Annotated in this window: 127 protein-coding genes and 4 tRNA genes (2 of these 131 cut by a window edge); 46 read left to right on the top strand and 85 right to left on the bottom strand. The window is 41.2% G+C overall.

The window, feature by feature from the left end; genetic code table 11:
- Window positions 1-394 carry the 3' portion of an aspartate aminotransferase family protein gene (locus ACEQZT_RS10550; RefSeq protein WP_370089389.1) on the top strand. 935 nt of this gene lie to the left of the window's left edge, so only the last 394 of its 1,329 coding nucleotides appear in the window; the start codon falls outside the window, past its left edge; the stop codon is at window positions 392-394.
- A 139-nt stretch (window positions 395-533) separates the two neighbouring features.
- On the opposite strand, the gene ACEQZT_RS10545 is transcribed toward ACEQZT_RS10550, so the two are convergent.
- On the bottom strand, window positions 534-890 hold the full coding sequence (locus ACEQZT_RS10545; RefSeq protein ID WP_370089388.1) for a hypothetical protein: 357 nt from the start codon (window positions 888-890) through the stop codon (window positions 534-536).
- Between the two features lie 103 nt (window positions 891-993).
- Here ACEQZT_RS10545 and ACEQZT_RS10540 point away from each other — a divergent pair, with 103 nt between their 5' ends.
- From ACEQZT_RS10540 to ACEQZT_RS10505, 8 genes are all read left to right on the top strand, one after another.
- Window positions 994-1,356, top strand: coding sequence for a sigma factor (locus ACEQZT_RS10540; RefSeq protein WP_370089387.1), 363 nt, complete (start codon window positions 994-996; stop codon window positions 1,354-1,356).
- Window positions 1,357-1,379: 23 nt separating this feature from the next.
- A complete protein-coding gene (locus ACEQZT_RS10535) occupies window positions 1,380-1,652 on the top strand; it encodes a sigma factor-like helix-turn-helix DNA-binding protein (protein ID WP_370089386.1) in 273 nt (90 codons plus the stop codon).
- Between the two features lie 133 nt (window positions 1,653-1,785).
- Window positions 1,786-2,103 (top strand): hypothetical protein, encoded by a 318-nt coding sequence (locus ACEQZT_RS10530; protein ID WP_370089385.1) that lies wholly within the window; start codon window positions 1,786-1,788, stop codon window positions 2,101-2,103.
- Window positions 2,104-2,234: 131 nt separating this feature from the next.
- The gene (locus ACEQZT_RS10525) at window positions 2,235-3,317 is read left to right on the top strand and encodes an efflux RND transporter periplasmic adaptor subunit (RefSeq protein ID WP_370089384.1); all 1,083 of its coding nucleotides are present in this window, start codon (window positions 2,235-2,237) and stop codon (window positions 3,315-3,317) included.
- A gap of 24 nt (window positions 3,318-3,341) precedes the next feature.
- Window positions 3,342-6,569: an efflux RND transporter permease subunit gene (locus ACEQZT_RS10520; protein WP_370089383.1), complete on the top strand. Its 3,228-nt coding sequence runs from the start codon at window positions 3,342-3,344 to the stop codon at window positions 6,567-6,569.
- Window positions 6,566-7,990, top strand: a complete 1,425-nt coding sequence (locus ACEQZT_RS10515; protein WP_370089382.1) for a TolC family protein — start codon at window positions 6,566-6,568, stop codon at window positions 7,988-7,990. Before ACEQZT_RS10520 ends, ACEQZT_RS10515 begins: the two co-directional genes overlap by 4 nt.
- Before the next feature lie 23 nt (window positions 7,991-8,013).
- Window positions 8,014-8,652 carry a hypothetical protein gene (locus ACEQZT_RS10510; RefSeq protein WP_370089381.1) on the top strand — a complete coding sequence of 213 codons (639 nt, stop codon included), beginning with the start codon at window positions 8,014-8,016 and terminating at the stop codon, window positions 8,650-8,652.
- A 159-nt stretch (window positions 8,653-8,811) separates the two neighbouring features.
- Window positions 8,812-9,516: a DUF2490 domain-containing protein gene (locus tag ACEQZT_RS10505; RefSeq protein ID WP_370089380.1), complete on the top strand. Its 705-nt coding sequence runs from the start codon at window positions 8,812-8,814 to the stop codon at window positions 9,514-9,516.
- Between the two features lie 28 nt (window positions 9,517-9,544).
- On the opposite strand, the gene ACEQZT_RS10500 is transcribed toward ACEQZT_RS10505, so the two are convergent.
- The 3 genes from ACEQZT_RS10500 to ACEQZT_RS10490 are packed head-to-tail and all read right to left on the bottom strand — an operon-like array spanning window position 9,545 to window position 13,080.
- Complete coding sequence (locus ACEQZT_RS10500; protein ID WP_370089379.1) at window positions 9,545-10,084, bottom strand: HD domain-containing protein; 540 nt, start codon at window positions 10,082-10,084, stop codon at window positions 9,545-9,547.
- Window positions 10,085-10,108: 24 nt separating this feature from the next.
- Entirely contained in the window at window positions 10,109-12,748 is a 2,640-nt protein-coding gene (locus tag ACEQZT_RS10495) for an ABC transporter permease (protein WP_370089378.1), read from the bottom strand.
- Window positions 12,748-13,080, bottom strand: a complete 333-nt coding sequence (locus ACEQZT_RS10490; RefSeq protein WP_370089377.1) for a PadR family transcriptional regulator — start codon at window positions 13,078-13,080, stop codon at window positions 12,748-12,750. The genes ACEQZT_RS10495 and ACEQZT_RS10490 overlap by 1 nt, the downstream gene beginning before the upstream one ends.
- A 222-nt stretch (window positions 13,081-13,302) precedes the next feature.
- On the opposite strand from ACEQZT_RS10490, the gene ACEQZT_RS10485 reads away from it, so the two are divergent.
- The 4 genes from ACEQZT_RS10485 to ACEQZT_RS10470 all read left to right on the top strand — a co-directional run bounded on the left by ACEQZT_RS10485 (window position 13,303) and on the right by ACEQZT_RS10470 (window position 16,758).
- Window positions 13,303-13,716: a hypothetical protein gene (locus tag ACEQZT_RS10485; RefSeq protein WP_370089376.1), complete on the top strand. Its 414-nt coding sequence runs from the start codon at window positions 13,303-13,305 to the stop codon at window positions 13,714-13,716.
- A gap of 106 nt (window positions 13,717-13,822) precedes the next feature.
- Entirely contained in the window at window positions 13,823-14,842 is a 1,020-nt protein-coding gene (locus ACEQZT_RS10480; protein ID WP_370089375.1) for a sensor histidine kinase, read from the top strand.
- Entirely contained in the window at window positions 14,839-15,585 is a 747-nt protein-coding gene (locus tag ACEQZT_RS10475; protein ID WP_370089374.1) for a LytR/AlgR family response regulator transcription factor, read from the top strand. Before ACEQZT_RS10480 ends, ACEQZT_RS10475 begins: the two co-directional genes overlap by 4 nt.
- 33 nt (window positions 15,586-15,618) lie before the next feature.
- Window positions 15,619-16,758, top strand: coding sequence for a lycopene cyclase family protein (locus ACEQZT_RS10470; RefSeq protein ID WP_370089373.1), 1,140 nt, complete (start codon window positions 15,619-15,621; stop codon window positions 16,756-16,758).
- Here the strand turns inward: ACEQZT_RS10470 and ACEQZT_RS10465 are convergent, their stop codons facing one another.
- Complete coding sequence (locus ACEQZT_RS10465) at window positions 16,759-17,634, bottom strand: DUF6268 family outer membrane beta-barrel protein (protein WP_372530153.1); 876 nt, start codon at window positions 17,632-17,634, stop codon at window positions 16,759-16,761. It lies immediately after the preceding gene.
- Window positions 17,635-17,765: 131 nt separating this feature from the next.
- Here ACEQZT_RS10465 and ACEQZT_RS10460 point away from each other — a divergent pair, with 131 nt between their 5' ends.
- The 3 genes from ACEQZT_RS10460 to ACEQZT_RS10450 all read left to right on the top strand — a co-directional run bounded on the left by ACEQZT_RS10460 (window position 17,766) and on the right by ACEQZT_RS10450 (window position 19,345).
- Entirely contained in the window at window positions 17,766-18,146 is a 381-nt protein-coding gene (locus ACEQZT_RS10460; protein ID WP_370089371.1) for a SnoaL-like domain-containing protein, read from the top strand.
- A gap of 118 nt (window positions 18,147-18,264) precedes the next feature.
- Complete coding sequence (locus ACEQZT_RS10455; RefSeq protein WP_370089370.1) at window positions 18,265-18,882, top strand: hypothetical protein; 618 nt, start codon at window positions 18,265-18,267, stop codon at window positions 18,880-18,882.
- 25 nt (window positions 18,883-18,907) lie between these two features.
- A complete protein-coding gene (locus ACEQZT_RS10450; protein ID WP_370089369.1) occupies window positions 18,908-19,345 on the top strand; it encodes a DUF1801 domain-containing protein in 438 nt (145 codons plus the stop codon).
- 143 nt (window positions 19,346-19,488) lie between these two features.
- Here ACEQZT_RS10450 and lysS read toward each other — a convergent pair whose 3' ends face one another.
- Window positions 19,489-21,207 carry a lysine--tRNA ligase gene (gene lysS, locus ACEQZT_RS10445; RefSeq protein ID WP_370089368.1) on the bottom strand — a complete coding sequence of 573 codons (1,719 nt, stop codon included), beginning with the start codon at window positions 21,205-21,207 and terminating at the stop codon, window positions 19,489-19,491.
- A 31-nt stretch (window positions 21,208-21,238) separates the two neighbouring features.
- Complete coding sequence (locus tag ACEQZT_RS10440) at window positions 21,239-22,420, bottom strand: proline dehydrogenase family protein (protein WP_370089367.1); 1,182 nt, start codon at window positions 22,418-22,420, stop codon at window positions 21,239-21,241.
- A gap of 61 nt (window positions 22,421-22,481) precedes the next feature.
- On the opposite strand from ACEQZT_RS10440, the gene aroB reads away from it, so the two are divergent.
- The gene (gene aroB, locus ACEQZT_RS10435) at window positions 22,482-23,504 is read left to right on the top strand and encodes a 3-dehydroquinate synthase (RefSeq protein WP_370089366.1); all 1,023 of its coding nucleotides are present in this window, start codon (window positions 22,482-22,484) and stop codon (window positions 23,502-23,504) included.
- On the opposite strand, the gene ACEQZT_RS10430 is transcribed toward aroB, so the two are convergent.
- A complete protein-coding gene (locus ACEQZT_RS10430) occupies window positions 23,497-23,652 on the bottom strand; it encodes a hypothetical protein (protein ID WP_370089365.1) in 156 nt (51 codons plus the stop codon). The genes aroB and ACEQZT_RS10430 overlap by 8 nt on opposite strands.
- Window positions 23,653-23,721: 69 nt before the next feature.
- On the opposite strand from ACEQZT_RS10430, the gene aroA reads away from it, so the two are divergent.
- Window positions 23,722-24,954, top strand: coding sequence for a 3-phosphoshikimate 1-carboxyvinyltransferase (gene aroA / locus ACEQZT_RS10425; RefSeq protein WP_370089364.1), 1,233 nt, complete (start codon window positions 23,722-23,724; stop codon window positions 24,952-24,954).
- On the opposite strand, the gene ACEQZT_RS10420 is transcribed toward aroA, so the two are convergent.
- Both ACEQZT_RS10420 and ACEQZT_RS10415 read right to left on the bottom strand, forming a co-directional pair.
- Complete coding sequence (locus ACEQZT_RS10420) at window positions 24,944-25,600, bottom strand: hypothetical protein (protein ID WP_370089363.1); 657 nt, start codon at window positions 25,598-25,600, stop codon at window positions 24,944-24,946. The two genes, aroA and ACEQZT_RS10420, sit on opposite strands and share 11 nt — an antisense overlap.
- A complete protein-coding gene (locus tag ACEQZT_RS10415) occupies window positions 25,597-27,213 on the bottom strand; it encodes an amidase (RefSeq protein WP_370089362.1) in 1,617 nt (538 codons plus the stop codon). Before ACEQZT_RS10415 ends, ACEQZT_RS10420 begins: the two co-directional genes overlap by 4 nt.
- 45 nt (window positions 27,214-27,258) lie before the next feature.
- On the opposite strand from ACEQZT_RS10415, the gene ACEQZT_RS10410 reads away from it, so the two are divergent.
- From ACEQZT_RS10410 to ACEQZT_RS10375, 8 genes are all read left to right on the top strand, one after another.
- Window positions 27,259-28,104: a hypothetical protein gene (locus ACEQZT_RS10410; protein ID WP_370089361.1), complete on the top strand. Its 846-nt coding sequence runs from the start codon at window positions 27,259-27,261 to the stop codon at window positions 28,102-28,104.
- A gap of 106 nt (window positions 28,105-28,210) precedes the next feature.
- Window positions 28,211-30,622 (top strand): kelch repeat-containing protein, encoded by a 2,412-nt coding sequence (locus ACEQZT_RS10405; RefSeq protein ID WP_370089360.1) that lies wholly within the window; start codon window positions 28,211-28,213, stop codon window positions 30,620-30,622.
- A 7-nt stretch (window positions 30,623-30,629) separates the two neighbouring features.
- Window positions 30,630-31,526: a nuclear transport factor 2 family protein gene (locus tag ACEQZT_RS10400; protein WP_370089359.1), complete on the top strand. Its 897-nt coding sequence runs from the start codon at window positions 30,630-30,632 to the stop codon at window positions 31,524-31,526.
- Window positions 31,527-31,533: 7 nt separating this feature from the next.
- Entirely contained in the window at window positions 31,534-32,190 is a 657-nt protein-coding gene (locus ACEQZT_RS10395; RefSeq protein ID WP_370089358.1) for a hypothetical protein, read from the top strand.
- A gap of 69 nt (window positions 32,191-32,259) precedes the next feature.
- Window positions 32,260-32,721 (top strand): DoxX family protein, encoded by a 462-nt coding sequence (locus ACEQZT_RS10390; protein WP_370089357.1) that lies wholly within the window; start codon window positions 32,260-32,262, stop codon window positions 32,719-32,721.
- Complete coding sequence (locus ACEQZT_RS10385) at window positions 32,718-33,830, top strand: NAD-dependent epimerase/dehydratase family protein (protein WP_370089356.1); 1,113 nt, start codon at window positions 32,718-32,720, stop codon at window positions 33,828-33,830. Before ACEQZT_RS10390 ends, ACEQZT_RS10385 begins: the two co-directional genes overlap by 4 nt.
- Window positions 33,831-33,851: 21 nt before the next feature.
- The gene (locus ACEQZT_RS10380) at window positions 33,852-34,427 is read left to right on the top strand and encodes a cupin (protein WP_370089355.1); all 576 of its coding nucleotides are present in this window, start codon (window positions 33,852-33,854) and stop codon (window positions 34,425-34,427) included.
- 12 nt (window positions 34,428-34,439) lie between these two features.
- The gene (locus ACEQZT_RS10375; protein WP_370089354.1) at window positions 34,440-35,078 is read left to right on the top strand and encodes a hypothetical protein; all 639 of its coding nucleotides are present in this window, start codon (window positions 34,440-34,442) and stop codon (window positions 35,076-35,078) included.
- A gap of 76 nt (window positions 35,079-35,154) precedes the next feature.
- On the opposite strand, the gene ACEQZT_RS10370 is transcribed toward ACEQZT_RS10375, so the two are convergent.
- Entirely contained in the window at window positions 35,155-36,291 is a 1,137-nt protein-coding gene (locus ACEQZT_RS10370; protein WP_370089353.1) for an Ig-like domain-containing protein, read from the bottom strand.
- A gap of 21 nt (window positions 36,292-36,312) precedes the next feature.
- The gene (locus tag ACEQZT_RS10365; RefSeq protein WP_370089352.1) at window positions 36,313-36,822 is read right to left on the bottom strand and encodes a hypothetical protein; all 510 of its coding nucleotides are present in this window, start codon (window positions 36,820-36,822) and stop codon (window positions 36,313-36,315) included.
- 175 nt (window positions 36,823-36,997) lie between these two features.
- Between ACEQZT_RS10365 and ACEQZT_RS10360 the strand changes: the two genes are divergently transcribed.
- A complete protein-coding gene (locus tag ACEQZT_RS10360) occupies window positions 36,998-38,008 on the top strand; it encodes a helix-turn-helix domain-containing protein (protein ID WP_370089351.1) in 1,011 nt (336 codons plus the stop codon).
- 75 nt (window positions 38,009-38,083) lie between these two features.
- Here the strand turns inward: ACEQZT_RS10360 and ACEQZT_RS10355 are convergent, their stop codons facing one another.
- Together ACEQZT_RS10355 and ACEQZT_RS10350 are read right to left on the bottom strand one after the other, a co-directional pair.
- Entirely contained in the window at window positions 38,084-38,695 is a 612-nt protein-coding gene (locus ACEQZT_RS10355) for a hypothetical protein (RefSeq protein WP_370089350.1), read from the bottom strand.
- Complete coding sequence (locus tag ACEQZT_RS10350) at window positions 38,692-39,039, bottom strand: PadR family transcriptional regulator (protein WP_370089349.1); 348 nt, start codon at window positions 39,037-39,039, stop codon at window positions 38,692-38,694. Before ACEQZT_RS10350 ends, ACEQZT_RS10355 begins: the two co-directional genes overlap by 4 nt.
- 90 nt (window positions 39,040-39,129) lie before the next feature.
- Between ACEQZT_RS10350 and ACEQZT_RS10345 the strand changes: the two genes are divergently transcribed.
- Window positions 39,130-39,564, top strand: coding sequence for a hypothetical protein (locus ACEQZT_RS10345; RefSeq protein ID WP_370089348.1), 435 nt, complete (start codon window positions 39,130-39,132; stop codon window positions 39,562-39,564).
- Here ACEQZT_RS10345 and ACEQZT_RS10340 read toward each other — a convergent pair.
- From ACEQZT_RS10340 to ACEQZT_RS10325, 4 genes are all read right to left on the bottom strand, one after another.
- The gene (locus ACEQZT_RS10340; protein ID WP_370089347.1) at window positions 39,561-41,081 is read right to left on the bottom strand and encodes a serine hydrolase; all 1,521 of its coding nucleotides are present in this window, start codon (window positions 41,079-41,081) and stop codon (window positions 39,561-39,563) included. The genes ACEQZT_RS10345 and ACEQZT_RS10340 overlap by 4 nt on opposite strands.
- Before the next feature lie 49 nt (window positions 41,082-41,130).
- Complete coding sequence (locus ACEQZT_RS10335; protein WP_370089346.1) at window positions 41,131-41,580, bottom strand: CBS domain-containing protein; 450 nt, start codon at window positions 41,578-41,580, stop codon at window positions 41,131-41,133.
- Window positions 41,581-41,666: 86 nt separating this feature from the next.
- Window positions 41,667-42,089, bottom strand: coding sequence for a DUF4440 domain-containing protein (locus tag ACEQZT_RS10330; RefSeq protein WP_370089345.1), 423 nt, complete (start codon window positions 42,087-42,089; stop codon window positions 41,667-41,669).
- The gene (locus ACEQZT_RS10325) at window positions 42,086-42,460 is read right to left on the bottom strand and encodes a TerB family tellurite resistance protein (RefSeq protein ID WP_370089344.1); all 375 of its coding nucleotides are present in this window, start codon (window positions 42,458-42,460) and stop codon (window positions 42,086-42,088) included. Before ACEQZT_RS10325 ends, ACEQZT_RS10330 begins: the two co-directional genes overlap by 4 nt.
- Window positions 42,461-42,621: 161 nt before the next feature.
- Here ACEQZT_RS10325 and ACEQZT_RS10320 point away from each other — a divergent pair, with 161 nt between their 5' ends.
- Genes ACEQZT_RS10320 through ACEQZT_RS10305 form a run of 4 tightly spaced genes read left to right on the top strand, consistent with a single transcriptional unit; the run spans window position 42,622 to window position 45,198 of the window.
- On the top strand, window positions 42,622-43,200 hold the full coding sequence (locus tag ACEQZT_RS10320) for an ACP phosphodiesterase (RefSeq protein ID WP_370089343.1): 579 nt from the start codon (window positions 42,622-42,624) through the stop codon (window positions 43,198-43,200).
- Window positions 43,197-43,562, top strand: coding sequence for a CrcB family protein (locus ACEQZT_RS10315; protein ID WP_370089342.1), 366 nt, complete (start codon window positions 43,197-43,199; stop codon window positions 43,560-43,562). Before ACEQZT_RS10320 ends, ACEQZT_RS10315 begins: the two co-directional genes overlap by 4 nt.
- Window positions 43,563-43,606: 44 nt before the next feature.
- On the top strand, window positions 43,607-44,791 hold the full coding sequence (locus ACEQZT_RS10310; RefSeq protein WP_370089341.1) for a DnaJ domain-containing protein: 1,185 nt from the start codon (window positions 43,607-43,609) through the stop codon (window positions 44,789-44,791).
- Entirely contained in the window at window positions 44,791-45,198 is a 408-nt protein-coding gene (locus ACEQZT_RS10305) for a DUF3052 domain-containing protein (RefSeq protein WP_370089340.1), read from the top strand. The genes ACEQZT_RS10310 and ACEQZT_RS10305 overlap by 1 nt, the downstream gene beginning before the upstream one ends.
- Here ACEQZT_RS10305 and ACEQZT_RS10300 read toward each other — a convergent pair.
- The 3 genes from ACEQZT_RS10300 to ACEQZT_RS10290 are packed head-to-tail and all read right to left on the bottom strand — an operon-like array spanning window position 45,173 to window position 46,962.
- Window positions 45,173-45,757, bottom strand: coding sequence for an acyl-CoA thioesterase (locus ACEQZT_RS10300; RefSeq protein ID WP_370089545.1), 585 nt, complete (start codon window positions 45,755-45,757; stop codon window positions 45,173-45,175). The genes ACEQZT_RS10305 and ACEQZT_RS10300 overlap by 26 nt on opposite strands.
- Window positions 45,758-45,761: 4 nt before the next feature.
- Window positions 45,762-46,523: a hypothetical protein gene (locus ACEQZT_RS10295; protein WP_370089339.1), complete on the bottom strand. Its 762-nt coding sequence runs from the start codon at window positions 46,521-46,523 to the stop codon at window positions 45,762-45,764.
- Window positions 46,524-46,551: 28 nt separating this feature from the next.
- Window positions 46,552-46,962 carry a hypothetical protein gene (locus ACEQZT_RS10290; RefSeq protein WP_370089338.1) on the bottom strand — a complete coding sequence of 137 codons (411 nt, stop codon included), beginning with the start codon at window positions 46,960-46,962 and terminating at the stop codon, window positions 46,552-46,554.
- 84 nt (window positions 46,963-47,046) lie between these two features.
- Between ACEQZT_RS10290 and ACEQZT_RS10285 the strand changes: the two genes are divergently transcribed.
- Complete coding sequence (locus ACEQZT_RS10285; RefSeq protein WP_370089337.1) at window positions 47,047-47,811, top strand: class I SAM-dependent methyltransferase; 765 nt, start codon at window positions 47,047-47,049, stop codon at window positions 47,809-47,811.
- Here ACEQZT_RS10285 and ACEQZT_RS10280 read toward each other — a convergent pair whose 3' ends face one another.
- The 6 genes from ACEQZT_RS10280 to ACEQZT_RS10255 all read right to left on the bottom strand — a co-directional run bounded on the left by ACEQZT_RS10280 (window position 47,812) and on the right by ACEQZT_RS10255 (window position 56,247).
- Entirely contained in the window at window positions 47,812-48,600 is a 789-nt protein-coding gene (locus ACEQZT_RS10280) for a DUF481 domain-containing protein (RefSeq protein ID WP_370089336.1), read from the bottom strand. It lies immediately after the preceding gene.
- A gap of 109 nt (window positions 48,601-48,709) precedes the next feature.
- Window positions 48,710-50,680 (bottom strand): T9SS type A sorting domain-containing protein, encoded by a 1,971-nt coding sequence (locus ACEQZT_RS10275; RefSeq protein WP_370089335.1) that lies wholly within the window; start codon window positions 50,678-50,680, stop codon window positions 48,710-48,712.
- 125 nt (window positions 50,681-50,805) lie between these two features.
- The gene (locus ACEQZT_RS10270) at window positions 50,806-51,414 is read right to left on the bottom strand and encodes a YceI family protein (protein WP_370089334.1); all 609 of its coding nucleotides are present in this window, start codon (window positions 51,412-51,414) and stop codon (window positions 50,806-50,808) included.
- Entirely contained in the window at window positions 51,404-52,012 is a 609-nt protein-coding gene (locus tag ACEQZT_RS10265; protein WP_370089333.1) for an intradiol ring-cleavage dioxygenase, read from the bottom strand. Before ACEQZT_RS10265 ends, ACEQZT_RS10270 begins: the two co-directional genes overlap by 11 nt.
- A 78-nt stretch (window positions 52,013-52,090) precedes the next feature.
- Complete coding sequence (locus tag ACEQZT_RS10260) at window positions 52,091-52,858, bottom strand: LytR/AlgR family response regulator transcription factor (protein ID WP_370089332.1); 768 nt, start codon at window positions 52,856-52,858, stop codon at window positions 52,091-52,093.
- 26 nt (window positions 52,859-52,884) lie between these two features.
- On the bottom strand, window positions 52,885-56,247 hold the full coding sequence (locus ACEQZT_RS10255; RefSeq protein ID WP_370089331.1) for a methylmalonyl-CoA mutase family protein: 3,363 nt from the start codon (window positions 56,245-56,247) through the stop codon (window positions 52,885-52,887).
- Between the two features lie 194 nt (window positions 56,248-56,441).
- Here ACEQZT_RS10255 and ACEQZT_RS10250 point away from each other — a divergent pair, with 194 nt between their 5' ends.
- The 4 genes from ACEQZT_RS10250 (at window position 56,442) to ACEQZT_RS10235 (ending at window position 61,051) form a co-directional block, all read left to right on the top strand.
- The gene (locus tag ACEQZT_RS10250) at window positions 56,442-57,218 is read left to right on the top strand and encodes a hypothetical protein (RefSeq protein ID WP_370089330.1); all 777 of its coding nucleotides are present in this window, start codon (window positions 56,442-56,444) and stop codon (window positions 57,216-57,218) included.
- Between the two features lie 179 nt (window positions 57,219-57,397).
- Window positions 57,398-57,784, top strand: coding sequence for a VOC family protein (locus ACEQZT_RS10245; RefSeq protein WP_370089329.1), 387 nt, complete (start codon window positions 57,398-57,400; stop codon window positions 57,782-57,784).
- Window positions 57,785-57,869: 85 nt separating this feature from the next.
- Window positions 57,870-60,314, top strand: a complete 2,445-nt coding sequence (locus ACEQZT_RS10240) for an ABC transporter permease (protein ID WP_370089328.1) — start codon at window positions 57,870-57,872, stop codon at window positions 60,312-60,314.
- Window positions 60,315-60,379: 65 nt separating this feature from the next.
- Window positions 60,380-61,051 carry a DUF2461 domain-containing protein gene (locus ACEQZT_RS10235; protein ID WP_370089327.1) on the top strand — a complete coding sequence of 224 codons (672 nt, stop codon included), beginning with the start codon at window positions 60,380-60,382 and terminating at the stop codon, window positions 61,049-61,051.
- Window positions 61,052-61,116: 65 nt separating this feature from the next.
- Here the strand turns inward: ACEQZT_RS10235 and ACEQZT_RS10230 are convergent, their stop codons facing one another.
- Window positions 61,117-62,193 carry a hypothetical protein gene (locus ACEQZT_RS10230; RefSeq protein ID WP_370089326.1) on the bottom strand — a complete coding sequence of 359 codons (1,077 nt, stop codon included), beginning with the start codon at window positions 62,191-62,193 and terminating at the stop codon, window positions 61,117-61,119.
- A 76-nt stretch (window positions 62,194-62,269) separates the two neighbouring features.
- Between ACEQZT_RS10230 and ACEQZT_RS10225 the strand changes: the two genes are divergently transcribed.
- The gene (locus ACEQZT_RS10225) at window positions 62,270-63,328 is read left to right on the top strand and encodes a nucleoid-associated protein (RefSeq protein WP_370089325.1); all 1,059 of its coding nucleotides are present in this window, start codon (window positions 62,270-62,272) and stop codon (window positions 63,326-63,328) included.
- A gap of 89 nt (window positions 63,329-63,417) precedes the next feature.
- Window positions 63,418-64,395 (top strand): acyl-ACP desaturase, encoded by a 978-nt coding sequence (locus ACEQZT_RS10220; RefSeq protein ID WP_370089324.1) that lies wholly within the window; start codon window positions 63,418-63,420, stop codon window positions 64,393-64,395.
- An 11-nt stretch (window positions 64,396-64,406) separates the two neighbouring features.
- Here ACEQZT_RS10220 and ACEQZT_RS10215 read toward each other — a convergent pair whose 3' ends face one another.
- Window positions 64,407-64,802: a hypothetical protein gene (locus tag ACEQZT_RS10215; RefSeq protein WP_370089323.1), complete on the bottom strand. Its 396-nt coding sequence runs from the start codon at window positions 64,800-64,802 to the stop codon at window positions 64,407-64,409.
- A gap of 44 nt (window positions 64,803-64,846) precedes the next feature.
- Complete coding sequence (locus ACEQZT_RS10210; protein ID WP_370089322.1) at window positions 64,847-65,611, bottom strand: TerC family protein; 765 nt, start codon at window positions 65,609-65,611, stop codon at window positions 64,847-64,849.
- Window positions 65,612-65,685: 74 nt separating this feature from the next.
- On the opposite strand from ACEQZT_RS10210, the gene ACEQZT_RS10205 reads away from it, so the two are divergent.
- Window positions 65,686-66,249 (top strand): pentapeptide repeat-containing protein, encoded by a 564-nt coding sequence (locus ACEQZT_RS10205; RefSeq protein WP_370089321.1) that lies wholly within the window; start codon window positions 65,686-65,688, stop codon window positions 66,247-66,249.
- A gap of 3 nt (window positions 66,250-66,252) precedes the next feature.
- Here ACEQZT_RS10205 and ACEQZT_RS10200 read toward each other — a convergent pair whose 3' ends face one another.
- Complete coding sequence (locus tag ACEQZT_RS10200) at window positions 66,253-66,663, bottom strand: hypothetical protein (protein ID WP_370089320.1); 411 nt, start codon at window positions 66,661-66,663, stop codon at window positions 66,253-66,255.
- A 22-nt stretch (window positions 66,664-66,685) separates the two neighbouring features.
- Window positions 66,686-67,282 carry a hypothetical protein gene (locus tag ACEQZT_RS10195; protein WP_370089319.1) on the bottom strand — a complete coding sequence of 199 codons (597 nt, stop codon included), beginning with the start codon at window positions 67,280-67,282 and terminating at the stop codon, window positions 66,686-66,688.
- 187 nt (window positions 67,283-67,469) lie between these two features.
- On the opposite strand from ACEQZT_RS10195, the gene ACEQZT_RS10190 reads away from it, so the two are divergent.
- The 3 genes from ACEQZT_RS10190 (at window position 67,470) to ACEQZT_RS10180 (ending at window position 70,814) form a co-directional block, all read left to right on the top strand.
- Complete coding sequence (locus tag ACEQZT_RS10190; RefSeq protein WP_370089318.1) at window positions 67,470-69,212, top strand: ATP-binding protein; 1,743 nt, start codon at window positions 67,470-67,472, stop codon at window positions 69,210-69,212.
- A gap of 1 nt (window position 69,213) precedes the next feature.
- Window positions 69,214-69,630 carry a DUF3995 domain-containing protein gene (locus tag ACEQZT_RS10185; RefSeq protein WP_370089317.1) on the top strand — a complete coding sequence of 139 codons (417 nt, stop codon included), beginning with the start codon at window positions 69,214-69,216 and terminating at the stop codon, window positions 69,628-69,630.
- Between the two features lie 83 nt (window positions 69,631-69,713).
- Window positions 69,714-70,814 (top strand): MFS transporter, encoded by a 1,101-nt coding sequence (locus ACEQZT_RS10180; RefSeq protein ID WP_370089316.1) that lies wholly within the window; start codon window positions 69,714-69,716, stop codon window positions 70,812-70,814.
- Window positions 70,815-70,889: 75 nt separating this feature from the next.
- Here ACEQZT_RS10180 and ACEQZT_RS10175 read toward each other — a convergent pair whose 3' ends face one another.
- From ACEQZT_RS10175 to ACEQZT_RS09930, 50 genes are all read right to left on the bottom strand, one after another.
- The gene (locus tag ACEQZT_RS10175; protein WP_370089315.1) at window positions 70,890-72,776 is read right to left on the bottom strand and encodes a peptidoglycan DD-metalloendopeptidase family protein; all 1,887 of its coding nucleotides are present in this window, start codon (window positions 72,774-72,776) and stop codon (window positions 70,890-70,892) included.
- Window positions 72,773-73,147 (bottom strand): BlaI/MecI/CopY family transcriptional regulator, encoded by a 375-nt coding sequence (locus ACEQZT_RS10170; RefSeq protein WP_370089314.1) that lies wholly within the window; start codon window positions 73,145-73,147, stop codon window positions 72,773-72,775. Before ACEQZT_RS10170 ends, ACEQZT_RS10175 begins: the two co-directional genes overlap by 4 nt.
- 125 nt (window positions 73,148-73,272) lie before the next feature.
- Window positions 73,273-74,550: a phosphopyruvate hydratase gene (eno, locus tag ACEQZT_RS10165; protein WP_370089313.1), complete on the bottom strand. Its 1,278-nt coding sequence runs from the start codon at window positions 74,548-74,550 to the stop codon at window positions 73,273-73,275.
- Entirely contained in the window at window positions 74,547-75,653 is a 1,107-nt protein-coding gene (carA, locus tag ACEQZT_RS10160; protein ID WP_370089312.1) for a glutamine-hydrolyzing carbamoyl-phosphate synthase small subunit, read from the bottom strand. Before carA ends, eno begins: the two co-directional genes overlap by 4 nt.
- 90 nt (window positions 75,654-75,743) lie before the next feature.
- Window positions 75,744-76,343: a 50S ribosomal protein L17 gene (gene rplQ / locus ACEQZT_RS10155; protein WP_370089311.1), complete on the bottom strand. Its 600-nt coding sequence runs from the start codon at window positions 76,341-76,343 to the stop codon at window positions 75,744-75,746.
- Entirely contained in the window at window positions 76,343-77,332 is a 990-nt protein-coding gene (locus ACEQZT_RS10150; protein ID WP_370089310.1) for a DNA-directed RNA polymerase subunit alpha, read from the bottom strand. The genes rplQ and ACEQZT_RS10150 overlap by 1 nt, the downstream gene beginning before the upstream one ends.
- A 20-nt stretch (window positions 77,333-77,352) precedes the next feature.
- Entirely contained in the window at window positions 77,353-77,955 is a 603-nt protein-coding gene (rpsD, locus tag ACEQZT_RS10145) for a 30S ribosomal protein S4 (protein WP_370089309.1), read from the bottom strand.
- A gap of 23 nt (window positions 77,956-77,978) precedes the next feature.
- Entirely contained in the window at window positions 77,979-78,371 is a 393-nt protein-coding gene (gene rpsK / locus ACEQZT_RS10140) for a 30S ribosomal protein S11 (protein WP_350217613.1), read from the bottom strand.
- Window positions 78,372-78,378: 7 nt separating this feature from the next.
- Window positions 78,379-78,756, bottom strand: coding sequence for a 30S ribosomal protein S13 (gene rpsM / locus ACEQZT_RS10135; RefSeq protein WP_370089308.1), 378 nt, complete (start codon window positions 78,754-78,756; stop codon window positions 78,379-78,381).
- A gap of 2 nt (window positions 78,757-78,758) precedes the next feature.
- Window positions 78,759-78,875, bottom strand: a complete 117-nt coding sequence (rpmJ, locus tag ACEQZT_RS10130) for a 50S ribosomal protein L36 (RefSeq protein WP_089356819.1) — start codon at window positions 78,873-78,875, stop codon at window positions 78,759-78,761.
- A 27-nt stretch (window positions 78,876-78,902) separates the two neighbouring features.
- The gene (gene infA, locus ACEQZT_RS10125) at window positions 78,903-79,121 is read right to left on the bottom strand and encodes a translation initiation factor IF-1 (RefSeq protein ID WP_089356818.1); all 219 of its coding nucleotides are present in this window, start codon (window positions 79,119-79,121) and stop codon (window positions 78,903-78,905) included.
- The gene (secY, locus tag ACEQZT_RS10120; RefSeq protein WP_370089307.1) at window positions 79,121-80,428 is read right to left on the bottom strand and encodes a preprotein translocase subunit SecY; all 1,308 of its coding nucleotides are present in this window, start codon (window positions 80,426-80,428) and stop codon (window positions 79,121-79,123) included. The genes infA and secY overlap by 1 nt, the downstream gene beginning before the upstream one ends.
- The gene (rplO, locus tag ACEQZT_RS10115) at window positions 80,428-80,877 is read right to left on the bottom strand and encodes a 50S ribosomal protein L15 (RefSeq protein WP_370089306.1); all 450 of its coding nucleotides are present in this window, start codon (window positions 80,875-80,877) and stop codon (window positions 80,428-80,430) included. Before rplO ends, secY begins: the two co-directional genes overlap by 1 nt.
- 2 nt (window positions 80,878-80,879) lie before the next feature.
- Window positions 80,880-81,059, bottom strand: a complete 180-nt coding sequence (rpmD, locus tag ACEQZT_RS10110) for a 50S ribosomal protein L30 (RefSeq protein ID WP_370089544.1) — start codon at window positions 81,057-81,059, stop codon at window positions 80,880-80,882.
- Window positions 81,060-81,063: 4 nt separating this feature from the next.
- On the bottom strand, window positions 81,064-81,582 hold the full coding sequence (gene rpsE, locus ACEQZT_RS10105) for a 30S ribosomal protein S5 (RefSeq protein WP_349564658.1): 519 nt from the start codon (window positions 81,580-81,582) through the stop codon (window positions 81,064-81,066).
- A gap of 12 nt (window positions 81,583-81,594) precedes the next feature.
- Window positions 81,595-81,942 (bottom strand): 50S ribosomal protein L18, encoded by a 348-nt coding sequence (gene rplR / locus ACEQZT_RS10100; protein ID WP_370089305.1) that lies wholly within the window; start codon window positions 81,940-81,942, stop codon window positions 81,595-81,597.
- A gap of 6 nt (window positions 81,943-81,948) precedes the next feature.
- Entirely contained in the window at window positions 81,949-82,500 is a 552-nt protein-coding gene (gene rplF, locus ACEQZT_RS10095; RefSeq protein ID WP_370089304.1) for a 50S ribosomal protein L6, read from the bottom strand.
- Window positions 82,501-82,510: 10 nt separating this feature from the next.
- Entirely contained in the window at window positions 82,511-82,909 is a 399-nt protein-coding gene (rpsH, locus tag ACEQZT_RS10090; RefSeq protein ID WP_370089303.1) for a 30S ribosomal protein S8, read from the bottom strand.
- A gap of 80 nt (window positions 82,910-82,989) precedes the next feature.
- The gene (gene rpsN, locus ACEQZT_RS10085; RefSeq protein WP_348280436.1) at window positions 82,990-83,259 is read right to left on the bottom strand and encodes a 30S ribosomal protein S14; all 270 of its coding nucleotides are present in this window, start codon (window positions 83,257-83,259) and stop codon (window positions 82,990-82,992) included.
- Between the two features lie 6 nt (window positions 83,260-83,265).
- On the bottom strand, window positions 83,266-83,820 hold the full coding sequence (rplE, locus tag ACEQZT_RS10080; RefSeq protein ID WP_370089302.1) for a 50S ribosomal protein L5: 555 nt from the start codon (window positions 83,818-83,820) through the stop codon (window positions 83,266-83,268).
- The gene (gene rplX, locus ACEQZT_RS10075; RefSeq protein ID WP_370089301.1) at window positions 83,813-84,145 is read right to left on the bottom strand and encodes a 50S ribosomal protein L24; all 333 of its coding nucleotides are present in this window, start codon (window positions 84,143-84,145) and stop codon (window positions 83,813-83,815) included. Before rplX ends, rplE begins: the two co-directional genes overlap by 8 nt.
- 2 nt (window positions 84,146-84,147) lie before the next feature.
- Complete coding sequence (gene rplN / locus ACEQZT_RS10070) at window positions 84,148-84,516, bottom strand: 50S ribosomal protein L14 (protein WP_348280433.1); 369 nt, start codon at window positions 84,514-84,516, stop codon at window positions 84,148-84,150.
- A complete protein-coding gene (gene rpsQ, locus ACEQZT_RS10065; RefSeq protein ID WP_370089300.1) occupies window positions 84,516-84,770 on the bottom strand; it encodes a 30S ribosomal protein S17 in 255 nt (84 codons plus the stop codon). Before rpsQ ends, rplN begins: the two co-directional genes overlap by 1 nt.
- Before the next feature lie 9 nt (window positions 84,771-84,779).
- Window positions 84,780-84,992, bottom strand: a complete 213-nt coding sequence (gene rpmC, locus ACEQZT_RS10060) for a 50S ribosomal protein L29 (protein ID WP_370089299.1) — start codon at window positions 84,990-84,992, stop codon at window positions 84,780-84,782.
- On the bottom strand, window positions 84,992-85,414 hold the full coding sequence (gene rplP, locus ACEQZT_RS10055) for a 50S ribosomal protein L16 (protein WP_370089298.1): 423 nt from the start codon (window positions 85,412-85,414) through the stop codon (window positions 84,992-84,994). Before rplP ends, rpmC begins: the two co-directional genes overlap by 1 nt.
- Before the next feature lie 14 nt (window positions 85,415-85,428).
- Complete coding sequence (gene rpsC, locus ACEQZT_RS10050; protein ID WP_370089297.1) at window positions 85,429-86,157, bottom strand: 30S ribosomal protein S3; 729 nt, start codon at window positions 86,155-86,157, stop codon at window positions 85,429-85,431.
- Entirely contained in the window at window positions 86,157-86,627 is a 471-nt protein-coding gene (gene rplV, locus ACEQZT_RS10045) for a 50S ribosomal protein L22 (RefSeq protein WP_370089296.1), read from the bottom strand. The genes rpsC and rplV overlap by 1 nt, the downstream gene beginning before the upstream one ends.
- An 8-nt stretch (window positions 86,628-86,635) precedes the next feature.
- Window positions 86,636-86,914: a 30S ribosomal protein S19 gene (gene rpsS / locus ACEQZT_RS10040; protein ID WP_350217600.1), complete on the bottom strand. Its 279-nt coding sequence runs from the start codon at window positions 86,912-86,914 to the stop codon at window positions 86,636-86,638.
- Complete coding sequence (gene rplB, locus ACEQZT_RS10035) at window positions 86,914-87,735, bottom strand: 50S ribosomal protein L2 (RefSeq protein WP_370089295.1); 822 nt, start codon at window positions 87,733-87,735, stop codon at window positions 86,914-86,916. Before rplB ends, rpsS begins: the two co-directional genes overlap by 1 nt.
- A 9-nt stretch (window positions 87,736-87,744) precedes the next feature.
- Window positions 87,745-88,032, bottom strand: coding sequence for a 50S ribosomal protein L23 (gene rplW / locus ACEQZT_RS10030; RefSeq protein ID WP_370089294.1), 288 nt, complete (start codon window positions 88,030-88,032; stop codon window positions 87,745-87,747).
- Between the two features lies 1 nt (window position 88,033).
- Window positions 88,034-88,660: a 50S ribosomal protein L4 gene (gene rplD, locus ACEQZT_RS10025; RefSeq protein WP_370089293.1), complete on the bottom strand. Its 627-nt coding sequence runs from the start codon at window positions 88,658-88,660 to the stop codon at window positions 88,034-88,036.
- Window positions 88,661-88,662: 2 nt separating this feature from the next.
- Entirely contained in the window at window positions 88,663-89,295 is a 633-nt protein-coding gene (gene rplC / locus ACEQZT_RS10020; protein WP_370089292.1) for a 50S ribosomal protein L3, read from the bottom strand.
- Window positions 89,296-89,467: 172 nt separating this feature from the next.
- Window positions 89,468-89,773, bottom strand: a complete 306-nt coding sequence (gene rpsJ / locus ACEQZT_RS10015; RefSeq protein WP_089356797.1) for a 30S ribosomal protein S10 — start codon at window positions 89,771-89,773, stop codon at window positions 89,468-89,470.
- A gap of 11 nt (window positions 89,774-89,784) precedes the next feature.
- Window positions 89,785-91,893, bottom strand: coding sequence for an elongation factor G (gene fusA, locus ACEQZT_RS10010; protein WP_370089291.1), 2,109 nt, complete (start codon window positions 91,891-91,893; stop codon window positions 89,785-89,787).
- 8 nt (window positions 91,894-91,901) lie between these two features.
- On the bottom strand, window positions 91,902-92,369 hold the full coding sequence (gene rpsG, locus ACEQZT_RS10005) for a 30S ribosomal protein S7 (RefSeq protein WP_370089290.1): 468 nt from the start codon (window positions 92,367-92,369) through the stop codon (window positions 91,902-91,904).
- Window positions 92,370-92,381: 12 nt separating this feature from the next.
- Window positions 92,382-92,756 (bottom strand): 30S ribosomal protein S12, encoded by a 375-nt coding sequence (rpsL, locus tag ACEQZT_RS10000; protein WP_089356794.1) that lies wholly within the window; start codon window positions 92,754-92,756, stop codon window positions 92,382-92,384.
- Window positions 92,757-92,941: 185 nt separating this feature from the next.
- Window positions 92,942-93,277, bottom strand: coding sequence for a DUF3467 domain-containing protein (locus tag ACEQZT_RS09995; protein ID WP_370089289.1), 336 nt, complete (start codon window positions 93,275-93,277; stop codon window positions 92,942-92,944).
- 4 nt (window positions 93,278-93,281) lie between these two features.
- Complete coding sequence (gene rpoC, locus ACEQZT_RS09990) at window positions 93,282-97,592, bottom strand: DNA-directed RNA polymerase subunit beta' (RefSeq protein WP_370089288.1); 4,311 nt, start codon at window positions 97,590-97,592, stop codon at window positions 93,282-93,284.
- 55 nt (window positions 97,593-97,647) lie between these two features.
- On the bottom strand, window positions 97,648-101,517 hold the full coding sequence (gene rpoB / locus ACEQZT_RS09985; RefSeq protein ID WP_370089287.1) for a DNA-directed RNA polymerase subunit beta: 3,870 nt from the start codon (window positions 101,515-101,517) through the stop codon (window positions 97,648-97,650).
- 133 nt (window positions 101,518-101,650) lie between these two features.
- Window positions 101,651-102,034, bottom strand: a complete 384-nt coding sequence (gene rplL / locus ACEQZT_RS09980; protein WP_370089286.1) for a 50S ribosomal protein L7/L12 — start codon at window positions 102,032-102,034, stop codon at window positions 101,651-101,653.
- 31 nt (window positions 102,035-102,065) lie between these two features.
- Window positions 102,066-102,596, bottom strand: coding sequence for a 50S ribosomal protein L10 (gene rplJ / locus ACEQZT_RS09975; protein WP_370089285.1), 531 nt, complete (start codon window positions 102,594-102,596; stop codon window positions 102,066-102,068).
- Window positions 102,597-102,601: 5 nt separating this feature from the next.
- Window positions 102,602-103,300 (bottom strand): 50S ribosomal protein L1, encoded by a 699-nt coding sequence (gene rplA / locus ACEQZT_RS09970; protein ID WP_370089284.1) that lies wholly within the window; start codon window positions 103,298-103,300, stop codon window positions 102,602-102,604.
- A gap of 9 nt (window positions 103,301-103,309) precedes the next feature.
- A complete protein-coding gene (gene rplK, locus ACEQZT_RS09965) occupies window positions 103,310-103,753 on the bottom strand; it encodes a 50S ribosomal protein L11 (RefSeq protein ID WP_370089283.1) in 444 nt (147 codons plus the stop codon).
- Window positions 103,754-103,763: 10 nt separating this feature from the next.
- The gene (gene nusG, locus ACEQZT_RS09960) at window positions 103,764-104,327 is read right to left on the bottom strand and encodes a transcription termination/antitermination protein NusG (protein WP_370089282.1); all 564 of its coding nucleotides are present in this window, start codon (window positions 104,325-104,327) and stop codon (window positions 103,764-103,766) included.
- A 15-nt stretch (window positions 104,328-104,342) separates the two neighbouring features.
- Window positions 104,343-104,534 (bottom strand): preprotein translocase subunit SecE, encoded by a 192-nt coding sequence (gene secE, locus ACEQZT_RS09955; RefSeq protein WP_349564714.1) that lies wholly within the window; start codon window positions 104,532-104,534, stop codon window positions 104,343-104,345.
- Window positions 104,535-104,555: 21 nt separating this feature from the next.
- Window positions 104,556-104,628, bottom strand: a tRNA-Trp gene (locus tag ACEQZT_RS09950).
- 95 nt (window positions 104,629-104,723) lie between these two features.
- Window positions 104,724-105,911 carry an elongation factor Tu gene (gene tuf / locus ACEQZT_RS09945; RefSeq protein WP_370089281.1) on the bottom strand — a complete coding sequence of 396 codons (1,188 nt, stop codon included), beginning with the start codon at window positions 105,909-105,911 and terminating at the stop codon, window positions 104,724-104,726.
- A 73-nt stretch (window positions 105,912-105,984) separates the two neighbouring features.
- Window positions 105,985-106,056, bottom strand: a tRNA-Thr gene (locus tag ACEQZT_RS09940).
- Window positions 106,057-106,126: 70 nt separating this feature from the next.
- A tRNA-Gly gene (locus tag ACEQZT_RS09935) sits at window positions 106,127-106,199 on the bottom strand.
- Window positions 106,200-106,206: 7 nt separating this feature from the next.
- Window positions 106,207-106,292 (bottom strand) — tRNA-Tyr (locus ACEQZT_RS09930).
- A 158-nt stretch (window positions 106,293-106,450) separates the two neighbouring features.
- Between ACEQZT_RS09930 and ACEQZT_RS09925 the strand changes: the two genes are divergently transcribed.
- Genes ACEQZT_RS09925 through frr form a run of 3 tightly spaced genes read left to right on the top strand, consistent with a single transcriptional unit; the run spans window position 106,451 to window position 108,281 of the window.
- The gene (locus ACEQZT_RS09925; RefSeq protein WP_370089280.1) at window positions 106,451-106,945 is read left to right on the top strand and encodes a biotin/lipoyl-containing protein; all 495 of its coding nucleotides are present in this window, start codon (window positions 106,451-106,453) and stop codon (window positions 106,943-106,945) included.
- A gap of 57 nt (window positions 106,946-107,002) precedes the next feature.
- Window positions 107,003-107,707, top strand: a complete 705-nt coding sequence (gene pyrH, locus ACEQZT_RS09920) for a UMP kinase (protein ID WP_370089279.1) — start codon at window positions 107,003-107,005, stop codon at window positions 107,705-107,707.
- Window positions 107,708-107,726: 19 nt separating this feature from the next.
- Window positions 107,727-108,281, top strand: coding sequence for a ribosome recycling factor (frr, locus tag ACEQZT_RS09915; RefSeq protein ID WP_370089278.1), 555 nt, complete (start codon window positions 107,727-107,729; stop codon window positions 108,279-108,281).
- Between the two features lie 72 nt (window positions 108,282-108,353).
- Here the strand turns inward: frr and ACEQZT_RS09910 are convergent, their stop codons facing one another.
- From ACEQZT_RS09910 to ACEQZT_RS09900, 3 genes are all read right to left on the bottom strand, one after another.
- Window positions 108,354-109,283 carry a hypothetical protein gene (locus ACEQZT_RS09910; RefSeq protein WP_370089277.1) on the bottom strand — a complete coding sequence of 310 codons (930 nt, stop codon included), beginning with the start codon at window positions 109,281-109,283 and terminating at the stop codon, window positions 108,354-108,356.
- Window positions 109,284-109,372: 89 nt separating this feature from the next.
- Complete coding sequence (locus ACEQZT_RS09905; protein ID WP_370089276.1) at window positions 109,373-110,329, bottom strand: hypothetical protein; 957 nt, start codon at window positions 110,327-110,329, stop codon at window positions 109,373-109,375.
- A gap of 58 nt (window positions 110,330-110,387) precedes the next feature.
- Window positions 110,388-111,159, bottom strand: the 3' portion of a protein-coding gene (locus ACEQZT_RS09900; RefSeq protein WP_370089275.1) for a hypothetical protein. 119 nt of this gene lie beyond the right edge of the window; the window shows 772 of its 891 coding nt (coding positions 120-891); the start codon falls outside the window, past its right edge; it ends in the stop codon at window positions 110,388-110,390.

Below are 111,159 nucleotides of genomic sequence, written 5' to 3'. Positions count from 1 at the left end.
GTTGTGGGCTACTCATCAGCTGATGCCTCCTGTAAAGGATGGTGAGTTTGCAAAAGACCTTTCCAAATCGAGGAATGCGGCATTGAAATTTTATGAGAAGCTCGCAGAAAGCGCACAATTCTTCCCTATTGTCAAACCGGAAACAGACATTGTAGTCTGGGGAACCAAGGGAGAAAGAACAAGCGAGATGTCCCAAGCAGCCCAGGCTCTTTTCAAAAGAGCAGAAGAAAACCAACTCTATCTTTCTCTTTACAAGTATCCGACAGCAAAGTTTTCAAATGTTGATTTTGAAATTGACTCAGAATATCTGGTTTGTTTGCGCTCCTCACTTATGAAGCCGGAGCATAAAGATTGGCTGGAAGAGATTTGGGCAAGGCTGGGGAAAAGTATTTGAAAAAGCTGTTTTCAAAAGGTCTGTCATCCTGAGTTCATGGGAATCGCCAACTTAAATTAGCTGTCGCTAATTTTTTATGCGAGACTCCTTCGTCAGAATGACATTCTGGTTACTAAAGACCTTTTGAAAACAACCAGACTTACGAATGATCTGATAGCTTATACAAGCTGTAAGCACCAATCGCCATTACTAGATCCCTCACTGCCACATCTACATAGTTCCAGCTGACAAGCAGCATTATAGCTATCAGAACAAGCCATGCAGACACTATCAGTGATCCCAATTTGGTTTTAGTCAAAACCAAAGCGCCTGCCACAATTTCAATAATACCAACAATCATCATAAATGTGCCAGGATCGAAAGGCAACATTCCTTCATTAAGGTATTGACTCCAATCAGTCAGAATATTGGTGAATTTATCCAGTCCCGCCACAACCGGTACCAAGCCATAAGTGTATTTCAAAAGGGTGAACACGTTTTTTACTGTAGTTTCCATTTTTCTATTTGTTTAAATGTGAGCTTTGGATTGGAAAAATGAAAAAAGGTTACACTGTTTGTAACTTTCACTTGTTAGTAAGGTCTAACTCACAAAAACTGTGATGAACATTATTCCGATAACTGATAAGAACAATAGCAAGCTTTCAGAAATTGAGGTTGTCAAAAAAGTATTAGCTGGTGAGAAAGGTTTGTATGAAATTTTGCTACGACGAAATAATCAAAAATTGTTTCGAGTACTCAAAGGCTATTTAGCTGATCAGGATGACATTGCTGATACGATGCAGGAAACCTACCTCACAGCTTACGAAAAACTCTATCAGTATCGTCAGGATTCAGCTTTTTCCACATGGCTCATTCGGATTGGTATCAATAAAGCACTCAACAAAATCAAAAAGAACAAGCGAGTCTATTGCTGTCAGAGCAAGAAAATTCGGGGCTTGATATCAAAGATTATCAACTCGTAAGTCCGGAAACTAAAATGATACACATGGAAGCAAAACAGATGTTGGAAACGGCGATTGGACAATTGGATAAAAAGTACCGTAGCGCATATATCATGAAAGAAGTGGAGGGTATGTCCATAGCTGAAATATCAGAGTGTCTCGACCTTTCGATCTCCAATGTAAAAGTGCGTATCCACCGAGCTAAAAGTATGATAAAGGAAAGTTTGTACTATCAATCACAATCCACCGACCTCTTCGAATTTGGCTTTTCAAGGTGTGATTTGCTTGTAGAAAGGGTAATGGAGCAAATCTTGTGATCCAAATTTCACCACTGTTAACAGCGATTCGTCTACACTTTTGACCTTTTGGTAAAAAATATAATGTGACCTCCCTCCAATAGTTCGTCAAATAATTAAATTCGAACTTGAGTTTGCTTTGACAAATTCAGCAATGCTTAAAAGAAGCCTACATATTATCATCGCTTTGCTGCTGGTTTTCACAACCACAGCATCTATCTGGGAGCAGCTCATTGCGGATCAAGATTCGGTTGAGATTAGTTTCGAATATGAAACTGATGCAGAAAAAGGCGAAAAGGAATCTAAAAAGGAAGTTGATTCCTGGGATGATGATTTAACTACAGAGGCTGCTAACATTCATCCTGAACTTTATTCCGGCTTTCAAAAAGTTGGATCGTCCACATTTGCTCCTATTGGTGGAGCTGACAAAAAACTATATCTCCTATTCCAGCGACTTAAGCTGGACTGCTAAAATTTCTCATTCCTAAGACTCAGAAATACAATTTCTGAATCCAAGACTTGATTTTCAAGTCTCTCAATCAATCTATTCTCCACCCTAGAGAATAGGCTGAATTTTTAACTCATTCGACATCTTAAAATATTATGAAAAATATCCTAACAATGGCAGGGCTATTAATCCTGCTATATAACTCAGCCTGTGAATCACACAAGGAACACAATGAAGAAGCGGGACAATTTCCAGTAACAAGCCCACTAAAAAAAGACACGCTTACCACTAGAAACTATGTCTGTCAAATTCACTCAGTACAGCATATTGAACTTCGAGCACTAGAAAAAGGGTACCTGGAGAAGATCTATGTTGATGAAGGACAGTTCATTAAGAAAGGTCAGCTCATGTTTCAAATAATGCCAAGACTGTATCAGGCGGAGATGCAAAAGGCTGAAGCTGAAGCCAATTATGCAGAAATCGAGTATCAGAACACCAAAAAATTATCTGAAAACAACGTTGTTGCACCGAATGAACTGGCATTAGCAAAGGCTAAATTAGATAAAGCAAAGGCCGAGCTGGCATTAGCTCAGGTTCACCTTGATTTCACTCAAATTCGAGCTCCATTTGACGGCATCATGGATAAATTCCATGTAAGAGAAGGCAGCCTGCTGGAAGAGGGTGAGTTATTAACTACGCTCTCAGACAATCACGAAATGTGGGTATACTTTAATGTCCCTGAGGCAGAGTATTTAGACTACAGAAGCAATATCAAAAGGGACTCTGTGATTGAGGTGAGATTACTCCTCGCCAACAACAAATTTTTTGAATATCCCGGTAAAGTGACCGCTATTGAAGCTGACTTCAACAATGAAACGGGAAACATAGCATTCAGAGCCACTTTCCAAAATCCGAAAGGACTGCTGCGACATGGTGAAACCGGGAGTGTGATAGTAAACAGTCCTCTGAACAATGCACTTCTAATTCCTCAAAAAGCCACTTTTGAAATCCTAGCTAAAAAATATGTTTTTATCGTCGGAGAGGATGGTGTGATACATTCAAAACAGATTTCGGTAGGTGCGGAACTCCCACATCTATTTGAAGTAAAATCAGGACTTAGTGCATCTGATAAAATCCTTTTAGAGGGTTTACGAAGAGTAAAGGATGGTGACAAAATCATACCAGATTTTGTAGAGCCACAAATTGCCATTTCAGAACTAAAACTCCATGCGGAGTAATGTCAACCTCTAGAAGAAATTAACATGTTTAGCAGAATAATACACAGGCCTGTGATGGCCATCGTCATTTCACTTCTACTACTATTCACAGGAGGTTTAGCGATCAAGACTTTACCAATTTCACAGTTTCCTGAGATTGCTCCAACCACCGTAAACATATTCATTGCCTATCCCGGCTCTAGTGCCTCGGTTTTGGTTAATTCAACACTCATACCGCTGGAACAGGCGATAAATGGCGTACAAGATATGAGGTATATTTCCTCAGATGCGACCAGTGCCGGAGAAGCAACGATTAGGGTGATTTTTGAGCCTGGGACAGACCCTAATCAGGCAGTAATAAGGGTAAAAACCCGGGTAGATCAGGTAATGCCGCTGCTTCCTCCGCTTGTACAAAGAGAGGGGGTTATCATTACTCCAATCCAGCCCAGCATGTTGATGTATGTCAACCTGTATAGTACCAATAAAGAGGATGATGAGAAGTTTTTATACAACTATGCCAATGTGAACCTCATCCCTGAAATCCAAAGAATTAAAGGGATCGCCAGGGCTCAGATTCTTGGTAGTCGTCAATTTGCAATGAGGGTCTGGCTAAAACCGGATCGGATGCGCGCGTACAAAATTTCCGCCGAGGAAGTGATGGAATCCATGCTGGAGCAAAGTATAATTGGACGTCCCGGGCGGCTAGGACAAAGTTCAGGAAAAGAAGCACAGGCCATTGAATATGTACTAGTCTATCAGGAGCGATATAATCAGGCTCATCAGTATGAGGATATAATCATTCGTGAAAATGAAGAAGGTGAAATCATTCGACTTAAGGATATCGCCGAAGTTGAATTAAGCAGTGAGTTTTTTGATATCTACTCAAATCTGGATGGGTACCCTGCCGCTTCTATTGTGCTAAAGCAGACGGTGGGCAGCAATGCTTCTGAAGTAATTGACGAAGTAAAACAAAACCTGGAAGTTATGCGGGAGTCCTTTCCTCCGGGGATGGATTATAAAATCAGCTATGATGTATCAAATTTCCTTGATGCCTCCATTGAACAAGTAACTCATACACTTCGTGATGCATTTATATTGGTTGCTCTTGTGGTGTTTCTATTTCTTGGAGATTGGCGCTCAACCCTAATTCCCATTTTAGCTGTACCCGTATCATTAATTGGTGCATTCTTCTTCATGCAGCTGTTTGGACTCTCCATAAATCTTATCACACTTTTTGCACTTGTGCTAGCTATTGGTATTGTAGTGGATGATGCAATTGTGGTGGTGGAAGCTGTGCACGCTAAGATGGAGACAGAGAATCTATCACCATACAATGCAGTGAAAGCCGTAATGGGTGAGATCAGTGGTGCGATCATCGCCATTACAATGGTAATGGCATCTGTATTTCTTCCGATAACTTTTATGCCTGGGCCTGTTGGCACTTTTTACCGGCAATTTGGTATTACGATGGCCAGCTCCATTGTACTTTCTGCAATTGTCGCGTTGACCCTCACCCCAGTCCTATGCGCCATGCTTTTGAAGAATACTCATGGTCATGAAAAGAAAAAATCTTTCATTTTTAGAGGGCTTCATTTATTCAATCGGGGATTTGATGAAATGACCAACAAATATGTGCGACTGCTAAGGAAAATCGTGACTCGACGACTTGTCACTTTTGGCATTTTAATAGCCTTTGGAGTGGGTATTTTTTTGCAAAACCGAGTCCTTCCTTCCGGATTCATACCAAATGAAGATCAGGGAACGATTTACGCCATTATCCAAACGCCTCCGGGAGCCACCCTGGAGCGAACCAATAAGCTGTCGCAGGAGCTCCAGCAAATTTGCGAAGAAATTGACGGGATTGAGTCAGTCTCTGCACTTGCAGGCTATGAAATCATGACAGAAGGCCGAGGATCAAATGCAGGAACTTGCTTGATCAATCTAAAAAACTGGTCCGATCGTAAGCATTCAGTCCATGAAATCATGGAAGAACTGGAGGAAAAAACAAGAAATCTGGGTGCAATTGTAGAATTCTTTGAACCTCCTGCAGTTCCGGGCTTTGGAACTTCGGGCGGCTTCTCTCTACGGATGCTGGATAAAACGAATACCAACGACTATCAGGAGTTCGAGAAAATCAACAATAGCTTCATGGATGCATTAAGAGAAAGAGAAGAGCTAGCTGGGCTATTCACTTTTTATGCTGCAAATTATCCTCAGTACGAGCTGGAGATTGACAATGACGCAGCAATGCAGAAAGGTGTATCGATTGGTAAGGCCATGGAGAACTTAAATATCATGATCGGTAGTACCTACGAGCAAGGCTTTATCCGGTTTGGGCGATTTTTCAAGGTGTATGTGCAGGCAGGTCCGGAGTACAGGCGATACCCATCCGATCTTCAGGATTTGTTTGTGAAAAATGAGCATGGCGAGATGGTTCCCTACTCTTCATTTATGAAGCTGATAAAAAAACAGGGACCAAATGAAATAACCAGATATAATCTGTACAACTCAGCTTCCATCCGAGGACTTCCCGCTAAAGGTTACACGACTGGTGATGCGATGAGCGCCATCCAGGAGGTTGCCAATGAAAATTTACCAAGAGGATACGACATAGCATGGGAAGATCTCTCGTATGATCAATCAAAACGAGGAAATGAAGCACTGTACATCTTTATTATAGTTCTCATTTTCGTATACCTGGTATTGGCAGCTCAGTACGAGAGCTTCCTACTTCCACTGGCAGTTATTTTATCTCTTCCGATAGGTATTTTCGGTTCATTCCTCTTACTTAAAATGATGGGGCTGGCCAACGATGTGTATGCCCAGATTGGGCTGATTATGCTCGTCGGATTGCTAGGCAAAAATGCGGTGCTAATTGTAGAGTTTGCCGTTCAGAAACAACATCAAGGAGCAACTATTCTTGAAGCTGCAATCGAAGGAGCCAAGGTTCGTTTTAGACCAATCCTAATGACATCTTTTGCATTCATTGCAGGCCTTATTCCCTTAGTCCTTTCTCAAGGTGCGGGTGCAGTAGGGAATCAAACCATCGGATCTTCAGCATTAGGCGGTATGCTTTTGGGAACATTGCTAGGTGTGGTGATCATACCTGGACTGTATTACATATTCGCCAAACTAGCGGAAGGACGAAACCTGATAAGTGGAGAACACAATGAGCCATTCTCAGAAGAATATGTTCAGGTGAATGTTCAGCGAGATAAGCTGCTGGACAATATGGTTGAAAAAGAAAAGAGCACTTTAAATACAGACCAATGATTACAAGAACTTTAAATAAAGGATATATTTTGATTGCATTGGTTGCGTACTCATGCGTACCAAAACTTTCAATACAAGAAGCTAACAAGGTAGTTCCTGAACAGTACGCTGGTAAAAGAGATACTACTAATACTGCAAAGACAAATTGGAGAACATATTTCAATGATGAATACCTCATCGCTCTCATTGATACAGCCCTTTCAAAAAACCAGGAATTAAACATTTTCTTGCAAGAACTGGAGGTTGCTAAAAATGAAGTGAGAGCAAGAAAAGGAGAATACCTCCCTTTTGTAGATGTAGGAGCCGGAGCGGGGATAGAAAAGGTAGGCCATTATACTCGTGATGGAGCAGTAGAGGAAAATCTTCAAATCAAAGAGGGAAAAGAGTTCCCGGAACCATTACCTGACTTCATGATAGGAGCCCGAGCAAGATGGGAGCTAGATGTTTGGCGAAAGCTTCGCAATGCCAAAAAGTCTGCCCTTGTAAGGTATCTCTCTTCAGTTGAGGGTCGGAATTTCATGGTTACAAACCTGATTGCTGAGATAGCAAATTCATATTATGAATTGCTTGCTCTTGACAGTCAGCTTGAGATTGTAATGCAAAATATTCAAATCCAAAGTGACGCTTTAGAAGTAGTAAAGTTGCAAAAACAATCTGCACGGGTTACTGAATTGGCTGTGAAGCGGTTTGAAGCTCAAGTATTGGACACCAAAAGCCTTGAATTTGAGATTCGCCAGTTGATTGTGGAAACTGAGAATCGAATCAACTTCTTACTAGGGAGGTACCCTCAGCCAATCGTTAGAGACTTGCAAAAGTTTAGTGATCCGGTACCAGACTCGATCATGGCTGGGATACCATCTCAATTGCTGGAAAACCGACCGGACATCAGGCAGGCAGAGCTGGAGTTAGCGGCTGCCAAGCTGGATATCCACGTAGCAAAAGCTAAATTCTATCCTTCCGTTGGAATTACTGCAGGGATAGGTTATCAAGCTTTTAATGCTAAATATCTATTGACCACACCTGAGTCACTGATGTACTCGATGTTTGGAGATATAGTGGCACCAGCTATCAATAGAAACGCAATAAAAGCAGTCTATAACAGCGCAAATGCACAGCAAATACAGGCTGTTTATAATTATGAGCAAACTGTTTTGAATGCCTTTATAGAGGTCGTGAATCAACTATCAAATATTGATAACCTTAAAAAAAGCTATGATTTGAAAGAGCTACAGGTTCAAGCATTAACAGAGTCAGTTGATATTTCAAACAACCTATTCAAATCGGCAAGAGCCGATTATATGGAAGTGCTATTAACACAACGTGAGGCGCTGGAATCACGATTTGATTTGGTCGAAACTAAAATGCAACAAACACATGCATGGATCAATATTTATAGAGCTCTGGGTGGAGGATGGAATTGAATTTTAAATAAAAACTTACTGATATGAAAAAGCAATTTATTTGGATCACATTGGGTATAGTTACCTTTTTTGTCATCATTTATGTGGGTGGACAACAGCGTGAAAACGAACACCCCACGCTAAACGAATCGGCTAAAATGCCAGATTCATATCTAAAAAATGTCGAATACTATGAGGAGAAGGATAGACATGAAATGAGTGCTTTCAATCTGGAGAAGGCCATACAATCGATTTGGAAGTTGGAGAGCGACGTAGATAAATCAAGTTTCGAAAAGCTCGAAAGCGCAATAGAGAGGTTGGAAAATGTTCATAAGAGCATCATACGTGATTCGATCGATTCGAATGAATTACGATCTTCCTTTGAATTTGCGCTTAATAATTTGGCTCATGCTGAATTAGAGGTTTCTGAAATGTATGCGGAGACCAATCATATCTATGAAGCAAATATTGCCCTGAAGTATGCTCAACTCCATGTAAAAAATGCCATGCTATTTCACAATCCATATTGGAAAGGTGACTCAATTCAATTTGCAATCGAAAAGCAAGTTTTCAATGAAATGGAGCGTTTGCTAAAAGACAAGTCTGTATCACCAGCAGAATACACACTTGCACTTGATAAAATGATTAAGGCAATTGACGTGGTGATAGCAAATCAACAATAAAATAAAGATTTGAGTTAGTTGGACACCAGTGTGTCCTAGGTTAGGGAGCCGGGCCAATTTTAATGGCCTGGCTTTTTTATACAACAACTAATAAAATAGACGTACAAACTTTTAAGACAGTCAATTAATTTTTCATGATGTTTGCAAACAAAAAAACGAATGAGAAAAATAGTGATTCTAGCGCTCGGACTAATATGTGCAAGTAAACCACAGGCTCAGGAAACCCATGGCGATCCTGAATTCTGGTTTCTGATGCTAAATCATTACCAAATTGATGATCAATGGACAGTAGGGAACGAATTGCACATTCGAAGAACCGAATTTATGAGTGAAAAAAAGCAATTTATTCTTAGACCCTTTGTGAATTTTAAGCCTGGAGAAAGTGTCGTTTATTCTGTTGGATATTCTTATATCGAAACTCACCCATACGGGAAATATCCCAGGCCAATTACCCAACCGGAGCATAATTTCTGGGAACAAGTGACCGTCAATCAATCTTTAGGGAAGTCAACACTCTCACATCGATACCGGATGGAACACCGATATCAGGGTGACTTTGTGGAGGAAAGTCCGGGAAACACAGTGATTGATGGCTATAGTTTCAGCAATCGGTTTAGATACCGACTTACTTTGAGGAAGCCGATCAGTGAGGATTACTTCATTCATATTTTTGATGAGCTGTGGGTATCTGCAGATAAGCAATTCAAGCAAGCAGAATATAATCAAAACTGGATATATCTGGGGCTAGGTCGAAATGTTGGAAATGGAAATATTCAGCTTGCCTATCTACACCAGCATGCCAGTGGTGGTGGGATAGTAGAACGTCACCCATCACTCCAATTGACTTTTCAATACGATTTTTAAAAAAAAGGCCATCCTAGATGGCCTTTTTTTATATCCCTAACTCGACTTTATTTCTTTTCAGCACTTCGATGATGAACGTGATATGCTCAGTCATGTCCACCCCTAACATCTCTACACCTGCTGCTATCTCGTCACGTTCAACCTTCGCAGCAAAGCTTGCTTGTTTTAGCTTTTTTTTCACTGATTTGGCAGTCAGGGTTTCGACTCCTTCCGGTCTCACCTGACAGCAGGCTACAACAAATCCAGTAAGCTCATCACATGCGAGAAGTGCTTTATCCAGCGTAGTATCATAAGACACATTCCACTTGGTATAGTGTGCTGATATTGCATGCGCAATCTTCTCTTCTCCTTTTTCTTTCAGCAGTGCCACAATTCGATTCGGGTGCTCTTCAGGATATTTTTCATAGTCTGCATCGTGGAGCATTCCGGTAATCGCCCACTCTTCCGGATCCTCTCCAAATTTTTCAGCATAAGCTTCCATCACCAATTCTACCGTTCGCGCATGACGAAGGAGACTTTCTCCTTCAGTCATTGATTCAAGAATGGTTCTTGCTTCTTTTTTATCCATACCATGAAAATACTGAAAAGTACACTACTCGTCTCGGAGCATATCAGCCGGATTTGCTTTCGCTGCTTTTACTGTTTGCCAACTGATGGTTAAAAAACCAATTAAAAATATGAGAATTACTCCTGGCAATAGTTCCATGGGACCAATATCTATTCGTTTTTTGAACTCCGACAAAATATGCTCAGCAAACAGATAGTAAGTGAATGGGATCGCAATAACTGCAGAAATAAACAACATCAACATGAAGCTTCTAGACAGGATCATAACCAGATTCTTCTCAGAAGCACCAAGCACCTTTCGAATACTGACCTCTTTTATTCGGGTCTCGGTAGTGAAAACAGCCATGCCTAAAAGCCCCATAGTGGAAATCGCAATGGCCAGAATGGCCAGAAAAGTGAATATGCGAAACAAAACCCTATAATGAGCATATGAATCCTGGATTTGATCGTTCATAAACTCCGCCTTAAAGGGATGAAGTTTCTCGATTCCCGTCCATATTTTCTCCATCTTGGTCATCATCCCAATAATATCTGTTGAGCTCACAACCATATTGATGTACTGAAAATCATCTTCACCCCCATGAATTAAAGCGGTTGGTTCCGCATCACTGGACAAATTCTGGTACTGATAATTTTCTATTACCCCCACAACCTGAAGCGGAATATCATCTTCAATCCTTCGTTGCAGGTAAAGAACCTCTCCTAAAGCATCACCTGGGGCACTAAAACCAAAGCGCTCACTCAATGACCGATCTATGATAATAAACTTTGGGTCTTCCTCCTCCTTCTTATTGTAGGGGAATGTGCCTCCGGCCAAAAATTTCATTTCATGTATCAGCGGGTAATTTTTATCAACAGGATTGAAATAAAAAGACACTGAATCCATAGGATCATTGTATTTGAGCTCGTCTCCCCATATCTCTCCGGTACTTGGAATCATGCCAGATCGTGACACATCCATCACTTCAGGCAGCTTTTTCAATTCGGTCATCAATTTTTGGGAATCGTTACCCATCAGCTCAAGATTAAGAATATTCTCAGAAGTAAATCCTAAATCATAATTGATGGAAAAGTTGTACTGACGATAGGTAATAGTGGCTCCAATGATGAGAGCCATGGATATGGCAAACTGAAATACAATCAACATTCTGCGAAGACTCACCCCTTTAAACAACCTAAGTTTAGAAGCGTCCTGAAGAATTGAGATGGCTTTTAATTTTGAGAGAACGAGAGATGGCAAAATACCAGAGATAAATCCAATGGAGATTGCGAAGACAATGAAATAAACAAGATTTATCCACCTGAATTCCATCATTACATTCTCCTCATCCACTACTGAAGTAACAAATTCTGGTTTAATCAAAAGGTACAATCCACCTGCGATAACGAGCGAAAGAACTGCTATCAAAATAGCTTCAAATACAAACTGGGTAAGCACCTGAGACTGAGAAGCACCCACTACTTTCCTGATTCCTACCTCTTTTGCTCTTCGCAGTGCTCTGGCAATGGAGAGATTGGTATAATTAAAGCACGCTGATAAAATAACGATCAGGGTGAGACCTAAAAGCTGATAAATACTCTCCCACGTAATACTGGGACCTATTTGATTGGAAAGGTCCCGGCCGGGAGCAATCTCACTTAAATTTTCAACTTCGTGAGTAATCGTATATCGATCTGTTTTAGCGTTTTCCTCAACTGCTATTTCTGTTAAATAATTATTGATCTGATCTGGTGTGCTACCCTCTTCCAGCAAAACATACACATAGTTCATCCAGATGCTCCGCCATGTAAAAAAAGTAGAGTTTTCGTCGTTTCTGTACTTGTTCTCAAGTGTAGACATAGAAGCCAATGCTTCAAACTGCATATGAGAGTTGTGTGGCACCTCAGCCATAAGGCCAGTTACAGTATACGTGTCTTCTCCGGAGGTCACTAGCTGGCCCACCGGATCTTCATCTTTAAATAGCTTAGTTGCGGCCTTCTCTGTAAGAATGATAGAATATGGTTCTACGAGTGCTGTTTTAGGATCTCCTGATTTAAGATCAAACGAAAACACATCAAAAAATTCAGGAGACGAATAGTGCCCACGAACATTGATGATATTTTCACCCTTGGATATGTCGGCATTGAAGTTTCGGCGCATAATCAGCACCTTTTCAAAACCAGAATATTCATTCCTGAGCTTCTCGCCTATGAAAACAGATGTAGATGCCAGATCAAATGGATCATCCCCTGTGATGCTAGAATAGGTAGAAGTCACCCGATAAATTCGATCCTTCTTCTCATGGAATTCATCGAAGGTGAGCGTCTCTCCAATGTAAGTAATCATAAGAAGTCCAACTGACATGGATATGGCCAGTCCAACGATGTTGATAGATGAGAATAGTTTGTTTCTGGCAATACTCCTGACACTTGTCTTGAAGTAATTGCCCAGCAGATTAAAAAATGTCATTTGTCCTAGTATTTTGGGTTTTCGAATGGTGTAAAGTCTGCAGAATTTGAGCACATCGAGAAAGAAAATAAGGTTTGCTTTACCTCTGCTTCTTTCGAGGTTTCTGAAATAGTATTCATGCAAATCGCCCTGCAGATCCTCTAGCAGATCCTTTCGACAGTAGAATTCAATGATTCTATCCATCCAGCGTGGCGGCCCTTTGATTTCGTCCTTCATTAGATTCCTTGAAATACCAACTCAGGAATTTTACCCCACAGTCTGTCTCGCTGTTCTTTGGCTTTCATCAAAGCTACTTTTCCAGCATGTGAGACAGTGAAAAATCGCTTACGTCTTCCTCCCCTCTCTTTGGTAGGCTCACCCAGCTCTGAAGTTATTAGTCCTTTATCCTCCAGTCGCTTGAGTACAGCGTGTACCACACCAAGTTTGGTCTTGCGGCCTGTCACATCAGCTATTTCATCTACAATGTTTACGCTATAAGCCTCCTCCATAAGTGAAGCAATGGTAAGAAGTACGATTTCTTCAAATTCACCAAGATTGGTTCCTTTCATTTCTACAGAAATTGATTAATTCATTAAATGTATGAAAAATGAATACGCAACAAAAGATTGAAAGGTTTTATTTTTTCATTATTTGTATAAATAATAGATCAATTCAATTCAATAACCATAATTGACAGTTCAGTAGATTATGAGGCATTCCAGCCAATTGCATGATTCTGAAGTGATGAATACTCGTGTCATTTGTATTAAGAAATGATAAAAATCACTATTATGAAAAAGCATATCACATTCCTTTCTCTTCTTCTATTAGGCACGCTAGCAATGGCTCAAAATTTTGAAGCTCCCAAAAAAGGTGCGAAAATTTATGTGGAAGATTATACCATAAATCTGGACGAAGGTGGAGAAGCCACATTCGACCTTTGGCTGGTTCGATCCAAGTTTGCCAAAAGAGCAGAATTCTTAGCTCCTAAACTCCTTAGTAGCTCAGGATTGACATTTGAAGTAGCTCAAGATGCAAATGATGTAGATCACTATACTGTAAAAGTATCTGCAGAAAATGTGAAATCTGGACAATACACTTCTACTGTTTCTGCAAGAAGTACCGGAACTCAAAAAGTGACCGGAACTACACTTTCATTCAATGTTGTTGCTGCACAGGCAGTAGCATCGAAAGATGGAGAGTAAATTAGCTTAATGAAATGAGCGGTAAACTCATCAGGCCGAGTATAACTTGGTTAGATGAGTTTTATTGCGAATTCCATGTGTACGAATAAAAAATCACATAATACACATGAAATATTGGTATAGGCTAACTATTGCCGTCTTTGTTTTCTTGTTCTTTAAGGTAACAAGAGATGTCTCCAGGGACGAATTGTTCCATTGGGATAAGGGAACTTGGATCTCACTTGCCTATACAGTTATTGTCATTCTTGCACTATGGGAAATAGTAGCTCGCTATATCTATGCTACCAGCAACAAAACAAGCATAAACTCTAGTAAAGGATTATATATTCTTTCTACAAAGGCAACACTTCTGGTGTTGCCTTTGGTGTTTTTGTTCGCATTTATCTATGACAACATTCTGGAATACATCAGCTGCTGTCCTGAACACTATTATGGCAGTTTCCTTGTCAATACTGCTCAGGGTTTTGTCATTTCACTTTTGATCATCGCCTATGAGATTATTATTCTCTACGTAAGAAACGCGATCAGGGCAGCAAGGGAAAAGGAACAAATTCAAAAAGAACTAGCAGCTGCCAAACTGGAAAGTCTGAAAAATCAAGTCAATCCGCATTTCTTATTCAATAGCTTCAGCGTTCTTACTTCACTTGTCGAAGATGACTCTAAATCCGCAGTTGAGTTTATTTCCAAGCTATCAGATATGTATCGGTACATCCTGGAAAATGATGAAAAAACGGTGGTTTCCCTGTCGGAAGAGCTCGCATTTCTGGACAGCTACATCTTTCTTCTATCCATGAGGCACAGGTCGGCGATTGTTATTGAAAAGAACCTGAACCTAAATCAAAAAGATATCCTTGTACCCCCTATGTCCATCCAAATACTGATTGAAAACGCAGTAAAGCACAACGCCTTCTCTGTAGAAGACCCATTAATCATTCATATCCGAAATGATGAAGAGAGGGCCATCGTTGTGGAAAACAAAAAGCGTAAAAAAGAACACCTGTCTTCAAGCACTCAAATTGGGTTGAAAAACCTTTCTAACAGACTAATGCTTTCCTCCGGCCGTGGACTAGAGATCATGGACCATGAGGGTTCGTTCCAAGTTCGACTACCTTTATCGCGATCATGAATGCCGTAATCATAGAGGATGAACAACTGACTGCCGAGCGCTTGAAAAAGCTGATCTTGGAGCATACCTCGCTCAAAGTCATCCAGACATTTTATTCAGTGGGTTCAGCCAAAAAGTGGCTTGAGGAGAATGAAAGTCCAGATGTTTTATTCCTCGACATTCAGCTTGGCGATGGGACAGGATTCGATATTCTAGATGCACTGGAGTCTTTCCCAAGAGTTATTTTCACCACCGCATTTGATAAGTATGTACTGGACGCTTTTAAATATAACAGCGTTGATTACTTGCTGAAGCCCATAAAATCTGAAGACCTGATCGCAGCTGTTGCAAAGCTCAAAAAAGTGCAGAGTCAGGCCGATATAAGCCAAATGGTACGCAACTTAAAATCTCAGCTTCAGAGTGGGTACAAGAAGAAATTTCTTGTTAAAACAGGCCACAAATTCCAATCTGTAGGGGTTGAAGATATTGCTTATTTCTACAGTGAATCCAGCACAAGCTACTTGCGGACGCTGAAAAGTGAGTCGCTAATTATCGATCATTCCCTGGACGAGCTCCAAAAAATCCTTGATCCTGAACGATACTTCCGTATCAATCGCCACATGATCATCTGCGATGATTACATCACCTCTATTGATTCATATTTCAATAATCGACTACTACTTACGTTGAAACCGGAATTTTCCGAACAAGTAATAGTCAGCAGAGAAAAAGTGAAGGCGTTTAAAGAGTGGCTGGATCGGTAGTGATTAAAGCCCACGTCCTTATCTTTATCTGAGATGAATCACCCTCAATACGACTATGCAATCATAGGTGCCGGAGCTGCCGGACTCCAACTGACCTTGAAGATGATTCAGGATGATTTCTTTTCCGAAAAGCGAATTTTGATTCTGGACAAAGATGATAAGGTCGCTAATGATCGAACGTGGTGCTTTTGGGAAAAGGGAGAAACCATTTGGGATCAGCTAGCCACGCACACCTGGAGTTTTGGGCAGTTTATAAATCAGGAAAAGACCATCGATTTTGAGCTGACACCCTATCGCTATAAAATGGTTCGATCTGCCAACTTCTATGCGTATGCAAAGGCCATTATTGCGAAAGCTGAGAACGTAGACTGGGTCAAAGATTCTGTAGGTCACATTGAAGAACAGTCGATCATTGGCACAAAAAACTCATACTCAGCCAATCATGTTTTTGACAGTCGGATTCCTGAATCCTTTTTGGAAAAGCAGACGAAATACCATTCACTCATTCAGCATTTCAAGGGGTGGTTTATTCAGTCAGAATCTACTTGCTTCAATCCTGATTCATTTGTGATGATGGACTATCGCCTGAAGTGGAAAGACAGCACAAGCTTCACTTATGTTCTACCTATTTCAGAGACGGAAGCACTGGTAGAATTTACCCTCTTCAATAACCACCTCCTACCCGATGATGAGTATGATGAGTACTTGAAAAAGTATATAGACCAGCATCTTCAGCTAAAGACATTCCAGATCAAAGAAGTGGAGCAGGGACAAATTCCTATGTCTGACTATCCGTTTTATAAGCATCACTCAAAAAACATTACCAAGATTGGCACTGCAGGAGGCTGGGTACGTCCATCATCCGGGTATTCATTTAAAAATGCTGACCGGTACTCTTCCATGATGATTGAAAACATAAAAAGTGGAAACAGACCTGAAAAAGGAATAGCCACTTCAAGGTTTCGAGGATATGATTCCATTTTTTTGAATGTGTTGAGTAAGAGAAACGACCTGGGGGAAGACATTTTCACAAGACTCTACACCAAACCGAACATTCAGTCGGTCTTTCGATTTCTGGATGAAGAAAGTAATATTTCTGAAGATTTGAGAGTCATGTTTTCACTCAACAGACCTCAATTTTGGAAGGCGTTTTTGAGTACTTTTTGGCGATAATCAAATCTTGCACCTTACCCCTACCCTGTAGAGCATGGCATTATCAATGTTAGGCACAAACACATTGTCTTTCCCATCGCGCAATTGCACATCAGAAAAAACCGTGCGGGTCAAATTTAGATAAGCTTCAAAATGCTTAGATATACTGTATTCATATCGCAAGCCGGCCAATATTAAAAACATTCGGATCCGATCTGCAAAGAGAGCATCATTCACAAGCACTCCGTTCTGAATATGGGCATTGAATCCATCTCCTTCAGCATAAAGCTGAAACCGGTTCTTCTCTCCAAGGTAGTATTTCAAATTTGATGATGGCGCTCCAACAGTGTAAGACCACCTCTCGTGGAATTTTCTATAATAGCTAAAAAATGGAAATGGGGCTGGAAACCGACTTGTTGTGGTGTAGTACATACCCGCGATGATCCGATGAGGCTTCTTCACCACCTCAGTATCCATTTTGTCCTTAACGAAAACCACAAGACCAGACAAAAGGAAATCTCCACTCTCCAGTTTCATCTCTAAATTGCTGGTGAAAGATGGCGCCAGCTTCATTCCCAAATACCAGTCATTCTTTAGCTCATAAATATATGAAAAGGCTAAATCCAGTGATGTAAAGTTTTCAACTTCCTCCTTGTCGTACGAGTCCTGATCTTCGTGAAACTTAAACTGAATGGCACTATAATCCAGCCCTACAAAAAAGTAAGCCTTCTCGCTGACCTTAAAAGGCACGTTGAATAGCACATGCTGACGCTGATATTCAAAGTTCGCATTCTCTCCTGGTAGGTAACTATACTCCGCTTTTGCCAGATCCAAGTACTGACAAAAACACCCCCAGCAGAGGCAAGTCATGACAAATAAAAAGGAGGGTGCTCGCATTTTGAATTTGCTAAAATCGCTAAAAAAATGAGCCGATCTTTTAGATATTTTACTATTTCGACAAAACCGGTGACATAAGGCTGTCACTCAGATGGATTTTTTTGTGTCATGTTCAACTATTAATCAACAAAATGATGACAACACAAGAAGTAGCCGATGAATTTGTAGCCCTGTGCAAAGATGGAAAATGGGAAGAATGTATTAAGAAATTTTACTCTCCTGAAATCAAAAGTGTAGAGCCGGAAGGTGCTTTCTGGGGCACGGTTCAGGGGCTTGAAGCCATTGCCAAAAAAGCCGAAGAGTGGCATGGAATGGTAGCCGAATTTCATACCATGGAAATATCAGATCCTATCGTTGCGGAGAATTTCTTCTCTATGACCATGAAATCTAAAGTGACACTGAAAGACATGAATGAGCCCATCAACATGGATGAGATATGCGTGTATGAGGTAAACGATGGAAAGGTGGTAAAAGAGCAATTCTTCTATACGCCCATGCCTGAGTTTGCTTAGATCAAAGCCTGGAAGAATTATAATGCATAAACCGTCAGAGATGGCGGTTTATGTGTTTCTTTTGATAGGATTCAATATCTGACTTTAACTTACCAAAGCATTATCTAATTCAATAACTATGAAAATTGCGATCATTTTTCTATCAATCCTGACTGCAACTATTGCGTTTCAATTCGGAATGGAGTTAAACATGAAGAAATTAGCTAATCAAGATTTAACCAAACTTGAAAATGTTAGAAAAAATCAGGAGAATTTATTAGCTCAAAATGACTCGTTTAATGGATGGAAACTTTATGAGAATTTATACAGAGAATCAAATGTTAAAATGAAAAGAAAATTCTTCATTAGTCAATTCAAAAAGAGTCATAATATTTACTCTATTGAACTCAATAGAAAGAACTTTATCTTACTCGAATATCAAGCACGAGATTCATTTGACACAAATAAGGCAATAAAACTATACTATTTTAACAATGATGATTTAAAATCTGAGGCAGTCTTAGTTGGAGAATATCTAAATGTTCTCGTAACATCATCTCTCGAAAAAGTTTCAAATCTCATTTTTAAATCAGCTGATTCATTAGTTGTCCAAACTTCTTCATTTACATTTTCAGATATTATTAACGATGGCAAAACATTGTATTTATCAGATACAATAACAACCTATTACAATTTTGGAAATAATGAGATTACTTTATTAGATAGTGACACACTTAAGTACTCATGGGAAGAGTAATAAATAACTTTAAAAGTTTACACTCTTGAAGAATCTCCAAATCACATCCGATCCTATAGCTAAACACGCCTTCGCCACCTACCCTCTACAGGCAAAGGAGAAACTTGCTCATCTCCGCAAGCTCATTCTGGAAACTGCCGATGAAATCGGAATAACGGATTTGGAAGAAACCCTGAAGTGGGGAGAGCCGAGTTACCTCAGCAAACATGGAAGTACCATCCGCATCGACTGGAAAGAGAAGAAGCCTGATCAGTATGCAATGTACTTCAAGTGCACCAGCAAACTCGTCCCATCCTTTCAGCTAGCCTTTGGTGATTTATTCAACTATGAGACTACCCGAGCTATCGTATTTAAGCTTAATGATGAAGTACCTGAAAAGGAACTGAAAGAGTGCATTAAAGCGGCATTGAGGTACCATAAGGTAAAGAAGCTACCGTTGTTGGGATTGGGAGTGGATGAATAAAACATCTCCCGCACCTTAGCTCAACAAAACACACTCTATTGGGGGATTGCGTCATTCCGGTTTTGGAGGTACGAGAAATACCGGAATCTAGCAATGAGATTCCTGAATCCCTCCTTCGTCAGTCTCAGGAATGACGTTAATGATTAATCCACCTCCACAAACAATCCTTCCTCGGTTTTATTCACCTTTGCGAATCCACCCTGGGTTAGTTTTTTGATTGCTTTATCCCACTTTTTATTAGAAAGACCGGACTGTTCTTTGAGCGCATTCAGCTCTAGCTTTCCTTCCTTTTCCAGCATTTCAAATATGGCTTTTTCATCGCCGCTCAGTTCTGCTGCTTTAGACTTAACTTCTGGTCGCATCTGAGGGAAGAACAATACATCCTGTATTGAATTGGAATTTGTCATAATCATGGACAGACGATCTATCCCTAATCCTACTCCTGCAGTAGGTGGCATACCAAACTCCAATGCACGAAGGAAATCTTCGTCCAAGGTCATAGCCTCATCGTCTCCACGCTTGCCAAGCTCAAGTTGTTCTTCGAAACGCTCGCGCTGATCTACAGGATCGTTAAGCTCAGAGTAGGAGTTCATTATCTCTTTACCATTACAGATCGCTTCAAACCGTTCCACTAACCCTTCTTTGGACCGGTGCTTTTTAGTCAATGGAGACATCTCCACCGGATAATCTGTAATGAAAGTCGGTTGAATTAGAAGTGGCTCGCATTTCTCACCGAAAATTTCATCAATGATTTTTCCTTTAGCCATGGTCTCATCAAGTGGCACTTCCAGCTTCTTGGCAGTCTCTCTTAGTTCCTTCTCATCCATCTCCGAAATGTCAATTCCAGTGAAATGCTCAATCGCTTCAAACATGGTGAATCGTTTCCATGGTCGCTGGAAGTTGATCACATTGTCCCCAACCTGCACTTTAGTGTCTCCATGAAGATCCATCGCCACCTTTTCGATCATCTCCTCCATCGTATCCATCATCCAGTTGTAATCCTTGTAGGCTACATACAACTCCACCTGGGTAAACTCTGGATTATGGAATCGGCTCATTCCCTCATTTCGAAAATCTTTGGCAAACTCAAATACTCCATCGTATCCTCCAACGATCAGCCTTTTCAGATAAAGCTCGTTCGCAATACGCAGGTAGAGAGTCATGTCCAGCGTGTTGTGATGTGTCTTAAACGGACGAGCCGCAGCTCCTCCGTATAGAGGTTGCAATATTGGTGTCTCTACCTCCAAATATCCTTTTCCTGCCAGGTATTCACGAATGGAATTCACAAGCTTAGTTCGCTGAATAAACGTGTTTCTGATTTCAGGATTCACAATCAAATCCAGGTATCGCTGACGATATCGCTGCTCAGGATCTTTGAATGCATCGTGTGTCTTTTTGTTGCCTGCTTCATCGGTCGTCTCTTTCACAATAGGAAGCGGACGCAAAGATTTGGTTAGCATTTTGAGGTCAGTCACATGGATGGAAATCTCACCAACCTCCGTCTTAAATACATAACCTTTGATGCCGATAATATCTCCAATGTCCATCTTCTTCTTGAAAATGTCATTATACAGTGTGGTGTCATCTCCATCACTGATATCATCTCTTCGTATGTAAATTTGAATCCTCCCTACCGAATCCTGAATTTCAGCAAACGAAGCAGAGCCCATAATCCGACGACTCATGAGCCGTCCGGCAATGGAGATATTCTTGAAGTCTTCAGGATTCTTCTCAAAGTTCTTCTTAATATCTGCTGTGGTAACATTCACATCAAATGAAGCTGCCGGGTATGGGTCTACCCCCATAGCCATCAATTCTTCTCTGGATTTTCTTCGTTGGATTTCCTGTTCGCTCAGTTGCATTTTTTTTGCTTCGTCTTCTTTCTAAAAATTTTTATTTCGCTGACTTCCTTCTTTTCAGCTCTTTTTTCACCAATGTATACTCTCTTCCGCTTTGTCCGGCAATGGAAGTGTTTTCCTCAGCCCTTCTAAACAAATACGGCAATACTTTCTCCACCGGACCGTAAGGAACATACTTAGCTACATTGTATCCCAAATCCGCCAGCTTAAATGAGATATTATCACTCATACCCAGCAGCTGCCCGAAAAAGATTCGATTGTCCTTATTGCTGATATTTTGCTCTGCCATCAGCTGGGTCAGAAGCTTGCTGGAATTTTCATTGTGCGTACCCGCACAGATCCCCATTTTGTCAATATGCTGCATGCAGTACCTAAGAGCTTCATCATAGTCTTTGTCCACCGCCTCTTTGTTTTTGTGAATGGGTGACTCGTACCCCATCTCTTCAGCCCTGTCACGCTCTTTTTCCATGTACGCCCCTCTCACCAGTTTCGCTCCAATGTAATAGCCCTTTACTTCAGCTTCAATCTGAGCTCTTTTCAGTCTGTCCAGCATGTCGTGACGATATAGCTGATACGTATTGTAAACGATCGGTCGTTCCTTGTTATACTTTTCCATCATGCGATAAGCCACTCCATCAATGAAGCTTTGAAACCATGACTCTTCCGCATCAATCATAACCATCAAGCCTTTACTACTTGCTTTCTTCACAATCTCATCCACACGCTGCTCAGCATAGTAGAGCTTTGTTTTTTCAATCTCAGTAAGCTTTTCTTTGGCCTGGGCCTTGGTCATCAGCTGGGTTGAGCCCAGTCCTGAAAGCTTAAGCACACAAAACGGAATATGATCATTGGTAGAGGCAAAATCAATTACTCTTAGAGCTTCTTCTTTGGTGTCGTTGTACCCGTCCTCATTTTTCAAACCCTCTACAGAATAATCTAAGATGGTCTGCACATTGTGATCCCCCAGGAGCTTGATCTTCACTGCACAGTCTTTTACAGATTCACCACCACAAAATTGATTAAAGATGGTTTTTTTAATGATCCCTTTGACCGGTAGTTTAAGCTTTAGTGCCAAATTGGTCATCACTGTTCCCATCTTTACCATCCATGGTTTGCTCATGGTAGTAAATACAAAATGAGAGTTCTTTAATTCTCCGGTGGTACGATAGGCAAATGCCGTTGCAGTATCATCAAAATTGATTGGCTCTGATTGCATATTTTTGAAAATCGGTGTGCAAAGATAGCTAACAGATTCACACCATTATCTGTTTAAACAAATGTCTAATAATCTCCCTCCATACTTAACTATTTCTCAGGATATTTCTGCTGATTTAGCAGAAGCAATTTCTGTAATCCAGCCGGATAAAATTGCAATTCTGATTGACGAAAACACAAAGAAACATTGTCTTCCATTGATTGATATCCGACATGAAGAAATCATTGAAATAAAAAGTGGAGAGACCGAAAAAACATTAGAGACTTGCAATCAAATTTGGAGTAAGCTTACAGATGGGGGATTTACTCGAAAAAGCCTACTCGTCAATCTAGGTGGGGGAGTGATCGGCGACATGGGAGGTTTTGCGGCGGCAACTTTCAAACGAGGGATGCCATTTATAAATGTGCCAACGACACTTCTTTCTCAAGTTGATGCCAGCATCGGGGGAAAACTGGGTGTTGATTTTAATGGACTAAAAAATCATATTGGGTTGTTTCAAGATCCGAATAAAGTCATCATCCATACTTCATTTCTAAACACACTCTCTGAACGAGAATTGAAATCAGGTTTTGCAGAAATCATCAAGCACTCTTTGATCAAGAGTCAAGAGCAGTGGAATTATCTTCTGTCCAGGTCATTCGAATCGATCCAATGGGATGAGGTAATTCCAAAATCGATTGCAATAAAATCAACAGTGGTAGATGCTGATCCTAGAGAAAAAGGCCTTAGAAAGATTTTAAATTATGGTCACACCATCGGTCATGCTTTGGAGACCCATTACCTCAAAAGTGAAACACCCCTGCTACACGGAGAAGCTGTTGCCTTGGGAATGATTCTGGAAAACGAGATTGCTGAAAGAATGGGGATGCTTAATAACGAAGCAAAGACTGAGATAAAAAAATATCTGGAAAATATTTATCAATTCCCTAAGATGCTTCCAGGCTATGAAGAGCTTGCTAAACATCTTAGTCAGGATAAAAAGAATGATCAAAAAGGATTGAGATTTTCTCTGTTGGAGAAAGTAGGCATGTGCACGTATGATGTGCTTGTAGATGAGTCTATTCTAAAAGATATTCTTAGATAAACAAATCATCTTTTTCGCTATTCCGATCATCTTGTGAAGTCTGTTGTTCTTTCTTTTTCACCACCTTCTTAGGTGTGGTTAGAAAAAAAGTAAGAGCTCCCAAGGCGATGGAGGCGAAGATGGTTCCGATAGTTCTTGATCTTGACATATTATAATTTATTGACAACTTAGCAACGTAAAAAGTTGTGATGTTGTTCTTCAAAAAACCTGCCAAATATTGAAATATCGACTAAAAAAGCATAATTCACGATTAAAGGGTACAATTACACTAGAATCTTCAAAAAGTGAAAGTAACAGAGCGTTGATAATCAATGCCCTTGCAGATGGAGATCACTCAAACATTCACAACCTATCCAATGCTCGGGATACCCAAACCATGCTCAAACTACTGAGCCAAAAAGATGGCATGTATGATGTGAAGGATGCAGGCACGACTATGCGATTTCTTACCGCTTATTTAGCAATCAAGGGGAAAGATGCTACAATAACGGGAACAGAGCGGATGAAAAACAGGCCAATTGGACCATTGGTAGACGCACTCCGATCCATCGGAGCAAAAATCGAATATCTCGGAAAAGACGGCTATCCGCCGTTAAAGATTCATGGCATTGAAGGACAGTTATCGAACAAAATTTCAATACCCGGAAATATCAGCAGCCAATATATCAGTGCGCTTTTGATGATTGCTCCATGCCTTCCTCATGGACTCACTCTAGAATTGACCACTGAAATTTTCAGTCGACCTTATATTGAGATGACACTTTCATTGATGGAAAGTTTTGGAGTGAAAGCAAGTTGGAAAGAGAACTCTATTAGCATAGCACCTCAGTCTTATCAACCAGTCAATTACACTATTGAAGGAGACTGGTCAGGGGCCAGTTACTGGTATTCATTCGTTTCATTGGCTCCAGAAGAATCTTCATTGGTTTTGCCGACGCTTAGAAAAAACTCGACTCAGGGTGATATTGCTATTGCTAACATCATGGCTAAAATGGGAGTTTCCAGTGTATTTGAAAACAATGGAGTGCTTTTGCAAAAAGTAGAGGCTGCTAAAAAGTCATTGTCACTAGACTTCAGAGACTGTCCTGATCTAGCACAGACTGTAATGGTTTCAGCAGCTGTGAACGGAATATCCCTCGAGATGACTGGGCTGGATAGTTTGAAGATCAAAGAGACCGACAGAATCCTTGCCATGCAAAATGAGCTGGCCAAGCTAGGCGCTAAACTTACTGAAGATGTTGACCTCTGGAGACTAATTCCTTCAACCAATCTACAAGAAGGAATTGAAGTAGACGTTTACGAAGACCATCGAATGGCAATGGCTTTTGCTCCACTTTGTCAGCTAATGGATGTGACAATAAATGATCCGGATGTGGTCCAAAAATCGTATCCAGGCTTTTGGGATGAGGTGAGGGAGTTAGGTGTACATATCGAGACGGTTAGTAGCTAACTTTCAAGTTTTTAATCTCCAAGTCGACCACCCAGCTTGGATGAAATAACGAAAACCAAACACCCTCCTTTTCAGTCCAACCGCCCCAGCCAATTTTCAGACCACCAATCGGCACATTTGACGTCCAAAGCTTCCAGGCTTTGGGAAAACCTTTTTCATCGATGATCCATAGATAACTATCCCCAGGGGTCACACCACCGGAAGTGTAGGTAACTAACAGCCCTCTCCCCTCATTAACCTTAACAGTCGATCGCATCACACCCTCATCCCGAACTTTGAAGGGAGCTACCAACCAAAATGAATCATTCAAAAAGTATTCATAGGCCTCATATTGAAGTGTGCTATAATCCTCAGGTGACTGATTCAAATCCAAAAAAACTTCATTATTGTCCCACTCAACCGTTACCTGATTACTGACCCTATCCCACACATAGCTATGCCCTCCAGGATATGTAAATTCGATCACAGCAATAGAGTCATAACCTTGCTTATTGAGTGCACTGAGCATCTCATCCGCAAGCGCCTCCGCTTCCTGTCCTTGCGTACCATCAGGTACGGATTCATCAATGAATAGGTAAGCTAAAATTCCTATAATTATAAGAACCACAAGTCCTGCTCCAAGGTATTTCAATATCGCTTTTATCATATCAAATCCAGTGTAGGTAACAATTTAGGAGCTTTTCTGACCTTTGTAGCCTGCTCAAAAGCATAAGCAATGCTTATCAGTTTTGGCTCCTGGTACTTTCCGCCAAAGATGGACATTCCTACCGGAAGCCCATGAACAAATCCGGCGGGAACAGTAATATTCGGATAGCCTGATCGGGCTGCAGGTGTGGAACTTCCCGTGCCAAAATGATCTCCATTGATGACGTCTATAGGCCAGGCCGGTCCTCCGGTCACTCCAACTATTGCGTCCAGATTGTTTTCCTTCAATGCATTGTCAATTCCATTTCTGGATACTTCAGTTACCACTTTGAGATGCTCCTTATATTCTTCATCTGTCAATGGCCCCTTGTTGTCCGCTCGTTCCAAGATTCCTTGAGGGAAATAGGGCATTTCGACATCTGCATTGTCCTTGTTAAATTGAATGATGTCTGAAAGTGACTTCACTTTTGCGTCTGGACGTGATTCCAAGTATTTGTTCAGGCCATCTTTAAATTCAAAAAGCAACAGCTCTAAACCAGAATTGCCATAAGCATCATTTTCATAAAGCTTGATGTCTTTAACCAAAGTAGCACCCTGTGCTTCCATGGCTGCAAAAGCTCGTTCCATGATTTCATCAACTCGCTCGTGATAGCCAATCGTTCCACTTAACACTCCTATACGCTTTCCTTGTAATCCATTTTCATCAAGAAACTGAGTGTAATCGGTATAGCTATTACCTTCACTTTCGTTAGTTCTTTTATCTGCTTCATCTATTCCGACACAGGCACCTAAAAGAGCTGCCGCATCAGCAACCGTTCTTCCCATTGGCCCGGCTGTATCCTGTGTTTCAGATATCGGAATGATTCCATCCCTACTCCACAATCCTACCGTAGGTTTAATGCCCACCACTCCATTGGCCGAGGAAGGACAAACGATCGATCCATTGGTCTCAGTTCCAATGGTCAGCGCACACATGTTTCCTGATACCGCTGCTCCAGATCCTGAGCTTGATCCACACGGATTACGATCCAATGCATAGGGATTTCGTGTTTGTCTGCCTCTCCCACTCCAGCCACTAGAAGAACGAAAAGACCTAAAATTCGCCCATTCGCTAAGGTTAGTTTTTCCAAGCAATACCGCACCTGATTCACGTAATTTCTGTACAATGAACGCATCATCCGGTGCAGTCGATCCAGCCAGTGCCATGGAGCCTGCTGTGGTCATCATTTTATCACCTGTGTCAATGTTATCCTTAATCATTACCGGAATACCATGAAGCGGTCCTCTCACTTTGCCTTCCGTCCTTTCTTTGTCTAATTCATCAGCAATGGCCAATGCATCCGGGTTGGTTTCTATCACACTATTTAATCCATTTTCACTTTGATCCTTTTCTTCGATCCGTTTGAGGTATAGCTCACAAATCTGGCGAGAGGTGTATTTACCTGACTCCATTGCTTCACGCAATTGTGTTATTGTCCACTCTTCCAGTTCAAAGGGTTTACCCTTCCCTTGTTTGGATTCATTGGATGATTCTGGAGAAGCACAAGCTTTAATCCCAAGAAAAGGGATAGCTCCCGTGATTGCGCTAAGCTGAATGAAATTTCGTCGCTTCATAGGTGAGTAATTTTAGTTAGGTTGCAAGACATTAAATTTAATGAGATGAAAACATTTATTTCAACCCTCCTTCTATTTGCTTCCATTTGCATATTTGCTCAACCTGAAACTGAGGTATATCTGCTGGATCTGGAACGATCTGGAAATGATTTTAAGCTAAAAAATGCTATCAACATCTCCGCCAATCCGGGATATGATAACCAACCAGCATTTTGGCCAGATGGTAAGTCAATGATCTATAGCCGAACTGTAAAAGATCAAACCGAGATCGCTCGTTATTTTTTAGGAAGTGATAAAACAGAGATTATTACCAACACCCTCCAGGGTAGCGAATACTCACCAACTCCAACACCTGGAGGTAAGATTTCTAGTATTAGGCTTGACACCACTGGGTTACAGTTGCTGTACTCGTACAACCTTAAAGGTCAAAGTAAAGTGTTGGTTAATGATCTGGTTATTGGCTACCATGCGTGGATTAATAAAGAAGATATTGTTGCATTTGTTCTAGGTGACACTTCTACGATGCAAATCATTAATACGAAGAAGGGAACGGCTAAAATTGTCGCAAAAAATATTGGTCGGTCATTACATAAAATTCCCGGATCAGAAGGATTTAGCTATGTAGATAAATCCGTCAATCCCTGGATGATTAAATCAATGCATCCAAAAAGCCTTAAGACCCAATCACTGATTGCTACACTTGAAGGGTCTGAGGACTACTGCTGGACTCCAAATGGTTTCATAATCATGGGATCAGGTAGCAAACTATATCTATGGAAAAGAAGTGGAGATTGGAAGGAGATTGCTGATCTCACATCAGAGGGAATATCCAGGATTACACGTATTACAGTTTCACCTGATGGGACGAAGTTGGCGATTGCTGCTGAGTAAATCAGCGCTTTTCACCAAGTAAATTTTAGATAATCTTTACTCGTATCTGATTTGATTTTCAACTCATTAGGGTAAGGCTCGTTACTTTATTTCAAATCATTATCTGATGCGAAAAAACCTAACAGCATTCCTAATAGTATCCTCACTGCTATCGTGCAACTCACAACACGAAAAAAATGAGGAGCCAGAATCTCTATTATTTCAATTGGTGGATAACCGTCCATACATTGAAGTGGAAGTCAATGGTGTGAAGGGCAAGTTTATCGTTGATACGGGTGGCGTACATGGGATGAACACTGATTTCGCTGAAAAGGCCGGCGTGAAAAAAGAACGATCATTCACCATACAAGGCGGAGGAGATGGAGAACAAAATGCCTGGTATGGAGAAGAAACAACCTTCCACATCATTGGAACTTCCATTCAAACACAGTCAAACGATCCGATAATCCTGAATCTAAATGCTATTCGAGATTCGCTATCTCTGCCCTTTGCCGATGGCGTTCTTGGTCTGGATTTATTCAGGAAGTACGACTTATCCATCAACTACCCAAATAGGCGAATGACCTTTTATGAAAAAAGTGAGTATCCCAAGGATGGCTATGATGTAGTTCCCTTCACTTTCTATCGGAACCAGATACCGATGATCAAAATGGAGATCGATGGAGTGGAAGGAGAATTCACTGTCGATACAGGCGATAGATCCATGCTCACCACTTTCCAGGGTTTTTACCAATCGCTGGATACGGCAAGCATTGAGCTTAGCGAACTACGGAGAACAGGCTATGGAGTCGGTGGGCCTATAATGGCCAGAGAATACACCTTGCCATCTGTAAAAATTAGTGATGGATTACAATTTCTCTCAGTTAAGACACGGGTGCCAGATCACTCCGCTGGTGCCTGGGCTAGAAGTACGCATGCGGGCAATCTGGGTAGTGGTATATTGAAAGATTATGAGGTGATCTTTGATTACGACAAGAAAGAAATGCTGTTTAAAAAACCGCCCACTCTCAGCATTAAAGAATTCACTTATCGAACAACAAACTTTGACTCTACTACTCAATGGTATCTTGGTCGCCTTCCTTTTGAAGTCATCGCACAAACAGATTCTTCATTAACACTTCAATATCAGTACGCTCAGATAAAATTTATCAGGGACTCGAAGCTTCCTACATTGAATGATTACAAAATAGAGCGAGCTAACAAAAATCCCAATGGTGTTTTCAAGTTCGGGTTTGATGTGCCTGACACTCAAGAGTTAATTAAAACCTCCTTTCCAAAGCCAGAAGATCTGATGTTTGGGCGGCCCATCGTTGTTTGGGGTAGACCCATGTTTCTCGTTAAGGATCCTGAAGGAAATGTGATTCAATTTTTCGAAGGAGGGTCTTTTTGGAAAAATAGCTTCTATGCGTTACTCACTGACTCAGATGAGCAGTACGATGAATTCTCTGAGTTTGTAATGGAAAATGGAATGGTTCTGAACTCAGACTTCAGCAATGATAGTACCGGAGTTAACCAACAAAATTATGTGCAGGGTGACATTAAAATTGAGCTTCTCAAAGTAGCAAGAATGGCTGAAGCGCCATATAACCAGGTGGGTGCTTCGGGTGTACAGTTACCAAAAGCATACAAGAGTTTGACTTTTGCGTCAAGTCCTCCACTTCGTCATCATTCCGCTGGCGTTTATTTCAATGATAACATCTATTTGTTTGGAGGAACCAGCATTAACAACTGGACTGGACATTCAGATTTCTGGAAGCTACACCAACAGCGCTGGTCAAGGCTTCCAGCTCAGGGCCCGTCACCACGCTCGAGCCATTCACTATTTACTACACCGAATTCAAAAGCTATTTATCTTTTCGGTGGGTGGAATGACAATCAAGTACTTGGAGATTTTTGGAAGTATGAAAATGGGGAATGGATTCAAATTAATGAAACCACACCTCTAAATAAGCGATACTCACCCGGAATCGCCTATGATCATAAAAATGATCGTATCATCCTATATGGTGGCTGTGGACCAGACAGACAGAACTATGGTGACACCTGGTCATTTCAGAATGGAGAATGGAGGCTACTTTCAGAGGAATCTTCTCCCGGTGAGCGCTGTAGGCCTCAATTGGCCTATGATGAAGTGAATGAAAAAGTACTTCTCTTCGGAGGATCTGGGGGTAAGGGGGAAACATGGATGCTAAATGGCGATGAGTGGAAAATCGTCTCTGACACAGGCCCTAAGCCTAGGTACAACCATGTCATGGAGAGCGACGAAAGTAGAAAACGAATTGTGTTATTTGGGGGAGCAGCTCCCGGAGGAGTTCGATTCAACGATACCTGGGAGTGGGATGGTCAAGAATGGAAAATTATGCCCCCTTCAGATAGCCCTTCTGAACGAGACATGAGCGTAATGGTGTACGATGAGTCTGGTCAATTAATACTTCTCATTGGAGGCAGGACACCCAAATGGAATCCTCTCAACGATCATTGGACCTGGAATGGGACAAACTGGACTAAAATCAAATAAGAACAACATGAAAAACAATCTTACATTATTTCTACTCGCACTATCATTTGGCCTGCATTCACAATCCCCCCAAGAGACTGTAGATGCCCTATATGCATCCATTAATTATGATGGTAAAACCATACCTGACTTTAAAAAATCCCAGGGCTTATTCACTGAAAAGGCACAATTTAAGTGGGTTAATGACTCAACAGTAAATTCTTTTACACCTTCAGAATTTCTAAAGATTTACGAGGATCAAATCAAAGAAGGAATCATTTTAAAGGCCTCCGAATATGAAATCTCGAACGAATCGGAGGTTTATGGAAACATTGCTCACTTCTTCAGTTCCTATAAGGCTGAAGTTCAAACTTCGCAGGGAATCCATGAAAAAAGAGGCATCAATAGCATTCAGCTTATTAAGAATGAAAATAACGAATGGAAGATAGCAGCCATGGTATGGTATGATGAAGATGAGGCTAATCCCCTTCCATTGATGCTGGATGATAAGTATTCTACTGACAGGCAAAAGATCGAGAAGGCTGCATTGAACTATGTAGAAAGTATCTATAAGGTAGATACCACTCTTTTGAAGAGTGTTTCACCGGATTTGGTAAAACGTGGCTATTACTACTCGAGGAAAAATAACATCTGGTCATTAAGCCCAATGACCTATAAGGAATTGAAACACACGGCAGCCACATATAATCAGAAAGGGTGGATACCGGCTTCTGCACCCCAAAAGGTAGAAATTCTAGACATGGATGAACGTGTAGCTAACGTGAAAGTCTACGCCATCTGGGGATTTGATTATCTACTCATGACCAAGAATGATCAGGGTGACTGGATGATTGATCAAATTTTATGGCAGAGTTATAATCAAAGTGATCAGGCACGGATGGTTAGCAAAATGAAGAATAAATAATCGAGCAATGAGGGCAACATACCACCTGATTTTTTTCTATTTATTCATTGCATGCAATCAAAATCGTGGCGAAAGTTTTGATAACGAGAATCTAGTTTTAGCACAAATGGGAGACCTTGAAAAGTGGCAAAACCTTCAGTCGCTCTACATCAAAGCAATTCATGAAGAGCAAAGACTTGATTTCCCATACTACTCAGAGATAAAACGCAACCTATCACCTACAAAGGTCTGGGTTCATCAGTGGACAGATGAGTTTGATAACATTCGCTACTTTAATGATTCAACCGGGTGGAATCTAAGAAATGGAGTTAGGTCGGAAATGGACTCTTCTATGTATGCCTTCCTTAAAAATTGGGATAGACATTTATTCTATCGAACGATTAAGAATCTTGCCTCAAAAGAGTATCAAGCAAACGATCTAAATGATTCAACATATACAATTTGGGATGGAGACTATTTTATCGCCAAAATCATCTTAAGTGATAAAGGACTCCCTTACAAATATTTTACTCCAACAATCTCTGGTGATACCTCGCTGACAGTTTATACAAAGTGGTCTGAGACTGATGGGATTGTTCACCCGGATGTATCTATGGCACTGGACTCGAGCTTTGTCTTTACAGCTGAAATTTGGATGCCTTATTTTGAAGACACAACTTATTAAAGCTGTGGATTAATTGACACTTGCATAAACTTATTTCGATTAAAAGTGTATCCTTATAACTAACCTATCATGAAAAAGCTACTTCAAACTTCTAATGATATCCTTCCTTTCATACTTCGTATAGGATTAGCTATTGTCATACTGCCTCATGGATTGCAGAAGCTACTTGGAATATGGGGTGGACATGGCCCTCAATGGACAGTGGACATGTGGCAGAAATGGTGGGGTCTACCAGGCTTTGTTACCTGGTTGGCTATTCTTTGTGAATCAATCGGTATGATCTGTCTCATGCTTGGGCTAGGCACACGTTTTATTGCTGGATCGTTTGGACTTATTATGCTAGGTGCCATCTATCTGGTTCATGCAAGGTTTGGTTTTTTCATGAACTGGTATAACCAGCCAGGAAGGGGTGAGGGATTTGAATTTCACCTGCTAGCACTTACGCTAGTAATAGCCTTACTGATAAAGGGTAGTGGTAAATGGTCAATTGACTTGTTAATTACTCAACAATCAAAAAATAGCGATCGATGAAAAGAAGAGATTTTATCAAAGGCACGCTAGCAGCTACAGCCTTAACGACCTTTTCAGTACCGACTCTTGCGACAAATAAAAAGCTAAAAGTGCTGATGTTGGGAGGTACCAATTTCGTTGGGCCTCATTTCGTTAATCAATGTCTCAGAAACGGACATGAGGTTACCTTATTCAATAGAGGTGAAACAAATCCTGATTTGTTCTCTGGATTGGAATGGATAAAGGGAAACCGGTTTCCAGATCAAGGTGATGGATTAAAGGGGCTTAGAGGAGATCGAAAATGGGATGTAGTAATCGATACATGGCAAGGAGCTCCGGTTTGTGTTGCCCAAACTGCCAGCCTTTTGCAAGGAAGAGTAGATCAATACATTTACATTTCTTCAATTGCCACTTTTCGCAACTACAAAGAACATAACATGAGCGAGGAGTCTCCATTGCTCGACGTATCTGAGATCATGGAGTCCTTTGACGATCATTATTATTCAGAAAGGAAACGAGCTGGTGAGCAAAATGTCAAAAAGTACTTTCCGAAGGGTGGGACAATATTGCGTTGTGGAAGTATTCTTGGCGAGAACCTGAATTATAATGAAGTGCCCACGCTCTCATTCTATGAATATCATTTTCTCCTTGGCAAGGATGTCATCTTGCCTGATGATGAAAGTGCAAAATTTCAATTAATAGATGTCAAAGATTTGGCAGCATTTGGATCGCTGACGATGGAAAATTCCTTATCTGGAGACTTTAATATGGTAGGTCCTGAACAAACGCTCAAGTGGAAGACTTATGTGAATCTTCTACATAAAGCCACAAGGAGCACTTCCAAAATTCATTGGGCTAAAACAGAATGGTTAACCGAGCGAGGAATTCAAGAATGGTCTGACATTCCAAACTGGATTCCGATGAGTTCGTCTGAACCTGGCTTTTATACAATCAATAATAAAAAAGCGATCGATACCGGCTTGGCATTTGAGTCTGTATATACAACCTTGGTTGATGGAATTAACAATCTTTCGATAAATAAAGTACGAGAGCTTAAAAACGTTGGAGGATACAGTGAAGAAACTCGACTCAAGCTGATTGATGAGTGGGTTAGAACTAATGCTAAATAGAAAAGATCAATTGTTAGTCATATGAAAAGAAGAGACTTTCTATATGTGATACCAGGAGTTCTTGGATCGTTTGCTTTCTTAGCTGAAGTCAGGAAACTTCCCATTACCATGTTTTTTGAAGATGATGGCATAGTACCCAACAGCAAGCTTCCATTGCTGCTTTACAAAAAAGCATTTGACGAACGAAATAATGACGGTGCTGAATGGCTGGAAAAGAGGTTTCAAACCAATGATTGGAGCAATTCATGGCGAAATGGAATTTTTGACTTCCAGCACTATCATAGTATCGCTCATGAGGTACTGGGAATTTACAGTGGAGAAGCCGAGGTATTGCTTGGTGGAGATCAGGGAGAAAAGGTAATTGTAGAAGCTGGAGATATTATAGTAATCCCTGCCGGAGTTGGACACAAGAACCTGGGCAGCCATAATCTTGGAGTGGTAGGCGCCTACCCGGAAGGTATGCCGGTCGATATCATCAGATGTCAGCCTGGTGACCGACCAGGTACTGATAGAAACATAGCAGCGGTACCAAATCCTAAAACAGATCCATTGGATGGAAAGTCCGGATCGCTACTCAAACTATGGGGTAAATCCTAAAATAAGTAAATCATGAAATCAATACTTATCTCTTTACTGGTACTTACTGGAATCGGATGTAATGCTCAAATTAATCTTAGCCAACTGGACGGATTCATAACATCAAAAGAATTAACCAAGCTTGAAATATTAGGTGAAAATGGCATAAATCAATTATTGATTGACGACACAGATAAAAATTACCTGAGATTAAGCGTCAAATCAGAAGAACTATATGTGGCAAGTCTGTGCATTTGCAATGAGAAAAATGAGGTTTCTGTTCTTCATGCCTCAGCAGCTTTAGGACAGATTCTATACAAGAAATCAGAATCCAGTTGGACAACTAATCAAAAATTCGATTGGCAAATGAGAGAGGAAGGAATGGAGGCTGGAATTCTAGAAAAACGGAAAAGGTATCTTGATAACTTTGGTTGGGTGGCAAATACCATGGGTATGGGACAAGCCGGGGAGACTGAATTCATCATTGACAGAAATAAATTTAAAGGGGAGCTCAAGCTAGCCATCGGCCTCATGACAGCCAGAGATCCTAACGACATTATCGGCATTCCAATAAGTGACGGAGGGGATTGCGCTGATCACATGCTGGTCAGTGGAGATCCTAAGTCCAGCTACTACTTTGACCCAAGCTCATGGATAGTCATCATGGATTAAAGCAACACAGGCTTGCCCCTGAACTACTAAAACAGAGGCAAGCGCTACCAACCACACTCAATTGAAACTTTAGTTTTTATTGATTCACCAACCGAATAATTACTCCATTTGGCTGTCGCAAGCCACCGAATCCGCTTTCAAACAAGTCCCCCTCTGAGGTTCCATCGGACGTATAAATTTTCAAGGTTGAGCCTCCTCCATTGCCAACTAGCAGCTTCCCATTCGGCAGCATATCAATGCCCTCCGGCTGGGTTAATCCTGAAGCAAATGTTCCAATAAAAGATCCATTAATATCAAATTCCTGGATATTTCCACCTGTCCAATCCAGCACCAAAACTTCATCATTGGATGTAATCCAGATATTGGTTGGTCCCTGAAGGTTCGATGAGATAAAAATTCCCAGGTCATTCCCTTCTGAGTCGAATTTTCTTACCGTTCCTTGAAATGAAGAGACATAAAAGTTTCCATTTGCATCCCAGTCCATCCCGATAGCCTGATTTATGCCCGCATTGGTAAATTCTCCTTCTAAAGTCCCATCCAGATTATACCTCAGTACAGGTGCAGAGTTGTTCCATTGCAGCACATAGAGCAAATTATCCGATCCAATCTTCATTCTCGTGGGGCCGTTTGATACAGTAGCAAACCTCCCCCTGTACTCCCCTGTATTAATATCAAATTCATCAATGCTATTGCTTGAGAGATTTGAAACCAGCATTGTTCCCTTGTCTTCCAGAAACACAATATCCTGAGGCCAGGCCAGGTTTGAGCTTATGAGTGTCTCCGCAAAACCACCGTCTTCATCATACCTGATCACCTTGTAGGGACCACCGTTATTAAACTGTGCCGCATCGGTCACATATATTTCGGTGCGAGGTGCTGTACTATCCCAGATACGAAAATCAATGCTCTCAGATAGATCATCTACTGTCGCTGTTACAGTGACATCTCCAATAACCAGACCAGTCACAACACCATCTGCATCGACGGATGCATTAGTATTACTTGCGGTCCAGGTCACTTCTGAAGTGATTTCGATATCATTTCCATTTTGATCTTTTCCCGACAAGGATAGCTCTACCGTCTCGTTCAGGTCTATTTTCCCTGAATTGTTTTCTATAACTATCGAGGTGAGAACTAAAGGTTCTGCATCACTTCCACCCCCACAGCCAATACAAAAAGCCAGCAGCCAAAAATATTTATTTAGCATTTTCATGATTTTCTATTTTATGATTAGTTAATCAGCCCGTGTATAATTAATCCTCCAATTAAGATTCCAGGTCTCGCCCCCATCTGTAGATGCTTCCCAATCCCAGGTAAACGCATCCTCAGTGATATCATAAAATCTCATTCTGGAAATGGACTCCTTCCCATTTGGAAGCTGTCGTGGACTGGTCATTTGAAAAATTCTGGTATCGCCTTCCATGATGCCGATCAAATCAATGTAGCCACCCTGACTATCAGCCCAAGCCTGATGCCATTTGCCATCGCGGGGATTAAACGTACTGATACTGGTACCGAGGTATCCTTTAAAGTTTCCTTCCGTTGCTTCAAAGTTTTCCTGGATCACCCGCCCGTTTAGTTTCTTTTCGATCAAATTGGTACCCTTTCCCCCATCCCATGTCAAATCCCACTTTCCCACCCAGAAATCCATCTTTGCAAGATCTTCTTTTGAAGGTTGTGGCGGTTGCTGTGCTACTGCAATCACACACCATATAAGTCCGGTTAATAGTAAAGTCGTTTTCATATTTTTTGTTTTTGTTTTGATAAGATTAACGATCCAACCTCCTTCAACACTTAACTAATCATCCCTTTGAGGTTAACATTAACGAATATTTATCCCCCAATTCCGTTTCCTGATTAGATTTATCCGTTGATGAAAAGTATAGGAATTACCTTTTCATCCTTGTTACAATAAAATCATGACCTGGGAACTCGTACTTTTTTTAGCGGCCGCTATCAATGGAGTAATTCTATCATTGATGTTCATCATTAGCGAGAGCAAGCGCAAGCGCTTCCTTGGATTGTACTTGCTTATGTTCTCCATTACTATCCTGCACTATGTCAATTATTGGTCAAAACTGGTCAACCCGCCAGTGTTGGTAACCTGGCTTTTTGTTACCTCAAACTGGCTGATGCCTTTTTCATTTTACTATTACATAAAAAAAGGGGCGAAACTTAACCACCTGCCTTTTCATCTGATGCCTGCTTTGATTTTCACTCTTTACTGGCTTGCTATGCGCTATTTCATTCAAGCACCACCATCCTACTATCCCATAGCCAATCAGGTAATTATGTTTTGTAAAATCTCGCTGTTTACCGGATATGGATTTGTCATTCTAAAAACAGCAAAGATCAGCAGCATCAACAAGCTGTTTATGCTTGCGTATGCTTCTTTCGTCATTGGACTGATCGCATACTCTGCCTCACTAAAATTCGGTTTCTATACGCTCAGACTGGACTACATCATCTGCGCAGGGTTTGTGTTACTGACCTATGGGATCACTTATTTTGGAGAATACAGCTTTATCAAAGAAAAAATCAGGCCTAAATATTCCTCCAGCAGCCTTACTAAAGAGGATGGAGATTACCTGGTGCAGAAAATCAATAAAGTGCTTGAACAGAATAAGTACTACAAAGATCCGGACTTCAGCTTGTCTTCCTTTGCGGAGAAACTGGGCGTTCCGAAGTATCGAATCTCACAGGCACTCAATGCATTTTCAGACAAATCTTTTTCAACCCTCATCAATGAGTTTCGGATAGAGGAAGCCAAACAAAAACTAAGTAGTGATGCAACAAGTCATTTAAAACTTGAAGCCATTGGTGAAGAAGTGGGGTTTAAAAACAAAGTATCGTTCTATAACAACTTCAAGAAGATGGTAGGTAAATCGCCGGGGGAATTCAGGGAAGAGTACATGCACCAGAGTGCTTAAGATTTATGATTAGATAAAAAAAAGCCATCCGCCGGCTGGCGGATCGCCCTTTCATTTTGAGTCTAGTCCTTGACCTCAGAGTTCATCTACTGATTTTTTGTACATCCTGAAAAACAAGAAGGGTAAAAAGCCGATTCCAAATACCAGGAAACTGAGTCCTAGCATTAGTCCTGCCCCCATCAGATGCAGAAACTTCATGGTTATGGAAGTTACCAATAACAGAAATGATACTCCTCCGAATATCCATTTCAAACGCTCAGACAACACTTCTCTTGCAAAATTCTTATACCGATTAATTAAGAATAATGGAATGAAAATAAATGCCAGACCTAAAGCTCCAACACCAAGCAAAACCCCTGCACCTGGCAGGTGTAGTAATTTAAAAGCGATACCGGCTATCCAGGTCACTGTGAACAGATAGCCTACAACATACATTAGTCGTTTCATAAATATGATTTTTGAGTAATTGAATAAAAAAATAGTTTCTTGTTGTATTTCGTCCAGCCCGTGTGGTGCGGTTTGCAGATAAGCGTTTTCCAGAGCCTGCTCGAATGAGCTACCGCGACCCATATCAATCTCGACGAGGCAGCAGAAATGATCAATCAAATCATCCTTCAGTGCTTGATTTTTAATGGAGCTGCTTTCGACCTCTGCTATGATTCGATCTTCGTATTCTTCAGCAATCATATGGCTGACGATGTTTTTAAGTCGCTGAAAATTACTTTCTCAATCGTCTTGATAAAATCTCGCATTTCATCCAGCAAAGTCTCCTTTTGCTCCTCCCCTTTGGTAGTCAGCTTGTAGTACTTTCTTACTCGCTTGCCAATACTTACTTCCTCGAAGGTGAGAATTCCATCCTTCGTCATTTTATGTAGCGCCGGATACAAAGACCCATCCTTTAAGTGAATCTTCCCATCGGTCTTTTCCTTAACCATCTGAGAAAGCTCGTAACCGTACATCTTGCCTTTCTCAGAAAGCACTTGTAATACGATCACTTCCAATGTTCCTTTTAAGAGTTCTTTCGAATACATAATGCAACAATACATCAAGTATTGATATATTACAAATAAATACCTCATTATTTGAGGTATTATTTTCAACAATCATCAATTTTAGCTTAAATGGATACTTTTGCATCAATGAAAATCAAAGATCACTGGCAATACACCGACGAAGAATATGAGAAAATCTTCGGGTCTTATAGACTTAAACCGGGAATGTTCACGCATGAAGCACACCTGCGACTAGCGTACATTCATATTCGGAAATATGGACGGAAGCAAGCTGAGCAAAACATGTGTGACCAGATCAAAGGGTTTGCGGAATCGCTTGGTGTCTATGATAAGTTCAATAAGACGGTGACAATCGCATCAGTGAAGGCAATGGATCACTTCATGCAAAAGGCAAAGACTGACAATTTCAAAGACTTTATAAAGGAGTTTCCCCGTTTGCTGACCAATTTCAAAGACATCCTAGGACAACACTATGGCTTCAATGTATTTGCAGACAAACGAGCCAAGAAAGAATTTGTGGAACCAGATTTACTCCCTTTTTAATTTTTCCTCTTCGGATGCAGTTCATGAAAAAAGATGTCTCCATTAGGAACATCAAACTCGATTCCTTCTACATTTAGGTTATTGTCCAACTCAAAGGAAACGGTACCAAAATCAAACCAAGCATGTTCTTTATCCCATTTGATTTCATAGGTATCATAATGCCAGTGTTCTAAAGTCGCACTCAATTCTGGTGCATCTTGAAAACTGATCCGTAATTCGTTCTCCTCATTAGAAACTATAATGTTACCATACATGGGATCATAATAGGTGCCAACCATTTCAGCTTCTTCTACAGATGGTGTTGTACCCATCTTTCGTGCTACCAGTCTTTCCTCTACATCTTCTTTGTGGCCATTTCTAGATCTTGCTCTTTCCAAATACTCTGCGGACCAGTCACGCATATCTTTTTTCAGGTATTGATTCACAATGTAGTACGCCAAAGGAGTGGAGATTCCCTCCATTGTATTGGTGAGTACAACTACACCTAGCTTTAAGTCTGGTACCATCATAACCCTGGAGTACATACCGTCATATCCTCCTCCATGGCTAACAGCCATTGTTCCGTAATAGTCCATTACACTCCATCCTAATCCATACCCCGCAAAATGCCTTCCCGGGATTGATTCTTTAGAACCTTCACTCAGCTTAAAATTATTATGTGGTGTCCACAACAGGTTTTGCTGTTCTTTTTCAATGAATTGCTTTCCGTCCCACTCACCTCCATTCAGGTTCATCATCATCCATTTGGCCATATCAGTGGATGATGAAATAATTCCTCCAGCTGCACTAGGAGCATCCCAGCTGGCCCATTCGATTGGTACCGTCCCATTTTCTAAGGTTGGTTTGTGAGGTATGGCTGTATTTTCAGGTAAGTCGTTAACGCTGATAACAGTATTATTCATCCCCAAAGGATTCATGAAATGCTTTTTCACATAGGCTTCCCATGGCTCTCCTGTCACTTGTCGAATCACCTCACCAGCTACAATAAACATCAAATTGGTATACCCATATCCATCACGGAATTCAAATGCCTCAGGCACATAAGCTGCCTGCTTAATGATCTCTTCAGGGGTTTTCTCAGTCTTATACCAGATTACATCTCCACTGAAAGTTCCTAGTCCAACCCTGTGGCACAAAAGATCTTCTATGGTGACCATGGAGGAAATGTATTCGTCACCATAAAGTGTGAAGTATGGCAGGTAATCCCTTACCTTATCTTTCCATGATAGCTCTCCCTCTTCTACGAGTTTGGCTATGCAGGAAGCGACAAAAGCTTTTGAATTGGAGGCAATCGCAAAAAGGGTATTATCATCTACCTTATCCTTCCCTCCAATCTCCTTTACTCCATACCCTTTACTGAGAACAATCTTCCCATCTTTCACAATCCCAACAGACATGCCCGGCACATTCCAGTCTTTTCTCGCTTGCTCGATATATTTGTCAATAGCTTTGACATCAACCTGTGCCCGGACTGAAATAAATAAAAGTAAGAGAGATAGGAATAATAGCTTTTTCATTCTTCTGGGTTTGATGAAGAACGAAAATACGAAATAAAGCTATTTGATGCTACCAGGTAGAGCTTTTCGCATTCAACACCGCCTTCATCACATCTTTTTGACTGATCTGGCCTATCAGCTTGCCTTCATGTACAACAGGGAATCGGCGCAATCTCTTTTCAAGAAACATCTTAGCTGCCTCAAATATGTTGAGGTTGGGATCTACGGTGATCACATTTTTTGCCATGTGTTCTTCTACCAATCCTGTGAATATAGGCATGTTATCATACTTCCCTTTTACCACTTCCTTAAGGCAGTCCCCTTCTGAGATAACCCCTACCAACTCACCCTGATCGTTAACTACTGGTCCCCCTGATATCTTATGCTTCATCAAAGCATCTACCACTTCATGCATGGGTTGTTTGGGATTGAAAGTAATCAACTTTCTGGCCATATAATCCTCTACTTTAAGGGCTTGTGATTCCTGGATTTTAGGAGCTTCTGCTCCCCGATAGCTCATTACCATATTTAGCTGAATTTAAAGTGTTAAGTAGCATAGAATCTACTCAAAAAACACGAAATAGCCAAATTTAGTATTAGCGTAGATTAGCTGGAATGATCGGATACAATGACCCACTGATCTCCCAATCGTCTGAAAAGAAGTGAAAAGTGGCCATTGGGATTATCGCTCTTTCGCTTCAAACTCCATTTTCCTACTACCGACCAAAAATCGTCACTCAATGGATCAATGATGAGAAGTTCAAATGTTAGTTTACCCATGGCTGACTTATCCGGATAGGATTTTTTGTAATTATCCAGGGTTTGCTGCCATCCATATGTCAGGCCCTTGCTGCCAATAAAAACTAACTGATCAGACTTCCAGTAGCCTTCCATGAAACACTCCAGATCTCCTGCATTCCAGCACTCTTGCTGCTGAGCCAACACATCGCGAATGGCCTGCTCGTCAGGGCTTTGTTGTGAAAACGTGAATGAAGTAATTAAAAAAAGTAAGAGACCAACTTTTCTCATTTTCTAAGATACGTTTGAATCTTAGCTTTTAACGTCTCTTTATCTGTAGTAATGTGCGGATCGCTGTAAATTTTCAGCATCATTTCACGAAGTACATCCTCATCATATCCCAGCTTGCTGGCAATCCGTGCGCAGAACTTTATTTCCTCCTTGTAGATTCGCCCGTCAATCTTCATCAACTGCACCACATTGTAGAGGTAATCGTATCGCTGATCATCGGAAAGGGTCTCCAATCCCTCAATAACTGACGGATCTTCAAAACACTCACTAATCTCCTCTGCAGACATTCCATTGGCTTTGCCGATCTGCTTGATCAGATCAATCTCCTCCTGAACTACTACTCCATCCACACGGGCAAGCTGCACCAGCATGTTCAGATGAGATCGGATGATATTTGGAAAATTATTGTCGATGACTCTTTCGATTAGTTACTAAATTGCTTTAAAGGCTTTTCACTGATGAATCACAAAAGTAAACCCACCATTGTTAATCTCAAACTATTATGTCTGAGGTCTAAAAATGAAAGGAAATAATGAATTTTCTAGCGCACCTATATCTAAGTGGAAATGATGAGGAACTTTTGGTTGGTAATTTCATCGGTGATTTTGTGAAAGGATCACAAATGGATCAGTATCCAGCTAACATCCAAAAGGGTATACGTCTGCATAGAAGCATCGATTCATATACAGATAATCACGAGGTGGTACTTCAAAGTAAAATTAGATTGAGAGAGAAATTCCGCCACTTTGCTCCAGTGATTGTGGATGTCTATTACGACCATTTTCTCGCAAAAGACTGGACGAGCTTTTCAAATACACCACTATTGGAGTACACGGAAAACTTTTACCAAACCATGGATTCTTACTATGACATCTTACCAAAAGGCGTAGTGCATATGCTCAGCTACATGGCAAGAGATAATTGGCTCTACAATTATCAATTCATAGAAGGTATAGATAAGGCCCTTACTGGCATGAGTAGGAGGACTAAATATGAAAATAAGATGGACGAGGCATCTCAGGCATTGATTGATCACTATGAAGATTACAAGCAGGAATTTCATCAGTTTTTTCCTGAGTTGCAGAATCATGTAAAAAACTTTGAGGCATGAAAGACTTTTTAATGGTAGGATTGGGAGGATTCTTGGGAAGTATAGCCAGATATGGAGTTTACATTTTTACAGCCAGGTTTTATCCCGACAAAACTTACTCAGGAACACTTGTCGTCAACCTGATCGGTTGTTTACTAATTGGATTATTGAGTGGAGGAGCCATAAAACTTAGTAACCAAACAACATTATTTCTCATCGCTGGACTATGTGGTGGGTTCACCACCTTCTCTGCCTTTGCATTGGATGGATTGAAATTGATTCGTGAAGGTTTGATACTACAGTTTGTGATGTATGCGTCTGTAAGCATGATCGGGGGATTAATTGTTTGCCTGGCAGGATTCTACCTGACCTATAAAGCATAATCTTTCTTCCATTTTCTCCGTTATATAGTCACTAACCATTTCTGATGACGAACTACTACCACGTATTAGGCTTATCTGAAGATGCTACCCCTGCCGAAATAAAGGCAGCATTCAAAAGGCTGGCGGTAAAGTACCATCCCGACAAGCACCCCGGCAGACCAGAGATGGAGGAAAAATTCAAAGAGATCAATGTTGCCCACCAAATTCTATCTGACGAATATGAAAAGGCGAGATTTGACCTGAAACTAAAGTATCGTCAGTTTTCGCAAAATGATACCAGACCGTATACCTATCAACCTCCACGACCAGATCAATGGAAAACAAGAAACAGAGCCCGATATAGTAGCGGACGAATCGACTATCGACAAAATGCCATAGCTACCGCGTACGCATTTGGCATCACATTTTTGATCGCCCTGCTGGTGATGACGGGTGTGTGGGTGAAACAAAGCTATGATGATCATCAGCTGGAAAAAATGCTGGCTGAGAGAAGAACGACCTACATGGATGCAAGGAAGTACTTTGAAGCAGGTGAGTACAAAACAGCATTTGAAATCATGACCTCACTGGACTTTTTCAGAACAGAGGAACGGGACATGAAGATGTTTAAGAATACCATGATTGATCAGATTGCTGAGAAGGGGAATTCCCATTTCAGAAAAAAAGAATATCATGAAGCCATCAGTTTATATGAGCTGGTTCAGGAGTTTGCCCCTGATCTACCCTTTTATGAGCTCAGACAAAAACTAGCAGAGGCATATAAACGAACAAATCAACCGGAAAAAGCCATCGACATTCTTAAGGATTTTTTAGTAGGTGAGTATGAAATCATTTCATCGCTGGTAAAAATCGCTGAGATACAGCACAAAGAACTGAACAACCCTGCTGAGGCGCTGGATCATCTACTCATCGCTCATCGGCTTGCCATAAAAAGATACAAGACCTTTTACGGCGATGGATACGCCATGGTCATCAATGAAAAGTACGTGCCTCGCTCACACTATTACCTTTATACCTACCTCGCAGATATTTATGTGGAACTCGACGATCCAGAAATGGCCATCAAAGCGGCAGACTGGAACAAATACGTGTGGCCAGACAGTGCCTCCTCCTACATTACTAGTGCCAATGCCTACCTGAAAATGGGACGAAAAGATCAGGCATGCCAGGAATATGCCGGAGCAAAAGACCGAAACTGGACTGGAATTTCCTCAATGTATTGTAACTAATGGCAGGCTACTCAAAAAATCCTCTTTGGAAAAAGCTAGGCATAAAGGAAGGGTATGCTTGCTTCCTTTTTGATTCTCCCGAAAACTATTTTGATCTACTCGAAGAAACACCTACCAACACCGAATGGGATGACGAACTGTCCTCCAAAGCATACGACTTTCAGCATGTATTCGTAAAGGAGCTAAAGACGCTGGATACTAACTGGAAGACCTGGAAAGAAGCACTGAAAAAAGATGGCACGATGTGGGTTTCCTGGCCAAAAGGGGGGTCAAAAATTGAGACCGACTTAAATGGAAATATCGTGAGAGAGTTTGGGCTGGCAGGTGGCCTGGTGGATGTAAAAGTTTGCGCTGTAGATGAAGACTGGTCGGGACTAAAGTTTATGTATCGGAAAAAAGATCGTTAAAATCATCATCTACTTTAAATTCCACCTTGCAGCGCTGGTTATTTAGCAATTCCATATCATCCACCATAATAAACTCATCCTGCTCCTTTTGCATCTTAGCATTGGCTTCCTTCTTCACTTTTATTCGTTTGATGGCCTCCACAAAGCGACGCATCTCCGTGATATCCTCCAGAATCAACTCGGGCACTTGAGTTGGTTTACCGTCTTCTCCTTTAGCTACCATGGTGAAGTAGCTATTATTGGTATGTTTTACCTCATTGGTTTTCACATTTTCTGATGTCACCTTTATTCCTACTACCAATGAGCTGTTACCTACATAGTGGACTGCCGCATCCAGTGTCAACAGCTCACCCACATCTACCGGCTGTAGAAACTCGACTCCATCGACCGTGACCGTGACACAGTACGTACCGGCATGCTTGCTAGCCGCTGCATAGGCCACCTTATCCATGAGTGATAGGATGAGTCCACCGTGCACTTTTCCTCCAAAATTGGCGAAGGAAGGAATCATCAACTCTGTGAGCTTGGTTCTGGAAAACTGAACGGGTCTTGGATCCATCATTCTAAAATTCTACTTTCACATCGGTCGATTGTTCGCCATTCAGCACTTTGATCAGGTCAAATTCAAATATTACATCCTTTCCGGATTGATCAACAACTAACCCCTTGCTTACAGATTTTACCTTTCTAGGCAGGTGAAGAATGAGTCTGGACTTTGATCCTTTCAATAGCTCTCCCAGCACGAGCATGGAAGAATCATTCTCATCCATCTTGATCTCCATATCCGACACCCTTGAAAACGAATTGGCATCAAAGCTGTATTTCACATTTACACTCGGCATTTCCATTCCCATCCCTCCGCTGGTTGCTGTCTGATTTTCATTCATAAAATCCTGAAATCCCTGCAAATCTTCAATGCTTCGAAAACTGAAACGCATACCTGAATTGAGATAGCGCTCAGCTTTGCTACCTTTCATAAACATCTCCATTTTGTCCAGATACTTCTTCTTGGCCGGGTCATTCTTAATGCTATCTGGCACACGACCTGAGAAATCAATTATCGAATCTATCTCAGCTGGAAACTCTGCCCAGATCTGCTCATCCACAATTTGCCGCAGACTATCCTCAGAGGCATCAGGGTACATCCCGCTCATCATTCCCATCATCATAGATTGTGTACTGCTGATCACATCAGAATACACCAGGTATTCGCCACTTCCGTCAGCGTTTAAATAGATCTCTTCTGTGATACTAGCGCAGGAAAAGAACGTTAGGAAAAAGACCACAGACAGCTTTTTCATTTGATTGATTGGGTTCGATTTCATGGGTGTTGTGCGTTAGGTTATTGATTTTTCAGCCCACCAAATCACCACTCATCTTTCTACACTCTTTGATTTTTTTATTCAGAATCAGCTTCCAAAATGGTGATCGAGTCACTACTAATTTAGTCTTTACCCAGAGGTTATTCAAAAACTTCCCTTTCCAGGTTTTGCTTCCGGCAATATTTGTGGGCTCTACAATGTATTCAAAGCCCATTTTGTGGGTTTCTTCCGTCACACATCGATTGCCATATGCGATCTTATTGGCATCCGGCACATAGATCAAGGCGATATTCTTTCGTTTCGGTTCATTAACCTTTTTGTTGGAGTCCTTTCTCATCTCCAGATTCTCCGTGGGTAGATGATCCTGCATAGGCTTTTCTTTCTGAGCAAAACAGAACTGACCGAGACAAATAAAGACACCTAACAAAATGATCTTGCGCATACAGTAACCAAAATAGAGAAAATTTCAGCAATGATTGCTGGTCGGGGGGGTAATAAATAACTTGCGACGCAAAATTGACGAAGCGTGAAGTTTATCATCTCTTTTTTCCTTAGATACGTACCTCGAAAATATCTCCAACTCTTTAGCCATGTGGCAATGAGAATGATGGCTGTATTTTATAAAGGAAATAAGGTAGAATGCCCTGTTTGCGAATCGAAATTCCGTAAGTTTTTACCCTACGGCCGAAAATCCAGAAGCAACGCGCTTTGCCCCAAATGCCTGGCACTGGAGCGCCACCGGCTGATCTGGCTTTATCTAAAAAGGAAAACTGACTTTTTCACCAAGGAAGCGAAGATGCTACATGTAGCACCAGAGCTCTGTTTCATGAGTCGATTTGATACGCTGGAAAATTTGGAATATATCACAGCTGATATAGAATCTCCTCTGGCTAAAGTGAAAATGGATATCCACGAGATTCCATTTGAGGATGACTCTATCGATATCATTTTTTGCAATCACGTTTTGGAGCACGTGGATGACGATATGAAAGCTTTGAGCGAAATACGCAGAGTATTGAAACCGGGTGGATGGGCAATCCTACAGGTACCATTTTTCTATCCCTTACCTAAAACGACTTACGAAGACAAGACCATCATCAATCCGAAAGATCGAGAAAAAGCCTTTGGACAGGATGACCATGTTCGTATGTATGGGGAAGATTATGGAGCAAGATTGGCCAGCTCCGGATTTCAGGTTGTGGAAGAGCGATTGATCGATGAGCTAAGTGCTGAAGAGAAATCCAGATACGCACTTCCTGATAAAGAGGTGATTTATAAAGTGGTGAAGTAACTACGGGTTAAACCCATACTCCACACCAAAGTACACCTCATAAATAAACTCATTCAAAGGGATGATCGGCTTATCATCCCACAGGAAGCTGGAGGTCATCTTTACTTTAAATCGATCCGTTAGCGCGTTCTTAAACTCCAATTGTCCGCTTAACCGATTTCGAAACGCATCTATAACTCCATCATGTCCCGACTGCAGATAGACAATGGCATTAATATTCGTGGTTTTAGTAAGGCTGATATCCGCACTTAGGTAGGAGTTCATTTTCCAAAGGTTCTTCTCGATGGCCTCAAACTCGCCATTCCATCGCTCATGCTCATGAAAAATTCCTAACCCGGCATAGAGTGAATTCTTCTGCTGTAGGATATTCCACCGATAGCCTCCTCCCAGCAGCCAACGAAGAGCCATGTTTCTGGACTCATCAAACTGTATCTGTCCAAATACTTCAGGAGTGAGCTTGGCTGATCTCCGGAATATCTCGCGCAGGTGAGCCGTTCCATTGTAGATCAAAGGTCCATTACCAATTTTGTAATAATTAAGGCCGCTGATCAGTACCGTGGCGGATTGCTCCGCGATGTAGACCACATCCACATTGTTGTTCACACCAACGTATATATTCTCCTCCTCCGCTGTGGAGCTTCGGTTATTTACCGCAAACGTGGCATCTATTACTCCTGTGAAATAATTTGAAGAGTCTGAAGCCAGAAAACCTTTGTCTACCTTGAGGATTTGTGCAGAGGTGAATAAAAAACAATTTATAAATATGATTAACAGTAGTGTTCTTTTCATAGCACCGATTTCAACACAATTATCTATTTAATCATTCAAATCACAAGGGCAACAATAAAAAATCCTGCCTCTCGACAGGATCATTTTATTTGTACAGAATATTTGAAAATTATCGTATTATCAATACCGCAGACTTACTTTCGGCATCATTTGTTTTCAATACGTATGTTCCTGCTTCAAGCCCATCCACAGATAAATCATTGTCCTTATCAAACTGACCGGAACGAACAAGTTCACCCGAAATAGAATAGATGTTCCAGGTTGTTTCAGTTGAAACTCCCATAAACTTCACCTTCCTTGTATCTATCACGGGATTGGGATACAATGTCAACTGCCTTTCGATCTTTGAAATCTCCACGTGAATAACCCCCAGGTACTCATGTGTTCCATCATAGTCTGTTTGTGATAAACGATAATAGAGCTTCTCTTTAGAAGCACTTGATTTATCGAGATATTTATAACTAGAAAAGTTACTAGATGTACCAGCACCTGGAATTGTGGAAATGATAGTGAATTTTATTCCATCAAGTGAGCGTTCAAGGGTAAAGAATTCATTATTCAATTCACTAGCTGTAGACCACATTAGCTCGACATGAGAATCGCTCTGCTTATGTCCAAACGAAACCAAACTCACAGGTAAAACTGATGCTTCAGGACAGGCACCACTATCACCACAGCATCCTCCTCCTGATAAACAATCTGCTCCTTCGTCTCCAGCTCCCACACTTACAACCGGTGGCTGACCACCAACAAACTCACCATCTACCTGAATTCCGGAATTATCATCCACATTGATAGTGTTCCCTCCAGTGGTACTTTCTACATCTCCCTGCACGCGAACAATACTTCCCCCTTCAACATCCATTTGTACGCCACCTCCATTGTTCATCCGATAGCTTCCTCTAACAAGTAGTTCTCCATTATTTCTCACCGTAATATTATCCCCACCTGTGGCATCAAGATCTCCTCCTATTTCCATGTATGAATTATCAACAATCAAATCTTCCGAATTGTACATATCATTGGTCACATAGAAATTAGAACCATTTTGCACTGTCAATGTTGTACCTCCAGAAGTATTAAGAGCGTCTACATTTACTTCTGAATTATCAAATGTTACTGCACCACTGGTTATATCCATGGTCCCGGTAAGGTCAAAGTCCGTATTACTAATCGTCGTATTTCGAATGGCTGACGAAGCGGCAGAAACGATTGCTCCAGTCATGGTGCTGGTACCTCCAGTAATATTGAAAGCTGTTCCTGCAATAAACTCTCCACCAGATGCAGTAAGGTCTTCTAGTTGGATACTGCCCGATGCTGTAATATCTGTGTTTGTTATTGAGAGTGAACTCACGTTGGATGTCCAGTTTGTAACCCCATCAAACGAAGAATCTTCAAAACTAGACGCTCCCGATACAGCTACAGTTCCTCCCATATTTACAGTGGTGTTAGTCATGGTTGTGTTGTTGAATGTACCACTCACCGCAGAAAGTGTTGCATTATCAATACTATTTGTTCCATTTGTAACACTGAAGGTGGTACCCGCTGAAAGCGCCCCTCCAGACAAGGTAAGATCCTCCAGTTGAATGCTTCCCGAAGCTGAAATGCTTGTATTTGTCATGGATAAGCTTGTCACACTAGTGGTGACATTGCTTACACCGGTAATCGTGGAGTTGTTAATTGTAATATTACCACCGGTAATAGGGAATGTTCCATCCGGGCTGATATTGATAGTCACTCCCAACAAGCTAAAGTCTCCACCACTTCCGCTGCTAAATCCACCCGTATTGAAAGTTCCTCCGTTGATAACATTAGGACCTCCATAGGTTTCGGCAAGCGATCCAACATTAAATACTGCTCCAGTTCCGTTTAGGGTACTACCGGCACGAACAGTTAAAGCTCCGGTGACGGTTACTGTAACTCCGGGATTAACCGTGAGCGTATTCCCTGTGATGGTAAGACTGGCAGATGAACAATCCGAACTAATTGTACCTGAGGTAGGACATTGACCAAATACAATGGTGATACTAATGAAGCAGAGTACCGCTCCCAATATTGGTTTCGCACAATACTTTATCATTTGATAATATTTTGCACGAATGTAACAACATCATCAGAAGGACAAATTGGTTTTTACATAAATGGATTCGGTCTATTAGATGAAAGGATGTAAATCCGGGATAAATGGATAGAGTTTTAAACAAGTCATTTTAATACCAAGTTGATATTCAGTTCAATTTCACGATCCACCAATGTTCGGTCTATCCAGCTTCCCTCATAGGCAATATTCCATCTAAATCGATCAAGGATAATTACTGTCTGAAAGCCTTGATCATTTTTAAATGCTTCAAATGTTATTGAATTGGATATGCCATGCATGTCTAGCAAACCTTGAATCTTTAAAGGCGAAACCACAGAGGTAAGCTTTAACTGAGCCTCCGGGTATTGATCTACTGCAAAAAAATCCGGGCCCTTGAGATGATTGATTAAATTTTTTCGCGGAATCGGCTCATGCTCAGGAATATCGGTGACCTCCATGCTTCGCATATCAATAATAAACTCGCCTCCTGCCGGGACATCATTTGTCATTAACAGATACCCCCTTTTTAAAGCAATGACTCCTTCGTGCTTTCCCAGCCCCCTCATCTTAGTTCCCTTCCAGATGATTTGAGATGATTGTGGATCAACCCAAACCGTATCCTGCTCCCCGATGGGATCGTTTGAATAAAAATCGCTTTGAACTTTCGATGCGGATTCACCTGAGCAAGACATAAGCCATAGCAAACTGTATAACAGCACTATTTCACTTCTCATAATCAGGAATATTTAAACCTAGAATAATATCTCGTTTGATTACATAGATTCCATTGACTGGATTTTTCAGCTTTATAAGGCCGGATCCTCCTCGTTTATTCTTCGTGCTCAAATCCGATTTTGTGAGTCGAGAATCTCCTTCAAATAGGTAGTCATGCAAGTAATAAGGATTAGTGTCTGGTTCTTTTACAGTCAAGTGGATATGCGCAGGATCATTCCTTTCTGGATAAGCCCCAGGCTTGAATGTGTAAAATGTATATCTCCCATCACTATCCGTTTTTACCCAGCCACGGTGTTTGCCATGTCTCCGACCCCACCCTTGCCCGGCGGTAGGATATACTCCTTCCTGATTGGTTTGATAGATATATAGTATCACATTGCTGGCTGGCGTTATTCCATCTTTTTGATAAACCACACCCGCAATTTTCAATTTCTGAACTGCAGTAGTAAAACCGGGCAAGGTATCTACAGCATTAAGTTTTCCATTGTACTCAAGCAGAGCTTCACATCCTTCACATGGTCCTCCAACTGCTCTTTCTTTCTGTGCACATCCGATGAGACTGCTCATCAGGATGACGATCGTCATTACATGTTTCATGCTAGCAATAACGAGGAAAATCAATGCTGGGCAAATTGAAATATGCTAACCTGAGTAATTCTTAGGTTGATCCGAGTGCTATAAAAGGGACTTAAAGGATGCAGCGTAGTTTCTACTTACACGAACACTCATATCATTGGCCATCACTACGTCATAATCACCATTGTTTCTTGATGCAAATGATTTTACATGTGCTGAATTGATCAGACAGGATTTGTGAATCCGCACAAAAACCTCAGGATTTAATCTTTTCTCAAGGGATTTTAGCGTGTCACTGTGGAGATACTGCTTTTCCTGAGTGTGAATAGCGACATAGGGAGATTCCGATTGAATGCAGATAATATCACGCACATCAATGGGGATTGTTTGGCTTCCTGTTTTGACCTGTATCCGTGCAAGGTATTCGATCGATGGTGCTGGTCTTCGTGCATGAATCACTGAACCTATTCCATAGATCAATAAACTTGAAAGCGTAAGGGATGAAATGCTGTACTTCATGGTGTGCAACAATGAGTAGGCATGCTCATGAAAGAGAAATGAGATGGTAAATACAGCTAAATCATAAAGCCCCCAATGCACCAAAATAGCTACCACAATTGCAAATGGGTATTGATACCATGCCCTTTTATGTAATCGGTGCAGCATGGAAAAAAACACACTCAGCCCTGGAATAAAAAACAACCAAAATGAATTGAACAGAAGCGACTCAGACAGGTAAAATGCAGATTGATTCCGAAGTGAATAGTAATAGTCCTGAAATACTGAAATGAAGACCAGCATCAGACATGCCAAACTCACCCATTTTATTGAAATAGGCCACTTGTTAGATACATACCTGAATGTCATTGAGTAAAAGTAATCAATGAGCTTCTTTACATATTTCGTCTATACTGACCGCCTACTTCAAACATGGCATGCGTGATCTGACCAAGAGAGCAGTACTTGGAAGCTTCCATCAAAGCTGCAAACGTATTTTCATTGTGTAATGCCGTATCCTGCAGTTTTTTCAACAGCTCATTGGACTTATATTCATTGCCCCTTTGCATCTCCTTTAAATTTTCGATCTGCTGCTCCTTCTCTTCTTTTGTTGCTCTAATCACCTCATCCGGAATCACTGTAGGCGAGCCTTTCGAAGAAAGGAAGGTGTTCACACCAATAATTGGCATTTCTCCGGTGTGCTTCAGCGTTTCATAGTACATCGACTCTTCCTGAATCTTACCTCGCTGATACATGCTCTCCATCGCTCCAAGCACGCCTCCTCTTTCAGTAATTCTGTCAAACTCTACCATTACTGCCTCCTCAACCAAATCAGTCAGTTCCTCAATGATAAATGAGCCCTGGATTGGGTTCTCATTTTTAGCGAGACCCAGCTCTTTGTTGATGATCAACTGGATGGCCATCGCACGACGTACTGAATCCTCAGTAGGCGTAGTAATCGCCTCATCGTAGGCATTGGTGTGTAGCGAATTGCAGTTATCATAAATCGCATACAAAGCTTGAAGTGTCGTTCGGATATCGTTGAAATCAATTTCCTGAGCATGCAACGAACGCCCTGAAGTCTGAATGTGATATTTCAGCTTCTGCGCTCTGTCATTGGCTCCATATTTTAGCTTCATTGCTTTGGACCAGATTCTTCTTGCCACACGTCCGATCACTGCATATTCCGGATCTACTCCGTTGGAGAAGAAGAAGGAAAGGTTTGGTGCAAAAGCATTGATGTCCATTCCTCTGGACAGGTAATACTCTACAAATGTGAAACCATTCGCCAGGGTGAAAGCCAATTGTGAAATTGGGTTCGCTCCAGCTTCCGCAATGTGATAACCTGAGATCGAAACGGAATAGAAGTTTCGGACATTATTGTCGATGAAATACTGCTGCACATCTCCCATCAATCGAAGGGAATACTCGGTGGAGAAAATGCAGGTGTTCTGTGCCTGATCTTCTTTCAGAATATCTGCCTGAACCGTTCCTCGCACAGAAGAAAGTGCTTTCACTTTCATTTCCTGATACACATCGGCCGGAAGCACCTGATCACCGGAAACGCCTAGTAGCATTAGTCCTAGTCCATTATGCCCTTCGGGAAGCTCACCGCTATAGGTTGGTCGCTTCACCCCGGCATCCTTATACATCTTTTCAATCTTCGCTTCGATCTCCTGCTCCATCCCATGCTCGATGATGTATTTCTCACACTGCTGATCAATGGCAGCATTCATAAAAAAGGCGCAGATCGTAGCAGCCGGACCATTGATGGTCATGGAAACGGAGGTGGTAGGATCGCACAGGTCAAAACCTGAATACAATTTCTTCGCATCGTCCAGACAGCAAATGCTCACCCCTGAGTTACCGATCTTCCCATAGATGTCAGGTCGGTGATCCGGGTCTTCTCCGTAAAGTGTTACCGAATCAAATGCGGTGGATAATCTGGCCGCCGGTAGTCCTTTCGACACATAGTGGAACCGACGATTGGTTCTTTCCGGACCACCTTCCCCGGCAAACATCCTCGTTGGATCTTCACCCTGACGCTTGAATGGAAATACGCCCGCTGTATATGGAAACTCTCCCGGAACATTTTCCTGCAATGACCACCTCAGGATATCACCCCACGCTTCATACTTTGGAAGGATCACTTTTGGAATCTTGGTATGAGAAAGTGATTCAGTGGTGGTTTTCACTTTGATCTCTTTGCCTCTCACTTCGTACGTGAAGTACTCACCTTCGTAGTTAGCTCGCTTCGCATCCCACTCTTCCAGTATTTTGGCATTGTGTGGATCCAGATCCAGCTTAAGTTTTTCTTTCGCTTTATCAATCGCTTCAAGCGCGGCTTTTTCATCTTTCAAAACTTCCGCTGACTTATCCAGGCTGTAAAGCTTCTGTGCAACTTCCTTTTGCTTTTCTACCGTCTCATTGTATCCTCGGATGGTCTCTGTGATTTCAGACAGGTATCTGGTTCTTTTTGGAGGGATGATGAACACCTTCTCACTCATCTCTTCTGAGCTTTCAAACGAAGACTTGAGCTCCGATCCGGTTTTTTCAGCAATGAGGTTCATCAGTGATAAATACAGCTGATTCATGCCCGGATCATTGAACTGTGAGGCAATGGTGCCAAATACCGGCAAGTCCTCAGGCTTGGCATCCCACAGTTGATGATTACGTTGATATTGTTTTTTTACGTCTCTTAATGCGTCCAATGCGCCTCGCTTGTCAAACTTGTTGAGCGCGATGATATCCGCAAAATCAAGCATGTCAATTTTTTCCAGTTGAGTGGCCGCTCCATACTCTGGTGTCATCACATAGAGCGAAGCATCCGAGTGATCAGTAATCTCAGTATCCGACTGACCGATACCGGAAGTCTCGAGTATGATCAGATCAAATCCTGCAGCTTTCACAATATCGATAGCATCCTGCACATACTTGGAAAGTGCCAGGTTGGATTGACGTGTCGCTAGTGAACGCATGTATACCCGATCGCTAAAGATGGCGTTCATTCTGATACGATCTCCGAGCAATGCGCCTCCGGTTTTTCGCTTGGACGGATCCACCGAAATAACAGCAATGTTTTTATCCGGAAAGTCCAGCAGGAAGCGACGCACCAGCTCATCCACCAACGATGATTTACCTGCCCCACCCGTTCCTGTGATTCCTAACACAGGTGTTTTGGAAGCGACCTTTCGCAAGGCAGCCATTTCTTCTTTGAATTTTTCAGGATAGTTTTCTGCTGCAGAAATAGTTCGCGCGATGGCCTGATGATCTTTGGTGCTGATCTTTTTCACCTGCCCATTCAGGTTTTCTCCCACCGGGAAATCACTTTGCTTCACCAGATCATTGATCATGCCCTGAAGCCCCATGGCTCGTCCATCATCCGGAGAGTAGATGCGTGTGATCCCGTGTTTGTGCAGCTCCTCTATTTCTTCCGGTAGGATGGTACCTCCTCCACCACCAAACAACTTGATTTGCTCGGCACCCCGCTCCTTTAGCAAATCATACATGTACTTGAAGTACTCCACGTGCCCGCCCTGATACGATGTGATGGCGATGGCCTGTGCATCTTCCTGTATGGCACAGTCTACGATCTCCTGCACGGAACGATTATGTCCCAAGTGGATCACCTCACAGCCGGTTGACTGGATGATCCGTCGCATGATATTGATTGCTGCATCGTGTCCATCAAAAAGGGACGCTGCAGTAACGATACGGATGTGATTGGTGGGCTTATAAATCTCAACTTCTGGGGTCATGTTGTTTCAATTTTTGGGACAACAAATTTACTGAAAATGAAGGGGAATTTGCTTTATTATGAATTCAACAGAATCCTTAAAAGCTTATTAAAGGACATCATTTAATTGATTGCATTTAATTCCGTAAAAATTTTGATACGCCACAGATAGTTAATTTTATAAGACCAATAACTATGCGATTAATTTTATCCTCGATGAAAATACCTGAAATTCATGATCCATTTAAGCATTTAAGACCTCAACTTGAGATCACTCAAAAATTAATTAGCTCACATAAATCCAATGTTTTTTCAGAACTAAAAAAATTTCATGAAAAATTTAATTCTGATATTCTGGATTCAATTCAAAAACTAAGTAAAACCTTAGTAGAATATCAAAAAAGATCATCTATTGCATATCGCAAACTTGCTGAATTCGGATGGTACATAACACTTGAAACTGATATATCTGAACCTATTCGTCTCACTGAAATGATTGAGAAAGAAGAAGTTGACGAAATGGAACTGGATAAAGAAATGATGACTCATTTCAAAAATCATTTCAAAGTCATTAGAAAAACACTTTTAAGGAAATTCCCAAGAAGAAAGGAAATACTAGAGTCAGCATTCAACGCTCATAAAAATTCAGATTATAATCTTTCTATTCCAGTATTCTTTTCACAAGCTGAGGGTATTTGTTGTGACATCACAGGTAAAAAACTATTTGGAGGAAGAAAAGATTCAAACGACAACTATCATCCTCACACTTTTGAATGGGTTAAGAATCTAGAACGAGAATCAATACTCACTAATTTATTAGAGCCTCTCAAGCATAAAGGCTCATTAAACCAAAGTGACTCAGAATTTAATAGACATGCAGTTCTTCATGGCGAGGATTGCAACTATGGTAGCGAAACAAACAGTTATAAAGCATTATCTCTTCTAAACTTTGTTGGAACTATCGTGTATAAAGCAAAAACTAACTCAGACTAGTCCGAACACTCAACTTGACTTCCTTTCATGTCTCAATCTCCGGAAATGCAAGCCTCTTATTCTCAATTAGAGTTCCCTCGTTGCTCTCAGGATTACACATCGAGCCTAATATTGTTAGTCAACTCCAAAGAGGTTGCCTCTGCCTTCTCTAGCTTTACGTCTTCTAGACACATGTTAACATGAAAAACCAACTCTTCCAACTCACACTGGTCGTTCGGGATTATGATGAGGCCATTGATTTTTATACCAAGAAGCTGGGGTTTGAATTGCTGGAAGACACGAAGCTAAGCGACACCAAACGATGGGTGCGGGTAGCTCCACCGGGCTCGGAAGTCTCCCTTCTGTTTGGCAAGGCGGCCAGTGATGCACAGGAAAAGGCCATTGGTAATCAAACAGGCGGACGTGTTTTTCTCTTCATGCATACGGATGATTTCGATGGCTATTATGCACAACTGGAAGCAAACGGAGTGCAGATAATCAGGGAGCCATCCCAGGAACCATACGGAAGGGTGTGTGTGTTTTCAGACCTCTATGGAAACCTGTGGGATTTGATAGAGCCGAAATAGCAGGGATCACCAGCCGTTTGTGTAAATCCTATATCGGACTGAGACGCTTTTCGTTCGTTAGCTTTATATCACAAACCCTACTCTCATGGTTAAGAGTTATCTGATCCTAGCTTTTAGAAATCTATTTAAGCACAAATCCTTTAGCATCATCAATATTTTAGGTCTTACAGCAGGTCTCACGGCCTGTCTTTTGATCTACACCTATGTTGCAGATGAGCTGAACTATGATAATTTTCATGCTAAGAAAGACCGTATCTACCGCGTACGATATGACATTGCGGATTTCAATCTGGCCCGTATCCCACCAATCATGGGTGAGCATATCGCTTCATTCTTTCCGGAAGTGGAAAGTACTTCCAGACTGTTTTCGCGAAGTGTGAGTGTGCAGGTACCGAAAGATGACGGTTCTGTCCAGCGATTTGAAGAGGATAATGTAAACTTCGCTGATGCCACCATCCTCAGCATCTTTGATTTTGAACTTGTTCAGGGCTCTTTGGAAGGTGCATTGACGCAACCTTTTACCACGATCATCAATGAAGAAATAGCAGTCAAATACTTTGGTGATGAAAACCCAATTGGGAAGTCTATCATCATGGAAGGAGAAAACACCTTTAAAGTAATTGCCGTTGCGAAAGATTTCCCTTCCAACTCGCATATACATTTCGATATGATCCTCCCTTATGACAATATGTATGATTTGGAGCCGGAAGGGCTGGAGGAAAATGTGAGACAAAATTTTAAGATGAATTGGATGGTCTCGCACTCACCTACTTATGTCTTGTTGAAGGAGGGCGCTAACCCCAAAAGTGTAGATGAAGCTTTTCCTGAGTTCATCACCGAGAAGATTCCCGAGAACATGCGGAAAAACCAGAGCTTTTCACTGCAACCTCTGAGTGACATCCATCTGAATGATGAACTCCAGGCTCAGGCAGAGCCATCCGGTAGTCGGTCGTTTTTGTTCATTTTTATAGCTGTTGGTGCTCTCACTTTGTTGATAGCCTGCATCAATTTTATCAACCTTTCCACAGCCAGATCTTTGCAGCGAGCAAAGGAAATTGGCATGCGAAAAGTGTTAGGTGCATGGAAATCCAATCTCATCAGCCAGTTTTTAGGAGAGTCTTTCCTCACAGCTGCCATTGCTGCCTTTTTAGCATTGATTGCTACCTACTTCTTACTCCCCCAGCTCAATGAACTCACAGGAAAGGAGCTGGAAAGCTCTGTTCTGTTTACCGCTCGCACCTTGATTGGTTTGATTGGTCTGTTCCTGGTTACCGGCTTTCTTGCAGGTATGTACCCCGCTTTTCATGTGACCAAGATTGCACCAATCAGCAGTTTGAAAGGTGAGGTCAGCACCAAAGCGAAAGGTGGTCTTGCGTTCAGAAAGGGTCTGATCATCGTTCAGTTTACCATCAGCATGATCCTCATTTCATGTACGCTCATTGTATTCGATCAGCTGGGCATGATGCGGAACCGACCGTTAGGGTTTCAGCGTGATCACATCATCAACCTCCCTATTCAAAGTCAGAACTTTAATAATGTATTTGGCGGTGTGAATGAATCATTGCGTCAGAAAATGAATGCATTCGAAGATGCGATAGCGGGTATTCCTGGTGTTTTGGCCAGCACCGTTTCTTCGCAAGCTCCCGGATTTGGCATGGTCAACCGAAATGTGATCCCTGAAGGATTTACCGCTCAGGACAACATCATAGCTCCGGTTTATGCTGTAGACTATGATTTCATCGATACCTATGAAATTGGGATGGTGGCCGGGCGCGATTTTTCCAAAGACTTTGGGACAGATCATCTAAATGCTTTTCTTGTAAATGAATACGCCCTTCAGGAGTTTAATTTCGGTACTCCGGAAGAAGCGCTTGGCAAAAAAATCAACATCGAAGGAAAGGAAGGGAAAGTAATCGGTGTGGTAAAGAATTTTAATTTTCTCGCGTTGACTGAGCCGATGAGGCCGCTTATTCTGGAAATATCTGTAGCTCAGTTTGGGGTGTTCTCCATTAAAATAGAGAACCAAAATGTGCCTGAGACCCTTGCTAAACTTGAGAGTGAATGGAATACATTCTTCCCCGATGAGACTTTCAATTCTACGTTTTTGGATGAATCGCTGGATCAGGGCTACAACCAACAAGAACAGCTTGGAACTACCGTTGGGTATTTTTCTTTCCTTGCTATTCTAATCTCATGCCTGGGGTCATATGGCCTTATCATGTTCATTGCATCACAGAAAATGAAAGAAGTGGGCATACGTAAAGTCCTTGGCGCATCCATTACCAATATTGTGTTGTTGCTATCAAAGCGATTTGCCCTTTTGGCCATCGTTTCAATGATTATTTCGATTCCGGTAAGTATCTGGCTGGCAAATGATTGGCTCAATGAGTTTTCGTATCGCATCGATATCTCTCCTCTCAGCTTTGTGATTGCAAGTGTTCTGACACTTTTGATGGTCATCATTACCATCAGTTTTCAGGCATTCAAGGCAGCACTTTCCAATCCTGTTAAATCCTTGCGCTCAGAATAGCTACTGATCTGTTCAAGACATGGTTGAAAGCTAATTGGCAAGCGTAAATAGCATTACCTTTCTATATGCAAACAACCCTCTCCTTCCTTTCCGATCTGGCTCAAAACAATAATCGGGATTGGTTTCAAGCGAATAAGTCCGCATATCAGGCTTCTCATGAAGAAATGATTGCCTTTGCAGACCAATTGCTTAAGGAGATGAACAAGCATGATGTCATTGAGACGCCCACCGGAAAGAAAAGCTTAAACAGAATTTACCGCGATGTGCGCTTTAAAAAAGATAAGACACCTTACAAAACGCATTGGGGAGGTGGGCTTTATCGAGCTGGCGATGAGCGAAGAGGCAGCTATTATTATCATATAGGTTTGGAAGGCTCATTTGTTATGGGAGGATTTTTCGGTCCCAATTCGCAAGACCTCTTGCACATTCGGAATCAATTGGCACAATATGCGGATCCACTTAGAGATGTACTCGAATCTCCGGACTTCAAAAAAACATTTGGAACACTCTTGGGAGCTCAACTAAAAACGGCCCCACGCGGATTTGAAAAAGATCATCCGGAGATTGACTTACTCAGATACAAGCAGTTCATGATCAGGCATGACTTTACCAGGGAGCAAATGCTTAGTTCACATTTTCCGAAAACCGTGTCTGAAACCTTCCGAAAAATGCGACCTTTCCTAGATTGCATGACTGAGATGCTGACAACTGATCTGAATGGAATCAGCCTATATTAGCGAAGTATAAAAAAATCCCGACCTCTCGGCCGGGATTTCAATTTACTATAACCTAAACCTTATACTTACTGAATAAAGTCAATTGAAAGATTCTTTACATCGTTTGGTACAAATGGCTGCATGCCTGTCAGATCCACGAAAGAAGCCTCAAAACTTACCGGCTTATTGTCAACTCCTGAAGTAATGAATCCCTGAGCATTGAAATAAGCAGGTGAGTGAGCTTCGGCAAGAATGTCCTCTATCGTCTGCTGATCAAGGTTAGCCACCTCGTTGATTTCAGCCTCTAGCACATCATAAACAGAATACTGATCGCCCTGCACAAAGTCATTAGTTGTCACGGAGGATGCCGGCAACCAAAGATTGACAACACCTAAATCGGTTGCCTGATCTCCTCTCCCTACAAACGCATAATTTCTACCCCCTGTAAAATCCGGGTCGATGATATTGATGTTTGGATGATTGGAATTTCCCCTCACCTCCACGATATCTCCATTCTTACCTACAAACATTTTCAGGTTGTTTATGTCTCCGTTATCTACTGCTTCCACCCCTGAAATTGAGACAGTCATAGTAGCTTCGTATGTATCATCGTCCTCTGTATAATCAATTCTCAAGAATGCTCCTGCATCGGCCTCCGAATCGGAACGATCCAGATTGTACGGATTTAAAATAGCCACTCCCGAAACCGGATTAGTATTCCACAAAATCTGCAATGCTTTGTCTTCATTTTCCGTGTCAACCATGATCATTTCATACTCATAATCAACACCCCCTCTGGTTACATTTTCCACAAGGTCAATTCTTTTTTCACGTCCATCATCATCTCCATCAAAGGTGTAGGATCGCACGTTGTGAACACTCAAAGCTGCACCAACCTGCAGGGTGAACTCGACAATTTCGGCTGATTTCTCACCTAAGTGAATGAAATATCTGAGGCTTTCATAAATTTCGTTTCCTTCGATGACACCATCACCATCTCCCGAGGTTCGACCACTCAGTGACCCAGAATTGCTGCTAATAGAGGCAGGAATATCCACGGAAAACTGATCTGGAATAGGAATTGAAACTGAAGGTTCATCATCGCTACAAGCAATGAATAAAGAAAAGGATAACAATAGGGCAAATAATGTTAAAACTCTCATGTGTGGATAGATTTGATTCTGCATGTAAGGTTGGCATATCCGCGAGTACCCCCAAGCGGTTCGTCTAAAATCACAGATGGTTGATCTAACTTCGCACGAAAACCTACCAAGCATGATCGATTACAAGGGAGCGAGTGTAAAAGAGCTTTTCTTTCAAAAAATAGAAGAAGAAACTACCGATGGGCACAACCTGAAGCAGACGGAGTTTTCTCCAAGTGAAGAAGAGATGCTGAAAAACATCTTTCTTAAGCCATTTGCCGCCGCTACCAACACCTACCAATTTTCACACAATGTAGACCTGGAGCTAAATGTACTTTACAAGCTCTCAAAGGAAATACAGATGACTGAAGAGATTGGTGAAACCCATCAAGGCATCATCTCACACCTTCGCACCAGTTCTCGCCATCCAAACATTAAAGAGGGGGAGCTATTCATCATCCGTTTTAGCGATATTTTCATGCATGACAAAACCATCGATGGGTTGGGGATTTTTAAGGTGGAGAAAAAGGATCCATTCATAGAAACACCGGACTGGGCCAAGGAGCCTATCCTCTTGTTTAAGGAAGGAATTGGTGAAAAGAAGCTGGATAAAGCTTGCCTGATTCTTTTTGATGAGGAGCCGTTTACAATCCTGGCTTACGACAACAATAACAGCGAGGCGGTTTATTGGAAGAACGATTTCATTCAGCTCGATTTCAAAAAAGATCATGTAAACAACACCAATCATTTCCTTGAGATGACCAAATCATACATTACTGATCAGATGCCTGAGGAGTTTGAGGTCTCTAAAACGGATCAGATTGATTTACTCAATAAGTCTATCAAGTACTTCAAAGAAGCAGAAAACTTTGATAAGGGCGAGTTTGAGCTTTCCGTTTTTGGCCAGGAGGAAGAGGCTATCAATTCATTCCGATTTTTTGACAAAAAATATCAAGAGGATATGGAACTTGAGCTGGAGGATAACTTCAAAATCGCTGCACAGTCTGTAAAAAAGCAAGCACGAATTTTTAAGAGTGTTTTAAAACTGGATAAAAATTTTCATGTCTACATCCACGGGAACCGAGAACTAATAGAGCGGGGGCAGGATTCTGACGGACGGAAGTATTATAAAATCTACTATGAGAATGAAAGCTAGAATTGAGTGTCTGGATTTATTTCACCCCAGTTTGATCAATAAACTCGCATAAAGAGCAGGTCACCAAACTATTGGCATACCTTAGCCATATGAACTTGAATAATATACGCAGGGAGGTGATGCAGACTCTCGAGAAATCAATGGATGAGCTGTTGGACAAATACCTCAAGCCGATAGAAAAAATATGGCAACCATCTGATATTCTTCCGGATTCTAACAGCCCGGGTTTTATTGAAGAAATCCGCGATATCCAAGGGCACTCTGCAGAAATGGACTATGATCTCTTCGCAGTACTCATTGGCGATACAATTACCGAAGAAGCACTACCTACCTACGAATCCTGGTTGATGGATTTGGATGGTGTGAATCAGGAAAACCCAACCGGATGGACTCAGTGGGTTAGAGGCTGGACAGCCGAAGAAAATAGACATGGAGATTTGTTAAGCAAATACCTCTATTTATCAGGTAGGGTGAATATGCGAGAAATGGAAGTGTCTACTCATCATCTAATCAATGATGGATTCGATATTCAAACAGCCAGAGATCCTTATCGCAGCTTTATCTATACAAGCTTTCAGGAGTTGGCTACCAACATCTCCCACAGGAGAGTAGCCAGCTTGGCTAAAAAGGCAGGAAATACACTTCTCGCAAAAATATGTGGCATCATTGCATCCGATGAGGCCAGACATGCAAATGCCTACAAAAGCTTTATAAAAAAGATTTTTGAAATAGATCCGAGTGAGACCATGATTGCCTTTGAAGATATGATGAAGAAAAAGATCGTGATGCCGGCTCATTTTCTGAGAGAGTCCGGCGGGAAGATAGGTGAGCTCTTCAAACATTTTTCAGACGCAGCTCAGCGTACCATGGTCTATACCACTCATGACTATATTGATATTCTCAGTTCATTAATAAAAGAATGGAATATTGAAAATGTAAAAGATCTCAATACAAGGGCCGAAGAGGCACGGGATTATTTAATGGCTCTTCCCAATAGACTCCAGCGACTTTCGGAGCGAGTTCAAATACCTGAAAAACAATTTCAGTTTAAATGGATTGCCTCTTAGCTCTGAAACTATTATAAATGCTTACCATCCATTTTGCTAAACAAGATCTTCCGAAAATCTCCGGGCTTCTTGTCATTTAGCAATTTTAACTCCCCCTGCTCTTCTATTAAAATCCCAAAATTCTCCTCTGCCTTTTCAAAAGCATCCTTGTTTGGGTAGGTTGTCATCAAAATCAAATCAAAAGGTGCTTCCGGAGTAGCATCTACAGAGATGAGCTCATATGAGACAATAAAATCTCGTTCAACAGCCTTCTGACGAAGTTTGAGCCAATTGTTCTTATAATAGAAAATAGCCTCATCACGATTGCCATTTGCAATCTGCACAAAATCTATGGTGCTAATATTTTGATCTTGGGCAGAAGTATGCAGAGTAAGTAAAAGGAGTAATGAGCCTAAAAGATTTTTCATGGATAGTATTTTTTTATTGATAACACATCTCCATACGAAACCTCTTAAGTTTTTGATGCATTTTTTCTGGCAAGCAGCTTTTTCTGATACCTGCCCTGCACAATATCGATCACCACCAAAATGAAAATAATGAAGTAGAAAGTGGTTTTACTCATTGGGGTAATGTGATTGCCAAAAAACTCCAGATGAGCCATATGACCACCCTCAGAGAGTAGCATCACACCCACCAGGAAAAGTATAAAAAGGCCAAGCACTTCATAGAGTCGGTTTTTTGCTAGAAACCTGGAAACCCCATCGGAAAGCCAAATCATCAACCCTCCGCTGATGATGATGGCAGTAGCCATCACCCAGAAAACGTCGCTCAGCGCCATTGCACTTAGAATGGAATCGAAGGAAAAAATAAGGTTCATCAATACAATCATGATGATAGTCTTGGTGGTACTTTGGTTTCTCTTTTCCTCCCCATCATGCTCTTCGAGATAGACCAAATGAAAAATCTCCTTGACCGCCGTATAAAGGATGAAGATCCCGCCAAACAATACAATTAGACTATGAACACTGATGGAGCCGGACAAAAACTCTGAATCAATATTAAGAAATGGATCTTGAAAATATTTGATCACATTGACCAGCACGTAAAGCAAAATGATTCGCAAAGCGATTGCAATTCCTATCCCTACTGTTCGTACCATTTTTTGCTTGTCAGCCGGAGCTCGCTTTGACTCAAGAGAGATATAAAGCAAGTTGTCAAATCCAAGAACTGCTTGCAATAAGATGAGCATCAATAATGTGAGTATATTTTCTATCATGTCAAATATTGTTTTGCCGCAAGAAACAAAACTGAATCAATAGATGCAATCAGAGATTATTTTACTTTCGAGTAATGATTGCAAATGAAACTATTGAGGGGGTAGACTTCACTGCTGAAAAGCTAACAACAGAGTATGAATGTTGCGAATTCATCAACTGCCATTTCAGTGCGGCAGATCTGAGCAATATTGCCTTCATTGAATGCACGTTTGATCGATGTGACCTGAGTAATTCAATCCTAAAAGAAACTGCTTTTAAAGATGTGAAGTTTGAAAACTGCAAACTGCTGGGACTGCAATTTGATGACTGTAATAAGTTCCTTTTGGAAATGACATTTTCCAATTGTCAGCTTGATTTTGCCAGTTTCTACGGACTGAAATTAAAAGGAGTACAATTTAAAAGTTGCAAACTGCAAGAAGTGGATTTTACGGATGCCGACCTTACAGAGGCAACCTTTAACCAAAGTAGCCTTACCGGTGCAGTATTTTATCATACAGCTTTAGAAAAAGCTGATTTTAGGCAGGCTTCAGATTACGCGTTTGATCCGGAAGTAAATGAAATCAGACGAGCCAAATTTTCGCTCCCGGAAGTGATTGGATTGCTCAGCAAATACGACATCCAGATAAGCAACGGATAAAACTTAGCTGGTACGTATCATGTTGGTGGTTTGGATGCATCCATCAAATTGCTGAAAGTGGATTCCGAGCATATCACCATTCAATGTAAATTCTAACAAATCATCGTTTGTTTGCCTTCCCTTAAACGTGATGAACTTTCCAGCAACTATGTAGATACCTTCATCCTGAAAATCTCCCTGACTAATCTTAAATGTTCCCTCCTCTCTAAATTCTAATGTGAGCGAAAAACCAGGGTCATCAATCTCCTCATTGAGGGTTTCATCATTGCAATCTGAAATAGTTATTGATTCCATCTCCCAAATACCTACTATCGGATCTATGACTGTGGCTTGAGGATCATCACTGGAGCAACTAGAAGCTGTTAACAAAACAACTAGCACTACTAAAAAAGAGATATGTTGCTTCCTTCCCATATCCCAATTTCGTTATTTTTTTCTAATTGCTGCTGCTAACCATCTTAAAAGGCTTCACCTTATCCGGATGGATGTGATGAATGTGTTTGTTGATGGCTAAAATTCGCTTATCAATTTTCTTCAGGTACTTATTTACCTCGGCCTCAAGCATCATCACCTGACCGTCATACGAGTACATTCCCACTTCTTTTTTAAGTTTTTCTTTATCCTTCTCCAACTCATTTCTAGTCATGCAGCTCTCTCTCAAAAAGGAAATAAATGCTTTCAGATCATAATCGCCTTCAAACTTCTCAATATCCTTCATGGTCTTTTTGTATTCATGCGAGCTAATATCAATATCAGCTGTAGGATCTTTCAATATGTCAAGCATAATGGAATCATAATGGTGAAGTTGCTCCAATACTTCGATGGTGTAAGTTCTGTATTCGCTATTGTCACAAAAAGCTGACAAACCGTAATAATGTGATATATCCTCCGACATTTGCATCCAATGCTTGGTTAGGAATTCGTACTCTTCTTCAATATTCACCGCCACATAGGATTGACTCTTCGCTATATATGAAAGGTGAAATGATGAAATAAAAATGAATACAATGAGGATTGATTTAAGATGAGTCATGTTTAGTCACTTTTGTGAAAGTCAAAAGTAGACGGATGATTTGCCGGTTTTTCTCGCAAAAAACAGGTAAAATATTTTCAATACAATCACTCAGCCGCCCATCCGTATTATTTCGGATTCAGTACTAAGCAACCACCTTATTCATACCAAAATGAACTAAATTCACTATTCCAGTTATTTCCAGCTATTGAAATCATTTATTCAAAATATCCTCCCCTCCACCGATAAATCCAAAAAGATCGAGTACCGACTTTTCGAGATCACTTTGGTGCTCACCATTATGGTGTTTCTCTTTTGGTCCATATATGGTTTTTTTGTTGGATACGAATACTTCGTACAGACGGTCTATACAAGCGGTATTTTCATTTATACAATCCTGTATATCCTTCAAAAGAAGCAGATAGGGTTTCGCACGATTTCACTCACCTATTACTACCTGGCACTCTTCCTCATTGGAATATCCTGGCTACCTGCAGGAGGTATAAAAGCAGCTATTTCCACTTTCCTGGCGCTAGTATATCTGTCAGGACTTCTTGTTTTGCCATTGAGGGACTACCTCATATTCATCATCGTCACCTTTGCGATGGTTTTGGGCCTTATCATCCTTGAGATGAATTATCCCGGAATGGCTGCTCCGTATCAGAGCACTGACTTGCTCATGCAGGATTTGGCGATAGCCACACTCACCTCTCTCGCTATCATGGGGATTTGCCTATTTGTATTTAAGCGGGCTTATATAGATGATAGGAGGTTGCTGAGGCAGAGAAACAAGGAACTTGAAAATGAAAAAGTAAAAGCAGAGTCAGCTGATAAAGCGAAAACGACCTTTTTGGCTACAATTTCCCACGAGATGCGCACGCCACTCAATGGTATCGTTGGGATGACGGAATTACTTGCAAAAACGGACCTGAATGAGGAGCAAAAAGAGCTTATAGACAGTCTTGGCTATAGTAGCAACATCCTGCACGGGCTGATTCGAAACGTGCTGGACATCACCATCATTGAAGCCGGCAAGCTGGAGCTTCACATGAGCTCTTTTTCACTTTCGGAAGAGCTGAACTCCATCTGGCAGGTATTTTCCAAAAAGGTACAATCCAACACCAACCTAAAGATCGTTTTAACGCTGGATGAAAAACTACCAAAATACTGCAATGGTGACATTACCAGAATCAGACAAATTCTTGTCAACCTATTGAACAATGCCATCAAATTTACCTGGAAGGGGAGCATCACACTTAATGTCGAGTTGGCAGGGCAGGCGGGCGATGTGGTCTCTGTCAAATTCAGCATTAGGGATACAGGAGCTGGCATTCCGCTAGACAAGCAAGCGCATCTTTTCGAGAGTTTTTACAAAGCATCCGACACAGATGGTTATGAGGGGACAGGTCTAGGCCTTGCTATTGTAGAAAAATTGGTTTCACTCATGGGAGGTACGATTGGGTTTGAGTCCGAACCACAAAAAGGGTCAAACTTTTACTTTACAGTTCCCCTTGGCGTTTCCGACCGAGCAGATTCCAGAGAGTTTGAACAAATAGCTATCCCGGGACTAGATGACCTGAAGGTCATGATTGTAGAGGATGTGGAGATAAATAGGCTGGTGGCCACTAAAATGTTGAAAAGCATTGGGGTAAATGAAATCACTCAAGCAATAAATGGCACAGAGGGGGTGGCAAAAGCCATGGAACAGCATTTTGACATTATCCTAATGGATCTACAAATGCCTGACATCTCGGGCTTTGATGCATCGCACCAGATTATGCGACACTATGCAGACAAGGATCGAAAACCTATCATAATTGCGCTCACAGCAAATGCGCTTAAGAATAGCAAAGACGAATGTATGGAGGCTGGCATGGCGGATTTTATCCTAAAGCCAATTAAAACCGATGTATTAAAGCAGGTGCTGATGAAATACCTAAACAAAGACTGATATGATTCTAGGAGCACTCCTCTTTACCATTTTCCTCGCTCTTTCACTACTTCATCTTAGTTGGGCGCTAGGCAGTGCATGGGGCTTTGAAAATTCACTGCCCACCACAGAAGATGGCACACGAATATTAAATCCCAAAAAAATAGACTGTGCTGTTGTTGGGGGTGGACTTCTCCTCTTTGCCATTTTTTACCTGATAAAAGCGGATTTGATTTCGTTTGCCTTACCAGAGATTGTAATGAAAGCTGCTAGCTGGGTGATTCCTATCATCTTTCTATTTCGCGCCGTGGGAGATTTCAAATATGTTGGTTTCTTCAAAAAGGTGACCTCCACCAGCTTTGCAAAACGTGATTCATCCTTTTACTCACCTCTGTGCCTTGGCATTGGTGTGATTGCTATCCTTACCGAATTCGCTTAAATTATCTATCGATTGAGGGCTAAAATCCAACCCGCACATGGAATGCGTATGTATCAACATCTATTAAACCAAAGCATACTAAAATGTCAACCCAAGAAACAAATTCTCTCAAATGGAGAGAGGTCTATAGCCTGGCAGCACTTAATGCTGCTGTAGTCATCAGTTGGATCGCCTATCACGAGTATCAACCTATTTTAATGGAAAACCTGGGGATCACTCATCTGGTAGATTTCCTCATCATTGCTAAAGCCATTATTCTAATCACCATCCCACCTCTTGCCGGCTGGTTGGCCGATAGGATCATGAAAAAAAATGGCAAGCATATGCTCATTTTTACTGTGGGTATAGGTGCTACTGCTATGGTATTTATGGTGGTTGCCACCTTAATTGGAACCTCACATATCATGGACGTAAGCGGTATCATCCCATTCATGATTGTGATTTGGCTGATAAGTATGAATCTCTTTATCAGCCCGGCTAACTCTATGATTGAGGCATTTGCTCCGGCAAAGAAGCTTCCGATTGTGATGGGGGTTTTATTCTTAGTCACCGAGCTATTATATGCTCTTGAGCCAGTGATCGTGGGGTTGGTTTCCTTCTTTGGAGATACGCTTACTTTTATCGTGGGCGGCATCCTTATTGGAGGATCTGGATTTATCTTCCATCGTGTCTCTAGTGATGAAGTCTTGCAGCGAAAAGAGACACTTATGAAAGCTGACCGTGTAGATAATCAATCAGTCATGTCTTATCTGGCAATTCTGATTATTGGCCTGATGCTGGGTGTAGGCAAAGCATTTATTATTGAATTTTTACCTGAATTTTTTAGCTCTAGTTTCTCATCGTTTGCACTAAGTGGGAATCTTATCTCTTTTGGGATTTTAGGACTTTGTGCTATTGGTGGATTCCTGGCGAGTAGGAAGATTGCGGAATTGAATTTGAGACGAGCCATACTTACAAGTTTTGTGGTGCTGGCGATAGGTGTGCTTACATTGATATTCTCAGGAAATGTCTACCTGACGATAGCTTCCGCATTGATTATTGGTGGATCATTTACGGTAATAAATATCAGTGGACTCCCTTATGCTATTCAAAACCTCTCTGTAAGACATGTAACCTACGGTGTGGGTATTTACATCGGTGCATCAGAGGTAATTACTGGCTTATTTGAGTATATGTATAAGTAGAAAATAAAAATCCCGATAGGTAAACCTATCGGGATTTATTTGAATCTCTTTACAAAAAACTAGGAGTTATCCTTTTCAAAAAAAATTATTGTAGAGTACAATTCCCTCTAAGCTGCCTGCCCTTTTGAGTTTTACCCGGTCATTCTTCAAAACAATATTCCAATCATCTGGATTAAAACCTCCCTTTTCATAGCCCTTAAGAAAATTGTATGCTTTAGCTAATCTTGGGTCAGTATCCTTTTCCTTCGATTTGCTCTTTTCCTTGTTTTTATTCCTTTCTTTTTCCTCCTCTTTTTCTTTTTCCTTATTCTTTTCTTTTCCTTTCTCTATCTCCTTTAGTAACCTCTCCTCTTCCATTCTCTTTTGCTCTTCGAGCAACATTTGCTCTGCTCGCTCACGCTCTCTCTCAGCAATACTTTGCGCCCGCTCAGCTCGCAAAACCTCAGCTCTGGCGTTTTCAGCTTCATTCCGTGCCCGAACCATTTCGACCTCCGCTTTCTCACGTTCGCTTTTTTGCAGTGAATGTCGAATTTGTTTTTCTACATTATCACCTTCTGTCTTCACTTTGAAATTATAATCAGTGATGTAATAGATAGGATTTACAAATTCATCATTCTTTTGAATTTCATAGTGTAAGTGTGGAGCAGTGCTCGCACCAGAGTTGCCGGAAAGTCCGATTTGATCACCTTTCTTTACTGATTCACCAGTTTTTACATCTATAGATGAGAGATGAGAGTATGCAGAAGTAAACGTGTCATCGTGCTTAATCACTACCCGCAGACCATGCTTCCCATCTTCTTTCGCGACCTCAACTTTTCCATCTGCAGTAGCTACCACCGGATTCCCTACAGGACTAGCTAAATCAATACCCCTGTGCAACTTCTCCTCCTTCTCTATCGGGTCAAACCTTGTTCCAAACCCGGAAGTCATTCTGACATTCTCCGTGTCTTTCAATGGCAAAATGGAAGGTGTGCTGTTGTCCTGAGTTGTTCCTTTGGATTCTGGTAATTGAAAAGTTGGGAGCTTAAAGTCTGGACTAGGCGCCAAAATCTCCGCCAATTCTGTTCCTACTTTTTCGATCGGTTCAATGGCCTCTTTATTGGAGAAGGCAAATATCACCGAGAGTACTACCGGCAAGGTAAGGGCATATACCCACCCTGCATATTTGTTTTTTTGTTTGTTCATCATAACAATTCGTTTTTTAATCATTGAAAAATTGAAATGACTCACCAAACCTGAATAGGGAGCAGTCTGAAGCTGGGAAAACAAAATCTCCTGATAACCAACAGGATCTCTAAATCTTCGTATCACCGCTTCATCCGCCTGATATTCATGGATTTCAATGAGTGCGTTTCGATACCAATAGATGAAGGGATTGAACCAAAACAGCGAAACAAGAAAATCCATAAGCAGTCGATCATAAGAATGTCGCTGCTTTACATGCACACACTCATGCGCCAGTATCTGATCAAAAGAGGATGTCCCGAAGATCCGCTCCGGAATAAACACATTTGAAAAGAAGCTAAACGGACGAGGTTGTGAAATCTTAAAAAGTTTAAACCATCGTTTTTTTACATATTCTGAATGTTTTTTGAGTTTTTGAAGGATGAATAAATACGCCACAGATCGGCAGATCAGGTAACAAACCATCACTCCGTACAGCCATGGCATAACGGACCAATAATTGAAAGTGGTTTCCGAATTACTTAGAACAGGAATCAATTCATACTGGGTTGCAGATTCCTGGACCCACGTAACCACATAATCCGTATTTAGTGGCTCGATAGCCTGCTGATATGGGATCTCAATAAAAGGAATACCAAAGCTGAACAATAAGCCTCCAAGTAGGTAAGCCCGATTCCAGTTGTGCTTCAGCGAATGTCTCAGGGCTAGTTTATAAAAGCCAAAAAACACGGCCTGAATCACAACTAATTTACCAATATAGACCAGGATATCACTCATGACTTTCGTTGTTCTATTTGATCGTCAATCAGTTTTCTGATCTCCTGAAGCTCCTCCACTGACAAGTCTTTCTGACTGGCAAAGAATGAAGCGAATTGCTTGGCAGAATTATCGAAAAAACTACTCATCAAGCCGTTCATGGACTGACGTGTATATTTTTCTTTTGAAATTAGAGGAAAATATTCCCTTGACTTCCCATGCGTTTCAAATCCAATGAATCCTTTTTTCACTAGCACATTTACAACTGTTGATATGGTTGTATACGCAGGTGCAGGGTTTGGGTACTGCTCCACAATATCCTTGAGGTACGCTTTTTCCAGCCCCCACAATATCTGCATGAGTTGTTCTTCTGCTTTGGTCAATTCCTTCATAAAGCAATACTATAACTATAATTATAATTATACAACTATTTTTATAGTTATATTTTATTCAATAAACTAAATCAAATAAAAAAAGCCTCAAATGAGGCTTCAATATCTTAAAATTCGATTACGCTCTATTGTGCTGGATAAACCGCCACATCTCCCAGCTCCTCTTCGATACGAAGTAGCTGGTTGTATTTTGCCATTCTATCAGATCTGGACATTGATCCGGTTTTTATCTGACCACAATTGGTAGCCACCGCAATATCTGCAATGGTGGCATCCTCTGTCTCTCCTGAACGATGAGAAACAACAGCTGTCCACCCTGCCTTATGAGCCATTTCAATTGCATCCAGGGTTTCTGTAAGCGTACCGATCTGATTTACTTTTATCAAAATGGAATTAGCCGCCTTCTCCTTGATAGCCTTTTCTAAAAACTTCACATTGGTCACCAAAAGATCATCGCCCACCAGTTGGCATTTATCTCCAATTTTCTCTGTAAGCATTTTCCATCCTTCCCAATCATTCTCATCGCATCCATCTTCGATGCTGTCAATTGGATACTTGCTTACAAGTTCAGCCAGATACTCTGCTTGTTCTGCGCTTGATCGTTTCTTCCCGTTTGATCCTTCAAACTTGGAATAGTCGTACACACCTTTCGAGAAAAATTCAGAGGAAGCACAATCGAGTGCGATTGTCACATCCTTTCCTGCCTTATATCCAGCCTTTTTGATTGCCGCCAAAATACTCTCAAGGGCTTCCTCTGTACCGCCTTCAAAATTTGGTGCGAACCCCCCTTCGTCACCTACTGCAGTACTTAATCCTTTATCGTGAATGATGGCTTTCAGGTTATGGAAGATTTCTCCACCCATTCTTAGTGCTTCTGTGAACGTAGGAGCTCCAACAGGACGAATCATAAATTCCTGAAACGCTATAGGTGCATCGGAATGTGATCCGCCGTTAATGATATTCATCATTGGAACGGGTAGTACTTTGGCATTTACTCCACCGATGTATCTATACAACGGAAGCTGACATGCATCTGCACCAGCATGGGCAACAGCAAGTGAAACTCCCAAAATTGCATTCGCTCCCAGCTTAGATTTATTGGGAGTTCCATCCAATTCTATCATTACCTTGTCTATGTATGCCTGCTCCACGACTAGCAAACCTTCAATTTCTGGAGCGATTATATCATTTACATTATCAACAGCTTTTTGAACACCCTTACCCATATAGCGAGACTTGTCACCGTCCCTTAGCTCCACAGCCTCATGTTCACCTGTAGAAGCTCCGGAAGGTACCGCTGCTCGACCAATGTATCCATCTTCTGTAATCACCTCAACCTCAATTGTAGGGTTGCCTCTGGAGTCCATGATCTGGCGGGCAAATACACTTTCGATAACACTCATTGCTTATTGTCTTTAATTAATTGAATAAAATCATCAAATAGGTAAGTTGAATCATTAGGCCCGGGAGATGATTCCGGGTGATACTGCACCGCAAATGCGGGCTTGTTATTCAGCCTCAGTCCTTCGACTGTATTATGATTGAGGTCGATGTGAGTCAACTCTGCTTCCTTGGAATTCTTTAGCGCCTCCATATCTACCGCAAAACCATGATTCTGTGATGTGATTTCGCTTAAACCTGTATTCAGATTTTTTACCGGGTGATTGAGTCCTCTGTGGCCATGATGCATTTTGTATGTAGCTATGCCGACTGCTTTAGCTAAAATTTGACTTCCCATACAAATTCCGAACAAAGGCTTGTTGGCTGCCAAAATCTCCTGAACGGTATTCGAAGCATAATCCATCACAGCCGGGTCTCCTGGCCCATTGGATATAAAATAGCCGTCCGGATTCCAGCTATCCATTTCCGAAAAAGTGGTCTGAGCCGGGAATACCTTGCAATGACAATCTCGGGTTACCAAGTTTTTCAAGATTGACTTTTTTATACCTAAATCGAGTACAGCAACCTTAAAACCCTTGTTGCTTTCGCCAAGTTCATAAGGCTCTTTGGTTGTCACAACTGTTGACAATTCAAGCGCTTCCATGCTTGGAATCTTATCAAGCTCTGCTTGCAAGGCATCTCCTTCAAGTTCCGAAGAAATAATCGCATTCATCGCCCCTTTGGTACGAATGTGACGGACAATTTTTCTTGTGTCAACACCAGCTATACCAACTGTATTATTTCTTTCCAGAAATTCCTGAAGGCTTTCATTTGCACTCGTTCGACTATAGATATTTGAAAAGTCATTTACCACAAGCCCCTTTATCGTAGGACGATCGCTTTCAACCTCTGAATCAATTGCACCATAGTTACCTATGTGCGAAGTGGTATTAACGATGATTTGACCATAGTAAGACGGATCTGTATATATCTCCTGATATCCGGTCATTCCGGTATTGAAGCAAATTTCACCTCCTGATGTTCCTTGCTTTCCAATGGAGTGGCCAGTAAAAGTGGTTCCGTCTTGTAATAAAAGGGTGGCTTTCTTACGGGTAGGGTATTTCATACTGGGGAGCAAAAATAGTGATGGAAAGGGCAATAAAAAAGCCACCCATTTGATAATGGATGGCTCAATATTTCAATTCTTGTAATCAACTTAATCTTTCTTCTCCTCGTCCTTAGACTCTTCTTTCGATTCCTCAGCTTTAGGCACTTCTGTTTCCTCTGTCTTAGCTTCTACTTCTTCAGCCTTCACCTCTTCAGCAGGTTCTTCAACCATTGCCTCTTCCTTAACTTCAACAGCCTCAGCTTTTGGAGTTTCCGTTTTAGCCTTGCTTCCACCTCTTCTTGATCTTCTGGTTTTAGCTTTTCCTGCTGATTCATCACCAAGTAGCAACTCATTGAAGTCCACAAGCTCCATCATACACATCTCAGCATTGTCACCAAGTCTGGCACCTGTCTTGATAATTCTTGTATACCCACCAGGCCTGTTGGCAATTTTCTCTGCTACCGTATTAAATAGCTCGCTTACAGATTCCTTATCCTGAAGGTAAGAGAATACTACTCTTCGAGAGTTAGTATCATCAGTTTTTGACTTGGTAAGAAGAGGCTCAATAAACTTTTTAAGTGCTTTCGCTTTTGCTACAGTCGTATTGATTCTCTTATGCATGATAAGAGAAGAAGCCATATTGGAAAGCATTGCACTTCTGTGTGCAGTCTTTCTACCAAGGTGGTTAAATTTCTTTCCGTGTCTCATTATTCTTCCTCCAATTTGTATTTACCAAGATCCATACCGAAAGTAAGACCTTTATCAGAAACCAATTGCTCTAACTCAGCCAATGATTTCTTACCGAAGTTTCTAAATTTCATCATGTCAGAAATCTCAAGTGACACCAAATCACCTAGTGTTCTAACATCAGCAGCTTTCAGACAGTTATATGCTCTCACCGAAAGATCAAGATCATTAAGATTTGTCTTAAGCATCTTTCTCATGTGTAGCAACTCTTCATCTACCTGCTCTGGCTCACCAGCTTCCTGCGTCTCAAGAATCATGTTTTGATCAGAGAAAAGCATGAAGTGCTGAATCAAAATATTTGCAGCACCCTTTAGTGCGTTTTCTGGGTGAATCGAGCCATCTGTTTCTATATCAAGCGTCAATTGCTCATAATCGGTCTTTTGCTCTACCCGTGTATTTTCAACGCTATACTTTACATTCTTGATTGGTGTAAAGATTGAATCGATAGCGATGAATCCAAAGTTCTGCTCTGCAGGTTTATTGTCATCAGCTCCAACATAACCTCGTCCTTTCTCTACAGTAAGCTCGATTTCGAACTTAGCAGATTCATCTAAGTGACAGATCACGTGATCAGGGTTCAGGATTTCGAAAGAAGTGGTTGCTTTAGCTAAGTCACCCGCAGTAAGTTTCTTCATATTTGAAACACTCACAGTGATGTTGCTATCAGCTACATCTTCAATCTTTTTGAAACGAACCATCTTAAGGTTCAAAATTATTTCACTCACATCTTCTACCACACCTTCAATTGTAGAAAACTCATGCAGCACACCCGGAATTTTAACTCCTGTGATCGCATAGCCTTCTAGTGAAGATAGAAGAATTCTTCTTAACGCATTACCTACTGTAACACCGTATCCTTTTTCCAGAGGTTTGAAAGTAAAGAGGCCATGGAAATCATCTGCTTTTTCCATCACCACTTTTTCTGGCATTTGAAATGCTAGGATAGACATATATCTTATTTTTTGAGTGTTTACTTAGAGTACAATTCGACGATCAACTGTTCCTTGATGTTTTCAGGAATATCCTCTCTGCTAGGTGCATTGAGATACTTACCTGTCATGCTAGTAGAGTCCCACTCTAACCAGGAATAGCTGCGTGCATTAGATGCAAGACTATCTGTGATAGCTTGTAGAGATTTTGACTTCTCTCTTACACCAATGATATCGTTATTTTTCAAGGTGTATGAAGGTATATTTACCAACTCACCATTTACAGTTATATGCTTGTGCGAAATCAACTGTCTTGCAGCTCTTCTTGTAGGAGCAATTCCAAGACGGAATACAGTATTATCCAATCTTGCCTCCAACAATTGAAGTAGGATTTCACCTGTAATACCGCTTTTTCTTGAAGCTTTGTCAAACACATTAGCGAACTGACGCTCAAGTACTCCATATGTGTACTTTGCTTTTTGCTTTTCAGCTAGCTGGATTGCATATTCAGACTGCTTCTTTCTTCTGCCACGTCCGTGCTGACCAGGAGGATATGCCTTCTTCTGCAAAGCTTTGCTAGCTCCGAAGATTGGCTCACCAAATCGTCTTGAAATTTTAGTCTTAGGCCCAGTATATCTTGCCATTATCTATAACTATTTATAAAATCTTAAACTCTTCTTCTTTTCGGTGGTCTACATCCATTGTGAGGTAGTGGAGTCACATCTTTGATCATTGTAACTTCAATGCCTGTATTTTGGATAGTTCTGATTGCAGACTCACGACCTGACCCAGGACCTTTTACAAAAACTTCAACCTTTCTCAATCCAAGATCATATGCTTTCTGAGCACACTCCTGAGCTGCTACCTGCGCTGCGTATGGCGTATTCTTCTTTGACCCTCGGAAGCCCATCTTACCTGCTGATGCCCAGCTGATAACCTGACCTGTACCGTTAGTCATTGATATGATAATGTTGTTGAATGATGCTTTGATATGAGCTTGCCCAATTGCATCAACAGCAACAACTCTCTTTTTAGCTTTATCTTTTCTCTTTTGTGCCATCTATCTATTACTTAACAGCTTTCTTCTTGTTCGCAACCGTTTTTCTCTTTCCTTTTCGAGTTCTAGCATTGTTTTTGGTATGCTGACCTCTTACCGGAAGACCTTTTCTATGACGGAGGCCTCTGTAACAACCGATATCTAAAAGACGCTTGATACTCATCTGGATTTCGCCCTTAAGAACACCTTCTACCTTATACTTTTCTCGGATGGCAGTTCTTATGTTACCACCTTCTTCATCAGTCCAATCTTGAACTTTTTTGTTTGGATCCACACCAGCTTCACTCAAAATCTTCTGAGCTGATGTTTTACCAATACCAAAGATGTAAGTCAAGGCTATCTCGCCTCGCTTGTTATCGGGAATGTCTACTCCTGCAACTCTTGCCATAATTATCCTTGTCTCTGTTTAAACTTTGGATTCTTTTTATTGATCACATAAAGCTTCCCCTTCCTCCTGATCACTTTGCAATCAACGCTTCTCTTTTTTACGGATGCTCTTACTTTCATTTCTTTATAATTTTCAGTCTCAGACTGTTATTTATAGCGATAAACTATTCTTCCTTTCGTTAGATCATATGGTGACATCTCCAACTTCACTTTGTCTCCTGGTAAAATTTTGATGTAGTGCATTCTCATCTTACCTGAGATGTGCGCAATCACCTCGTGACCATTTTCTAATTCAACTCTAAACATTGCGTTTGACAATGCCTCCACGATAGTTCCATCTTGCTCTATGGATGCTTGTTTTGCCATTATGCTGCCTGAGTTCTTCCTTTTACTCTACCTGATTTCATCATACCTTCATAGTGTCTCATGAGCAGGTAGCTCTCAATCTGCTGAAGGGTATCAAGTATTACACCAACCATAATCAACAAGGATGTTCCGCCATAAAACTGAGCAAACCCTTGATTGACCCCAGCGATCATAGCGAAAGCTGGAAGGATGGCGATAATCGCTAAGAAAATCGCACCTGGTAAAGTAATTCTTGATAAAATATTGTCTAAGAAATCAGCAGTTTGCTTACCTGGCTTAATGCCCGGTACAAAACCACCATTTCTTTTCATATCGTCTGCAATCTGATTAGGATTGATTGTGATAGCAGTGTAAAAGAATGTGAACACGATAATCATGATCGCAAACGTTAGGTTATACTGCCATGACGTGAAATCTGAAAATGTTGTTCCAATATAGTTTGCAAAGTCACTCTCTTCTCTCCAAAGCCCAGCAAGCATAGCTGGCAAGAACATGATAGACTGTGCAAAGATGATCGGCATAACCCCTGAAGCATTTACTTTTAGAGGGATGTATTGTCTTTGCCCACCATATACTTTATTCCCCACTACCTGCTTTGCATATTGTACCGGCACTCTTCTGACCGCCTGAACAAGCGCTACTGTAACAAGTACTACAAAGAACAATGCCACTAATTCAAGAATGAACAATAACATTTCACTCATTCCTCTTGTGATTGCCTCAGCAGCAATGCTTCCAGGAAATCTTGAAATGATACCAATCATGATCAGCATTGAAATACCGTTTCCAATTCCTTTATCGGTGATCTTTTCTCCAAGCCACATACAGAAGATCGTTCCTGAAGTAAGAATGATCACAGAAGTGAATTTGAAAAAGAATGTATTACTAAGAATAGCCGTTGGTTCGATAGCTGCTGAAACGTAGCTAAAACCTTGAGCCATACAAATAGCGATAGTTAACACTCTGGTTAGTTGATTAATTTTCTTTCTTCCGCTATCTCCTTCTTTTTGAAGCTTCTGGAAGTAAGGAACTGCCACTGTCATCAACTGCAACACAATAGAAGCTGAGATATATGGCATGATACCAAGGGCAAACACTGAAGCATTACTAAATGCTCCTCCAAGGAATGTATCCAATAAACCGAAAATTCCTGACGCCTGGCCAGTAAGTTTAGATGGGTCTACTCCTGGAAGTACCACAAAAGAGCCAATTCTAAATATTACTAAAAATCCTATTGTATTTAGGATTCTAGTTCTTAGCTCCTCGATGGAAAATATGTTCCGTATGGTATCTATGAATTTCTTCATTATTCAACTACAGTAATTGATCCGCCAGCTTTCTCAATTGCTTCCTGAGCAGTTTTTGAGAACTTGTGTGCTGAAACTTTTAGTGATGCTTTTAGCTCGCCTCTCCCCAATACTTTCACAATATCTTTCTTTTGAGCAAGTCCGTTTTCTTTCAGGATTTCAGGAGTGATTTCCTTAAGCTTTTTGGCTTCACTTAGCTTTTGCAGGTCATCAAGGTTGATAGCCTTAGAAACAACTTTATTGTTATTCTTAAAGCCAAACTTTGGCACTCGTCTTTGCAAAGGCATCTGCCCACCTTCAAAGCCCGTTTTGCGAGAATAACCAGCTCGTGACTGAGCTCCTTTGTGTCCTTTAGTGGAAGTCCCACCTCGTCCAGAGCCTTGTCCTCTACCGATTCTCTTTCTATTTTTTGTTGAGCCTTCTGCAGGCTTTAATGATTCAAGTCTCATGTTTACAGCTCTTTAACTTCTACTAAGTGATTCACCGTTTTGATCATTCCGCTGATAGACGGAGTTAGTTCTTTTTCAACGGATCTGTTGATCTTGCCAAGTCCTAAAGCAATCATTGTTCGCTTTTGGTTCTCAGGACGCTTGATCGTGCTTTTCTTCTGAGTGATAACTACTTTTCCCATTGTCTTAGCCATTGAAAACTTTATCTAGAGACACACCTCTTTGCTGAGCTACAGCGAATGGATCTCTCATTTTGTTTAGTGCATCAAAAGTAGCTTTAACCACATTGTGAGGGTTTGAAGATCCTTTTGATTTTGCAAGTACGTCGTGAACTCCTGCACTCTCCAACACTGCACGCATCGCACCACCAGCAATTACTCCTGTACCAGCTGCTGCAGGCTTAAGCAAAACATGTCCACCACCGAATTTTCCTATAGCATCGTGAGGAACAGTTCCCTTAAATACTGGAACTCTTACCAAATTCTTTTTAGCATCATCTATCCCTTTAGTGATCGCATCAGTTACTTCATTTGCTTTACCAAGACCGTAACCTACCACGCCATTTCCGTCTCCTACAACCACGATAGCTGAAAAGCTGAATCTTCGTCCACCTTTCACCACTTTGGCTACTCTCTTGATCGCAACGACTCTCTCCTGAAGGTCGATTTCACTTGCTTTGATAGATCTTATATTGCTTTGTGACATAATTTCCGTTTCTTAGAATTTTAAACCTCCCTCACGAGCACCTTCTGCTAGCGACTTCACTCGACCATGATATGGGTATCCGCCTCTATCAAAAACGACTGACTCGATCCCTGCGCTCTTAGCATTTTCTGCTAGCTTCTTCCCTACTTCCTTAGCGATCTCCACATTAAGAGCAGTCTTTCCAATTTCCTTTGTTGAAGCAGATGCCAATGTTTTACCATTCACATCGTCAATCAACTGAGCATAAATACCTTTATTGCTCTTGAAAACAGATACTCTAGGTCTGTCTGCAGTACCAGAAATCTTTCTTCTGATACCCAGTCTAAGTCTTTTTCTTCTTGCTGTTTTAGTAATTGCCATGTCTTATTATTTAGCAGCAGTTTTACCAGCTTTTCTTCTAATTTGCTCACCAACAAAGCGAATACCTTTTCCTTTGTATGGCTCCACTTTTCTAAGTGACTTGATCTTTGCAGAAATCTGACCTACTAGTTGCTTGTCAATTCCTTCAACGGTCACTTTTGGATTCTTTCCTTTTTCTGTTTCAGCAGAAACCTTAATTTCTTCTGGAACAGCGAAGTATATACTGTGAGAATATCCAAGGTTTAATTCTAAAACGTTGTTTTGAACGGCAGCCTTATAACCTACCCCTACAAGCTCCAACTCTTTCTTAAATCCGTTACTCACACCCTCTACCATGTTGTTAACCAATGAACGGTAAAGTCCATGAAGGGCTTTATGTCTTTTTTGCTCTGTAGGTCGCTCTACAGTGAGAACCCCGTCCTCTACCTTGCAGGTAATATCCGGATCAATCTGTTGAGACAACTCACCTTTAGGACCCTTTACATTTACTGTATTCTTATCAACAGTAATTGAAACTCCCTCAGGTACATTAATTGGTGCTTTTCCTATCCTTGACATCTCAATTCAATTAATATACGTAACATAAAACTTCTCCACCTACGTTTTCTCGTCGTGCTTCTTTATCAGAAATCACTCCTTTAGACGTAGATAAAATTGCGATACCAAGACCATTCAGTACTCTTGGTAGGGCCTCTGCTCCTGCATATTTCCTAAGTCCTGGAGTACTTATTCTCTCAAGACTAGTAATCGCTGACTGCTTCGTCTGAGGATTGTATTTCAAGGCAATTTTGATAATACCTTGCTTTCCATCATCCTCAAACTTGTAGTTTCTGATGAAGCCCTTGCTGTGCAATACTTTAGTGATCTCCTTCTTTAAATTAGAAGCAGGCACTTCTACTACACGGTGGTTCGCACCTATTGCGTTGCGAATCCTGGTTAAATAATCTGCTATCGGGTCTGTTACCATTTCTTAAACACACTTATCCCCCTCGAAAAAGGGGGTGCAAAAATAATAATTTATATTTTGAAACGAAAGGAAGATTTAAACTACCAGCTCGCTTTTGTTACTCCTGGGATTTTACCGTCAGATGCCATCTCTCTGAATGTCACCCTGGAGATACCAAATCTTCTCATGTAGCCCTTAGGTCTACCGGTAAGTTTACATCTGTTATGTAATCTTACTTTAGAAGAATTTCTTGGCAGCTTGTCAAGACCTTCCCAGTCGCCAGCTGCTTTTAGGGCAGCTCTTTTCTCTGCATATCTTGCTACAAGTTTTTCTCTTTTTCTTTCTCTCGCTTTTACTGCTGATCTAGCCATAATTTCTTAGTTCTTCTTTGAAGTAAACGGCATACCTAGAGATCTCAATAGTTCAAGACTCTCCTCATCAGTTTGTGCGGTTGTCACAAACGTGATGTCCATACCTGTGATTTTGTTTACTTTATCGATACTGATTTCAGGGAAGATAATTTGCTCTTGCACACCAAGAGTATAGTTACCTCTTCCATCAAATCCTTTTTCTCTAATTCCTTTGAAGTCTCTTACACGAGGAAGTGCTACTGTCACCAAACGATCCAAGAATTCATACATCTTGTCTCCTCTTAGGGTAACTTTTGCTCCAATTGGCATTCCTTCTCTCAACTTAAAGTTGGATACAGACTTCTTCGCTATAGTAGCCACAGCCTGCTGACCAGTAATCATAGTCAACTCCTCAACTCCTGTATCAACCAATTTCTTATCAGACACAGCAGCACCAATACCTTTATTGATAGCGATCTTAGTCAGCTTTGGTACCTGCATTACAGAGCTGTACTGAAACTTATCCTTCAAATGAGGAACGATCTCCTTGCTGTATTTTTCTTTTAATCTAGGACTAGCCATTCGTGATAAATTCTCCTGATTTTTTTGAATATCTCTGCAGCTTACCGTCTGCATTTTTCTTTCTACCAATTCTAGTAGCTTCTCCAGATGAAGGATCAACCACCTTTAGATTGCTAAGGTGAATTGCAGCTTCAGTCTGCTGAATGCCTCCTTCTGGATTTGTAGCAGATGGCTTCACATGCTTAGTTACCATGTTTGCTCCCTCTACAATAGCTCTATACTTTGTGGTATTAACCTCAAGTACTTTACCGGTTTTACCTTTGTCGTTTCCGGCAATGATCTTGACGGTATCTCCTTTTCTTACGTGAAATTTTACGTTGCTCATCGTTAAAGTACTTCAGGTGCTAATGATACAATTTTCATGAACTGCTTCTCTCTAAGCTCTCTAGCTACTGGACCAAAGATCCTTGTACCTCTAGGCTCGTCATTGGCAGTAAGAAGTACAGCTGCGTTATCCTCGAATCGGATATAGCTTCCGTCTTTTCTTCTAACCTCTTTCTTGGTTCTTACTACTACTGCTCTTGAAACAGTTCCTTTTTTCAAACTACTTGATGAAAGTGCGTGCTTAACAGTCACAATAATTTTGTCACCCACAGAAGCGTATCGCTTCTTGGTGCCTCCAAGCACACGGATAACTAGCACTTCTTTAGCGCCGCTATTGTCCGCAACCGATAATCTTGACTCCTGCTGTACCATTATTTTGCTCTTTCAATAATTTCTACCAACCTCCATCTTTTGTTTTTGCTCAATGGACGAGTTTCCATCACTTTCACCGTATCACCGATGTTGCAATCATTCTTCTCATCATGAGCTGTGAGCTTAGTGGTTTTTCTCACAAATTTTCCGTAGATCGGGTGCTTTACTTTTCTTTCAACAGCCACTGTGATGCTTTTCTGCATTTTATTGCTCACCACTTGTCCGATTCTTTCTTTTCTTAGATTTCTTTCCATCACTGAAAATTATTTGCTTGCTTCAGCAACTTGATTTAATTCCTTGGCCTTAATTTCTGTCTGAATTCTTGCCACCAACTTTCTGTTCTCACGAATCTTCATTGGGTTTTCGATAGGAGTAATGCTATGAGCAAATTTTAGTTTGCTATAGTTTTCCTTCTCTACTGCAAGCTTGTTTTTCAGCTCGTCCAGACTCAATCCTCTTAATTCAGAATTTTTCATTACTCTGGCTTATAATCTTTTGCTAATGTGAATTTTGTAGAGATTGGAAGTTTCTGTGCCGCCAATCTTAAAGCTTCTTTCGCCAACTCGATATCAACTCCTGCTGCTTCAAAAAGAACAGTACCTGGCTTCACGGTAGCCACCCAATATTCTGGAGCTCCCTTACCTTTACCCATCCTTACTTCTGCAGGCTTCTTAGTCACAGGCTTGTCAGGGAAGATTCTAATCCAAACCTGCCCCTCTCTCTTCATCGCTCTAGTCATCGCAATCCTAGCAGCTTCGATCTGACGGCTTGTGATCCATCCTGGCTCCATCGACTTGATTCCAAAAGTTCCGAATGCTAGTCTGTGCCCTCTGTTGGCAAGACCCTTCACTCGGCCTTTTTGCATTTTTCTATATTTCGTTCGTTTTGGCTGTAACATGCTCTACAAAACTTTTACTTTCTTCTTCTATTTTCTCTTCGCCTTCTATTCGGCGCTCCACCACCAGGTGCGTTATTTCCACCACCTGCTTGACCTACGTTTGGCGAAAGATCTCTTTTACCAAATACCTCACCTTTGAATATCCATACTTTGATACCGATTTTACCATAAATGGTATGTGCTTCTGTAATTGCGTAATCGATATCTGCTCTAAGTGTATGCAAAGGAATTCTTCCTTCTTTGTACTGCTCACTTCTTGCCATCTCAGCACCGCCAAGTCTTCCTGAGCATTTGATTTTAATACCTTGAGCTCCTACTCTCATTGAAGAGGCAATCGCTTGCTTCATTGCTCTTCTGAAAGAGATTCTAGCCTGAAGTTGCTGTGCGATAGACTCACCAACAAGCTTAGCGTCTAGCTCTGGTCTTTTGATTTCGAAAATGTTGATCTGAAGATCTTTTCCGGTTAAGTTTTTCAACTCTTCCTTGATCTTATCAACTTCAGATCCTCCCTTACCAATCACAACGCCCGGACGAGCAGTGTGAACTGTAAGTGTAATTCTTTTAAGCGTTCGCTCGATCACGATTTTTGAGATGCCCCCTTTAGGCATACGTGCAGCGATATATTTACGAATCTTGTTGTCTTCTACAAGTTTGTCTGCGTAAGATTTGCTATCGAACCAGGCAGAGTCCCACCCTTTGATAACTCCTAATCTAAATCCAACTGGGTTTACTTTTTGTCCCATTACTTGTTGCTTTCTTTAGTTTCTGTAGTATCCTGATTGTGATTATCTACCACGATAGTCACATGATTTGATCTCTTTCTGATTCGATGAGCTCTACCTTGTGGGGCAGGTCTCAGTCTTTTCAGCATTCGAGCACTATCCACATAGATTTCTTTCACATATAGATCTGCTTCCTCAATGCTGATATCCTCATTTTGCATTTGCCAGTCTGCAATCGCAGTAAGAAGTAGCTTCTCTAGTGTATTTGAAGCGTGATGTGCATCAAATCGTAGAATGTTTAGAGCGATATTTGCTCTCTCGCCACGAATCATGTCCGCAACTAATCTCATCTTTCGAGGAGAAGTAGGTACATTTCTTAGCGAAGACTTTACTGCACCAAGTTTCCCCTTGTTTTCCTCACGGAATTTCTTGTCAGCTTCTTTTTGAAGTCTGATTCGTACTGATTTCTTTAATTTCTTTTCAGCTTCCATTGGTGCTCTTATCTTTTACCTTTATCCTTCTTAGCGATGTGTCCTCTAAAGTTTCTAGTCGGAGCAAATTCACCAAGTTTATGTCCTACCATATTTTCAGTTACGAAAACAGGGATAAATTTATTTCCGTTGTGAACAGCGAAAGTGTGTCCTACAAAATCCGGAGATATCATTGATCTTCTTGACCATGTTTTGATTACAGACTTCTTACCAGAGTCATTCATCGCATCGACTTTTTTCTCAAGTCGGAAGTCTATATAAGGTCCTTTCTTAAGTGATCTTGACATTATTTCCTTCGTTTAACTATCTGCTTATCAGAATATTTATTTGGTCGACGAGTTTTCATACCCTTCGTATACTGACCGTTTCTTGATCTAGGGTGACCTCCAGAAGATCTTCCTTCTCCACCTCCCATTGGGTGATCTACAGGGTTCATTGCCACACCTCTTACTCTTGGTCTTCTACCTAACCATCTGTTTCGACCTGCTTTACCTAATCTCACACTCATGTGATCAGAGTTAGAAACAGTTCCGATTGTAGCAAGGCAAGTGTTAAGTACCATTCTCATTTCACCAGAAGGAAGTTTCACAGTAGAGTATTTTCCTTCTCTCGCTACCAACTGCACGTACGTACCTGCGCTTCTTGCCATCACTCCGCCCTTACCAGGCTTCAACTCAATGTTGTGAATGATTGTACCTAGAGGAATCTCAGAAAGATAAAGTGCATTACCCACCTCAGGAGCTATCCCTGATCCTGAGTTAATCACTGTTCCAACCTCAAGACCTGCTGGCGCCAGAATGTATCTTTTTTCACCGTCCGCATAATAAAGCAATGCGATTCTTGCAGATCTGTTCGGATCATACTCGATTGCTTTTACAGTAGCAGGAATTCCGTGCTTATCTCTTTTGAAGTCGATAAGTCTAAGCTTACGCTTATGACCACCGCCAACATTTCTCACGGTCATTCTACCCTGATTATTTCTTCCTCCATTTCTTTTAGATGTAGTCACCAAAGACCTCTCTGGAGTGGACTTGGTAATGTCATCAAAGACAGGAGCCATTCTGAATCTCTGTCCTGGAGTTGTCGGTTTAAGTTTTTTTACAGCCATCTCTGTCTATTATATTCCGCTATAAAAATCAATTATATCACCCTCAGCCACCTGCACAATTGCTTTTTTATAAGCTGGAGTTCTTCCCTCAATAACTCTAGACTTGGTGTATCTTCTTTTTGAAGCTCCAGGCTGAATCATTGTGTTTACAGATTCTACAGTAACACCGTAGGTTTTTTCAATTTCAGATTTGATCTGAACCTTATTAGCATTCTTGGCAACTACAAATCCGTACTTACCATGCTCATTTAGAGCAGATACTTTTTCTGTAACTAGTGGTTTAATTAAAACTCCCATCTTAGTTGAATCTTTCTTTTAGTTGCTCAAGTGTTCCCTCGCAAAGGATTATACGCTCAGCGTTAATCAAATCGTAAGTATTAACTTCATCAACAGTTGAAACATTTGCTTTCTTTAGGTTTCTTGAAGACAAGAAAACATTCTTGCTCTTATCGCTCACCAAAAGCAATGATTTTTTATCGCTCACAGAAAGGCTATTCAGAATACTAATGAATTCTTTAGTCTTTGGAGCTTCGAAAGTGAAATCTTCAAGAATTTGAATTGCCTTCTCCTTCGCTCTTGATGAGAGAACTGATTTACGAGCCAATTTCTTAACCTTCTTATTCAGCTTGAAACCATAGTCTCTTGGCTGAGGACCAAAGAAAGTTCCTCCACCTCTCATAACACCAGACTTCACACTACCAGCACGTGCTGTACCAGTGCCCTTCTGTTTCTTGATCTTACGAGTTGATGCCGTGATCTCTCCTTTATCTTTTGTCTTGGCGGTACCTTGTCTTTGGTTTGCCAAATAATTTTTTACGTCAAGGTAGACAGCATGCTCATTTGGCTCTATGCCAAAGATGCTTTTGTCCAGGCTGATTTCTCTTCCTGTCTCTTCTCCTTTAATATTTAATACAGCTACCTTCATGATTACTTCTCAAGTATTACGAATGAATTTTTAGCTCCCGGAATAGCTCCTGATATCAACACTAGGTTTTTCTCCGGGTATACTTTCAAAACTCTTAGGTTCAAAGTCTTTACTCTCTCGCCTCCTGTTCTTCCAGCCATTTTCAAGCCTTTGAATACACGTGATGGGAAAGATGCAGCACCAATAGATCCTGGAGCTCTTAATCTGTTGTGCTGACCGTGAGTAGCCTGACCAACACCACCAAAACCATGACGCTTTACAACGCCTTGGAATCCTTTACCTTTTGATGTACCAATAGCATCCACATAATCCATTTCATTGAATACATCCTCGATTTTGATTTCATTACCCAACTTCACTTTATCATCAAACTCAGATCTGAAATCTCTAAACTCAACCACTTTCAACTTAGGAGTAGTTTTTGCTTTAGCAAAATGCCCCTGAAGTGCTTTAGGTGTGTTTTTTTCTTTTCGCTCACCATAAGCCAACTGCACAGCTTTATAACCGTCTGTCTCTTCGTTCTTAACTTGAGTCACGACGCAAGGACCAGCCTCAACAAGGGTACAAGCGATGCTTTTACCATTCTCGTCGAAGATACTTGTCATTCCTACTTTCCTTCCTATTAAACCAGGCATTTTCTACTCGTTTATATCTTATAATTACCCTCTCAGGCAAACTTTTCGTGAAAAGGACTGCAAAGATAGCAAATCCATATGCCGAACAAAAACTTTGATCGGTTATTTTTTAGACAAAAAAAGAACCAATCGATGAAGACCAATTGGTTCTCTTTTCTAGGCTTAAAGGGCCTTATACTTTAATTTCTACGTCCACACCACTTGGAAGCTCTAGCTTCATAAGGGCGTCTACAGTCTTCGCACTATTGCTATAGATATCTACCAACCTTTTGTAAGTACATAGTTGGAATTGCTCACGCGCCTTTTTATTCACGTGAGGCGACTTCAATACAGTAAACTTCTCTTTAACTGTTGGCAGAGGAATAGGACCACTCACAACAGCTCCAGTAGTTTTTACCGCTCGAACTATCTTTTCAGAAGACTTGTCAACCAAATTATGGTCGTAAGACTTAAGCTTTATTCTAATTTTCTGATTCATCTCTAATTTCTTTATACGTTGGCTGTGCCTTTTACTTCAGCAATTACACCATCTGCAATATTCTTAGGTACTTGATCGTAGTGCGAGAACGTCAATGAAGCTGTAGCTCGTCCAGAACTGTTCGTTCTTAGGTCAGTCACATATCCAAATAGTTCAGACAAAGGAACATCAGCCTTAATTACAGCAGAGGTTCCTCTGGTATCCATTCCTTTCATGATACCTCTTCTCTTATTCAAGTCTCCTGTGATTGTACCTGTATACTCATCCGGAGTTACTACCTCTACAGCCATGATAGGCTCAAGAATTACCGGATTACATTTAGATGCTGCTGATTTAAATCCAGCTCTTGCTGCCAATTCGAATGAAAGCGAATCCGAATCTACATCGTGGAATGAACCATGATAAAGTCTTACTTTCATGTTATCGATTGGATACCCAGCCAATGGACCATTTACCATCGCGGATTCAAATCCTTTCTGAATAGCAGGGATGAATTCTTTAGGAATAACCCCACCAACTATTTCATTTACAAACTGTAGTCCAGGCTGCTCGTGATCTTCGTCTTTTGGTCCGATCTCGAATACGATATCAGCAAACTTACCACGACCACCAGACTGCTTCTTGTAAACCTCTTTGTGCTCAATAGAAGACGTGATCGCTTCTTTGTATGCTACCTGAGGAGCACCTTGATTGATCTCTACTTTAAATTCTCTTTTCAGTCGATCAATGATAATGTCAAGGTGAAGCTCTCCCATTCCTTTCAAGATAGTCTGACCAGTCTCATGGTTAGTTTCTACCTGAAGCGTAGGATCTTCTTCTACCAACTTACCAATAGCCACACCTAGCTTGTCAACATCAGCCTGAGTTTTAGGCTCGATTGCGTATCCAATAACCGGATCCGGGAATACCATTGATTCAAGTACAATTTTAGCTTTCTCGTTACAAAGAGTATCACCAGTCTTAATGTCCTTAAATCCAACCACAGCTCCAATATCACCGCAGTGCAGCTTATCAATTTGATTCTGCTTGTTAGCGTGCATTTGGAAAATTCGAGAAATCCGCTCTTTCTTATTCGTTCTGGTATTATATATATAAGAACCAGACTCTAAGGTTCCTGAATATGACCTTACAAAGCATAGACGTCCAACGAATGGATCAGTTGCAATCTTGAATGCAAGCGCTGCAAATGGATCATCAGGAGATGGCTTTCTAGAAGTCTTCTCCTCAGTATCAGGATTTGTTCCTACGATATTATCTCTATCAAGTGGAGATGGTAGAAGTTCCATCACGTAGTTCAAAAGCGTTTGAACTCCCTTGTTCTTAAACGCAGAACCACAAAGCATTGGTACAAAAGCCAAGTCAATTGTAGCAGCTCTCAAAGCAGCCACAATCTCATCTCTTGTAATGCTATCCGGATCTTCAAAATATTTTTCCATCAGCTTCTCATCGTACTCAGCAACAGACTCGACAAGATGCTCTCTGTACTCAGTAACCTCATCCTGCATATCTGCAGGTATTTCGATTTCTTCGAAAGTCATTCCCATATCTTCTTCATTCCAGATATAGGCTTTGTTTTCAACTAAATCGACAACTCCTTTAAAATTTTCTTCTGCACCAATTGGCAACTGAAGAGGTACGGCTTTAGTACCCAGCATTTCTTTTACTTGCTTGCAAACTTTCAAGAAGTCTGCACCAGAGCGGTCCATTTTATTTACGAAACCGATTCTGGCTACCTTATAGTTATCAGCAAGTCTCCAGTTTGTTTCAGATTGAGGCTCAACACCATCTACCGCACTGAAAAGAAATACCAATCCATCCAATACCCGAAGTGATCTATTAACCTCTACAGTAAAGTCAACGTGTCCAGGAGTATCAATGATGTTGATGTGGTAATCCTCATCTTTGTATTTCCAGAATACAGTAGTCGCAGCTGAAGTGATAGTAATACCTCTCTCCTGCTCCTGCTCCATCCAGTCCATGGTAGCACCACCATCGTGTACTTCACCAATTTTGTGGTTGATACCAGCGTAATAAAGGATACGCTCAGTAGTTGTTGTTTTTCCGGCATCAATATGTGCTGCGATACCGATATTTCTTGTAAGTCTTAAGTCTCTAGCCATTTTGGTTCTTAGAATCTGAAGTGTGAGAATGCTTTGTTCGCGTCAGCCATTCTGTGCATGTCGTCTTTTTTCTTAACAGCAGCTCCCTCGCCTTTTGAAGCAGCGATAATTTCTGCAGCCAAACGATCTTGCATTGTTTTTTCGCCTCTTAGTCTTGCATACTTGATCATCCACTTGATACCAAGAGCGATTTTTCGATCAGGTCTAACCTCGATCGGAACCTGGAAGTTAGCTCCACCAACTCTTCGAGCTTTTACTTCCACTGAAGGCATGATATTGCTCAGTGCGGTTTTCCAAGTTTCAAGTCCATTTTCACCGGTCTTTTTCTCAACCTGATCGATAGCATTGTAGAAAATTTTGTAAGAGAGACTCTTCTTACCACTCAACATCAAGTTGTTAACAAATTTGGTAACAAGGGTATCCTGATAAATAGGATCAGGAAGGATGTATCTCTTTTTTGGTTTTGCTTTTCTCATTTCTCCTGCAAATTATTTTTTAGGTCGCTTAGCGCCGTATTTAGATCTTCTTTGTAGACGTCCGTTTACACCAGCAGTATCCAACGCACCTCTAATGATGTGATATCTCACACCTGGTAAATCCTTTACTCTACCCCCTCTTATAAGCACAATTGAGTGCTCCTGAAGGTTGTGTCCTTCTCCAGGGATGTAAGCATTTACTTCTTTCCCATTTGTCAATCTTACCCTAGCCACTTTTCTCATCGCTGAGTTAGGCTTCTTAGGTGTGGTTGTGTACACACGTGTACATACACCTCTTCTTTGTGGACAAGAGTCCAACGCTGGGGATTTTGACTTTGAAGTCAACTTCTTTCTACCCTTCCTTACTAATTGTTGTATAGTTGGCATACGCTATAATTTCTAATCGTCCCAAAATTTGGGAACGCAAAGATAGATATATTGAGATTATATCAAAAAGTTAAAAGATGATTTCACCCGAATTATTCGGGAATTATTATTTGAACTGCCGAATGGACATCTGAAATCAGAATTTTCGGCTAAAAATTTAATATGAGAATTGAGTGGAGTAGACATTAGGCCTCTCCCATGGTTCCTCCAAAATTCAATGGGAATTTTGGCATTTCTTCCGTCTGCTTCACTTCACCAAAAGTAGCCTCGTACTTTTTGATGTTGTCTTGCAATGCATTAAGCAATCTTTTGGCGTGTTCCGGAGTAACAACAATTCGTGATTTCACTTTTGCTTTAGGCACTCCTGGCATCAGTCTAATAAAGTCGATAACGAACTCACTACTTGAGTGAGCAATCATAGCCAGATTGGCATAGACGCCCTCGGCAATTTCTTCCGAGAGCTCTATGTTAATCTGATTATTTTGATTTTTACCGTCTTTCTTTTTCTGATCGTCGCTCATAATCTTAAGCTTCTTCTACTTCTTTAGATTCGAACTCCTCTTTTGAAGACACTAACTTCTCGTACTCCTCCTGAGAGTTTACGATATACTTTTGATGTCTTCTCACTCCTGTACCCGCAGGTATCAGGTGTCCAACGATTACGTTTTCCTTCAGACCGATCAATGTATCTGCTTTTCCTTTGATGGAAGCTTCGCTCAATACCTTAGTTGTCTCCTGGAATGAAGCTGCAGAAATGAAACTTTCAGTTCCAAGTGACGCCTGAGTGATACCCTGAAGCGTTGGTTTACCAGTTGCTGGCTCAGCATCTCTAACAACCATTGGCTTAAGGTCTCTTCGCTTCAAACTTGATACTTCATCTCTGAGACTTCTTGCATCAATGATTTGACCAGCTTTGTAGTTAGATGAATCTCCCGGATCAACGACTACTTTCTTGTCGAGGATGTTGTCATTCTCTTCCATGAAAACAAATCTATCAGCCAATTGATTAGTCAAGAAGCTGGTATCTCCCGGATTCTCGATAACTACTTTCTGCATCATCTGCCGAACAATCGCTTCGATGTGCTTATCATTAATCTTCACACCTTGCAATCGATATACTTCCTGAATTTCATTCACCAAGTATTCCTGTACTGCAGTAGGTCCTTTGATTTTCAGGATATCAGCAGGAGTAATCGCTCCATCTGAAAGTGCATCGCCAGCACGCACATAATCATTGTCCTGAACAAGGATGTGCTTAGACAATGGCACCATGTATCTCTTCTTCACACCGTCTTTAGACTCAATGTAAATTTCTCTGTTACCTCGCTTGATTCCGCCGTATTCCACAACTCCATCTATCTCACTTACTACAGCTGGGTTAGAAGGGTTTCTTGCTTCGAAAAGCTCAGTTACCCTTGGTAGACCTCCTGTAATATCTCTAGACTTACCAGTTTTTCTTGGAATCTTAGCTAAAACCTGACCTGGTTTGATCTTAGCGCCTTCTTCAACAGCTAAGTGAGCTCCAACTGGAATGTTGTAAGCTTTTTCTGTTGTTCCATCCTTGCCTACGATCTCAATAGCAGGGTTCTTGGTTTTATCCTTGGTATCAATGATTACCTTCTCTCTGTGACCAGTTTGCTCATCAGACTCTTCTTTGAAAGTAACTCCTTCGATAATTGAATCGAATGAAGCAGTACCGTCAAACTCGGACATGATAACAGCGTTGTAAGGATCCCAGTAGCAAAGTTCATCACCCTTAGACACTTTTCCACCGTCTTTTACCTTAAGGATTGCTCCGTAAGGAACGTGATTGGAAATAAGTACTTTCTCCTTCTTAGCGTCAAGAATTTTGATCTCTCCTGATCGTCCCATAACAACCTCAATCTTGTTGCCTTCGTCATCGGATGATTTCACTGTTCTTAGCTCATCAAACTCGATAACTCCATCAAACTTCGCCTTGATGTTCGCATCAACGGCAATGTTCGAAGCGGTACCCCCTACGTGGAAGGTTCTCAGTGTAAGCTGCGTTCCCGGCTCTCCAATAGACTGTGCTGCGATAACACCAACTGCTTCTCCAACATGCGACATTCTACCTGAAGACAAGTTTCTTCCGTAACATTTCGCGCAAACTCCCTGACGAGTTTCGCATGTTAATACAGATCTGATCTCAACTTCTTCAATACTTGACTGATCTATATAATCAGCAATTTCTTCCGTGAACTCAGCACCTGACTCGATCACCAATTCTTCTGTAATTGGATCATAGATATCATGAACAGACACTCGACCTAGAATTCTTTCAGAAAGTGCTTCAACTACTTCTTCATTGTCTTTCAATGCCGAAACAGAAAGTCCTCGAAGTGTTCCACAATCATCCTCATTGATCACCACATCCTGAGCAACATCCACAAGTCGTCTTGTCAGGTAACCCGCATCCGCAGTTTTCAACGCTGTATCAGCAAGTCCTTTTCTCGCACCGTGGGTAGAGATAAAGTATTCGATTACATCTAGACCTTCTTTAAAGTTTGAAAGAATCGGGTTTTCAATAATCTCACCGACAGACCCCTGAAGGTTTTTCTGTGGCTTAGCCATCAATCCTCTCATTCCACCAAGCTGACGAATCTGCTCTCTAGATCCCCTTGCACCTGAGTGCATCATCATGTAGATCGAGTTAAAGCCTTGATCATCCTCTTCCATCTGCTTCATCAGCGAGTTGGTAAGCATGGTGTTCGTCCTAGTCCAGATGTCAATCACCTGGTTGTAACGCTCATTATCAGTGATTAGACCCATTAGGTAGTTCTGCCATACAGCATCCACTTCTTCTTTCGCCTGAGCAACCAATTTCTCCTTCTCAGCAGGTACGTTGATGTTGTCAAGACCCATTGAAAGACCACCTTTATAGGCCATCTGGAATCCAAGTGCTTTGATATCGTCAAGGAAGTGAGCAGTAGTTGCCATTCCAGTGATCTTAAACACGTGGGCAATAATTTTCTGAAGTTTCTTCTTAGTAAGAAGCTCATCCACAAAACCTACAGCTTCCGGCACACATTCATTAAAGAGTACTCTACCAGCTACTGTCTCAATAATTTTCGACTCCAGCTCTCCATTTTCATTTCTCACTTTAGTCCTTACCTTAATGTAAGCGTGTTGAGAAATTTGCTTCTCATTCAAGGCAATAATTACTTCTTCGTGAGAATAGAAAGTTCGCCCTTCTCCAGCTACCTTTTCTTTATCTGTGCTTCTTCGGCCTTTAGTGATATAATAAAGACCCAATACCATGTCCTGAGAAGGTACCGCAATCGGTGCTCCGTTAGCAGGGTTCAGGATATTGTGAGAAGAAAGCATCAATAAAGAAGCTTCCAAAATCGCTTCATGACCAAGTGGTACGTGAACGGCCATCTGGTCACCGTCAAAGTCAGCGTTGAATGCTGTACATGCTAGCGGGTGAAGCTGGATTGCTTTTCCTTCTATTAGTTTTGGCTGGAAAGCCTGAATACCTAGTCTGTGTAGTGTAGGTGCCCTATTCAATAATACTGGGTGTCCTTTCAATACATTTTCGAGGATATCCCAAACCACAGGATCTTTTCTATCTACAATTTTCTTCGCAGACTTCACTGTCTTAACAATGCCTCTTTCAATCAATTTTCTGATAATGAAAGGCTTGAAGAGCTCAGCAGCCATATTCTTAGGAAGACCACACTCATGCATCTTCAATTCCGGACCTACTACGATTACAGATCGACCAGAATAGTCAACCCTTTTACCCAATAGGTTTTGACGGAATCGACCCTGCTTACCTTTAAGCATATCACTCAAAGACTTAAGCGCTCTGTTTCCATCTGATCTTACCGCATTCACTTTTCTTGAGTTATCGAAAAGTGAGTCCACAGCTTCCTGAAGCATTCTCTTCTCATTTCGAAGGATTACTTCCGGAGCTTTAATATCTATCAATCTCTTAAGACGATTATTTCTGATGATTACTCTACGATAAAGATCGTTCAAATCAGAAGTTGCAAATCGACCTCCATCCAATGGAACAAGTGGTCTTAGTTCTGGCGGAATCACCGGAACCATTTTCACAATCATCCATTCAGGTTTATTTTCGATTCGAGTCTTAGCATCTCTGAATGCTTCAACCACTCTCAATCTCTTAAGCGCTTCTGCTTTTCTCTGCTGAGAAGTGTCAGTAGCAGCCTGGTGACGTAGTTCATATGAAAGCTCATCTAGCTGAGTTCTAGCCAATAGCATCTCCAATGCGTCCGCACCCATCTTAGCGATGAATTTGTTCGGATCGTCATCATCAAGCATCTGATTTTCTCTTGGAAGCTTGTCAAGAATATCCAAATACTCTTCCTCAGTAAGGAAGTCAAGCTTAGAGATTCCATCTTCTTCTTTAACCCCCGGCTGGATTACGATGTATCGCTCGTAATAAATGATTTGATCCAGCTTCTTGGTTGGTACACCAAGGAGGTATCCAATCTTATTCGGTAATGATTTGAAATACCAGATATGCGCAACCGGCACCACCAATTCGATGTGCCCCATTCGCTCTCTTCGTACCTTTTTCTCAGTCACTTCAACACCACATCGGTCACAAATAATGCCTTTGTATCGGATTCTTTTGTATTTGCCACAATGACACTCCCAATCTTTTACCGGGCCGAAAATTCGCTCACAGAAAAGGCCACCCATTTCTGGCTTGTAAGTCCTGTAGTTGATGGTTTCTGGCTGAGTTACTTCACCGTGAGAGCTTTCCAGAATTGATTCCGGAGATGCAAGACTGATCGTAACTTTAGAGAAGTCGTTGTGAATTTTTTTGTTTTTTCTGAACGCCATGTTGTATATCAATAAAGCCCCCGCCACAAGACGGGGAATGATTGTCAATAATTAATTAGTCCAAAGTAATTTCAAGAGCCAATCCTCTCAATTCATGTATCAATACATTGAATGATTCAGGGATGTTTGGCTTATTCATGTTCTCGCCTTTCACGATCGCTTCATAAGCTTTTGCTCTTCCAATCACATCATCCGATTTGATAGTTAGGATTTCCTGAAGAACGTTGGCTGCACCGAATGCCTCCAATGCCCATACCTCCATTTCACCAAATCGCTGGCCTCCAAACTGTGCCTTACCACCAAGCGGCTGCTGAGTAATAAGTGAGTATGGCCCGATACTTCTTGCGTGCATCTTGTCATCTACCAAGTGACCTAGTTTTAGCATGTAAATCACACCAACAGTCACCGGCTGGTCAAAACGCTCACCTGAAAGTCCATCGTATAGGTAGGTTCTACCAAAGCTAGGTAGTCCTGCTTCTTTCAATTCATTCTGAACTTCTTCCTCAGAAGCTCCATCGAAAATTGGAGTAGCGTATTTTCGTCCAAGCTTCAATCCAGCCCAACCCAATACGGTCTCGTAAATCTGTCCGATGTTCATTCTTGAAGGTACACCAAGTGGATTCAACACGATATCTACCGGGGTTCCATCTTCCATGAATGGCATATCTTCCTCACGTACAATCTTCGCAACCACACCTTTATTTCCGTGACGTCCTGCCATCTTATCACCTACTTGAAGCTTACGTTTCTTAGCCACATAAACCTTAGCAAGCTGAACAATTCCTGCAGGAAGCTCATCACCTACTTCTAGTGTAAATCTTTCTCTCTTGAACTTACCAGAAATATCGTTTCTGTACCCGATGTAGTTTTTCACCAATTTGAAAATCAAATCGTTAGTCTTATCATCAGACACCCAGTTTTCGATAATTAAATCAGAGATCAGGTTAGCCTCTTCCGGCACATTGTAGTTACTCTCATCTCTGTATTTGTTCTTAGGTGGAAATAAGTTCGCTTCGATATTCTTCTTAGAGAACTTGACACCTTTACTCATCACTTCTTCACCAAACTTGTGTTTGATTCCCTGACAAGTTTTACCGTCAAGCAGTTGAGTAATTTTTTCAATCATCGTAGCTCTAGCCTCAGTAAGTTGCTGGCTATACTTATTCTTAAGCAGCTCAACTTCTTTCTTCGCTCTAGCTCTTACGTCTTTGTCTTTCTTAGGTCTTGAGAAAAGCTTAGTGTCAATAACTACACCTTTCAATGATGGAGAAGCTTTCAAAGAAGCATCTTTCACATCACCAGCCTTGTCTCCAAAGATTGCTCTAAGAAGTTTTTCCTCAGGAGTTGGATCAGACTCTCCTTTAGGAGTGATCTTACCAATAAGGATGTCACCTTCTTTGATTTCTGCACCAGTTCGGATGATTCCATTTTCGTCAAGGTTTTTAACCGCCTCTTCAGAAACGTTAGGAATCTCACTAGTAAGCTCTTCCTCTCCTCTCTTTGTGTCTCTTACTTCAAGTTCGAACTCGTCTATGTGAATAGAGGTGAAGATATCTTCTCTCACCACTCTTTCCGAGATCACGATCGCATCCTCAAAGTTGTATCCTTGCCAAGGCATGAATGCCACCTGCATGTTGATACCAAGTGCAAGCTCTCCTTTTTCAGTGGCAAAACCATCGCAAAGTGCTTGCCCTTGTTTCACTTTATCACCTTTCTGTACAATCGGCTTCAAGTTGATACAAGTGTCCTGGTTCGTTCTTCTGAACTTCACCAAATCATAGGTTACCACAGAGTCATTGAAGGTAATGATCTGTTCATCTGAATCTAGATCATACCGCACTGTAATCTTCCTTGCATCCACATATTCGATCACACCATCTCTCTCTGCTCTAATCAACGCACGAGAGTCAAGTGCTACTCTTTCTTCTAGACCTGTTCCTACGATAGGAGCTTGTGGTCTCATCAAAGGAACTGCTTGACGCTGCATGTTTGACCCCATCAAAGCCCTGTTCGCATCATCGTGCTCAAGGAAAGGAATCATAGATGCCGCCACTGATACAATTTGATTTGGTGCAACGTCCATGTAGCTTACTTCGTCTTCGCTACAAAGCGGGAAGTCGCCTTCAAATCGTGCCTTAATTTTATCGTTTAAGAATTTCCCCTTGTCAGATAATGGCGCATTTGCCTGTGCAATATTGTGGGTATCTTCTTCTTCAGCAGTCAGGTACTTGACATTACCCGACATATCCACTGTACCTTTTGAAACTTCTCTATATGGAGTTTCAATGAATCCCATTTGGTTCACTTTTGCGTGAACGCATAGAGAGGAGATCAAACCAATATTTGGTCCCTCGGGTGTTTCAATGGTACAAAGTCTTCCGTAGTGTGTGTAATGAACGTCTCGAACCTCGAAACCAGCTCTTTCTCTGGAAAGACCGCCTGGCCCAAGTGCCGACATTCTTCTTTTGTGAGTTACCTCGGCAAGTGGATTCGTTTGATCCATAAACTGAGATAGCTGGTTAGTACCAAAGAATGAGTTGATTACTGAAGAAAGTGTTCTCGCGTTGATCAAATCAACAGGCTTGAAATCTTCATTGTCTCGAACGTTCATTCGCTCTCGAATGGTCCTTGCCATACGTGCAAGACCTACGCCGAATTGTGAGTAAAGCTGCTCACCTACAGTTCTAACCCTTCTGTTACTCAAGTGGTCGATATCATCGACTACTGCCTTACTGTTGATCAATCCGATCAAGTACTTCACAATAAGAATGATATCATCCGTAGACAATACTCTTCGATCCCAATCGGTATCGATTCCTAACTTCTTATTGATTCTGTATCGACCAACTTCTCCAAGGTCATATCTCTTATCTGAGAAGAATAAGCTTGTGATGATATCACGCGCAGTTTGCTCGTCAGGAGCCTCCGTATTTCTCAACTGACGATAAATCTGCTCAACAGCCTCTTTCTCAGAGTTTGAATTATCTTTTTGAAGTGTGTTATAAACGATTGAATACTCTGCAATATTCACATCCTTTCTATGCACGATGATGGACTTAGATCCAGAATCGATGATGGTCTGAATGTCGTCCTCGGTGATCATGCTGTCACGCTCAAGAACAACCTCATTTCTATCAATAGAAACCACCTCTCCAGTGTCTTCATCTACGAAATCTTCCGTCCAGGTTCTTAGAACTCTAGCCGCAAGTCTTCTATCAATAACCTTTTTAAGCTCTTTTTCAGTAGCCTCAATTTCTTCCGAAAGACCAAATAGATCTAGAATTTCCTTATCAGAACCGTATCCTATTGATCTAAGAAGTGTAGTAATTGGAAACTTCTTCTTACGATCGATGTAAGCATACATTACGTTGTTTACATCAGTCGCAAACTCAATCCATGAACCTTTGAAAGGGATAATTCTGGCACTGTAAAGAAGTGTTCCGTTGGTATGCTTGCTTTGTGCAAAGAACACACCTGGAGATCTGTGCAATTGAGATACAATTACTCGCTCAGCTCCATTAATAACAAACGAACCTTTTTCGGTCATGTATGGGATATTACCCAAGAACACTTCCTGCTCGATTGTTTCAAATTCTTCATTTTCCTCGTCATTACAAAGTAGACGAAGTTTAGCTTTTAGAGGAACTGAATAGGTCAATCCTCTTTCGATACATTCCTGAATGCTGTACTTTGGAGGGTCAACTGTATAGTCTACAAATTCCAATACGAAATTCTCTCTGGAATCCGTGATTGGGAAGTTTTCCATGAAAACCTTGTAAAGACCTTCACCTTCTTTTCTTTCAGCAGGTGTGTCTAGCTGGAAAAAGTCAACGAATGACTTTAATTGTACATCCAGAAAATCCGGATAATCAATAACTGATTTGATTGAAGAGAAATTGATTCTCGTGTTATTGTTGTTAGCCAAAGCTTACGGAGTTTAAGTTTATTAAAAATTGAAAAGGACGTTTAGCTTTACATACAAACAGGAAAAGACCTGATCCCTGATCCCGAAAATTTCGGGAGGGAGCCAGGCCTAAACCTTTGGTATTATATGCTAATTACTTTAATTCTACTTCAGCACCAGCTTCTTCAAGCTGCTTTTTCAATGCCTCAGCTTCGTCCTTAGCGATTCCTTCTTTTACTGGCTTAGGAGCACCATCAACAAGCTCTTTCGCTTCTTTTAGGCCTAGTCCAGTAAGTTCTTTCACCAACTTAACGATAGCAAGTTTTGCACCGCCTGGAGACTTAAGGATCACGTCGAAAGAAGATTTCTCTTCTCCAGCAGCTCCGCCTTCAGCTCCACCACCACCAGCAACCATTACTGGTCCAGCAGCTGCAGCTGGCTCAATGCCATACTCGTCTTTTAGGATATTAGCTAGTTCGTTTACCTCTTTTACTGAAAGGTTAACTAATTGCTCTGCAAATTCTTTTAAATCCGCCATTTTATTAAGTATTAATTCTGTTTAAAAATTTTTAATTCTCTCGTTCTGAAAGTGTTTTAACAATACCAGCAAGCTTGTGCTCTCCACTCTGAAGTAGAGTAAGTACATTCTTGGCAGGCGATTGCAATAGTGTGATGATATCTCCAATAAGCTCTTGCTTAGATTTCAAGCTAGCAAGTGCTCCAAGTTGATCTTCACCAATGAATAAATCCGAGTCTATGGAAGCAGCCTTGAATTTCGGTCTATCTTTTGAATCCGCTTTTTTGAATTCTTTGATAATCTTCGCAGGAGCATTCGCAACTTCGTTTACGAACATGATGCCAGATGTACCCTTCAACACTTCGTCTAGCGACGAAAAATCTCCATCTACATTCTCAAGGGCCTTCTTGATAAGCGTGTTTTTCACAAGCTTATATTCTACTCCTTTATTGAAGCACATTTCTCTGAACTTATTGATCTCTGCTACTGAGAGACCTGAAGTGTCAGCTATATAGAAATGATCTGTTTCCTTAAACTTTTCAGTAAGGTCACTTATTAGTTGTGCTTTGTCTTGTCGTGTCATAACTATTATATATTCGCTATGCTACCTTTATCAATTGCTATTCCACTGCTCATCGTCGATGATAGCGTGATCGACTTAAAGTAAGTCCCTTTTGCAGATGCAGGCTTCAGCTTTGAAACAGTCTGAACCATCTCAATAACATTTTCTCTGATCTTGTCTGCATCGAAAGAAACTTTACCTACACTCGTATGGATAATTCCAAACTTGTCTACTTTGAAGTCAATCTTTCCAGCTTTCACTTCTTTCACTGCCTGTCCAATATCCATCGTCACTGTTCCTGACTTTGGATTAGGCATCAAACCTCTTGGTCCAAGTACTCGTCCGAGTTTACCTACTTGTGCCATCACAGTCGGCATAGTAATGATTACATCTATATCTGTCCAACCTCCTTCGATCTTCTTTACATAATCATCCAGTCCAACATGATCCGCACCAGCATCTTTAGCTTCTTGCTCCTTATCAGGCGTGCACAGCACCAATACTCTCACATCTTTACCTACTCCATGAGGTAGAGACACTACTCCACGAACCATCTGGTCAGCTTTCTTTGGGTCAACACCTAATCGGATGTCAACATCTACAGAAGCGTCAAATTTTGTAAAGGTGATTTCCTTCACCAGCTTTGCCGCCTCTTCCAAAGAATACTCTTTCCCAACCTCTAACAGTTCCTGAGCTTTCTTTTGATTTTTTGTAAGCTTTCCCATTACCAAATATTAATTTGCCCAAGGGGCTTTACCTGAAATTTTCACACCCATGCTTCGCGCTGTTCCGGCTACAACTTTCATTGCAGACTCAACACTGAAAGCGTTCAAATCTGGCATCTTGGTTTCAGCAATTGCTTTAACCTGATCCCATGATACTGATCCCACTTTCACACGGTTAGGCTCGGAAGATCCTTTTTTCAACTTAGCTGCTTCCATTATAAGAGATGCAGCTGGAGGCGTTTTAATTACAAAATCAAAAGACTTGTCTGCATAAATCGTAACAACAACCGGAAGAAGCTGTCCTGGCTTATCCTGAGTTCTTGCGTTAAATTGCTTACAGAAGTCCATGATATTTAGACCTTTAGCTCCTAAAGCAGGTCCTACCGGTGGAGAAGGGTTAGCCGCTCCGCCTCGTATCTGTAATTTCAAATAGCCTGTTATTTCTTTAGCCATTTTTACCTAATTAATCTTCTTTTTCTACCTGTATATAATTCAATTCGACAGGTGTATTTCTGCCAAAAATCTTAACCGTAACATTAAGCTTCTTACGATCCTCAAATACCTCCTCTACTGTACCCGTGAAGCCACTAAAGGGACCGTCCATCACTTTCACGCTTTCACCCACTATGAAAGGGGTATCCAGCTTTTCCTCATACTCCTCAACCTCATCAACTTTACCAAGGATTCTATTCACCTCAGCTTGTCTTAAAGGAATTGGATCTTTTGTAGTGCTACTTCCGGTTGATCCTAGAAAGCCGATCACATTTGGAATTAGCTCTTTATTTGTAACTAAGTGCTGAACCTCACCATTGGAGAAGTCGGCTTGAATCAACACATATCCAGGAAAGAAATTTCTTTCCCTAACTCTTTTTTTACCATTACGCATCTCATATACTTTTTCCGAAGGAATAAGTACCTGAGGGATGTAATCAGTCAATTCCTGGCGAACCACTTCATTTTCAATGGCTTCCTTGACCTTTTTTTCCTTGCCACTAACCGCTCTTACTACGTACCACTTATACTCCATCCTGACCCGTACGTATTATAGTTCCTGATAAATAAACTCCATCAAATTTTCGAAGGCATAGTCTATCGCTCCAATCATGAGCGCAAAAATCAACGATGCTACGAGCACCAAAATGGCGCTATTTTGCAAATCACCATACTTTGGCCAAGACACTTTATGTGTCAGTTCATCGTAAGATTCTTTGAAAAATGTGATAACTTTAGACATAGTATTTCCTTCATTTAAAAGCACGGGAGGAGGGACTCGAACCCCCAACCAACGGTTTTGGAGACCGCTACTCTACCAATTGAGCTACACCCGTAAAAAACAAGCAGTCCCAAAAGGACTGCAAATTTAGAGTAATCAGTTTGTATAAACAAATCCCGATATACTATCGCATATCGGGATAACTATTTATTAATCAAGAATTTCAGTTACCTGACCAGAACCTACAGTTCGTCCACCTTCTCTGATTGCAAATCTCAATCCTTTCTCAAGCGCTACTGGGTTGATAAGCTTAACATCAATAGTTACGTTATCACCAGGCATTACCATCTCCACATTCTCAGGAAGCATGATCTCACCAGTTACGTCAGTAGTTCTTAGGTAGAACTGAGGACGGTACTTGTTGAAGAATGGAGTGTGACGTCCACCTTCTTCTTTTGATAGAACGTAAACCTCTGCTTTGAAGTGAGCGTGAGGAGTTACAGAACCTGGCTTACAGATGATCATACCTCTTTTGATCTGATCTTTCTCGATACCTCTCAAAAGAAGACCAACGTTATCACCAGCCTCACCTCTGTCTAGAATCTTACGGAACATCTCTACTCCAGTGATTGTAGACTTAAGACCTTCAGCACCCATACCAATGATATCAACAGGATCTCCAGAGTTAATTACACCTCTTTCGATTCTACCAGTTGCTACAGTACCTCTACCAGTAATTGAGAATACGTCCTCAACTGGCATCAAGAAATCCTTATCAACAGCTCTTTCCGGAAGTGGAATGTACTCATCTACAGCCTTCATTAGCTCTTCGATTTTCTCTACCCACTTAGCGTCTCCGTTTAGACCACCAAGAGCAGATCCCTGAATTACAGGAACGTCATCACCTGGGAAATCGTAATCAGAAAGAAGCTCTCTGATTTCCATTTCTACAAGCTCTAGAAGCTCAGGATCATCAACCAAGTCAACTTTGTTCATGAACACAACCAATGCAGGTACACCAACCTGTCTTGAAAGAAGGATGTGCTCTCTTGTTTGTGGCATAGGTCCGTCAGTAGCAGCTACCACGATGATAGCTCCGTCCATCTGAGCAGCACCAGTTACCATGTTTTTTACATAATCCGCGTGACCAGGGCAGTCAACGTGAGCATAGTGACGATTTTCAGTCTGATACTCAATGTGTGAAGTATTAATGGTAATACCTCTTTCTTTTTCTTCAGGTGCATTATCGATAGAAGAAAAGTCTTTTGCGTCAGCAAGACCTTTTCCAGCAAGTACCGCTGAAATTGCTGCAGTTAAAGTTGTTTTACCATGGTCAACGTGTCCGATTGTACCAATATTTACGTGTGGTTTCGAACGATCAAAGGTTTCTTTAGCCATGCTTGATAATCCTCGTTTGTTTAATTTATTGTTATTACTCTATTTTCTAAATCCAATTGTTCCTTGAAACAAGAGCCAATGAGGGGATTTGAACCCCTGACCTCTTCCTTACCAAGGAAACGCTCTACCCCTGAGCTACATCGGCTAGTTCTAAACTCTCTGAGTTCAGAATTTTGAACCAAAGAGCTCAAAGACCCTGAAATTTCAGGGATTTGAGCGGGTGACGAGGCTCGAACCCGCGACCTACAGCTTGGAAGGCTGTCGCTCTACCAACTGAGCTACACCCGCTTAAAAATGGTGGGGAGAGCAGGATTCGAACCTGCGAAGGAATACACCAACAGATTTACAGTCTGTCCTCGTTGGCCGCTTGAGTATCTCCCCTAGTTTTTAAATACTTTCAAGAACTACTTTTTCCAGATGCTTTCCAGAAAAAGGATTGCAAAAGTATATGGTTTTTTCAACTAATCAAATTTCATTTTTAGATAAAAAAACTATTTAGACTCATAACTTTGACGAACTTAATTTCAAATGACAATTTCATGATAGAAGTAAAGGTCGGTGAGACTGAAAAAATAAGCGTAACGAATAGTAAAGAAGGTGTTTTGCTTAATGGTGAGCTTTTTGATGGCGAGGTAGTGAAGGTTGGAGAAAGTTCATATAAAGTTTACAGAGAAACGAAAATTTTTACAATCGATGTTGTGGAGCGGGAAGGAAAGAAAATGAAATTGAAAGTGAATGGTGTTTTACTTGACGTTTCCGTCACTGATCACATCGATCAAATCCTTGATAAACTTGGCATGGATGTTTCTGCCAGCGCAGCAGTAAAAGATGTGAAAGCTCCTATGCCGGGCTCTATCCTAAATGTAATTGTTGCCGAAGGTGATGAAGTGACACAGGGAGATCAGCTCCTAGTGCTTGAAGCTATGAAGATGGAGAATGTGATTAAGTCTCCAGGAGACGGGAAGGTTAGTAAAATACATGTGGTGGAAAAAGAGAATGTGGAAAAAAATCAAGTCCTTATTTCATTCGAGTGATTCCCATTCATATACATATATATATTTGCACGATTTTGTCCTTCTTATAAATAAAGCATGACTTACAAACGAATACTACTAAAGCTAAGCGGTGAAGCACTGATGGGAGAAAAGCAGCACGGAATTGACTCCAAAAGGCTGACCCAATATGCAGAGGAAATAAAGAAGGTAGTAAATCAAGGGGTGGAAGTGGCCGTGGTAATTGGCGGTGGTAACATATTCAGAGGTGTGGAAGCAGAAGCGTCAGGTATCGATCGTGTGCAGGGTGACTACATGGGTATGCTGGCCACAGTGATAAATGCGATGGCTCTTCAAAGCATGTTTGAGAAGCAGGGGATGTACACCCGACTGATGGCCGGGCTAAAAATGGAGCAAGTGTGCGAGCCATTTATAAGAAGACGCGCAATACGACACCTGGAGAAAGGAAGGGTCGTGATTTTTGGAGCAGGGATTGGCAACCCGTATTTCACGACGGATTCTACGGCCAGCTTAAGAGCAATAGAAATAGAGGCAGATGTGGTACTGAAAGGAACCAGAGTAGATGGCGTATACTCTGAGGATCCGGAAAAAAATCCCAATGCGGAGCGTTATTCAAAAATATCTTTTCAGGAGGCTTACGAGAAAAACCTGAACATCATGGACATGACAGCTTTTACGCTTTGTCAGGAAAACAACCTCCCGATCATTGTGTTTGATATGAATAAGGCCGGAAATCTTCAAAAGATCGTGGCTGGAGAAGAAGTTGGAACACTCATTCATTGATAATTTTTAATTTTCAACCATGGAAGAAATAGAGATATACCTGGATACAGCTAAAGAAATGATGGAAAGTGCGATCAAGCACACCAAAGATGCATTTGCAAAAATCAGAGCTGGCAAAGCTATGCCCAATATGCTGGATGGCGTGGAGGTGGAATACTATGGAAACATGACTCCTCTGAATCAAGTGGCCGGAGTGACCACTCCTGATGCCAGAACGCTGAGCGTAAAGCCATGGGAGAAAACTATGCTCCAGGAAATAGAGCGAGCAATTATCAACAGCAACCTTGGGTTTAATCCTCAAAATGATGGTGAGCAAATCCGAATTAATATCCCGCCTCTTACTGAGGAAAGAAGGCTGCAGCTGATGAAGCAGGTAAAAGCTGAAGCGGAAAAAGGAAAAATCAGTATCCGAAATGCACGCAAGGACACCAACGACTCTCTAAAGAAGCTGGATGGTGTGTCTGAGGATTTGGTGAAGAGTGCGGAGGATGATGTGCAGAAACTTACTGATACCTACACAGGAAAAATAGATGCGCTTGTGGAAAGTAAGGAGAAGGATATTATGACGGTTTAAGAGACTAGAAAAGAAATTCGAAAACCAGAGTTTGAAAGGACTCTGGTTTTTTTGTTTGTTAGTTAATAAGTGTTATTCAACCCGCATGATAAACGCTAGCTCAAAATAAGCTGGACGATTATCAGTAGTAGTAACTGCTTCAACCTCAGAAACAGAGCTATCGATACAAGCTGGATTGGTTCTATAATAATTAGGGTTATCCTTTTGTGTACAACTAGTCCATTGAATAATTTCACAGGTTGCTTTAGATGGAGATATTGTAGCTCGTGCTTCCGCACAAGAAGATGCTCTTATATTTGATACACTCCTATTATAGTCAATAGTCTCACCAGTACCGGGATCCGTTTCACACCTTTCAACGTACTCAATATCAAACAAATAAGGATCCGTTTCACAGCCAGCACCTGTTATATACTTACTCTTCCTCTCATAACTAATATTCGTGGTATTAAGCCCGTCGCTTCCCCCTGCACTTCCTGGACTCCCTCCTGCACGTATAAACTTTCCTGACAGATTGGGTGTGATCCCTGTACCATCGCATAATTGAAAATTAGGCGGGATATCCGCAACATTTCCAGACCACATAATGATGCCACCAATAGGAATTACTCCAAAACCGCTCAAGCGGTTTGCACTGAGATCATTATTTACACGCACCTCATATGGAGTGGTGATGTAGGTTATATCGCTCGGTATAGCATCCATATCTGGATCGACACCCTCTGTATCCCACGGATTTAAATAAATCCATGAGTCCGCTTTGTAATAAGCGAATCTATTAAAAACGGAATCATAAACAATCAGACCATTGGTTTCACCATCCATCCCTCCTCTGATCATAGATGTATGGGCATAAGGAAGCAAAACCCCCTTATTTCGCTCTGGTGCAGTTACCTGAAAAATGGCTCCAGGCTGAGGGCTTGGTCGGCCTATACTCACTCCGTCCTGAGCAAACAATTGAGCAATGTAAAATAACAGAAGAATTATCAGTGGATATTTCATGTGAAGGTTAGGTATTAGTTCTGATGCAAGATAGGTTTTTTCAGGAAACGTTTTCCTTGAAACAATTGGGTCTCCCTTCTTCAATAGACTTATTCAACCCTCATAATATAAGCCAATCTATAATACACAGGCCTATTATCAGAGCCAGTTACAACGTCAACAATTCTGACCTCTGAATTGAAACAATCCGGATTATTTCTATAGTAATTAGGATTTGCAGAAGTGGTGCAATCAGGTTCAAAAACGTAATCACAACCAGCTCCCGGATCACCCAGTTCAGACCTTGTTTTATTTTTTGCATCAGCACAACTGGAAGCTTCAACAGTATATGGTAAATAAGGACCAAAACAGGTGTTTTTTACTCTTACTGTATACTCATATTCATATGTATTACAATTAGTGGTATTAATCGTATATTGTGATGTATGCTGATAACTTATTTCGGTTGTAGACAAATTATTAGAACCTCCCCCGGTACTCCCTGACCTGGCACCAACCACAAATTTCCCTACCAAATTTGGTGTAGTGTATCCATTTCGGCTTGTGCCGTCGCAAAGCTGATAATTGGTAGGAATACTGGCTTCTGAACCAGACCACATGATAATTCCACCAAGAGGCACAACTCCATAACCATCAAAATGATCTGCTATCACATCACCATTTACTTCCAATGCAGAGGAAGGAGCAGTTGTGATTCCAATTCCAACATCATAAGGAGTTGTGATGTAATTAATGTCCGATTGATCCCCTGCAGGATCTACCCCTTCTGTATCCCAAGGGTTTAGGTACATCCATAATAAATTCTTTCTGAAGGCATATCGATGATGCACTGAATCATACACCAAGAGTCCATCCGTATTGCCCGACATCCCTGCCCTGATATTGTTTGGATATGAATATGGGAATAACACTCCTTTGTTTCGCTCTGGTGCTGTTACCTGAAAGATAGCTCCAGGCTGAGGGCTTGGTCGGCCTATACTCACTCCATCCTGAGCACAAATACTGCTTAAAGAAAAAATAGAAATGAGGATGATTAAATACTTCATTTTTAAATTGGTTCTAAATCAAAATTAACTCGCTGAAATATGTCACAGGAATTTTCAATTATTTGCTTATGAAAAAGGACATATAAACTTTGAAGGAATCACCTGGAGGAATAAAATACCTTGTTCCGGTAGCATCACTATCATAGCCAAGGGAAACCATTGGATCGGGTTCTATTTCATATTTTTCTTCCGCTGGATACCACCTGGCAATTTTTACTACATGCAAAGCCTCACCCGTACCAGTTGTCCGTCTGATAACTCCCGGAATCCGGCCTGCTCGATCTTCAAATGCGGTCTTTAGTGCGGTTGGTAAAGATGAAAAATCAATTCTGAGCTCATCTATATTTCTATCTGATCTGGCAGTGGCTTCAAAAGATAGTTCCACAAACCAACACAGCGGTCCCATGTCTGCATACTTTAATGTCCCACTTACAGCCTGAACTGGGTATTCTGTGACACTCCCCCCCGATATCTGAGTTACATGACTGGTATTTAGATTTAAAGTCACCCATGTCCGATTTTCCAACAGTGCATAGTTTTGAACTGTTGTTTCAAATGCATCATGCTTGGCTTCAAGGTCATCCAACTGCCCCCTATTCACTCCATCGCCCGCGTTTGTTCCGTCTGCCAGATTGGTGATCTTATTGTTGGACATATTGATGTTGAACTTTGCAGGGGTAGGGATCAGCCGAACCCATGAGCTGCCATCATAATAATCAAATGCATCGATTGTTTCATTATAAATTATGAGACCCTCAGCAGGGTTGACAATATTATTTCGCTGGGCTGTGGTTAATCTTGGAACAAGCATGCCTTTGTTATCACTCGGT

Origin of the sequence: Ekhidna sp. (assembly GCF_964218185.1) — a bacterium.
In the GTDB taxonomy this organism is placed as follows: domain Bacteria; phylum Bacteroidota; class Bacteroidia; order Cytophagales; family Cyclobacteriaceae; genus Ekhidna.
The sequence above is the reverse complement of the archived record's forward strand: the minus strand, read 5'-3'. Positions and strand labels throughout refer to the sequence as shown.

Excerpts from the sequence above, each read along its gene's own strand:
- ACEQZT_RS10545 (WP_370089388.1), bottom strand. The coding sequence starts at position 890 with ATGGAAACTACAGTAAAAAACGTGTTCACCCTTTTGAAATACACTTAT.
- ACEQZT_RS10540 (WP_370089387.1), top strand. The coding sequence starts at position 994 with ATGAACATTATTCCGATAACTGATAAGAACAATAGCAAGCTTTCAGAA.
- ACEQZT_RS10535 (WP_370089386.1), top strand. The coding sequence starts at position 1,380 with ATGGAAGCAAAACAGATGTTGGAAACGGCGATTGGACAATTGGATAAA.
- ACEQZT_RS10530 (WP_370089385.1), top strand. The coding sequence starts at position 1,786 with ATGCTTAAAAGAAGCCTACATATTATCATCGCTTTGCTGCTGGTTTTC.
- ACEQZT_RS10525 (WP_370089384.1), top strand. The coding sequence starts at position 2,235 with ATGAAAAATATCCTAACAATGGCAGGGCTATTAATCCTGCTATATAAC.
- ACEQZT_RS10520 (WP_370089383.1), top strand. The coding sequence starts at position 3,342 with ATGTTTAGCAGAATAATACACAGGCCTGTGATGGCCATCGTCATTTCA.
- ACEQZT_RS10515 (WP_370089382.1), top strand. The coding sequence starts at position 6,566 with ATGATTACAAGAACTTTAAATAAAGGATATATTTTGATTGCATTGGTT.
- ACEQZT_RS10510 (WP_370089381.1), top strand. The coding sequence starts at position 8,014 with ATGAAAAAGCAATTTATTTGGATCACATTGGGTATAGTTACCTTTTTT.
- ACEQZT_RS10505 (WP_370089380.1), top strand. The coding sequence starts at position 8,812 with ATGAGAAAAATAGTGATTCTAGCGCTCGGACTAATATGTGCAAGTAAA.
- ACEQZT_RS10500 (WP_370089379.1), bottom strand. The coding sequence starts at position 10,084 with ATGGATAAAAAAGAAGCAAGAACCATTCTTGAATCAATGACTGAAGGA.
- ACEQZT_RS10495 (WP_370089378.1), bottom strand. The coding sequence starts at position 12,748 with ATGAAGGACGAAATCAAAGGGCCGCCACGCTGGATGGATAGAATCATT.
- ACEQZT_RS10490 (WP_370089377.1), bottom strand. The coding sequence starts at position 13,080 with ATGAAAGGAACCAATCTTGGTGAATTTGAAGAAATCGTACTTCTTACC.
- ACEQZT_RS10485 (WP_370089376.1), top strand. The coding sequence starts at position 13,303 with ATGAAAAAGCATATCACATTCCTTTCTCTTCTTCTATTAGGCACGCTA.
- ACEQZT_RS10480 (WP_370089375.1), top strand. The coding sequence starts at position 13,823 with ATGAAATATTGGTATAGGCTAACTATTGCCGTCTTTGTTTTCTTGTTC.
- ACEQZT_RS10475 (WP_370089374.1), top strand. The coding sequence starts at position 14,839 with ATGAATGCCGTAATCATAGAGGATGAACAACTGACTGCCGAGCGCTTG.
- ACEQZT_RS10470 (WP_370089373.1), top strand. The coding sequence starts at position 15,619 with ATGAATCACCCTCAATACGACTATGCAATCATAGGTGCCGGAGCTGCC.
- ACEQZT_RS10465 (WP_372530153.1), bottom strand. The coding sequence starts at position 17,634 with ATGCGAGCACCCTCCTTTTTATTTGTCATGACTTGCCTCTGCTGGGGG.
- ACEQZT_RS10460 (WP_370089371.1), top strand. The coding sequence starts at position 17,766 with ATGATGACAACACAAGAAGTAGCCGATGAATTTGTAGCCCTGTGCAAA.
- ACEQZT_RS10455 (WP_370089370.1), top strand. The coding sequence starts at position 18,265 with ATGAAAATTGCGATCATTTTTCTATCAATCCTGACTGCAACTATTGCG.
- lysS (WP_370089368.1), bottom strand. The coding sequence starts at position 21,207 with ATGCAACTGAGCGAACAGGAAATCCAACGAAGAAAATCCAGAGAAGAA.
- ACEQZT_RS10440 (WP_370089367.1), bottom strand. The coding sequence starts at position 22,420 with ATGCAATCAGAGCCAATCAATTTTGATGATACTGCAACGGCATTTGCC.
- aroB (WP_370089366.1), top strand. The coding sequence starts at position 22,482 with ATGTCTAATAATCTCCCTCCATACTTAACTATTTCTCAGGATATTTCT.
- ACEQZT_RS10430 (WP_370089365.1), bottom strand. The coding sequence starts at position 23,652 with ATGTCAAGATCAAGAACTATCGGAACCATCTTCGCCTCCATCGCCTTG.
- ACEQZT_RS10420 (WP_370089363.1), bottom strand. The coding sequence starts at position 25,600 with ATGATAAAAGCGATATTGAAATACCTTGGAGCAGGACTTGTGGTTCTT.
- ACEQZT_RS10415 (WP_370089362.1), bottom strand. The coding sequence starts at position 27,213 with ATGAAGCGACGAAATTTCATTCAGCTTAGCGCAATCACGGGAGCTATC.
- ACEQZT_RS10410 (WP_370089361.1), top strand. The coding sequence starts at position 27,259 with ATGAAAACATTTATTTCAACCCTCCTTCTATTTGCTTCCATTTGCATA.
- ACEQZT_RS10405 (WP_370089360.1), top strand. The coding sequence starts at position 28,211 with ATGCGAAAAAACCTAACAGCATTCCTAATAGTATCCTCACTGCTATCG.
- ACEQZT_RS10400 (WP_370089359.1), top strand. The coding sequence starts at position 30,630 with ATGAAAAACAATCTTACATTATTTCTACTCGCACTATCATTTGGCCTG.
- ACEQZT_RS10395 (WP_370089358.1), top strand. The coding sequence starts at position 31,534 with ATGAGGGCAACATACCACCTGATTTTTTTCTATTTATTCATTGCATGC.
- ACEQZT_RS10390 (WP_370089357.1), top strand. The coding sequence starts at position 32,260 with ATGAAAAAGCTACTTCAAACTTCTAATGATATCCTTCCTTTCATACTT.
- ACEQZT_RS10385 (WP_370089356.1), top strand. The coding sequence starts at position 32,718 with ATGAAAAGAAGAGATTTTATCAAAGGCACGCTAGCAGCTACAGCCTTA.
- ACEQZT_RS10380 (WP_370089355.1), top strand. The coding sequence starts at position 33,852 with ATGAAAAGAAGAGACTTTCTATATGTGATACCAGGAGTTCTTGGATCG.
- ACEQZT_RS10375 (WP_370089354.1), top strand. The coding sequence starts at position 34,440 with ATGAAATCAATACTTATCTCTTTACTGGTACTTACTGGAATCGGATGT.
- ACEQZT_RS10370 (WP_370089353.1), bottom strand. The coding sequence starts at position 36,291 with ATGAAAATGCTAAATAAATATTTTTGGCTGCTGGCTTTTTGTATTGGC.
- ACEQZT_RS10365 (WP_370089352.1), bottom strand. The coding sequence starts at position 36,822 with ATGAAAACGACTTTACTATTAACCGGACTTATATGGTGTGTGATTGCA.
- ACEQZT_RS10360 (WP_370089351.1), top strand. The coding sequence starts at position 36,998 with ATGACCTGGGAACTCGTACTTTTTTTAGCGGCCGCTATCAATGGAGTA.
- ACEQZT_RS10355 (WP_370089350.1), bottom strand. The coding sequence starts at position 38,695 with ATGATTGCTGAAGAATACGAAGATCGAATCATAGCAGAGGTCGAAAGC.
- ACEQZT_RS10350 (WP_370089349.1), bottom strand. The coding sequence starts at position 39,039 with ATGTATTCGAAAGAACTCTTAAAAGGAACATTGGAAGTGATCGTATTA.
- ACEQZT_RS10345 (WP_370089348.1), top strand. The coding sequence starts at position 39,130 with ATGGATACTTTTGCATCAATGAAAATCAAAGATCACTGGCAATACACC.
- ACEQZT_RS10340 (WP_370089347.1), bottom strand. The coding sequence starts at position 41,081 with ATGAAAAAGCTATTATTCCTATCTCTCTTACTTTTATTTATTTCAGTC.
- ACEQZT_RS10335 (WP_370089346.1), bottom strand. The coding sequence starts at position 41,580 with ATGAGCTATCGGGGAGCAGAAGCTCCTAAAATCCAGGAATCACAAGCC.
- ACEQZT_RS10330 (WP_370089345.1), bottom strand. The coding sequence starts at position 42,089 with ATGAGAAAAGTTGGTCTCTTACTTTTTTTAATTACTTCATTCACGTTT.
- ACEQZT_RS10325 (WP_370089344.1), bottom strand. The coding sequence starts at position 42,460 with ATGCTGGTGCAGCTTGCCCGTGTGGATGGAGTAGTAGTTCAGGAGGAG.
- ACEQZT_RS10320 (WP_370089343.1), top strand. The coding sequence starts at position 42,622 with ATGAATTTTCTAGCGCACCTATATCTAAGTGGAAATGATGAGGAACTT.
- ACEQZT_RS10315 (WP_370089342.1), top strand. The coding sequence starts at position 43,197 with ATGAAAGACTTTTTAATGGTAGGATTGGGAGGATTCTTGGGAAGTATA.
- ACEQZT_RS10310 (WP_370089341.1), top strand. The coding sequence starts at position 43,607 with ATGACGAACTACTACCACGTATTAGGCTTATCTGAAGATGCTACCCCT.
- ACEQZT_RS10305 (WP_370089340.1), top strand. The coding sequence starts at position 44,791 with ATGGCAGGCTACTCAAAAAATCCTCTTTGGAAAAAGCTAGGCATAAAG.
- ACEQZT_RS10300 (WP_370089545.1), bottom strand. The coding sequence starts at position 45,757 with ATGGATCCAAGACCCGTTCAGTTTTCCAGAACCAAGCTCACAGAGTTG.
- ACEQZT_RS10295 (WP_370089339.1), bottom strand. The coding sequence starts at position 46,523 with ATGAAATCGAACCCAATCAATCAAATGAAAAAGCTGTCTGTGGTCTTT.
- ACEQZT_RS10290 (WP_370089338.1), bottom strand. The coding sequence starts at position 46,962 with ATGCGCAAGATCATTTTGTTAGGTGTCTTTATTTGTCTCGGTCAGTTC.
- ACEQZT_RS10280 (WP_370089336.1), bottom strand. The coding sequence starts at position 48,600 with ATGAAAAGAACACTACTGTTAATCATATTTATAAATTGTTTTTTATTC.
- ACEQZT_RS10275 (WP_370089335.1), bottom strand. The coding sequence starts at position 50,680 with ATGATAAAGTATTGTGCGAAACCAATATTGGGAGCGGTACTCTGCTTC.
- ACEQZT_RS10270 (WP_370089334.1), bottom strand. The coding sequence starts at position 51,414 with ATGAGAAGTGAAATAGTGCTGTTATACAGTTTGCTATGGCTTATGTCT.
- ACEQZT_RS10265 (WP_370089333.1), bottom strand. The coding sequence starts at position 52,012 with ATGAAACATGTAATGACGATCGTCATCCTGATGAGCAGTCTCATCGGA.
- ACEQZT_RS10260 (WP_370089332.1), bottom strand. The coding sequence starts at position 52,858 with ATGACATTCAGGTATGTATCTAACAAGTGGCCTATTTCAATAAAATGG.
- ACEQZT_RS10255 (WP_370089331.1), bottom strand. The coding sequence starts at position 56,247 with ATGACCCCAGAAGTTGAGATTTATAAGCCCACCAATCACATCCGTATC.
- ACEQZT_RS10250 (WP_370089330.1), top strand. The coding sequence starts at position 56,442 with ATGAAAATACCTGAAATTCATGATCCATTTAAGCATTTAAGACCTCAA.
- ACEQZT_RS10245 (WP_370089329.1), top strand. The coding sequence starts at position 57,398 with ATGAAAAACCAACTCTTCCAACTCACACTGGTCGTTCGGGATTATGAT.
- ACEQZT_RS10240 (WP_370089328.1), top strand. The coding sequence starts at position 57,870 with ATGGTTAAGAGTTATCTGATCCTAGCTTTTAGAAATCTATTTAAGCAC.
- ACEQZT_RS10235 (WP_370089327.1), top strand. The coding sequence starts at position 60,380 with ATGCAAACAACCCTCTCCTTCCTTTCCGATCTGGCTCAAAACAATAAT.
- ACEQZT_RS10230 (WP_370089326.1), bottom strand. The coding sequence starts at position 62,193 with ATGAGAGTTTTAACATTATTTGCCCTATTGTTATCCTTTTCTTTATTC.
- ACEQZT_RS10225 (WP_370089325.1), top strand. The coding sequence starts at position 62,270 with ATGGTTGATCTAACTTCGCACGAAAACCTACCAAGCATGATCGATTAC.
- ACEQZT_RS10220 (WP_370089324.1), top strand. The coding sequence starts at position 63,418 with ATGAACTTGAATAATATACGCAGGGAGGTGATGCAGACTCTCGAGAAA.
- ACEQZT_RS10215 (WP_370089323.1), bottom strand. The coding sequence starts at position 64,802 with ATGAAAAATCTTTTAGGCTCATTACTCCTTTTACTTACTCTGCATACT.
- ACEQZT_RS10210 (WP_370089322.1), bottom strand. The coding sequence starts at position 65,611 with ATGATAGAAAATATACTCACATTATTGATGCTCATCTTATTGCAAGCA.
- ACEQZT_RS10205 (WP_370089321.1), top strand. The coding sequence starts at position 65,686 with ATGATTGCAAATGAAACTATTGAGGGGGTAGACTTCACTGCTGAAAAG.
- ACEQZT_RS10200 (WP_370089320.1), bottom strand. The coding sequence starts at position 66,663 with ATGGGAAGGAAGCAACATATCTCTTTTTTAGTAGTGCTAGTTGTTTTG.
- ACEQZT_RS10195 (WP_370089319.1), bottom strand. The coding sequence starts at position 67,282 with ATGACTCATCTTAAATCAATCCTCATTGTATTCATTTTTATTTCATCA.
- ACEQZT_RS10185 (WP_370089317.1), top strand. The coding sequence starts at position 69,214 with ATGATTCTAGGAGCACTCCTCTTTACCATTTTCCTCGCTCTTTCACTA.
- ACEQZT_RS10180 (WP_370089316.1), top strand. The coding sequence starts at position 69,714 with ATGTCAACCCAAGAAACAAATTCTCTCAAATGGAGAGAGGTCTATAGC.
- ACEQZT_RS10175 (WP_370089315.1), bottom strand. The coding sequence starts at position 72,776 with ATGAGTGATATCCTGGTCTATATTGGTAAATTAGTTGTGATTCAGGCC.
- ACEQZT_RS10170 (WP_370089314.1), bottom strand. The coding sequence starts at position 73,147 with ATGAAGGAATTGACCAAAGCAGAAGAACAACTCATGCAGATATTGTGG.
- eno (WP_370089313.1), bottom strand. The coding sequence starts at position 74,550 with ATGAGTGTTATCGAAAGTGTATTTGCCCGCCAGATCATGGACTCCAGA.
- carA (WP_370089312.1), bottom strand. The coding sequence starts at position 75,653 with ATGAAATACCCTACCCGTAAGAAAGCCACCCTTTTATTACAAGACGGA.
- rplQ (WP_370089311.1), bottom strand. The coding sequence starts at position 76,343 with ATGAGACACGGAAAGAAATTTAACCACCTTGGTAGAAAGACTGCACAC.
- ACEQZT_RS10150 (WP_370089310.1), bottom strand. The coding sequence starts at position 77,332 with ATGTCTATCCTAGCATTTCAAATGCCAGAAAAAGTGGTGATGGAAAAA.
- rpsD (WP_370089309.1), bottom strand. The coding sequence starts at position 77,955 with ATGGCAAGATATACTGGGCCTAAGACTAAAATTTCAAGACGATTTGGT.
- rpsK (WP_350217613.1), bottom strand. The coding sequence starts at position 78,371 with ATGGCACAAAAGAGAAAAGATAAAGCTAAAAAGAGAGTTGTTGCTGTT.
- rpsM (WP_370089308.1), bottom strand. The coding sequence starts at position 78,756 with ATGGCAAGAGTTGCAGGAGTAGACATTCCCGATAACAAGCGAGGCGAG.
- rpmJ (WP_089356819.1), bottom strand. The coding sequence starts at position 78,875 with ATGAAAGTAAGAGCATCCGTAAAAAAGAGAAGCGTTGATTGCAAAGTG.
- infA (WP_089356818.1), bottom strand. The coding sequence starts at position 79,121 with ATGGCAAAACAAGCATCCATAGAGCAAGATGGAACTATCGTGGAGGCA.
- secY (WP_370089307.1), bottom strand. The coding sequence starts at position 80,428 with ATGAAGAAATTCATAGATACCATACGGAACATATTTTCCATCGAGGAG.
- rplO (WP_370089306.1), bottom strand. The coding sequence starts at position 80,877 with ATGAGACTTGAATCATTAAAGCCTGCAGAAGGCTCAACAAAAAATAGA.
- rpmD (WP_370089544.1), bottom strand. The coding sequence starts at position 81,059 with ATGGGAAAAGTAGTTATCACTCAGAAGAAAAGCACGATCAAGCGTCCT.
- rpsE (WP_349564658.1), bottom strand. The coding sequence starts at position 81,582 with ATGTCACAAAGCAATATAAGATCTATCAAAGCAAGTGAAATCGACCTT.
- rplR (WP_370089305.1), bottom strand. The coding sequence starts at position 81,942 with ATGGCAATTACTAAAACAGCAAGAAGAAAAAGACTTAGACTGGGTATC.
- rplF (WP_370089304.1), bottom strand. The coding sequence starts at position 82,500 with ATGTCAAGGATAGGAAAAGCACCAATTAATGTACCTGAGGGAGTTTCA.
- rpsH (WP_370089303.1), bottom strand. The coding sequence starts at position 82,909 with ATGGTAACAGACCCGATAGCAGATTATTTAACCAGGATTCGCAACGCA.
- rpsN (WP_348280436.1), bottom strand. The coding sequence starts at position 83,259 with ATGGCTAGATCAGCAGTAAAAGCGAGAGAAAGAAAAAGAGAAAAACTT.
- rplE (WP_370089302.1), bottom strand. The coding sequence starts at position 83,820 with ATGGCTAGTCCTAGATTAAAAGAAAAATACAGCAAGGAGATCGTTCCT.
- rplX (WP_370089301.1), bottom strand. The coding sequence starts at position 84,145 with ATGAGCAACGTAAAATTTCACGTAAGAAAAGGAGATACCGTCAAGATC.
- rplN (WP_348280433.1), bottom strand. The coding sequence starts at position 84,516 with ATGGTACAGCAGGAGTCAAGATTATCGGTTGCGGACAATAGCGGCGCT.
- rpsQ (WP_370089300.1), bottom strand. The coding sequence starts at position 84,770 with ATGGAAAGAAATCTAAGAAAAGAAAGAATCGGACAAGTGGTGAGCAAT.
- rpmC (WP_370089299.1), bottom strand. The coding sequence starts at position 84,992 with ATGAAAAATTCTGAATTAAGAGGATTGAGTCTGGACGAGCTGAAAAAC.
- rplP (WP_370089298.1), bottom strand. The coding sequence starts at position 85,414 with ATGTTACAGCCAAAACGAACGAAATATAGAAAAATGCAAAAAGGCCGA.
- rpsC (WP_370089297.1), bottom strand. The coding sequence starts at position 86,157 with ATGGGACAAAAAGTAAACCCAGTTGGATTTAGATTAGGAGTTATCAAA.
- rplV (WP_370089296.1), bottom strand. The coding sequence starts at position 86,627 with ATGGAAGCTGAAAAGAAATTAAAGAAATCAGTACGAATCAGACTTCAA.
- rpsS (WP_350217600.1), bottom strand. The coding sequence starts at position 86,914 with ATGTCAAGATCACTTAAGAAAGGACCTTATATAGACTTCCGACTTGAG.
- rplB (WP_370089295.1), bottom strand. The coding sequence starts at position 87,735 with ATGGCTGTAAAAAAACTTAAACCGACAACTCCAGGACAGAGATTCAGA.
- rplW (WP_370089294.1), bottom strand. The coding sequence starts at position 88,032 with ATGGGAGTTTTAATTAAACCACTAGTTACAGAAAAAGTATCTGCTCTA.
- rplD (WP_370089293.1), bottom strand. The coding sequence starts at position 88,660 with ATGAAGGTAGCTGTATTAAATATTAAAGGAGAAGAGACAGGAAGAGAA.
- rplC (WP_370089292.1), bottom strand. The coding sequence starts at position 89,295 with ATGCCTGGTTTAATAGGAAGGAAAGTAGGAATGACAAGTATCTTCGAC.
- rpsJ (WP_089356797.1), bottom strand. The coding sequence starts at position 89,773 with ATGAATCAGAAAATTAGAATAAAGCTTAAGTCTTACGACCATAATTTG.
- fusA (WP_370089291.1), bottom strand. The coding sequence starts at position 91,893 with ATGGCTAGAGACTTAAGACTTACAAGAAATATCGGTATCGCAGCACAT.
- rpsG (WP_370089290.1), bottom strand. The coding sequence starts at position 92,369 with ATGAGAAAAGCAAAACCAAAAAAGAGATACATCCTTCCTGATCCTATT.
- rpsL (WP_089356794.1), bottom strand. The coding sequence starts at position 92,756 with ATGCCAACTATACAACAATTAGTAAGGAAGGGTAGAAAGAAGTTGACT.
- ACEQZT_RS09995 (WP_370089289.1), bottom strand. The coding sequence starts at position 93,277 with ATGAGCGACGATCAGAAAAAGAAAGACGGTAAAAATCAAAATAATCAG.
- rpoC (WP_370089288.1), bottom strand. The coding sequence starts at position 97,592 with ATGGCGTTCAGAAAAAACAAAAAAATTCACAACGACTTCTCTAAAGTT.
- rplL (WP_370089286.1), bottom strand. The coding sequence starts at position 102,034 with ATGGCGGATTTAAAAGAATTTGCAGAGCAATTAGTTAACCTTTCAGTA.
- rplJ (WP_370089285.1), bottom strand. The coding sequence starts at position 102,596 with ATGACACGACAAGACAAAGCACAACTAATAAGTGACCTTACTGAAAAG.
- rplA (WP_370089284.1), bottom strand. The coding sequence starts at position 103,300 with ATGGGAAAGCTTACAAAAAATCAAAAGAAAGCTCAGGAACTGTTAGAG.
- rplK (WP_370089283.1), bottom strand. The coding sequence starts at position 103,753 with ATGGCTAAAGAAATAACAGGCTATTTGAAATTACAGATACGAGGCGGA.
- nusG (WP_370089282.1), bottom strand. The coding sequence starts at position 104,327 with ATGGAGTATAAGTGGTACGTAGTAAGAGCGGTTAGTGGCAAGGAAAAA.
- secE (WP_349564714.1), bottom strand. The coding sequence starts at position 104,534 with ATGTCTAAAGTTATCACATTTTTCAAAGAATCTTACGATGAACTGACA.
- tuf (WP_370089281.1), bottom strand. The coding sequence starts at position 105,911 with ATGGCTAAAGAAACCTTTGATCGTTCGAAACCACACGTAAATATTGGT.
- ACEQZT_RS09925 (WP_370089280.1), top strand. The coding sequence starts at position 106,451 with ATGATAGAAGTAAAGGTCGGTGAGACTGAAAAAATAAGCGTAACGAAT.
- pyrH (WP_370089279.1), top strand. The coding sequence starts at position 107,003 with ATGACTTACAAACGAATACTACTAAAGCTAAGCGGTGAAGCACTGATG.
- frr (WP_370089278.1), top strand. The coding sequence starts at position 107,727 with ATGGAAGAAATAGAGATATACCTGGATACAGCTAAAGAAATGATGGAA.
- ACEQZT_RS09910 (WP_370089277.1), bottom strand. The coding sequence starts at position 109,283 with ATGAAATATCCACTGATAATTCTTCTGTTATTTTACATTGCTCAATTG.
- ACEQZT_RS09905 (WP_370089276.1), bottom strand. The coding sequence starts at position 110,329 with ATGAAGTATTTAATCATCCTCATTTCTATTTTTTCTTTAAGCAGTATT.